This window comes from Leclercia sp. M50, assembly GCF_037150775.1.
GTDB lineage: Bacteria > Pseudomonadota > Gammaproteobacteria > Enterobacterales > Enterobacteriaceae > Enterobacter.
The window spans coordinates 1-111,135 of record NZ_JBBCPK010000001.1 but is presented as its reverse complement, the minus strand read 5'-3'; the positions used below and the strand labels follow the sequence as shown (position 1 = coordinate 111,135).

Below are 111,135 nucleotides of genomic sequence, written 5' to 3'. Positions count from 1 at the left end.
GCCAGTAAGCCGCTGTTTGCGATCGCCTCGTCGTCGGGGATGATCCTCGGGGCGCGTCTGATTGATCGGGTAGGGAAGGGGATCCGCGGTGCCCCCCGCGACGCGCTGGTAGCTGACGTCACGCCGCCGGAACTGCGCGGGGCGGCATACGGGCTGCGTCAGTCGATGGATACCATTGGCGCGTTTCTCGGCCCACTGCTGGCAGTCGGCATGATGCTGCTGTGGAACGATGATTTCCGCACTATCTTCTGGATCGCCGTCATCCCCGGCGTGCTGGCCGTCTTACTGCTCTTTGTGGGCCTGCATGAGCCCGCCACGCCTGTTGCCCATAAACGGTCCAATCCCATCAAAAAAGAGAACCTGAAACGCCTCGGCGCCAGCTGCTGGTGGGTGATTGGCCTCGGCGCTGTCTTTACTCTCGCCCGTTTCAGTGAGGCATTTCTGGTGCTGCGTGCCCAGCAGGCGGACATTCCGCTGGCGCTGATCCCGCTGGTGATGGTCGCCATGAATCTGCTTTACGCGTTTTCGGCCTATCCGTTTGGCAAACTCTCCGATGCCATGAGCCATACGCGCCTGCTCCAGTGGGGACTGGCGGTGTTGATCGCCGCCGATATCGTACTGGCGCTGAGCACCCACTGGATCGGGATTATTGCCGGCGTGGCGCTGTGGGGCATCCATATGGGGATGACCCAGGGGCTGCTGACCGCGATGATTGCGAAGACGGCCCCCCCCGACCTGCGCGGTACGGCGTTTGGCCTGTTCAGTATGGTGAGCGGCGTGGCGCTGCTGGTTGCCAGCCTGGGGGCTGGCATCATCTGGGAAACGTGGGGCGCGGAATATACCTTTTATGCCGGGGCGACGATCTGCCTGCTGACGCTGGGATATCTGCGTAACCCCCCCGCGGCGTTGTAAAGCGCGCAAGCGCAGAAAAATATTGCGCAAATCATTCGAAGCGTGAGTGCCGTTTTGTTACCAATGTGGTCCTTTCTATCAGGAGATACTTATGAAAAGGACCACACTTTATACCGCGATGGCGTCAGCGCTGCTGTTGCCGTCACTTTATGCCCATGCAGGCCCGCAGGCGCACGTGGTTTGTGCTTATAGCCATACTCTGGGCGATGACGCCATTATGATGTTTGGCAAAACCAACCAGGCGATGTGGCACGACTTTTTCGGCAACACCCGGACGGACGCCCATTCGACCTATCAATCACTGCGTAAGCAGTCAGAAACCACCTGCGATAACAAAGCCGACAGCTCAGCTTACTGGGCGCCGTCGCTGCGCCTGCCGGACGGGACGGTGGTTCAACCCGCCTACCAAAAAACCTATTACCAGGCGTCTAACGTGGAACAGTTCCCGCTCAGCCCATTTCCGGCAGGGCTGGCGCTACTGGCGGGCGATCACCACGGTACCGGGCCTAACGCCCGCATAACCTTTTTATGCGCTAACGGCAGAGGCTACAGCAATAAAGTCGGAGAAGTGTGTGGGCTGAGAAAAGCCAAAGATGCGGTGCAGTTTAATATCGGGATCCAGTTCCCTAACTGCTGGGATGGTATCCACCTGCAGCCGCACCATGGCATGGCGAATGCGACCTACGATGTGAAAGGGCAGTGCCCGTCCGGCTATCCGGTGAAAATCCCGACGGTAAATATGAACGTGGCCTGGGTGCTGCACGGAATCACCTCCCTGGATACCGCGAAAGCCCAGCTGTCGCTCGATCCCACCATGAATGGCGATGTGCGCGAAGAGCACTGGGGCAGCCTCTATACCGCCCACGCCGACTTTATGAATGGCTGGACTGAAGAGGGTGCCCGCTTTATGACTGAGATGTGCATGAATCAGGGCATGGACTGCGGCACTAACGTCCCCTACGGCTATTCAAAGGCGCTGGCAAACGTCTGGGTGAGTAGCGAGACGCCAGATACCCCGGTACCTGGGGCGCAGACCTTGCTGGTGCAGGATAACTGGAAAAACGGCGGCCGCACCCGTAACAGCGAAACGATGAGTCTGGTTAAGTTTACGATCCCTGCGCTGCCTGAAGGCCAGGATCCTTCTCTGTTCAAATACCGGGTGCGGATCTATGGCGGAAAAGTCGAGGCTAACGGCGCGGATCAGATCTTCTTCTATCCGGCGAGCAACGACTGGGATCCCGCCACCGTCACCTGGAAAAATCGTCCGGCCTGTAACTACTCGTCCGATGCGCTGCTCTATCTCAACAACAAGCGCGAATACCGGATGGTGGATGTCGACAAGGCGGTGCGCAAAGCGCTGGCGGCAGGCAAGACTGAAATCTCCTGGTATATCGGTGGCGACCGTCAGGGTAATCACTATCAGTTCAGCCCTGCCTCTTCTAAAGAGAGCCTGATACTGATGTTGACGGGGTATAAAAACACCCCGGAGACATAAGGTAGAGTAGACTAACTACAGACAGAAGCCGGTTAGTAAACCGGCTTCCGTTAAGAAGGATTTATGGTTTACCGATCGTTAATTTTGAAAGCATCCATTACCTAATTGAATGTATTTCTCCTGCGCCACGATAAATTTTCTATTCGTAACGCTTACGCTTTTATCCTGGTACTTTTCGCCCGGTAGCATATAAAATTGCGTTGAGCTTTCATCATCGCCCTCGCAACCTTTCTGGATAATCACCCTGAAAAAGGTATTGCCACTATTTTCGATAATCCCTTTTTGCTCATCGACTTTATAGGCAAGTTTAATTTTACGCGGACGCACAACGAGTATGGTACTCATAGAGGTCACCGGCAGCACATTTAAATTACTGCCGGTTTTCTGCAGCGGATAGAGCCGAAGCGGGATCTCCTTAAACACTACCCGGTAATAGCGCTCTTTATCATCCTTCGGCCCGCGATAAAAGAGTTTGAAATAGTCTGTTTGCAGGGGCGCGAGCGAAAATTTCAGCGGCGCCCAGAGGATCTCCAGGTCCTGGTCGGTAATTTTCTTTTCACCGCCCTTGCCAGGCCTGTCAATTTTCCAGGCGCTGATGTTATACAGATTTGTTCGGTCGGTATCGTTATAGATTGGCCGGGAGACGAAATCTTTGTCTGCCGGCATATCGTAGATGAGCGCGCTAAACCAGACGGCATGTGCCGTGTTAATGGATAGCAGCGTTGCCAATAGCGCCAGGAGTGTGAAACCCGCTTTTCTCATAAACATAGACCCTTGAGTACCAGGCTTAAGATTAACGATCGACGCCTACCCAGGTTGCCGTCGCTTTGATCTCCCCGCTGGCGCTCACGGTACCCATCCAGTCCTGACCAGAAAGTGTAAATTGCGAGCGAGAGTCATCCATCGGGAAGATAAGCTTAATATTGGTTTTGTAATAAAACGAATCATCGAGATTGGCGTTCCACGCCGTTTGTACCCAATTGGCACGTGTAATATTGATCGGCGCGTCCGAGCAGCTGTTTCGCTTCGTAATTTTGGCCCCCGTATTGCTGGTGAACGAGATATAGGCCGGAACCGGCACCTTCAACGTACCATCGGCAGAGGTAAAGACGCAGTAAGGGATGCGCAGAATAGTCGCGCTTTCGCCAACGACCTGGACGGTAATGTTGTCGGCCTGACGTGGGGCCGATGTGGTAATACGGTAATCAAACTCAATAGCCTTTTCACTGCCGATTTTGCCGGACTGTTTAGGATTCGCCTTTTCGTCTGATGAAACAATACTAATACCATACTCTTTGGGCACGATATTCAGCGTCGTCGACGTCGTGAATTGATAGTAACCCGACTCGGGGGTATTGGTGTTATTAAAGTTGAGGGTAAAAATATTGTCATTAGCAGTAATACTTGTCCCCGCCTTAACCATTTTTTTGAAAAAGTTATCAGAGATAAAGGCATAGACGTAATCACCACCGGTGGTGAAAACGTTGCTGTAAGCGGTAGTGTTACTGAAGTTATACCATTTGCTGGCGTCGCCACTGTATTTTACGTCTGACGCGTATGGGCTAAAACCGAGCTTCGAGTTATCAATGATCATCTTAAAGTTAAGTGAATTGATCTTTTGAGTTTCTTGCAGGGAGTAAGCGGCCATCTTACAAATCAGTCCTCTGACGTTGCTTACCACCCCCACCTGGCAATATTCAGAACCAATGTTGACGCTCGGTGTGCCGTCGCTGGCGATCCACACTTCAGCCAGAGCGCCCGTGCTCTGGAGTTTGAGATGGCCAAGTTTTGTGGCGTTAAATTTACGCTTGTGCCAATAGCCGGTGCTGAGGGTATTACAACGTTCGCCAGCAGCGTAGTCGTAGTCGGTGTCACTGTAGCAGTAGTTCAGATCAAAGCTATCCTGCGTTCCAACTGGCTGATTCTTAAAATAATCATACGCCGCTGGACTAAATGAAGCAAAACCATACGAGCCGTTAGATACGCTATTGCCGGCACGAGAATGATAAAAGCCGTTGTTGTCCCTGGCGCCCGCCTCGAGATAGCCGGTAGAGGGACATGTCCCTCCGTTCTGGATACGACAGCGGATCCCCATTAAGGGACCAGTAATGGAGGAATTATCAATCCACATATCCACCCAGGTATTGGTTTTATGCCAGCCAACGACGCCCATATACCCCATACTATCCTGGTTAGTTTTATACCTGGTCCAGGTATTTGCACCCGTAAAGCGGGGATCAAGAGACGTTGAAGTCAGAAAATATTCATTATCGACATTGTTTTCAATAAACAAATAGGAGTTAGAGACCGCGGCCTCATCATACATATGTACCGCGTACGCTGCCCTGGAATTTAAAAACGTAATAGCGAGGCTGAAAACGATAAGTGCTAACGTCTGTCTGTTAAACATTAGGCTGCGCTCCTTTATTAGATGCTGACTGAACCTGCGGATGGCACGGAATATCGCCCATCCAGACGGCGCCACGTGCTTTGGTCAGTTCCAGGTCGGCTTCGCAAACGCCGCCCTGCTGGTCAATTAACGTGATGACCGGGTAGCGCTTGTCCACATCCATGGCAAACTCGCCCTGTTCATTGGTTTTCGTTTTGCCAATGTGGTTACGAATATTGACGTTGGAAAAGGCTTTGCCATTAAGGTTTTTCATACGGCCAAATACGGTGACCAGCTGCTTGACTTCAGGTGTAATTACACTGACGTTACCTGGATACAACACCACATTACTGCGACGTCCGCGAACGATTTCTACGCTATCCATCGCGTTTTTGTCGTTCATTAGTTCAACTTTATATTCAGCGTAAGCGGGGAGGCTGATGTAATTACTTTTACCGGTGAGAGGATAATTGTGGCCATTAATTTGCGCCGTCATTTGACCCTCTTCCGCAAAGTTAGTGTTGATAACAATACCGGAATTTTCCGTGCCTTTACCAAGGTTAATACCCTCTTTCGTCCACGCAACGCTACCCTGCGAGTTGAGAGTCAGGTTGGTGTTATTATCTGAAGAGCACGTTACCGAAACGGTTCCGGTATTATATTTAGTGTCATAAGAGGCGTAGCTGTTGATGGCGAAATCGTCAGAGCTATAGCCATTGCCTTCATTCCCGTCACCACCGCTAATACGTTTCGACACCGAGGCCCCAACCTGAGTAATCGGGCTGTTATCAAAACTTTTACGCAGGGTTGCGTTGGCCAGCGTAGCGCCATTTTCACTGGACATCCCGGTACTTAACCAGGTTGAAAGGGGTAAGCTCAAATCCAGGTTAATATATTTATCGCTGACGTTACCGTTATCCCGATAAGAATAGCGCTGAATACCGGTGCGCATCGTGAGCGTGGCCCAACGGTTGTTATACAGTGACTGACTGTAATCTACGTTAGTGTAATCATTATTATTGTATTTATCCTTCGAGTAGCTAACCGAGAGACTCCCTAACCCCGGGATAAACGTGTTCAGATTGGTGCTGGCGCCGATGGTCGTATAGTCACTTTTGTACATCGGCAGTTTATCGCCTATGTGGCCGAACTGGCGCGATGCCCAGATATTGCCGTAACCCCCCGGAAGAGCAAAGTTCAGCGTACTGATGCTCTGCCAGCTGCTGTCTGTTGCCAGCAGCAGTTGCTGGTTGGCACTAAAGAGATCGTTAAACTCGACGTTAATTTCCGACTCGTTGACACCATTGTTGTCAAAGCCATACAGGGTAGATTTAATATTTACCCCGGATAATACAGGCAGCCGTGTGCCCAATGCCGCGCCCGCAACCCAGGTATCTTTTTCACCGTAGTCGATGTTTTCATGGTCACGATAATCCATCTTATTGTATTTGAGCATGCCAGAAAATAACTGCCAGTCTATAAGACCCGTAACGCTTGATTCGCGTGCAAATGTCTTGTTAATTTGCGTGGTTCGGTAGCTAACCTCTTTGCCGTTCACCAATACAGACACGTCGACATTGTATACGCCAAACGGTAGCTTAGAGGTATCAACCTCATAGCTACCCATTGAAAATTGTTGAATGCTCAGCAGCTTACCATTACGCGTAATATGTACCTCGCCCGCAGCAGGTAAAAACACGGTAATAGGGACCAGCGTTAAGGTATTATCTTCAATTCGGGTGCTGCTTTTATTACCAAGGCTAACCTCGAAGATGCGGCTGGAGTTGAGCGCGCTCATGCTGGCTATCGACTGAAGGTTCCACGTATCCACCATCCCTGCGGCAACACGCATTCCCTGGTAGTCGCGCTCATACATTGCACGATACAGTTCGCTTTTACTCTCTTTAGTACCCACGCCATAAACAGAACCATTAAGGTTTACATGGTGCTCGCGCAGCGAGGTAGAGTTATCCAGAGTGATATAACTGCTGCCGTTGTTATCCTTGTCGTACTGGCTGTAATAGCTCCCAACAGTGTAGTTAAGAATGTTAGTAAGTTGATCTGAAGATGATTCACCCAGTATATTTGTGCGCGGTATTATTGCCGCGTCCATAGCCTCTCTGCTGACCAACAGTTCAAGATAAAAAGAACGGGTATCCAGAATGATAGAAGCGTCATTATTGAGCTGGATTCGATTTCCATCGTTAAATTTGGCATCTTTCAATTCGCTGATAACAGTTTTAAGCTGAGAGGCCAGCTCCGTTCTGTTTGGCAGGTCAGACAGCGTGATCTGATTGATAACAAAAACGCCATCGCTAACCGAAATGATTGCATCGGCAATTTTTTGTCGGCTGGGGGTGACTGCTTTTTCACCATCGTATCGTATAAAAACGGGGATCGTCATACCCTGCTGAAGCGCATAGGCGAAAGCAGCAGGGATGACATGATTATTAACCTGGAGAGGTACGGCAGAATTTGCTGGTAAAGCAATAACGGCGGTCAACATGAGTCCGCAGAATACAGATCCCTTATTAAAATCCGACTTATCCATAATAGTCTCTATTTTGCGTGTATTAACTGCTCACCATGCCAGATGCCAATACGGGTCATTTTATTGCTGAGATCGGTATGTTTTATTTTTACGCTAAGCCCGGGCATTAAATTGTATCTTTCACGGCAGCCCTTGCCGTCATCCTTCTTCTTATCTTTACAAGGACCATATGAAATAACACGGAAAGAGACGTTACCCGTATTGGTTATCTCACCGCCCTGGCGCTTATAGTCAAAGTGCTCTTTACGTGGTGCGACAACCAGAATGGTACCAATGACTGCTGATGTGGTTGCCTGACCGAGCTTGCTTTGTTTAGTGGTATCAAATTCCGAGATAGGTTCATCAGTCCATGACAGGCGATAATAGCGTTCTTTATCATCCGCTGGGCCATTATAAATGAAACGGAAGTTTTCTTTGGCATTACCAGGTAATATCAAACTTGCTGGTGTTGAAAGTAATTCAGACCGATCTGCCATGGGGATAATTTTGCCATCGGCCATAGGGGACGAGATTTTTTCAACCTTAACGCTAACGAATCGTGCAGCCTCGGTGTTATTCTCAATCTCTTTTGCCAGGCTATTATTTTGTGAGGTTATGATGGAGGTGACATCTCCAACATTAATTGCCTGGGCAGGAAAAACAATAGCCAGAGATAACGCAGCCGCGCAAAGATAATATAATTTCATGGGGTATCCTTACATTAAAAGGAGACTAATAGTCTCCTTGTCTCTTTCCATTAGAGGGGTGCTGCGGGGGTAATACTTAAGCGGTAGTCCATACTGCGTTGAACTGTACCTTAACGTCGCCGCTCCAGTAGCCATCGTTCAGATCGGCGAACTCAACTTTGGTAGTGCCGTCGCTGGTTGCAGAGTCGATACCAAAGGTGAAGTTACCCTGAGTAGAAGTACGATCTTTACCCGCGTAAGCAGTGCTCACAGCCAGCGCGTCCAGACCTGCGGAGACGTTATTAGCAGTATCGATCAGTTTTACCGCTTCGGTTTTGCTCAGCGCCTGGCCGTTCCATTTCACGCCTACGTCCAGCGTAGAGGTATCGGTAGAGCGGCTCAGGGTATTGGTCACGATCTGAGATGTCAGAACGAAATCGGTAGCACCAGACTGGCCTTTAACCGTAATGTCGAAAGCGCCATTCTGGGTGTTAAACGCCTGAATACCTTCTGCATACTGGAAGGAGAGCGATTTGAGTGGGGTTACAACCAGCGCGCTGGTGGTATCTTTAGTTGCGCTTGCATCCCAGGTAGCGGTAGCGGAGGCGGTAACATCTGCCATAGCGTTAGAGCAAACAGCAGCGGCAGCAATACAACCTGCTAACATTAATTTTTTCATCTTTTATTCCTTTAGTGTATTAATCCGTTATGGTGGAGCTATGCTTATTCACCTAGCGTAATTAATCGTCAGCAATTTGTTTTATTAAGACAAATTTCGCAGCGAACTGAGAATATTTTATTGCCGGGACTTTCCGTTAAGTGAATTTCATTCAAAACGTCTCGTGCTTCGAATGTAAGGCTAGTTTAAAGAGCAGATATTTGTTTGTACAGGCGATTAAATGAATTCAATTTTTAATTAAAATGGCTGCCAGGGTAGTGTTTATTTACCCATTTACATGGCGAATGAATGACAGGTCCATGACATATGTTTGGTGAATGGTTTTTCTGTGATGTATATTTGGTTGGTATGGTTTTGGGACGGGTCGTCGTTAAGTGTTTAAGTAAAAAGGAAGTGAATGACAAGGGATCGTTATAGATTAACTTAATGGCGCGTTTTTTCTGGCTTAAAAAATGTGCTCTGATTGGTTCAACTTATAATTGTTTTTAATGTTTTAAGTAGATTTACTGCCACAGTCCTGATTTTTTTGCGGATGAAAAACGTTCGGCACTCATACTCAGGCAAAGGTGCCTAAAAAATAGGCAGATGAGGTAGGGCGCAGGTGCCGGAGATGCTCCCGGGTGGACGATACATAGAAAAAAACCAACCGCGAAGGTTGGTTTTTTTTGGGGAAATTTTGGTCGGCACGAGAGGATTTGAACCTCCGACCCCTGACACCCCATGACAGTGCGCTACCAGGCTGCGCTACGTGCCGACACGTGAAATTTATACTACCTATTTCCGCGTTTAATGCAAGGGTGGTTCTGGCTAACTGATTAATATTAAATCAATTAGCAATGAACCGTTTCTCATCCGTCAGCACCTGTAGCAGCAGGCTTAACTGCGGCGTCTGGTCGTTGAGTTTCTCACCCTGCGGGTTATAGGTTTTGTAATTACCGTTGCTGTTCAGCACCAGCGTCAGGGTTGGCGTTGTAACGGCCAGCGTGTTGTTGCTGGCAGCCGTCACCCAGTTATGACGACGCGTTGCGCTGAACAGATCCTGACCCTGGGAATACTCATTGGCTGGCGTGCTAACGTGGAGCAGACGCTGCATCAGGGTAGTCATCACATCTTTATGATCGGTCAGCATGTTAATGCGCTGGGATGGCGTACCAGGCCAGTGGATCACCAGCGGAACATGCAGGCGAGGGCGCGCCCAGTCGACATCGTTGCGCTCGCTGCCCAGCGGCACACCGTGACCGGCGGTGATCACCACCACGGTATTCTCCAGCTTGCCCGATTCCCGCAGCGCGTCCAGCACCCGGGCAATCTGGGTATCAACATTGCCTGCGGCCTGCGCATAGCGGCGGTTAAAGGTTTTCTGGTTGCTGTCATCCAGCGTCGTGCCGTTCAGAGCAACCCAGGAGAACCAGCGGTTGTCGTCCTGCGCGTAACGGTGAAGCCAGCTGATCCACTGCCCGGCGGTCTGTTCGTCGGACTGGCTCTGTGCGGTCGGCAGAGAGAAGTCGGACAACAGCGCCTGGCGATAGAGCGGACTGCTGAAGCCATCCGAAGAGAACAGCCCCAGCTGGTAGCCCTGCTGGTTGAGCCCGGTGATGAGCGCGGCAGGGATACGCGATGACAGCACGCCGTCCATATAGCCAGGTGAAATGCCGTAGAACAGGCCAAAGATCCCGGCATCGGTTGAGTTACCGGAGCTCATGTGCTGAGTAAAGTTGATGTTCTTCTCGGCGAACTCCGCCAGGGCTGGCATCTGTTTCTCAAAGCGCGAGTAGTTTAGACCGTCCACGGTGATCAACAGGACGTTTTGCCCCTGACCCATGTCACGGTAGCGCAGATCGCTCAGCGGATATTGTACCGATACCGCTTCAGGATCCCCTTGTTCAATCAGGCGGCGCTGATACTCCTGGGCATCCAGCAGACCGTGTTTCTCCAGGAAACGACGAGCGGTCATCGGATAGGAGAGCGGCAGGTTCGCGCGCTGCATGGTGATGGGGCGGTAGAAGTTAGCGTCCGCCCAGATATACATAAAATGCGAGCCGATAAAGGCGACAAAAAAGAGGGCGGCCACCGGTTTGGCATAGCGACGGCGCCGCGTCAGGCTGCGCAGTTTTTGCCAGCTCCAGGTGGCAAACAGCATCTCAATCAGCAGGATAATCGGCACGCTGATAAACATCAGCTGCCAGTCGCGCGCCGTTTCGTTCTGGTCGGGATTGATCATCAGTTCCCAGACGACGGGATTAAGATGCAGGTGAAAACGGGTAAAGACTTCGCTGTCGATCAGCAGCAGCGTCATGCCTGCGGTGGCGAGGATAGCGGAGATAAACCGCATCAGCCGCTGTGACATGACGATAAACGTCAGCGGGAAGAGGATCAGTAAATAGGTGGAGAAGACCAGAAAGCTGAAATGGCCAATGACGCTTATCCAGGAGAAGACCCGTCCGGCAAGCGTCGTCGGCCAGTCGGCGACAAACAGATAACGACTGCCAAGCACCATCGCCAGCAGAATGTTAAACAGGGCAAACCAGTGCCCCCAGCTAACCATCTGGGAGACTTTTTCACGGTAGCGCTGACGATTCGTCACCATAAACTGTCGTTTGTTTCCCTTAGTGCGCCTGGTCGTCGTTAACCGAGGACTGTAAGGCCTGAGCGAAAGATTTCGCGATCGCCTGGCGCTGGGCCGGCGCAACGCTGGTATTGATAAGGTTAGTCACCATATTTCCCAGAACCATCAGGGAAAGGTCGGTCGGCGCCTTATGTTTTTCCAGTACGTTGAGCAGCTCACTGAGCATTTGTTCAACGTGTTCATCACTGTAGCGGGAGAGTTGTGGCATAAATCTAAATCTGTTTGTGGAGGAAAGGGCAACATATTACCGTAGCAACAGCTTTTTTTCCCCTTTTTTATCTTCGGTTGCATACATGACTGGGGGGTGGTTGAATACGGCCCGGTCTAAAAGGAGAGTTTAACATGAGTCTGGATATCAACCAGATTGCCCTGCACCAGCTTATCAAGCGTGATGAGCAAACCCTTGAGCTGGTGCTGCGCGATTCGTTACTGGAGCCGACGCCTACCGTTGTTGACATGATGGCGGAGCTGCATCGGGTTTACAGTGCCAAAAACAAAGCCTACGGCCTGTTCAGCGAAGAGAGCGAACTGGCGCAGGCGCTGCGCCAGCAGCGTCAGGGTGAAGACGATTTTCTCGCGTTCAGCCGGGCCGCCACCGGCCGCCTGCGCGATGAGCTGGCAAAATATCCGTTTGCCGACGGCGGCATCGTCCTGTTCTGCCACTATCGTTACCTGGCGGTCGAGTACCTGCTGGTGGCGGTGCTGAACAACTTAAGCAGCATGCGCGTCAACGAGCAGCTGGATATCAGCTCGACCCACTATCTGGACATCAACCACGCGGATATCGTGGCGCGCATCGATTTGACCGAATGGGAAACCAATCCTGAATCCACCCGCTATCTGACCTTCCTGAAAGGCCGGGTAGGGCGCAAGGTGGCCGACTTCTTTATGGATTTCCTCGGCGCCAGCGAAGGGCTGAATGCCAAAGCGCAGAATAAAGGTTTGCTGCAGGCGGTGGATGACTTCACCGCAGAAGCCGAGCTGGACAAAGCAGAACGCCAGAACGTGCGCCAGCAGGTTTATGCCTACTGCAACGAACAGCTACAGGCGGGCGAAGAGATTGAACTGGAATCGCTCTCCAAAGAGCTGGCGGGCGTCAGCGAAGTGAGCTTCCAGGACTTTACGGCGGAGAAAGGCTACGAGCTGGAAGAGAGCTTCCCGGCGGATCGCAGTACGCTGCGTCAGCTCACCAAATTTGCCGGTAGCGGCGGCGGATTAACCATCAACTTTGATGCCATGTTGCTCGGCGAGCGCATTTTCTGGGATCCGGCGACCGACACGCTGACCATTAAAGGCACGCCGCCAAATCTGCGGGATCAGCTGCAGCGTCGCACCTCTGGCGGCAAATAACGGCCATAAAAAAACCCCGCAATGCGGGGTTTTTTTTCGACAAGTTTGCGATTACGCGCGAACGAAGTCGATGTGAGTCAGTTTTGGCTTGAAAGCGTGACGCTGTACTGCCTGAGCTTTAACTTTCTCTTCTTTACCGTCAACAACCAGAGTCAGCACTTCGCTGTAGAATTCAGCGTTGTTCTGCATGTTCCACACTTTGTCGTGGTCCAGTTCGATTGCGACAGGAGCAGCTTCGCCGCCATAGATGATGGCCGGGAATTTGTTAGCTGCGCGCAGGCGGCGGCTCGCACCCTTACCCTGCTCTTTACGTACTTCTGCATTGATAGTGAACATTGATTTCTCTCTGTATAAAAAATCCTGCTACAGGCGACCCAGCAACAGGTGAGTGTTCTGCCTCACGGATGTGAAGCGGGCGGCATTTTATACTCAAATGGCTTTCACATCAATGAAAAGTCCCGCTATCCCCGCAATTCATTGGCACGGCGGAAGCGGCCCTCATAATCAAACACTTTTTCTCGCACCTGCCAGAACTGCCCTTTTTTCCGCGCCACCACAAAATCCGGGTGACGCAGCAGCGGCTGTTGATGAACGATATCCGCCGCGGTGATCCAGCGCAGCGGCACGCCCGGCGTGCGGGTATGCGGGCGGATAAACAGTTGTTCAAAGGCGGTGCGCTGGGCGGGCGTGTGCAGACGGAAGCGCTCACTTACATCGGCGCCATCTTCATCGTAGTAGGTGATTTTGAGCCATTCGCCTTTATCATCGGCACCGTGTGCCAGCACCATCCCACTGCAGCGGAGCACCAGGGCGTCCTTCAGCTTCAGGGCCGCTTTCAGCATATCGTCGGGATCGACCAGCACCGCATCGCACGTGCGGCAGCGGCGGGCGGCGATATCGTTCTCGGCGTTGCACTGGGGGCAGTTTTTAAAGCGGAAGCGATAGTCACACTGTTCGCGATGGCCCTCGTCATCTTCAAACCAGCCCTGGCAGCGACGGCCAAAGTGTTCGATTAGCGTGCCGTCGGCGGTGGTTTTACCCCAGAAGGTATTGGCAAAGCCGCAGGCGGGGCAAAACACCTGTACCGGCACGTTGTCACTTTTGCCTTTTGGCGCACCCACTTCCGGGGCATACAGGTCGTGCGGGTTCCCGGCATAATCCAGGATCAGGCAGTCGGTTTTCCCGGGGGCTAAGCGCAGGCCGCGGCCAACAATCTGCTGGTAAAGGCTGACGGATTCGGTCGGGCGCAGAATGGCGATCAGATCCACGTGCGGGGCATCAAAGCCGGTAGTAAGCACTGACACATTGACCAGATAGCGGAACTGCTGCGCCTTAAACGCCTCAATCAGCCGATCGCGCTCGCTGCCTGGCGTTTCGCCGGTGATAAGCCGGGCCTCGCTGGCGGGGAGCAGGCCGGTGATCTCCCGGGCGTGTTCCACGGTGGCGGCAAAAATCATCACCCCTTTACGCGTGGCGGCAAACTCCATGATCTGGCTGATGATATGCGGGGTAATACGATCCTGTTTTTTCAGCTCGCGGTTAAGATCCGCCTCGCTGAAGAGGCCGTTACTCTGCACCTGCAACCGGCTGAAATCATACTGCACCACCGGCATATCCAGCCGTTCCGGTGGCGTCAGGTAGCCATGTTTGATCATGTAGCGCAGCGGCAGCTCGTAAATGCAGTCGCGGAAGAGCGCCTTTTCATTGCCGCGCACCATGCCGTGGTAATGAAAGCGATAAATCCAGCCCTTACCGAGGCGGAACGGGGTGGCGGTAAGTCCCAGCAGGCGGATCTGCGGATTAACATTTTTCAGATGGGTCAGGATCTGCTGATACTGGCTATCGTCATCATCGCTGATACGGTGGCACTCATCGACAATCAGCAGGGAGAACTCGCTCTGGAATTTGTCCAGGTTGCGCGCCACCGACTGCACGCTGCCGAAGACCACTTTACCGTGGCTCTCTTTACGCTGTAGGCCGGCGGCAAAAATATCAGCCTCCAGACCCAGCGCCAGATATTTGGCATGGTTCTGCGCCACCAGCTCTTTGACGTGCGCCAGCACCAGCACACGGCCCCGGGCCAGGCGCGCCAGCTCGGCGATCACCAGACTTTTGCCCGCGCCGGTGGGCAGGACAATGGCCGCCGGTTCTTTATGCTGACGAAAGTGGGCGAGGGTAGCGTCCACGGCTTCCTGCTGGTAGGGGCGAAGTGTAAAGGTCATGGGGTCTCGGTTTGGTTATCTCGCTCATATTATGCCACGAAACTTTTTCCCTTGAGTGGCGCACAGAGCCCGTTATACTGGACTGTTCCTGACTGCTTCTTTTCCGGACGCATTGTCCGGCTCCTGGCACCTGTAAGGTTTAAAATATTTCATGCGACTTGATAAGTTTATCGCTCAGCAACTCGGCGTAAGCCGCGCTATTGCCGGGCGTCTGATCCGCGCCAGCCACGTTACCGTGGAGGGTGATATTGTGCGAGACAGCGCGTTCAAACTCCAGCCTGACCATCAGGTTGAGTACGAAGGCAATTCGCTGACGCAACAAAATGGCCCGCGCTACTTCATGCTCAATAAACCGCAAGGCTATGTCTGTTCCACCGAAGACCCCGACCATCCCACCGTGCTCTATTTTCTCGATGAGCCGGTCGCTCACAAACTGCATGCCGCCGGGCGTCTGGATATCGACACCACCGGCCTGGTGCTGATGACCGACGACGGTCAGTGGTCACACCGCATCACCTCACCGCGCCACCATTGCGAAAAGACCTACCGGGTGACGCTGGAAAATCCGGTGAGCGACAGTACGGCAGAGCAGTTCGCCCACGGCGTCCAGCTGCATAATGAAAAAGATCTGACCAAACCCGCCGTGCTGGAAGTTATTACCCCAACCGAAGTGCGTCTGACCATCAGTGAAGGGCGCTATCATCAGGTGAAGCGCATGTTTGCCGCCGTGGGAAATCACGTGGTCGGTCTGCATCGCGAACGGATCGGGGCTATCGCTCTCGACCCGGACCTTGAGCCAGGCGAATACCGCCCGTTGACGGAAGAAGAAATTGCCAGCGTTGGCCTCTCTTCACGCTAATTTCAGGAGTTAATTGTGACCACCAGGCCACACTCGTCGTTCAGCATTGTTTTTATTCTTGGCCTGCTGGCCATGCTGATGCCGCTGTCCATCGACATGTATCTGCCCGCACTGCCGGTGATCGCCGAGCAGTTTGGCGTGCCGGCAGGCAGCGTACAGATGACTCTCAGCAGCTATATTCTCGGTTTTGCCCTCGGTCAGCTGCTTTACGGGCCAATGGCCGACAGCCTGGGGCGTAAACCGGTGGTGCTGGGCGGTACGCTGGTATTCGCCGGCGCGGCGATGGCCTGCGCGATGGCGCAATCTGTCGATCACCTTATTGTGATGCGTTTCTTCCACGGCCTGGCGGCTGCGGCGGCAAGCGTGGTCATCAATGCCCTGATGCGCGATATCTACCCGAAGGAGGAGTTCTCCCGCATGATGTCATTCGTCATGCTGGTGACCACCGTCGCGCCGCTGGTGGCGCCGATGGTCGGGGGAGCGGTGCTGGTCTGGTTTAGCTGGCACGCTATTTTCTGGATCCTGGCGCTGGCGGCCCTGCTGGCCTCGGCAATGATCTTCTTCTTTATTAAAGAGACCCTGCCTGCACAACACCGGCAGAAGTTTCATATTCGCACCACGCTTGGCAACTTTGCCTCGCTGTTTCGCCATAAGCGCGTGCTGAGCTACATGCTGGCCAGCGGTTTCAGCTTTGCCGGGATGTTCTCATTCCTCAGCGCCGGGCCGTTTGTCTACATTGAGCTTAACCATGTCTCACCGCAGCAATTTGGCTACTATTTCGCGCTGAACGTGGTATTCATCTTCGTGCTGACGATGATCAACAGCCGCTTCGTGCGCCGGGTAGGGGCGCTGAATATGTTCCGTATCGGGCTGTGGATCCAGTTTGTGATGGCGGTGTGGATGGTGGTAACCGCTTACTTTGATATCGGATTCTGGGCGCTGGTAATCGGTATTGCGGCCTTTGTTGGCTGTATATCGATGGTCTCGTCCAACGCTATGGCGGTCATCCTCGACGAGTTCCCGCATATGGCCGGTACCGCCTCTTCACTGGCGGGGACCTTCCGCTTTGGTATCGGCGCCATTGTCGGCGCGTTGCTTTCACTGGCGACGTTTAACAGCGCCTGGCCGATGCTCTGGTCAATCGCGCTGTGCGCCACCGGCTCGATTCTTTTCTGCCTTTATGCCAGCCGGCCAAAGAAATTGGTGAAATGATGCACAAAAAAGGGCCCTGTCGGGGCCCTTTTTTGATGCAGGTCAATTAAAAGGCGGTTCTTTGACCTCTTGTTTGTTTCTTTTATGTAAAATCTATTTGTGTAAATAGTCACATCTTTGTAGTTAAAAAGGTTGTGTTAGATCACAGAAACGGGTACATATAGCGCCGCTATAAACCTGAAACACCGTCAGAAAGCCCTGAAAAACAAGGCCCCTGCACCCATGAATAGTGGGTGTAAGCGTTTTCTTATTAAAAACAGAGCAGGCGGTTAATGTTGTGTTACTATAAATGTAAATAGATTGTGAAGTAAATTTGCTTCCGGGGAATAAACGTGAATACATTACAGCTCTCAATTGTGCATCGCTTGCCGCAGAGCTATCGCTGGTCGGCGGGTTTTGCAGGCTCGAAGGTTGAACCGATTCCGCAAAGTGGAACAACCCCTGATAATTGTCTGGTGGCGCTCAAACTGCTGAGTCCGGAAGAGGGCAACGCATGGCCGCTGATGGAAAAGCTGAGCCAGGCATTGACGGACATTGAGCTTTACAGCTCGGTGCTGGAGTGCGAAGGCGAGCCGTGCCTGTTCGTGAAAAGCCAGGATGAGTTTGCAGCAACCTGCCGCCTGAAAAACGTCGGTGTGGCTATCGCCGAGCCTTTTTCTGGCCAGAATCCTTTCTGAGCGTCAGCGTAACGCTAACAGCTGACGCGTATACTCCTGCGTCGGCGCGGCAAACACGCGCTGACAGTCTCCCTGCTCGACCACCTCTCCCTGACGTAACACAATCACCTGGTGACATAGCGCACGTACCACCTGCAAATCGTGGCTGATGAAAATATAGGCCAGACGGTGTTTTCGCTGTAAATCTTTTAGCAGCGCCAGGATTTGCGCCTGCACGGTTTTATCGAGGGATGAGGTCGGCTCATCCAGAATTATCAACTCCGGGCGCAAAATCAGCGCCCGGGCAATGGCGATCCGCTGGCGCTGGCCGCCGGAAAAGGCGGCGGGGTAACGATGCCGGGTCTGCGGGTCGAGCCCCACTTCGCCCATTACCCGAATGACCTCCTCTTCACGCGCCTGCAGGCTCAGGCCAGGCTGGTGTACCCGCAGCCCCTCCTCAATGATCTGCTGCACGTTAAGGCGCGGGTTAAGAGAAGAGTTAGGATCCTGAAAAACCACCTGCATCCGGTGGCGGACGGGCAACATCTGGCGGCGATCCCACTCATGCAGGGGTTTGTCGTCAAACAGGATCTCCCCCTTCGAGGCGATCAGGCGTAACAGCGCTAGCCCGGTGGTGCTCTTGCCGGAGCCGGACTCACCCACCAGCCCAAGGGTCTCACCCGGGCGCAGGGTAAAGTTGACGTTGTTCAGCACCTGCTTGTTATCCACCACCCGGCGCAGGATGCCTTTACGTAGCGGAAACGCCACCGAGAGATCCTTGACCCGCAGCAGCGGCTGAACATCTTGCGGCAGCGGGACGGGATCCCCTGCGGGCTCGCTGTTGAGCAGGCGTTGGGTATAGGGATGCTGCGGTGCGGCAAGCAGCGGCGCGGCGCGGTTCTGCTCCACGCAGCGACCGTTCTGCATCACCGCCACCTGGTCGGCCAGCTTTTTCACAATGTTGAGATTGTGGGTGATAAAGAGCAGGCTCATGTTCAGCTCGTCGCGCAGCTCGCGTAACAGTCGCAGGATCTGCGCCTGCACCGTAACATCCAGCGCGGTGGTGGGCTCATCGGCGATCAGCAGTTCCGGACGGGTCAACAGCGCCATGGCAATCATCACCCGCTGGCGCTCACCGCCCGAAAGCTGGTGCGGGTAATCGGCAAGCCGTTTTGCGGCGTTGCGGATCCCGGTGCGTTCGAGACAATCCAGCATCTCTCCGCGAGCCGCCTCTTTACGCATACCGCGATGCAGGGAAAGCACCTCGTAGAGCTGTTTTTCAAGAGTATGGAGCGGATTCAGCGACACCATCGGCTCCTGAAAGATCATGGCGATCTTATTGCCGCGCACCCCGCGCAGCGTGCGCTCGTCAGCATGGAGCAGGGACTGGCCGTGAAACAGGATATCGCCCTGGGGATAGATCACCGGCGGGGCGGGGAGCAGACGCAGGATCGACAGGGCGGTGACGCTCTTCCCGGAACCCGACTCGCCGACCAGCGCCAGCGTCTCGCCGGCGTCAATTTTCAGGGAGATATCATTCACCACGGTGCGTAGCTCGCCCTGCTGGCGAAAAGCAACGGAGAGCGCGTCGATGTGAAGTAAAGGCTGCGTCATCTTAAACCGCCTTATTTGGATCAAAGGCGTCGCGTACCGCTTCGCCAATAAAAATCAGCAATGAGAGCAGCACAGCAACGGAGAGGAAGGCGGTGATCCCAAGCCACGGTGCCTGGAGGTTATTTTTGCCCTGCAACAGCAACTCCCCCAAAGAAGGCGAGCCCAGCGGCAGGCCGAAGCCGAGAAAATCGAGCGAGGTGAGGGTGGTAATAGAGCTGCACAGAATAAACGGCAGGAAGGTGAGGGTGGCGACCATCGCATTAGGCAACATGTGGCGGAAAATGATCCCGCGATCGCTTACCCCCAGCGCCTGGGCGGCGCGAATGTAGTCGAAGTTGCGGGTGCGCAGAAACTCCGCCCGCACCACGCCTACCAGCGCCATCCAGCCAAACAGCACCGTGATAGCCAGTAGCCACCAGAAGTTAGGCTGCACCACGCTTGAGAGCAGAATAATTAAAAACAGCGTTGGCATGCCGGACCACACTTCGATAAACCGCTGTCCCCAGAGATCAATCTTGCCGCCGTAATAGCCCTGGATCGCCCCGGCCAGCACTCCCATGACGCTGGAAAACAGGGTCAGCAGCAGGCCAAACAGTATAGAAATGCGGGTACCGTACAGAATACGCGCCAGCACATCGCCGCCGTTGGCATCGGTACCCAGCCAGTTTTGTGCCGAGGGTGGCGACGGGAACGGGGTGGTAGTGGCAAAGTTAATGCTGTTGGCGCCAAAGCGGACCGGCGTCCAGAGCACCCAGCCGTGCTCATTCAATTGCGCCTGTAGCCACGGGTCCTGATAATCCGCCTCGGTGGCAAAGGGGCCGCCAAAGTCGCTCTCGCTGTAATTCTTGAAAACCGGCACGTACCAGCGATCGTTAAAGTGCACCAGCAGCGGTTTGTCGTTGGCAATGATCTCCGAACAGAGGCTCAGCGCAAAAAAGAGGGCGAAAATCCACAGCGACCAGTAGCCGCGGCGGTTATGACGAAAGCGAGCCCAGCGGGCCTGGTTGACGGGGCTTAAGCGCAGCATCAGCGACCCTCAAAATCAATACGCGGATCGACCAGCGTATAGCAGATATCACTGAGGATATTCAGCAGCAGGCCAATCAGGGTGAAAATATAGAGCGTGCCAAACATCACCGGGTAATCCCGCGAGACGGTGGCCTCGTAGCCCAGCAGACCCAGGCCGTTAAGGGAGAACATCACCTCAATTAACAGGGAGCCGGTAAAGAACATGCTGATAAAGGTGGCCGGGAAACCGGCGATGACCAGCAGCATGGCATTGCGAAAAATATGTTTCCACAGGATGCGTCGCTCGCTCACCCCCTTCGCGCGGGCGGTGACCACGTACTGCTTGCGGATCTCATCGAGAAAGGCGTTTTTGGTCAGCATGGTCAGGGCCGCAAAGCCGCCGATCACCGTCGCCAGCACCGGCAGGGTAATGTGCCACAGGTAGTCGGTTATCTTTTTGTACCACGGCAGGCTGCTGAAATCGGTCGAGACCAGCCCGCGCAGCGGGAAGAGATCGAAGTAGCTACCACCGGCGAAAAAGACGATCAGCAGGACGGCAAACAGGAATGCCGGAATGGCATAGCCAATAATAATGAAGGTGCTGCTCCAGATGTCGAACCGGCTGCCATTATCCATCGCCTTACGAATACCTAACGGAATGGAGACCAGATAAATGATCAGTGTCCCCCATAGCCCCAGGGTAATGGAGACCGGCAGGCTCTCTTTGATCAGATGCAGCACCGACGCGCTGCGAAACAGGCTGTCGCCAAAATCGAAGCGCAGATAGTCGCCCAGCATTTTGAAGTAGCGCTCATGGATCGGTTTGTCGAAGCCGTACCGCTGGGTGATCTCGGCGATCACCTCCGGATCGAGCCCGCGCCCGCCGCGATAGTGGCTCTCATTGATATTGCCGACCCCGGTGCGGGCGTGGCTGGCGCGCATGCCCGCATCGCCTCCGCCGGGCATCGTCCCGCTGTTACCAAACTCGATGGCGGCAATCGCCTGATCCACCGGGCCGCCTGGAGCAATCTGCACGATAAAAAAGTTGATGGTGATGATCGCCCACAGGGTGGGGATCACCAGCAGTAAACGACGAAGTAAATATGCGCCCATTGCGTATCCTTAACGCCGTTCGGCGGGTAATTTCGCCGCTTTGTTAACGTCATACCACCAGGTATCAAACCCGAGAGAATAAACCGGGCGCTGGGCGGGAAGGGCGAACTTATCCCAGCGGGCGACCCTGTCTTCCCCCATAAACCACATGGGCAGCATATAATAGTTCCAGGTCAGAACCCGATCCAGCGCCCGGCCAAGCGGTACCAGTCTGGCTTTATCCCCCTGCGCGGCGACGATCTGCGCAATCAGATTATCCACCGCCGGGTTTTTCACCCCCGGTGAATTGTAGGTGGAATCAATGTACTGAGAGGCCCAGGAGATCTGCAGATCGCTGCTCGGCCACGGCATGGCCCGCCACAGGCGCGGCATCATATCGTAATCGCGGTTGCGCATCCGGTTGGTGATCTGTGAATTATCCACCTGGCGGATATTCATGGTAATGCCCAGCCGCGCCAGGTTGTGCTGGAACGGCAGTACCCACTGATTGTTGCCCCCGGAAGCCAGCAGCAGTTCAAAACTGAGCGGTTTGCCGGTTTGCTTATTGACACGCTGTTTATTTCGGATGACCCAGCCCGCCTCGTCCAGTAGCTGGCTGGCTTTCAGCAGATTGTTACGATCAAAGCCGTCGCCTTTCGAGACGGGGGGCTGAAAGGGGGTGGTAAACACCTCCGGGGGAACTGCATCTTTTAACGGGCCGAGGAGCGTCAGCTCCGCGGCATCCGGGTAGCCCTGCGCGGCATACTCGGTATTCTGGAAATAGCTGTTGGCACGGCTGTAGGCGCCATAAAAGAGCGCTTTGTTCATCCACTCAAAATCGAAGGCGAGGGTGATGGCCTGGCGCACGCGGCGGTCGGTAAATACCGGGCGCTGAATATTAAACGCCAGCCAGCGCGTATCCTGGGCGGAATCATTTTTAAAGGACTCCTTTACGATATAGTGGCGGTCAAAATTCTTCCCGGTGTAGCGGGTGGCCCAGTTTTTGGCGCTGCTCTCTACCCGCATATCAAAGGCACCCGCTTTAAAGGCTTCGAAGGCCACGTTGTCATCCAGATAGTAGTCGTAGCGCAGGGTGTCGAAATTCCAGCGGCCCCGGTTTACCGGCAGGTTTGCCGCCCAGTAATCTTTTACCCGGGAATAAATCACATATTGCCCCATCCGCCAGCGAGTGATGCGATACGGGCCGCCTGCCAGCGGTGGGGTGGAGAGCGGATCGCTGAGCTTATGATCTTTCCAGAACTTTTCCGGCATTACCGGCAGGGTGAGCAGGCTCAGCATGTCCTCTTTATTGGGGCTGGCAAGGGTAATGCGCACCGTCAACGGCGCGATGGCCGTTACCGTCGCCCCTTTGTAGACCAGCCGGAACTGGGGGACGCCCTCGGTCATAAATTTGTGAAAGGTGAAGGCAACATCGCTGGCCTTGACCGGCGTACCGTCGTGAAACCGCGCCTGCGGGTTGATTGTCAGCTCCATCCAGGAGAAATCATCGGCATAGCGGGCGGTCTCGGCCACCAGCGGATAATAGCTGCCGGGCTCGTCGTCTGAGGTGGTAAAGAGGGTGTCGTAGAGGGCGTCGGTTCTTTCTGCCGCCACGCCGCGCAGCGCATAACGGTTGAAATTATCGAAGGTGCCAATTGCCGCCAGGGTCACAGCGCCCCCTTTAGGCGCGGCAGAATTGACGTAATCGTAGTGATCGAAATTGATGGCATATTTTGGCTCGCCAATAACCGCGAAGGCGTCGCTCTCTTTAATGGTTTGCGCCTGACTGAACCCGCTCATTAACGCCACCATCAGCACCACAATGCGCACTATCATTACGCTACGTTTTCCTTCTCTGTTCGGCCCGGGCAAGATACCTGAATAATAAGTGACGTAGCGGTGGTTGGGCAATTATTCGCGATCAAGGTGAATATCAGGTTGCCAGTTCAGGAATTGCTCCAGGGGCAGGGGTCGGCTTATCCAGTAGCCCTGCAGCAGATTGACGTCGTGATCGCGCAGCCATTTCGCCTGCTCGGGGGTTTCGACACCTTCGGCGACGGTCACCATATTCAGCCGCCGCGCCAGGGTCAGCACCGCATCCAGTACCGGCGAGGTGACAGTTTCCATCCCGATAGCATTCACGAAACCCCGGTCGATTTTGAGGTAGTCCATGGTAAAACGCTCAAGGTAGATCAGGGCGCTATGTCCTGTGCCAAAATCATCCACGGCGATTTCAAAACCTTCCAGATGCAGCCACTCAAACAGCTTTGTCGCTTCCCGTTGATTGAGCATGTCGCGCTCGGTAATTTCGAGCACAATCTGGAAATGATCCGGCGGCAGCGAGGCGGCAAATTTGCGCATGTCATCTTTAAAGCTCTCGGCGTGCAGATGGCCTGGCGAAATGTTAATGCCTAGCTTGGAGCCTGGCGGCAGCCGTTTCGCTAACGCCGGAGCGTCGCGCAGGATCAGATCGAAAAGGTGCAGCGTCAGCGGCACAATCAGTTGCTGGGCCTCTGCAAAGTTAATAAAGGCATCCGGCGGGATCGCCCCCGCGCCGGGATGCTGCCAGCGCATCAACACCTCCACGCCCCGCATCTGCAAATCGCTGGCACCTACCACCGGCTGGTAGACCACATGAAACTGATTCTGCTTAATGCCGGTCAGGATCTCTTTACGCGGGTTGGCGCGCATCATTAGCCAGTAGAAGCAGAGTACCCCGATGCTGGAACCGCACAACAGACCAAACAGTAGCGCAAAGACCAGATCTTCCATCGTCCAGCTTTCGGCGTAGAGATTAACGGTGAGCGGCAGTCCTTCGATTTTGCTTGAGCGCGCGGGGCGCTCTTTCAGCTCCGAAACGTGGGTGATGCGGTTTGAATAGGTCGAAAAAACCGTATCGCCAATGATCAGAGAAATACCGGCAAACTCATCCTGGCGGGCGGTGTAGAGCAGATAAGGGGTCAGGTTGAGGTTAATGGAGGTAAATATCCCGCCATCTTTCATCAGCAGATTACGATGCCACAACACAATAGCCGGTTTTTTCGGCATCATTGGCGTACCCGGCAGCAGGGCCATATCTACCGCTTTAGTTGCGTCGATTTTTGGCACCAGTTCGCTGAGCGGGACATGCATCGGCCCGGTTGCTGATGAGCAGAAGGCCATTTTATCTTTTACCAGCAGAAAGGCGCGGACGTTCAGGCTGAATGACGCGCGGGAGGTGAGTTCAGAGCGTACATCCTGGCACTCGCTGAGCGTCAGCGGCTGTAATTCATCAACAGAAACGCGCAGCTCTTTAAAATAACTTTCGATGTAGTCATGGAGGTCTTTAATCAGGTTATCGTATTTCACTGCACGTTTATGGTAACTGAAAAAAAACTGCATACCGCCGCAGAGCAGGGCGACGATAAGAGCTGAAAGTACGCTGAGCATCAGCACCTTTCGGCGGGAAGATAAATGGCGGGTAAACATAAACGTTATGGGATCCTGATTTGCCGCCCGCATTATCATGACGGCTAAACTCACGCAACGATAAAACTATAGCCTGGAACGAGCCATCCAGAATTATCGCGTCCTGCGATAAAAAAAAAGCACTGCCATAGCAGTGCTTTTTTCCATGCTGTCAGTCAAGGGAAACGGACAGCACAGGCGGTTAACTGCGAGTCAGTACACGACGCGCTTCATTATAGCGCTTTTTCCAGTATGGCTCGTTCATACTGGAGATCGTCACACCACTGCTGGTGGACGCGTGGACAAACTGGTCGTTACCAATATAGATGCCGACATGACGGCCGGTTGAACCCGCACGGAACAGAACTAAATCGCCGGTACGTAAGCTGTTACGTGAAATCGATTTGCCCATTTCCTGTTGTTCATAGGTTGAACGCGGAAGTTCTAAACCAAACTGTTCGCGGAAGGTACGCTGTACGAAACCGGAACAATCAATGCCTTTACGTGTTTCGCCGCCCAGGCGATAGCGCACGCCCTTCCAGCTGGCATACTGGTCCATTAATCGGGATTTGATATCCAGATTGCTGACCATTTTTTCAAATTCATCCTGAGAAGCTTGCAGTGAAGAGGCGTCTTCTGACCCCACAACACGCGTCTCAGGATGCATATTCTTTGCGGTGTTCGATGCGCTACAAGCTGAAAGCAGAACCGCGACTGCAATCGCCGGGATTACCCGTGAGAAGTATCTCAAGATCGGTTGAGATTTGACCATGTTGTTTATTTTCCCTTGAAGTCCTTAACGACAAATATCGTTATAAAAAATGCCAAGCGAGACGAGACTAAATACCTGCGCACTATCAGACAATTCTTTATGGTCAAATCTGTGGCGAATCGCACAAATTTATTTACAACGATAATAATTGTGGCGCTGAGGTAAAACGAGTCTGAGATTACCTGATTGAGGCGGGTAATGCGAGTAAAAATACGCACTTTTTTTATAAGTAATTGTGATAGTAAAAGTACGTTGACAGGAGAGTGGTCGGGCAGGGTAATTTAGGTTAAGTTCTGTACAACGCATTAATTTCTAACGTGATTAATGTGACAGGAAGATGACAAAGGCGCTGAAATCGAGGGGGAAATCTATCAGGGATCGGTAATGATCCCTGATGGTTATTGTTAATTTCTGTTAGTAATTTGTTTCGAATTTGTTTTATTGCCGGGCAGATAACGATTAAAGAAGGCGATTAAACGCTCACTCAATGGGGTCATCAGGCACCACGGAAGACCAATCAACGCCACCGAAAGCGACCCGACGGCAATATCAGTGAACCAGTGCGCACCGATCATTACCCGAGGGAATGCGAAAACCACAAAAATAATCAGGGCTAATGCGAAAGTCTTATGCCCGAAATAACGCCACATAAAAGCGCTGAAAATAAGCAGCATCATTCCGTGATCGCCTGGAAAACTGTCTTTAGAGGCATCTTTTGTGGAAATATGCAGCAATTCACTGACGCGATAAATATCCGGGAAAAATAGCGTCGGACTTGAGCGTTTCACCGGTATTAAGGCCTGCGCCAGCTGGTTCAGCACCACCGCGGTCAGTAGCATCACCAGGCCGATCATCAGAATACGGCGACGCCCGGCGGGACTCTCTTTTCGCCAGAACGTCAGCATCAGGTAACCCATCGCCAGCAGCGAGCAGCCGTCAAAGGCACGGTTATTGGTGATCGCCACCAGCCACAGGAAGGCGCGGCTCTCTCCCAGCTGCCGGTTAAAGAAGTGGAATATGCCGCTATCCAGCGGGAACCAGAAACCGTGGTTGACCGGCAGATACCAGGATAAAAAGAGCGCCACACCGGCGACATTAAGCAATAAAATGGGGAAAAGTCGGGTTTTCATCATCACGCCGTAAGTAATTCAATCAGGGCAACGTTAGTTCCCCGAACTTAAACGAAGCTTCAACAAGCTCGACTGTAAGGCATTCCAGTCGGTGTTAACCGCACTAATTAACTCTATTCGGCTGTCCGGCGGCGCCACGCCCTGCGTTTCGATGAAGAAATCTTCCCCCTGACGATTAATCCGTACCAGCCCATCGGGGGTACGCATTACCCCTTTCACCCGTTCAACCGGGGCAAGCCGCGCCCACTCCAGTAAACCGATGGTATCGAAGCAGGTGTCGGCGTCGAAGACCCAGCCACAGGCCTGATGCCCCTGGCCGCTGTTCAGGCTGCGACGCCAGCGCTGGTGCGCAGGCAGACTCAGTGCCGCCAGACCCTGTTTTTCGCCGTGGCTGTGGGAATGGGCTGCGCTGGCGGGCAATTCAGCAAGATTACGCCGCGGCAGGTCGAGCAGGGCATTGTCCACACTTCCCTGGGTGGTGTGCGCAAGCTGACGCTCGCCGCCAAAGTGCTGCCACCAGAGTTCCAGTGCAGCGCGGCTTTCCGGGGTGGCGCGGTCCTCTTTATTGGCAATGATGATGTCGGCGGCGGCCAGCTGATCGCGGAAATTCTCGTTCTGGACAAACTTTTCGTCCAGCAACTGACGCGGATCGAGCAGGCACAGGGTGGCGCGTAAATCGATCCACGGCTCATAGACCGGGGCGGTCAGCAGGTCGAGGATCTGCTTTGGGTGACCGAGCCCGGTAGGTTCAATCAAGAGCCGGTCGGGCTTGCCCTGTCGCAGCAGGGTATTCAGCCCCACCTGCATCGGCAGGCCGTTGACACAGCACATGCATCCCCCTGGGATCTCCTTTATCAGCGCCCCGTTATCGGCCATCAACGTGCCATCAATGCCGATCTCGCCAAATTCATTGACCAGCACGGCCCACTTTTCGTCAGGATCTTTATTGGCCAGCAGGTGGAGTATTGACGTGGTTTTCCCGCTGCCGAGAAAACCGGTAATGAGGTTGGTTTTAGTCACAGGTGCTCCAGGGTGATAAATGTAATGCTATAACAATTATCAATAATCCTGGTGGAAAAGAACAGCATTGGGAAGGGGAAGGGCGAACGGAAGACTTCCCGCTCGCCTTAAGCGCAATAAAGGTTAAAGCGACAGCGTGTCGATAATCGCCTGGCGCGCGCCCGACTGGCTGATACGCTGGTAAGCTTGGGTGATGGCCTCCACGAACCGGGGTTCCTGAGGCAGGTCGTGGCCAAAAATTTCATTCAGCGCCAGCAGGGCGGTCACGCGCTCCTCCTCGCTGCTGGTGTCGACAATTGCGCGAATTTTATCGCTTAGCGGATCGCGCACGTCAATGGCATTGCCCGCATCATCCACGCCGCTGACGTAGCGCATCCACCCGGCGACTCCCAGCGCCAGCAGTGGCCAGGCGGTGTCACGCTGAAGGTGGAGGCGGATACTCTCCAGCATTCGCTGCGGCAGTTTCTGGCTGCCATCCATCGCAATCTGCCAGGTGCGGTGTTGCAGTGCCGGGTTGGCGAAGCGGTCAATCAGGCTGTCGGCGTAGGCGATCAGATCCACCCCGGTGATGCGCAGCGTCGTCGCCTGTTCGTTAAGCATCAGACGACGGGCGGCGTCACGCAGCGCGCTGTCGGCCATGCAGTCGTTAATATGGGCGAAACCGGCCAGATAGCCGAGATAAGCGAGGAAAGAGTGGCTGCCGTTGAGCATGCGCAGCTTCATCTGCTCCCAGGGAAGGACGTCCTGCACCATCTGTACTCCGGCCACTTCCCACTCCGGGCGACCGGCAACAAAGTTATCTTCGATCACCCACTGAATAAACGGCTCGCAGCTAATGGCGCACGGATCCTCGACGCCCACTTCGCGGGCGATTTCCGCAAGGGAGTCGTCGGTGGCGGCGGGTACGATCCTGTCCACCATCGTGCCCGGGAAGCTGACGTTGGCGGCGATCCACTCCGCCAGCTCTGGCGAGCGCTTGTGGGCCATCCCCAGCACCGCATTTTTCACCACGTGGCCGTTGTCCGGAATGTTATCGCAGGAGAGCACGCTGAACGGCGCCAGGCCGCGCTCGCGGCGGCGGTGCAGGGCTTCGACCAGGATACCCGGCGCCGAGTGCGGCGCATCCGGGTACTCCAGATCGTGAATAATACGCTCGTTGCGGGTATCCAGCTTGCCGGTGGCCGGATCGATGCAGTAACCCTTTTCCGTGATGGTCAGGGAGACGATCGCCACCTGCGGCTCGCAAAACTTCTCAATAATGGCCGCCAGCGAATCGAGTTTAGCGTTCAGGCATTCATGTACCGCCCCGACGATAATCGGTTGATTTCCGTCGGCGCCTTTTTCCAGCACCGTAAAGAGATGATCCTGCGCGCGCAGCTGGCTCATCAGCGTATCGCCGCTAAACAGGCTAATCTCACAGATCCCCCAGTCGCCGCCTTTGGCGTTCAGCACCCGGTCGGTCAGGAGGGCCTGATGGGCGCGATGAAAGGCGCCAAAGCCGAAATGGACGATACGGGAGCGTAACGCCTGGCGATCGTACTGCGGCTGCAACACGTGAGCGGGTAGCGCGGTGGTGGCAATTGTCTTCATGAAATAAACACCTGATTAACCATTAATTAACAAGGTGAGTGTAAAGTTATATGACAGCAAATTGAATTGGTAAGCCGTAAATATCCGGGAACTGTGAGATGGATCAATCAATATTGCGAGGCGAGTTGACCTGTTTCCGCATGCATGTATGGTAGTCGTCATCACATGACGAAATATTGGTATAACAACTTTAGAGGGTGAATCGATGGAACAAACCTGGCGTTGGTACGGACCCAATGATCCTGTTTCGCTTGATGACGTGCGTCAGGCTGGCGCAACGGGCGTTGTCACCGCGCTGCACCATATTCCTAACGGTCAGGTGTGGCCGGTAGAAGAGATCAAAGCGCGTCAGGCGCTGCTGGCCGAAAAAGGACTCACCTGGTCGGTGGTGGAGAGTATTCCGGTTCACGAGGAGATTAAAACCCACTCCGGCGACTATCAGACCTGGATCGCCAACTACCAGCAGAGCATTCGCAACCTCGCGGCCTGCGGCATTGACACCGTGTGCTACAACTTTATGCCGATCCTTGACTGGACGCGTACCGACCTCGAATATCAGCTGCCGGACGGTTCAAAGGCGCTGCGTTTTGACCAGATCGCCTTTGCCGCGTTCGAGCTGCACATCCTGAAGCGTGAAGGCGCAGCGGCTGACTATACTGCAGAAGAGCAGCAGCAGGCGCAGGCGTGGTTCGATGCGGCAAGCGAAGCGGATATCGAAAAGCTGACCCGTAATATCATCGCTGGTCTGCCGGGGGCGGAAGAGGGCTACACCCTCGACCAGTTCCGCGCACGTCTGGCGGAGTATGGCAACATCGACAAAGCCCAGCTGCGGGAAAATATGGCCGTCTTCCTGCGCGCTATTGTGCCGGTGGCGGAAGAGGTGGGCGTGCGTCTGGCCGTTCACCCGGACGATCCACCGCGTCCTATCCTGGGCCTGCCGCGTATCGTCTCCACCATTGAGGATATGCAGTGGCTGAAAGAGACGGTCGACAGCATCAGCAACGGCTTCACCATGTGTACCGGCTCCTACGGCGTGCGGGCCGACAACGACCTGGTGCAGATGATTGAAACCTTTGGCGACCGCATTCACTTTACCCACCTGCGGGCAACCTGCCGGGAAGAGAATCCGAAGACCTTCCACGAAGCGGCGCACCTCGGCGGTGACGTGAATATGGTGGCGGTCGTGGATGCCATTCTGCGTGAAGAGAAGCGCCGTAAGCAGGCGGGAGATCTGCGTCCTATTCCATTCCGTCCGGATCATGGGCATCAGATGCTGGACGATCTGCGTAAGAAAACCAACCCGGGTTATTCGGCCATTGGCCGTCTGAAAGGGATGGCGGAAGTGCGCGGCGTGGAGCTGGCGCTGAAGATGACCAAATATCCTGAGCTTCTTTAACCGGTATTGCCGGGTGGCGGCTTCGCCTTACCCGGCCTACAAAAGCAGACACAAAAAAACCGGCTCAATGGCCGGTTTTTTGTAGGCCCGGTAAGCGTAGCGCCACCGGGCAAAACAGCCCGCACTTAGTCAGCACGACCCATATAGCGTTTTTCTTCGATATGGATACGAATTTTCTCGCCTGCGGAGAGGTATTCCGGCACCTGCACAACCAGACCGGTGGTCAGGGTCGCCGGTTTGTTACGTGCAGACGCGGATGCGCCTTTAATGCCCGGTGCGGTTTCCACAATCTCCAGATCGACGGTCTGCGGCAGCTCCAGCGCCAGCAGAACGCCATCCCAGGTCAGAACCTGCATGTCGGGCATGCCGCCTTCCGGAATAAACAGCAGCTCTTCTTCAATCTGATCTTTGGTGAAGATGTATGGCGTGTAGTCTTCTTTATCCATAAAGACGTACTCGTTGCCATCAACATACGAGAAATCGACATAGCGACGGGTCAGGGTAACGGTATCCACGATATCGTCGCCTTTGAAACGCTCTTCAACTTTCAGACCGGTACGTACATCGGCGAAACGCATTTTGTACAGCGTTGCTGCGCCACGGGCGCTGGGTGCCTGAATATCGATGTCTTTTACAATCAGCAATTTGCCGTTGTAATTCAGCACCATACCTTTCTTAATTTCGTTCGCTCTTGGCATTGCAGTAATCCTGTTAACGGGAAGGTCAAAAATATCGCGTCAAAGTACTCGCGCGCGGCATTTCAGGCAAGTGGATTTCGTGGCTTTTGCTATCAATACGTAAAAGGTGTTACTGTGCCCGTCACGCCCGCGGGAGCGGCTTTCTTTCAGGTAAAGTACGAATATGGATTGCCGTCCGGACTGCGGAGCATGTTGCACCGCCCCCTCCATCACCAGCCCCATTCCCGGGATGCCCAACGGCAAGCCTGCCAATACCCCCTGCGTGCAGCTGGACGCGCAACAGCGCTGCAAAATTTTCGGCTCGAGCTCGCGCCCGAAAGTGTGTGCTGGCCTGCAGCCGTCGCGGGAGATGTGCGGCGATACGCGCGGCCAGGCCATGACCTGGCTGCTCGAACTCGAGACGCTTACCGCGCCTTAAATATCCTTAATGCGCGTCAGGCAGAGCGTGGTGAGGATGCACATCCCCAGCGCAATCCAGAATACCGCGTGATAACTCCAGATCTCGGCCACGACGCCCGCCACGGAGCCTGCGATGATCCAGCCGACGCGGGTAGTGTTGGTATAAAGCGTGGTGGCCGCGCCAGCCTGACCCGGCATCAGATCCTGAAAATAGAGCATGCCGATCCCGGCGAGAATGCCAATATAGATGGCGTTCAGCAGCTGTAACCCAAGTAACACTACCGGCGTGTGCGCGGTGAGCATCCCGACGTAAAACAGCAAACCGGCAACGGCGGCAACGCGCATCAGGAAGCGCTTACCGAAGCGTTTTGCGTAGTAGCCCGCAATCAGCATCGTCGGGATCTCCAGCCCGGCAGCGGTTCCCATCATTACCCCCGCCAGCTTCTCGGAGAGATGCAGCTCATTAATGATAAACAGCGGCATGTTAATGATATAGAGGCTGTTGGTGCCCCACATTAACGTGCAGATGGTAAAGAGCAGCAGGGCGTCGCGACGGTTGCGGCGCGGCGACTCCAGCACCCCGGTTGCCAGCTTCGGCTCCTTGCGCATCGTCGGCAGGAAAAACCAGACCATCGCGCCGCAGACCACAAACGCCACGGCGGCGCTGATATACATCACCGCGAAGCCAAAGCCCATCGCCAGCGCATAGGCCACTGGCGGCCCCACGACCCAGGCCAGCGACACCTGGGCACGCAGGATCGAGCTGAACATCACCGCCTCGCGACCGGTATGGTCGGCATGTTCCCGGGCTAAGGCAAACAGCTGCGGGTTGGCGGTAGAGCCAAAGCTGCTGAGAAACACGCCGACAAACAGCAACACAAAGTAGTTACGGTTCCAGGCGAACAGCAGGCAGGCCAGGACACCCAGCAGACAGCAGAAGACGATCAAAGATTTGCGATCGCCCCGCTTATCTGAGCGACCGGCCAGAAACTGGCTGACCAGGATGCCGATAATGGCGCTGCCGGTAAAGAAGAACCCCACCATGGCCGGGCGGGCATGCACCTCGTTGGTGAGGAACAGGCTCAGCGTCGGGGTCTGTAACGCGCCGGCAATGCCGGTAAGAAAAGCAACAATCAAAAACGCCGATGAGGTCAAATCAAATGACTTGGGTGAGGCGGCTGCGGGAGTGGTGTGCATGTTTCTGTATCAGTGATATGAAGAGACGCGGAGTTTACGCCGCTTGTCATAAAATAGACAGATATCCTCGCCAGTTACCCCACAAAAAATCAAAACGGGTTTTCAGTCCGTCGCTGCGCTTGCTGAAGTTGCTGAAGCCGAACGGCTGTTCACCCCTGAAGGCAGCGGCCTGAAGCAAAAATGTGCTGTAACTCTAAATTCTGCAAGCTGAAATGCGGCTTTACTTGCAAGGATGCCTGGAAAGCGCAAGACTTCTTGAAACGTTTCAGCGCTAATTGGTTTACCTAACCCAAACGGATTGGCGCCTTTTTTCACATTTAAGCTGAAACGATTCAATTTCAGCAGGAGTGGAGAACTATGTTCCAGTTATCCGTGCAGGACATTCATCCCGGCGAACAGGCCGGCACTAAAGAAGAGGCTATCCGGCAGATCGCCGCCGCGCTGGTAGAGGCGGGCAATGTCGCTAGCGGCTACGTTGACGGCATGCTGGCGCGTGAGCAGCAGACCTCTACTTTCCTAGGCAATGGCATCGCCATTCCGCATGGCACCACCGATACCCGCGATCAGGTGCTGAAAACCGGCGTTCAGGTCTATCAGTTCCCGCAGGGCGTGCTCTGGGGTGAAGGCCAGGTAGCCTATGTTGCCATCGGCATTGCCGCCAGCAGCGACGAACACCTCGGTCTGCTGCGTCAGCTGACGCACGTCCTGAGCGACGACGCCGTGGCTGAACAGCTGAAATCCGCCACCACCGCCGAAGAGCTGCGCGCCCTGCTGATGGGTGAAAAGCAGAGCGAAGCCCTGAAGCTGGATAACGAGACGCTGACGCTCGACGTAGCCGCCTCCGATCTGGTGACCCTGCAGGCGCTGAACGCCGGTCGCCTGAAAGAGGCCGGTGCGGTGGATACCGCCTTCGTGGCCCACGCCATTAACGATAAACCGCTGAATCTCGGTCAGGGTGTCTGGCTGAACGACTGTGCTGAAGGCAACCTGCGCAGCGCTATCGCCGTCAGCCGTGCAACAACCGCATTCGATACCGCCGGCGAAACCACGGCGATGCTGGTGACCGTCGCCATGGCCGATGAACAGCCGGTTGAGGTGCTGAAGCGCCTTAGCGATCTGCTGCTGAACAAAAAAGCTGAACAACTGCTGAAAGCGGATGCCGCGACCCTGCTGGCGCTGCTGACCAGCGATGATGTGAACACCGATGAACTGTTGAGCGCCGAGTTTGTCGTGCGCAACGAACATGGCCTGCATGCCCGTCCTGGCACCATGCTGGTCAATACCATTAAGCAGTTCAACAGCGACGTGACCGTCACCAACCTCGACGGCAGCGGTAAACCGGCCAATGGCCGTAGCCTGATGAAAGTCGTGGCGCTGGGCGTGAAAAAAGGGCATCGCCTGCGCTTCACCGCGCAGGGTGCGGATGCTGAACAGGCGCTGAAAGCGATTGGCGAAGCCATCGCGGCGGGTCTGGGGGAGGGCGCATAATGAGCAGACGTGTTGCCACTATTACGCTGAACCCGGCTTACGACCTCGTGGGCTTTTGCCCGGAAATTGAACGCGGCGAAGTCAACCTCGTGCGTACCACTGGCCTGCACGCGGCAGGTAAAGGGATTAACGTTGCCAAAGTGCTGAAGGATCTGGGTATCGACGTCACCGTCGGCGGTTTCCTCGGCAAAGATAACCAGGATGGTTTCCAGCAGCTGTTCAGCGAGCTGGGGATCGCCAACCGTTTCCAGGTGGTGCAGGGGCGTACCCGCATCAACGTGAAGCTGACCGAGAAAGATGGCGAAGTCACCGATCTGAACTTCTCCGGTTTTGAAGTGACCCAGGCGGACTGGGAACGTTTTGTGAATGACTCCCTGAGCTGGCTGGGTCAGTTCGACATGGTCTGCGTCAGCGGCAGTCTGCCGTCCGGCGTCAGCCCGGAAGCCTTTACCGACTGGATGACGCGTCTGCGCAGCCAGTGCCCGTGCATCATCTTTGACAGCAGCCGCGATGCGCTGGTGGCCGGTCTGAAAGCCGCACCATGGCTGGTGAAACCTAATCGTCGCGAACTTGAGATCTGGGCAGGCCGTAAGCTGCCAGAATTAAAGGATGTGATTGAAGCCGCCCATGCGCTGCGTGAGCAGGGTATCGCTCATGTGGTCATCTCTCTGGGGGCAGAGGGCGCGCTGTGGGTTAACGCCTCCGGCGAATGGATCGCGAAACCGCCGTCGATGGAAGTGGTCAGCACCGTCGGTGCCGGCGACTCGATGGTTGGCGGGCTGATTTATGGCCTGCTGATGCGCGAATCCAGTGAACATACTTTACGTCTTGCCACCGCCGTTGCAGCCCTGGCCGTCAGCCAGAGCAATGTCGGTATTACCGATCGTACCCAGTTGGCCGCGATGATGGCGCGCGTTGACTTAAAACCCTTTAACTGACAGCAGGAGAGGCATAATGAAAACGCTGCTGATTATTGACTCTGCACTCGGACAGGCGCGCGCCTATATGGCGAAAACCCTGCTCGGTTCGGCGGGACATAAAGCACACCTTGATTTCATCGACAACCCGGGCGATGCCGAACTGGTTATCGTTCTCGGCGACAAAATTCCCGCCGACAGTTCGCTGAACGGCAAAAAAGTGTGGCTGGGCGATATCAACCGCGCCGTTGCACACCCGGAACTGTTCCTGAGCGAAGCGAAAGGCCATGCGGCACTCTATACCGCACCTGTCGCAGCGGCGGAGACGGCTGTTGCTGCGGGTCCGAAACGCGTGGTGGCGGTTACCGCCTGCCCAACCGGCGTAGCTCACACCTTTATGGCGGCTGAAGCCATTGAAACTGAAGCCAAAAAACGCGGCTGGTGGGTAAAAGTTGAAACCCGCGGCTCCGTGGGCGCAGGTAATGCGATCACCCCGGAAGAGGTGGCGGCTGCGGATCTGGTGATTGTGGCGGCAGATATCGAAGTGGATCTGGCGAAGTTTGCCGGTAAGCCGATGTACCGCACCTCCACCGGTCTGGCGCTGAAGAAAACCGCGCAAGAGCTGGATAAAGCCCAGGCCGAAGCGAAACCGTTCCAGCCTGCGGGCAACACTGCGGCTGCGGCTTCTGAAGGCAAAAAAGAGTCCGCTGGCGCGTATCGTCACCTGCTGACGGGCGTCTCCTATATGCTGCCGATGGTGGTGGCGGGCGGTCTCTGTATTGCGCTCTCCTTCGCCTTTGGTATCGAAGCCTTTAAAGAGCCGGGTACCCTGGCAGCGGCGCTGATGCAGATTGGCGGCGGCTCGGCGTTCGCGCTGATGGTGCCGGTCCTGGCGGGTTACATTGCGTTCTCTATTGCTGACCGTCCGGGTCTGACTCCAGGTCTGATCGGCGGTATGCTGGCTGTGAGCACCGGCTCTGGCTTTATCGGCGGGATCATCGCGGGCTTCCTCGCAGGCTACATGGCGAAGCTGATTAGCTCGAAGCTGAAACTGCCGCAGAGCATGGAAGCCCTGAAACCGATCCTGATCATTCCGCTGATCTCCAGCCTGGTGGTTGGCCTGGCGATGATCTACCTGATCGGTAAACCGGTTGCGGGCATCCTCGAAGGCCTGACCCACTGGCTGCAAACCATGGGCACCGCCAATGCGGTCCTGCTGGGTGCAATCCTCGGTGCGATGATGTGTACCGATATGGGTGGTCCGGTGAACAAAGCATCTTACGCCTTCGGTGTCGGCCTGCTGAGTACCCAGACCTATGCGCCAATGGCTGCCATTATGGCGGCGGGTATGGTGCCACCGCTGGCGCTGGGCCTGGCGACTATCGTTGCCCGTCGTAAGTTCGACAAGGCGCAGCAGGAAGGTGGTAAAGCGGCGCTGGTACTGGGCCTGTGCTTTATCACTGAAGGGGCGATTCCGTTCGCTGCCCGTGACCCGATGCGCGTTCTGCCATGCTGTATCGTCGGTGGCGCGGTGACCGGCGCTATCTCTATGGCGATTGGCGCGAAACTGATGGCGCCGCACGGCGGTCTGTTTGTTCTGCTGATCCCGGGCGCCATTACGCCAGTGCTGGGTTACCTGTTTGCGATTATCGCCGGTACCCTGGTAGCGGGCCTCTCTTACGCGGTGCTGAAACGCCCGGAAGCTGAAGCGGTTGCCGCAAAAGCAGCATAATCTTTCTTCATCCGAAAAGGGCAGAGGCGACTCTGCCCTTTTTTTTGCTTTTTATCGTGCTGCTGTTCGCAGTTTTTTGTAGACAGCAAAACTCTCTCTACAAAAAATTGTGATTCTGTTCATAACCATTTCACACCCTTTTTGCCACCGCTTTACTTTACCCTTTCTGCGCATACTATAAACACGTGTTCATCTATAAACATGTGCTCTAATAGAATTAAAAGTCACTCACTCGCTTAATTATCATTGCGATGGCCGGCGTGCCAGAGGATGTTCTATGCGTGAAAAGGATTATATTGCTGTTATTGGTTCTGCGAATATGGATGTTGCGGGGTATTCACACGCCTCGCTTAATTATGCGGACTCTAACCCAGGGAAAATTAAATTTACCCCCGGCGGCGTTGGGCGGAATATTGCGCAAAACCTTGCGCTGTTGGGAAAAAATGTCTGGCTACTTTCCGCGGTCGGCGATGACTTTTACGGTCAGTCGCTGCTATCACAAACCCATGCCGCTGGCGTACAGGTGGAAAAATGTCAGGTGATCGCGGGCGAAGGCACCTCCAGTTATTTATCCTTGCTGGATAATACCGGCGAAATGCTGGTAGCCATTAATGATATGGCTATTTCTGACTACATCAATCCGGACTATCTGGCCCACCACCTGGCCTTTCTGCGTGCGGCAAACGCGGTGGTGGTCGACTGCAATCTCAGTGAATCTGCACTGGGCTGGATATTTGAAAATGCAGGCCAGGCACCGGTATTCGTTGACCCCGTCTCGGCCTGGAAATGCAACAAAGTGCGTGACTGGCTGGGCCATATCCACACGCTGAAGCCCAACCGGATTGAAGCCGAAACCCTGAGCGGCATCCCGCTCTCCTGCGCGGCGGATGCCCCGAAAGTCGCGGCCTGGTTTCACCAGCACGGCCTGTTCCGGCTGGTATTAAGCATGGGCGGCGACGGCGTTTATTACAGCGAGAAAGGGGGCGAAAGCGGCTGGTCAGCCCCGTTTAAAACCCGGCTTGTCAATGTCACCGGCGCGGGGGACGCGATGATGGCGGGGCTCGCCTTCTGCTGGCTGGAAGGAACCACATTTGCCCATTCCGTTCGTTTTGCCCAGGGCTGCTCGTCGCTGGCGCTCGCTTCCGTATATACCAATAACCCCGACTTATCGGCTGAAAATGTTAACGCATTAATGGAGAGAGAACATGTCTGAATTAAAATTATCTGCTGAGTTCCTGCAAATTTCTCCTGAGGTTCAGGACGCTTTAAATAATAACAAGCCGGTTGTGGCCCTTGAATCCACCATTATTTCTCACGGCATGCCTTTCCCGCAAAATGCCCAGACGGCGCTGGAAGTTGAAGATGCGATCCGCCAGCAGGGGGTTATTCCCGCCACTATCGCCATTATTCGTGGCGTAATGAAAGTGGGGCTCAGCAAAGAAGAAATTGAACTGTTAGGCCGTGAAGGCCATGCGGTGACCAAAGTCAGCCGCCGGGATTTACCTTTTGTGGTTGCCGCAGGAATTAATGGCGCGACCACGGTTGCCTCCACCATGATTATTGCGGCAATGGCCGGGATTAAGGTCTTTGCTACCGGCGGAATTGGCGGTGTACACCGCGGTGCGGAACACACGTTTGATATTTCTGCCGATTTACAGGAGCTGGCGAAAACCAATGTCGCCGTGGTTTGCGCCGGGGCGAAATCTATTCTCGACCTCGGGTTAACCACCGAATATCTGGAAACCAACGGTGTACCGTTAATTGGCTATCAGACCCAGTCCCTGCCTGCCTTTTTCTGTCGCACCAGCCCGTTTGAGGTCAGCATCCGTCTCGACAGCGCTGAAGCCATCGCGCGCGCAATGGCGGTGAAATGGCAGACCGGCCTCAACGGCGGCCTGGTGGTGGCGAATCCTATCCCGGAACAGTTTGCGATGCCTGAAGAGACCATCAACGCCGCTATCGATCAGGCGGTGAAAGAAGCGGAAGAGCAGGGTGTGACCGGCAAAGCCAGCACGCCGTTCCTGCTGGCCCGCGTGGCGGAATTAACCGGTGGCGACAGCCTGAAATCCAATATCCAGCTGGTCTTTAACAACGCCCGTCTGGCCTGCGACATCGCGAAGGCGTACCAGCGCATCGCGTAATCTTTTCACAGGCAGTTTGCCGTCGCCTGTCTTCACAGTGGAATCACGGATACCCGGCCAGTCGCCGGGTTTTCAGGTAAGGAAATCATTATGGATGTAATGAGAAGTCTGCTGGGTATGGCGGTGCTGTTAGCAATAGCCTTCCTCCTGTCGGTCAATAAACGCCGTATCAGTCTGCGTACCGTTGGCGCCGCTTTCATTTTGCAGGTGGCAATTGGCGGCATCATGCTCTATTTCCCGCCAGGAAAATGGCTGGTTGAACAGGCCGCGATAGGGGTGAGCAAGGTAATGTCCTACAGCGATGCCGGTAGTGCTTTTATCTTTGGCGCGCTGGTTGGCCCCAAAATGGATACGCTGTTTGACGGCGCCGGGTTCGTCTTTGCCTTCCGGGTGCTGCCCGCCATCATCTTTGTCACCGCGCTGATAAGCCTGCTCTACTACATCGGGGTGATGGGGCTGCTGATCCGTATTCTGGGCTCCATTTTCCAGAAAGCGTTGCGTATCAGTAAAATTGAATCCTTCGTGGCGGTGACCACTATCTTCCTCGGCCAGAACGAGATCCCGGCGATCGTGAAACCCTTCGTCGATAAGCTGAACCGCAATGAGCTGTTTACCGCTATTTGTAGCGGGATGGCGTCCATTGCCGGTTCGATGCTGATTGGCTACGCCGGAATGGGAGTGCCGATTGATTACCTGCTCGCCGCCTCGTTAATGGCCATTCCAGGCGGGATTTTGTTTGCCCGTCTGCTGAGCCCGGCCACGGAGGCGTCACAGGTCACCTTCGATAACCTGTCGTTCAGCGACACGCCGCCGAAAAGCATTATCGAAGCCGCGGCGACCGGGGCGATGACCGGGTTAAAAATCGCCGCCGGGGTTGCGACGGTGGTAATGGCCTTTGTGGCGATCATCGCCCTGCTGAACGGTATGCTGGGCGGCATTGGCGGCTGGTTGGGTATTGAAAGCCTGAGCCTTGAGGGGCTGTTTGGCTATGCCCTGGCACCGCTGGCGTGGCTCATGGGGGTCGAATGGCAGGATGCCACGCTCGCAGGCAGCCTGATTGGACAGAAGCTGGCGATTAACGAATTTGTCGCCTATCTCAACTTCTCGCCATATCTGCAAACCGCCGGTCAGCTGGATGTGAAGACCATCGCCATCATCTCTTTTGCTCTGTGCGGCTTTGCCAACTTCGGCTCGATTGGCGTGGTGGTGGGCGCCTTTTCTGCGGTATCGCCCCAGCGCGCCCCGGAGATTGCCCAGTTGGGCGTGCGGGCCCTGGTGGCGGCCACGCTCTCTAACCTGATGAGCGCCACCATTGCGGGCTTCTTTATTGGTCTGGCAGGCTAGTGACGCAGGCCGGGTAGGGCAACTACCCGGCCTGTTTACGGCTGGCTCTCCAGCAGCGACAGGACGTTATCTACCGACAGCGTCGGGTTATTGATGCTTTCACTGGCGCGGGAGAGCGCCGCGCAGCCACCCGCGAACCGGGCACTTTCCGTAAAATCGCTCCCGTCGAGGAAGCCATAAATCAACCCCGCCATAAAGGCGTCATCGGCACCAAAGCGGTCAACCACCGGGTGGGTGAGCGGCGATAGCAGAAGCGGCTCCGCGCCTTGTTCGCTGCAGAGCACCGAATCATCTTCCAGACAGACCACAATCCGCTGCACCCCTTTCTCATGCAGGGCGGCGAGGGCGCGCTTGCGATCCTCGCACTCCGCCAGGATCTGCAGCTCCTTCAGCGTCGGCTTCAGGGTATGGATGCGCGACAGCCAGGGTTTGATCCTGTCGGCTTTAAATTCTGAAACCGTGTCGACAAACACCGGCACATCCCCGGCGAGGGTAAAGACCCACTCCAGCGCTTCCGCGGTGAGGTTACAGTCGGCCAGCACGACGCCCGCATGGGCCAGCAGTTCCCGGGAGTGATTCAGCAGCTGCGGCGTCAGCCCCTGCAGGATATGGGTATCATTGATCGCCAGCACAGTGTCGTCCTGCGGACTGGCAATCGACAGATAGGTTGCGGTGCTTTGTCCGTGCAGGCGGATGGTGCTCTGCACGTTAACGCCCGCCTGGCGGGTCTGCTCCAGCAGGGTTTCGCCATAAAAATCGCTGCCCACGGCAGAGATCAGGTGCACCTCGCGCCCCAGCAGCGCGAGGTTATGGGCAATGTTACGCGCCACGCCGCCCGCCGCGCACTGAATGGCTCCCGGCTGGGAGGAGGGTTCAGGAAAACGAATATCGGCCACCCCGCGAATATCCATATTGATGGCGCCGAGCGCCACACAATAATCCTGTTCGGTGAGGATATAGCCTTTGCCCTTGATCGCCCCTTTGCGCATCAAATCCATAATATGCGCAGCGACGCGGGAGCGGCTGATATCGAGGATCTGGGCGATCTCATGCTGCTGAATAAGGGGGTTGCGCCGCAGGATCTTCAGGATCTGCTTTTCCCTTTCGTTCATCATTCTGCGGTGGCCTCGGCATGCTGTTGCGCTTTCAGCCAGGCGATCTCCTCGGCCCAGATATCCGGGTTGATGGTTTCCAGCACCAGCGGAATGTTGTCGAAACGCGGATCCTGCATGATAAAGCGGAACGCATCATGGCCGATGTTGCCTTCACCCAGGCTGTGGTGACGGTCAACGCGGCTGCCAAAGGTGCTTTTCGCGTCGTTGAGGTGCATACCGCGCAGGTACTCAAAGCCCACGACGCGCTCGAACTCGGCGAAGGTTTTTGCACACGCTTCCGCGCTGCGCAGGTCGTAACCGGCGGCAAAGGCGTGGCAGGTATCGATGCAGACGCCGATGCGGGATTTATCCTCCACGGCATCGATGATGGCGGCCAGATGCTCAAAGCGGAAACCGAGGTTGCTGCCCTGTCCGGCGGTATTTTCAATCACCGCCGTCACCCCCTGGGTCTGTGCCAGCACGATGTTGATCGACTCGGCGATCCGCGCCAGACAAGCATCTTCGTCGATCTGCGACAGATGGCTGCCGGGATGGAAGTTCAGCAGCGTCAGGCCGAGCTGCTCGCAGCGCTGTACCTCATCGAGGAAGGCCGCGCGGGATTTATCCAGCGCCTCATGTACCGGGTGACCGAGGTTAATCAGGAAACTGTCGTGGGGCAGGATCTGGCCGGGGGAGAAATGGTATTTTTCGCAGGCCGCTTTGAACTCATCAATCACCTGAGTCGTTAACGGCGCGGCGCGCCACTGGCGCTGATTTTTGGTGAACAGGGCGAAGGCGGTCGCCTCGATTTCGGCGGCGCGAATAGCGGCATTTGCCAGACCGCCGGCAGCGCTGACGTGCGCTCCAACATATTTCATAAAGGGACTCCTGTTAACCCGCAAACGCATATGATAGCGGGTTAACAGGATAAGGCTACAGCGGTTTATGCCATCAGGCTATGCACCGCGAGGTTAATGGCGCCCCCGCCGACAATCAGCCAGACAAAGAGCAGCAGCGCCATCAGCAGCGGTTTCGCTCCGGCTTTTTTCAGGGCGCTGACGTGGGTGGTTAAGCCCAGCGCCGCCATCGCCATTGCCAGCAGGATGGTATCCAGCGTCACCAGCATATCCACGACCGCTTTGGGCAGCAGATGGAACGAGTTAAACACCGCGACCACAATAAACAGAATGGCGAACCAGGGGATGGTGATTTTGCTCTTCTCACCGTTGCCCGCTGGCGCAAGCTGTTTCACTCTTGCGGCCAGGATCAGCAGGAACGGGGCCAGCATCATCACCCGCAGCATTTTGGCGATCACCGCGGCATTTTCTGCGTCCGGGCTGATAGCGTGACCCGCCGCGACCACCTGGGCGACCTCATGCATCGTCGAGCCGATGTAGATGCCGTAGTTTTCCGGGCTAAACCAGTGGGCTACCAGCGGATACATGGCCGGATAGAGGAAGATCGCCAGGGTACCGAAGATCACCACCGTCGCCACCGCCACGGTCACCTTGCTGGACTCGGCCTTTACTACCGGCTCGGTGGCCAGCACCGCCGCGGCGCCGCAGATGCTGCTGCCTGCACCAATCAGCCAGCTGGTCTGTTTGTCGAGCCCGAACACCTTCTGGCCGATAAAGCAGGCCAGTAAAAAGGTGCTCGAGAGGGTTAAGATATCAATCGCAATACCGCTTACTCCGACGTCGGCAATCTGCGCGAAGGTAAGACGAAAGCCATACAGGATGATCCCGAGTCGCAGCAGGTGCTGCTTGGCGAAGATGACGCCGCTGTCGCACGGCTTGTAAATCTTCGGATAAACCGTATTTCCGACCACCATCCCCAGCAGGATAGCCAGGGTCAGGGCGCTGAATCCGGCGCCTGCAACCGCCGGGATGCTGCCGCCCCATAATGCGACACCGGTGACCAGCGCGCTGAGCGCCAGGCCCGGGATGTAGTGCCACACGGTACGATGATGCTGTAGGGTGAGTGTTGTCAAAACCGTCTCCTTTTCTCTGGCTAAAAGGTTACGGCGCGCTGGCTTAAAAATAAAATTGATTATATATTTATAATTAATCTTTATAAGTGGTAAGCAGGGTGCTTACCCTACCGGATAGCGACTATGCACATTACCTTACGCCAGCTTGAAGTCTTCGCCGAAGTACTGAAAAGCGGATCGACTACGCAGGCCTCTCAGATGCTGGCACTCTCTCAGTCCGCCGTCAGCGCTGCGCTCACCGATCTTGAAGGTCAACTGGGGGTTCAGCTCTTTGACAGGGTAGGGAAGCGGCTGGTGGTGAACGAGCATGGACGTTTGCTCTACCCGCGCGCGCTGGCGTTGCTGGAGCAGACCGTCGAAATCGAACAGCTCTTTCGCGAGGATAACGGCGCCATTCGTGTCTACGCCAGCAGCACCATTGGCAACTATATCCTGCCTGAAGTGATTGCCCGCTATCGCCGGGATTTCCCGACCCTGCCGCTGGAGATGAGCGTCGGCAACAGCCAGGATGTGATCACCGCGGTGATCGATTTTCGGGTGGATATTGGCCTTATCGAAGGGCCATGCCACAACGCCGACATTATTGCTGAGCCCTGGCTGGAGGATGAGCTGGTGGTCTTCGCCTCGCCGGCCTCTTCTTTATTACAGCAGGAGGTGACCCTGGAGCGGCTGGCTCAGGCGCCGTGGATTTTACGCGAGCAGGGCTCAGGCACGCGTGAGATCGTCGATTATCTGCTGCTCTCCCATCTGCCGCAGTTCCATATGGGCATGGAGCTCGGCAATTCAGAGGCCATCAAACATGCGGTGCGCCACGGTCTTGGCATCAGCTGCCTGTCGCGGCGGGTGATTGCCGAACAGCTGGAGAGCGGAACGCTGGTGGAGATCCCCGTGCCGTTGCCCAATAAGCTGGTGCGCACCCTGTGGCGCATTCATCACCGCCAGAAGCACCTCTCTAATTCCCTCCAGCGTTTTCTGCGTTACTGCGAAATGTAATCCTGCCCGGCGGCGTTTTGTCCGCCGGTAGTCATTACTCGCATCAATACTATTCTCTGCTTTACTTATAATCCTGGACCGGTCATGAAGCTCTCTTATAACAGGGCATTTGTGCCGGAAGAGCCGGCGATCGTCTGCTACAATCGCGCCTCATTTTTTGAATGGACAGCATTTTCACATGGTTTCCGAAACTAAAACCACAGAAGCGCCCGCGCTACGTCGCGAACTCAAGGCGCGTCACCTGACGATGATCGCCATTGGCGGCTCTATCGGTACAGGCCTTTTTGTCGCCTCTGGCGCGACGATTTCAGCAGCGGGTCCTGGCGGCGCGCTCTTTTCCTATATCCTGATCGGTCTGATGGTCTACTTCCTGATGACCAGCCTGGGTGAACTGGCGGCGTACATGCCGGTATCCGGTTCTTTTTCTACCTACGGCCAGAAATACGTTGAAGAAGGCTTTGGCTTCGCGCTGGGCTGGAACTACTGGTACAACTGGGCGGTGACCATCGCCGTGGACCTGGTGGCGGCACAGCTGGTCATGACATGGTGGTTCCCGGACACGCCGGGCTGGATCTGGAGCGCGCTCTTCCTGGCGGTGATCTTCCTGCTCAACTACATCTCCGTGCGCGGCTTTGGTGAGGCCGAATACTGGTTCTCCCTGATCAAAGTGGCGACCGTGATCATCTTTATTATCGTCGGCCTGGCGATGATCGTCGGTATCTTCCAGGGCAGCGAGCCTGCGGGCTGGAGCAACTGGACGGTTGGCGATGCACCCTTTGCGGGGGGATTATCGGCGATGATTGGCGTGGCGATGATTGTCGGCTTCTCCTTCCAGGGGACGGAGCTTATCGGCATTGCCGCCGGTGAATCCGAAAACCCGGAGAAGAACATCCCGCGCGCGGTGCGTCAGGTCTTCTGGCGTATCCTGCTGTTCTATGTGTTCGCCATCCTGATTATCAGCCTGATCATTCCATATACCGATCCGAGCCTGCTGCGTAACGATGTGAAAGATATCAGCGTCAGCCCGTTCACCCTGGTGTTCCAGCATGCTGGCCTGCTCTCTGCGGCGGCGGTAATGAACGCGGTGATCCTGACGGCGGTGCTGTCGGCGGGTAACTCCGGGATGTATGCCTCTACCCGTATGCTCTACTCCCTGGCCTGCGATGGCAAAGCGCCGCGTATTTTCGCGAAGCTCTCCCGGGGCGGTGTGCCGCGCAACGCGCTCTATGCCACCACCGTGATTGCCTGCCTGTGCTTCCTGACCTCAATGTTCGGCAACCAGACCGTCTACCTGTGGCTGCTGAATACCTCCGGGATGACGGGCTTCATCGCCTGGCTGGGCATCGCCATCAGCCATTACCGTTTCCGTCGCGGCTACGTGAAGCAGGGTTACGATATTAACAACCTGCCATACCGCTCCGGCTTCTTCCCGCTGGGTCCGATCTTCGCCTTTGTGCTCTGTCTGATCATCACCCTCGGCCAGAACTACGAAGCCTTCCTGGCCGACACCATCGACTGGGGCGGCGTTGCGGCCACCTATATCGGTATCCCGCTGTTCCTGATCATCTGGTTTGGCTACAAGCTGGCGAAGGGAACGAAGTTTGTGCGCTACAGCGAAATGGAATTCCCAAATAGCTTTAAAAAATAAGCGCACCGCCTCTCTCTAACCCGCTCAGCCGAGCGGGTTTTTTATTTCTCCACAGTATGCTCTCTTGACATAACTTTTAACAATTGAATTGATAATAGTTATCGTTTGCTTTATCATTAGCAAAGTAATCAAAAGGATGAAGGAGTCAACTTTCTCGCCCTGGTCAGGGGAGGGGTTGCGGCCACACCTGCAAAGAATTACCAGACCGACCCGCCCAAAGAAGCGGGCGGCATGCAATGCAATGTGAGCAGTACATATTTGATTTTGCTGTGTTTACCTCATGGAGAAATGGAATGTTTAGGTTGAATCCCTTCGTTCGGGGAGGGCTGTGCGCGTCTGCTCTTTCCCTGGCGCTGCCGGTTGCGGCGGTGGAATCTGGCGACACGATGGTCTTTACCGCCCCGGCAAACGAGCAAAACCTGAAGGATGCCCCCGCCAGTATCAGCGTCATCACCCAGCAGGATCTGCAGCGTAAGCCGGTGCAGAACCTGAAAGATGTGTTACAGGACGTGCCGGGCGTGCAGTTAACCAACGAAGGGGACAACCGCAAGGGCGTCAGTATCCGCGGGCTGGACAGCAGCTATACGCTGATCCTGATCGACGGCAAACGCGTCAACTCCCGCAACGCCGTGTTCCGCCATAACGACTTCGATCTGAACTGGGTGCCGGTGGACGCCATCGAGCGCATCGAAGTGGTGCGCGGGCCGATGTCCTCCCTCTACGGCTCCGATGCACTGGGCGGCGTGGTCCATATCATCACCAAAAAGATCGGCCAGAAATGGACCGGCACCCTCACCGCCGACACCACTATTCAGGAACATCGCGATCGTGGCGACACCTACGACGGCCAGTTCTATACCAGCGGCCCGCTGGTGGATGGCGTCCTCGGCCTGAAAGCCTTCGGCAGCGTCTCCCAGCGTGATAAAGACGATCCGCAGTCCTCTTCCACCAGCGCCACGGGCGAAACCCCGCGTATCGAAGGCTTCACCAGCCGTGATGCCAACGTGGAATTTGCCTGGACCCCGAACGAAAACCACGATTTCACCGCCGGGTATGGTTTTGACCGTCAGGATCGGGATTCCGACTCGCTGGATAAAAACCGCCTGGAGCGCCAGAACTACTCCCTGAGCCACAATGGCCGCTGGGGGCTGGGCAACAGCGAGCTAAAATTCTACGGCGAGAAGGTGGATAACAAAAACCCGGGCAATGCCAACCCGATTACGTCCGAAAGCAACTCCATTGACGGCAAATATGTTCTGCCGTTGGGGGAGATTAACCAGCTGCTGACCTTTGGCGGAGAGTGGCGTCACGACAAGCTGAAAGATCCGGTCAACCTTACCGGCGGCAGCAGCAGCAATACCTCGGCCAGCCAGTATGCGCTGTTCCTGGAAGATGAATGGCGGATCTTCGAACCGCTGGCCCTGACCACCGGCGTGCGCATGGATGACCATGAAACCTACGGCGATCACTGGAGCCCGCGTGCTTACCTGGTTTATAACGCCACCGATACCGTAACGGTAAAAGGCGGCTGGGCAACGGCATTCAAAGCGCCGTCGCTGTTGCAGCTGAGTCCGGACTGGACCACCGGCTCCTGCCGCGGTGCCTGTGAAATTGTCGGTAGCCCGGATCTGAAACCAGAGACCAGCGAAAGTTTCGAGCTGGGGCTGTACTACAGCGGGGAAGAGGGATGGTTAGAGGGCGTTCAGGGGAGCATCACCGCTTTCCAGAACGACGTTGATGACCGGATCAGCATCAGCCGTACCGCCAGCGTTAGCCAGGCGCAGAGCTACCCTAACTATGTCGGGCTGAATGGTGACGGCGAGCCGGTGTTCCGCTATTACAACGTCAATAAGGCGCGTATCCGTGGCCTGGAGACGGAGATTAAGTTCCCCATTGCCGAAGACTGGCGAATGACGCTGAATTACACCTATAACGACGGGCGTGATATCAGCAACGGCGGCAACAAGCCGCTCTCCGAGCTGCCGTTCCATACCGCAAACGGCACGCTGGACTGGCAGGCGACCCAGGCGTGGTCCTTCTACGTGCAGGGGAATTACACGGGTGAGAAACGCGCGATTACCGATGGCGCGGCAACGCCGGGTGGCTACGTGGTGTGGAACACGGGTGGCGCATGGCAGGCAACCAAAAACGTTAAGCTGCGTGCGGGCGTCATGAACCTGCTGGATAAAGATCTCAGCCGCGACGACTACACCTATACCGAAGAGGGACGCCGTTACTTTATGGCGGTGGATTACCAGTTCTGATCGAGGGATCGCCGGAGCGGTGCGGTCTGTTTGCTGGGCGGCGCTGCGCTTGCCCGGCCTACGGGCTGGTGTGGTCTGTTTGCCGGTGGCGCTGCGCTTGCCCGGCCTACGGGCTGGTGCGGTTTGTTTGCCGGGCGGCGCTGCGCTTGCCCGGCCTACGGGCTGGTGCGGTTTGTTTGCCGGGCGGCGCTGCGCTTGCCCGGCCTACGGGCTGGTGCGGTCTGTTTGCCGGTGGCGCTGCGCTTGCCCGGCCTACGGGCTGGTGTGGGTTTTGTAGGCCCGGTAAGCGAAGCGCCACCGGGCATGAGGCTGGCACTTACTTCAACAGCTGCTGCGCATGGAAGCGCAGATGATCTTCAATAAACGACGCAATGAAATAATAGCTGTGATCGTACCCCGGCTGGATACGTAACGTCAGCGGCCAGGCTTTTTGCCGTGCCGCTTCCGCCAGTACGGCTGGCTGGAGCTGGGTCGCCAGGAACTGATCGGCATCGCCCTGATCGATAAGCGTCGGGATCGCCTGTTCCGGCTGGCTGTTCAGCATCAGAGCGCAGCTGTCCCACGCCTGCCAATTTGCAGCATCCTCACCCAGATAGTGGCTAAAGGCTTTCTGCCCCCACGGCACCTGCGTCGGGTTGACGATTGGCGCAAACGCCGAGACGCTGACATATTTACCCGGGTTTTTCAGCGCCATCACCAGCGCACCGTGACCGCCCATCGAATGGCCGCTGATGGCACAGCGATCGGCTACCGCAAACTCCGCCTGGATCAGCGCCGGTAGCTCGTCGCGCAGATAATCATACATCCGGTAATGACGCGCCCACGGCTGCTGGGTGGCGTTCAGGTAGAACCCGGCGCCTTTGCCCAGGTCATACCCGGCATCGTCCGCCACGTCGCCGCCGCGCGGGCTGGTATCCGGCATCACCAGGGCGATCCCCAGTTCGGCCGCTACGCGCTGGGCGCCCGCTTTGGTGGTGAAGTTCTCGTCATTGCAGGTCAGGCCGGAGAGCCAGTAAAGCACCGGCGGTTTCGCCCCGTCGGTCGCCGGAGGAAGAAAAATGCTGAACGTCATCGCGCAGTTCAGCACCGTGGAGTCGTGACGCCAGCGCTGCTGTCGACCTTCAAAACAGTGGTGCTCTTCGAGCAGTTCCATGCAGGGCTCCTTCAGGAAGGTGAGATCGGGATTGAAAGCCATAATACAGATTATTCAGTAACGTGTGAGCAACTTTCACTTCCGCATTCGCCTCATATCCTGCATCATGAATTTACGAAACTTTAACAATCGGGGTGGTCATGGCGCTGCGTATCGCGCTCAGCGGATTTGTGGTTCTGGTGGTGGCGATGGGAATAGGGCGCTTTGCCTTTACGCCCCAGGTGCCGCTGATGATTACGGCAGGGGAGCTCACCCTGACCAGCGCCGGGCTGGTGGCGGCGATGAACTACCTCGGCTATCTGGTGGGTGCATGGGATGCCATGCGCGCGCACCGCTTCGTTGAAGGACGTTTATGGCTGGGGATCGGGGGCGCAGTGGCGCTGACGCTGCTCTCCGCCGTGGCGGATAATGCGGTGATCCACGGGCTGCTGCGCTTTGTGATTGGCTGCATGAGCGGCTGGTCGATGGTGCTGGTCGCCGCCTGGACCAACGAGCGGCTGGCCCATTATGGCAAGCCGGGCCTGAGTGCCGCGGTGTTTGCCGGGCCGGGGGCGGGGATCGCCTTAAGCGGTCTGCTGGCGGTCTGGATCCAGGCGCAGGCGCTCTCCGCCAGCGCCGCCTGGCAAATCTACGGCCTGCTGGCGCTGGTGCTCGTCGCGCTGGTGGCCCGCTACCTGCCGCGAGCCGGACAGCTGCATCGTCCGGGCACCACGCCGGAGCCGCTGACGCTAACCCGCGATCTGCGTCGTCTGGTCTGGAGCTACAGCCTCGCCGGGTTTGGCTACATCCTCCCGGCGACCTTTCTGTCGCAGATGGCGGCGCTGCGCTTTCCCGGTAGCGCCTTTGCCCAGTTTGTCTGGCCGGTTTTTGGTGTCGCTTCGATGGTGGGGATTGCCCTCAGCATCGCCCTGCGCCACGTCGCGTCGACCCATCGTCGGCTGGCGATCGTGCTCTGGTTGCAGGCGGTAGGGGTGATTGCCGCCTGGCTGATGCCGGGGATGGCTGGGCTGGTGACCGGTGCGCTGCTGGTCGGCGGCGGATTTTTATGTGCGGTGCAGCTCTCGTTGCTCTATGGGCGTGAACTGGCACCGAATCATACGCGTTACATGGCCGGATTACTGACGACCGGCTATGCCATCGGGCAGCTAATTGGCCCGATGACATCGGCACTGTCGAGCTGGCTTACCCATCAGCTTGAGCCTGCGCTGGGCCTTGCCGGTATCGCATTGTTTGTTGCGGGTGGACTGGTCTGGCAGCGTCAGGTTGAAAGGTAACGACAATTGGAATAATTATCGCGGTGAATACTGGATTATGCTCGCCGCCTCGCGCACAATGAGTGCACATTTTGCCCCACGGAGGGCAGAAGAGCGCCACACCTGCAGGAGAAAAGAATGTCATCAATGAGTAAAGAAGCTGCCCTCGTCCATGAAGCGCTGGTAGCACACGGCCTTGAAACGCCGCTGCGCCCACCGGTTCAGGAGATGGACAACGAAACACGTAAAAGTCTTATTTCCGGGCACATGACCGAAATCATGCAGCTGCTCAATCTCGATCTGAGTGATGACAGTCTGATGGAGACGCCGCGTCGCATCGCCAAAATGTATGTCGATGAGATTTTCTCCGGGCTTGATTACGCCAATTTCCCGAAAATTACCGTCATTGAAAACAAAATGAAGGTCGATGAGATGGTGACGGTGCGCGATATCACCCTGACCAGCACCTGCGAGCATCACTTTGTGACCATCGACGGTAAAGCGACCGTGGCCTATATCCCGAAAGACGCGGTGATTGGCCTGTCCAAAATCAACCGTATCGTACAGTTCTTTGCCCAGCGTCCGCAGGTGCAGGAGCGTTTAACCCAGCAGATCCTCATCGCGCTGCAAACGCTGCTGGGCACCAACAACGTGGCGGTATCGATTGATGCGGTACACTACTGCGTGAAAGCGCGTGGCATTCGTGATGCGACCAGCGCCACCACTACCACCTCGCTGGGCGGCCTGTTCAAATCGAGCCAGAATACCCGCCAGGAGTTCCTGCGCGCCGTCCGTCACGTTAGCTAATCGTCAGGGCAGGGTACATGGAAAGAAATGTCACGCTGGATTTCGTTCGTGGCGTCGCGATTCTGGGTATTCTGCTTCTGAATATAAGCGCCTTCGGTTTGCCGAAGGCCGCTTACCTCAATCCCGCCTGGTATGGTGATATCACTCTCCGCGACGCCTGGACATGGGCAATACTGGATCTCTTTGCTCAGGTCAAATTCCTCACCCTGTTTGCGCTGCTGTTCGGGGCAGGTCTTCAGCTGTTACTGAAACGTGGTAAACGCTGGATCCAGGCCCGGCTCTCTCTGCTGGTGCTGTTCGGGTTTATTCATGGGCTGCTGTTCTGGGATGGCGACATTCTGCTGGCCTATGGGCTGGTAGGGCTGATCTGCTGGCGCATCATCCGCGACGCACATGATGTCAAAAATCTCTTCAATACCGGCGTGGTGCTGTTTCTTATCGGCGTGGCTATATTGCTGCTGCTGGGGGTTATCTCCGGCGGCTCGACCAACCGCTCCTGGGTGCCGGATGCGGCGAACCTGCAATATGAGCAGTACTGGAAGCTGGGCGGTGGACTGGAAGCCATCAGCAACCGGGCGGATATGATCGGCAACAGCTTACTGGCGCTCGGCGCACAGTATGGCTGGCAGCTGGCGGGGATGATGCTGATCGGCGCCGCGCTGATGCGTACCGGCTGGCTGAAGGGCGAGTTCAGCCCGCGCCACTATCGCCGTACCGGGATGTGGCTGGTGCTGGTGGGGCTGGCGATCAACCTTCCGGCGGTGATCGCCCAGTGGTATCTGCACTGGGATTATCGCTGGTGCGCATTCCTGTTGCAGGCGCCGCGTGAGCTGAGCGCGCCGTTTCAGACGATTGGTTATGCCGCGCTCATCTATGGTTACTGGCCGCAGCTCTGTCGTTTCAGGCTGGTGACGGCGGTGGCCTGCGTGGGGCGCATGGCGCTCAGCAACTATATTTTACAGACGCTGATCTGTACCACCCTGTTCTATCAGCTTGGCTTATTTATGAAGTTCGACCGGCTACAGCTGCTGGGCATTGTCCTGCCGGTGTGGCTGGTTAATATTCTATTCTCCGTCCTCTGGCTGCGCCATTTCCGTCAGGGGCCGCTGGAATGGGTATGGCGACAATTGACCATACGTGCGTCAGGCGTTTCATCAAGCCATACATCCGGATAACGATCTGGATCACAATCATTAACAAAACGGATGTAACCGTTTTCATCCTTGTGACCTTCTTCACGTAGTCCTCGCCTTGTCGCTGCCAGAATAGGCACCTTGCTAAACACAGGGGGTGTCTGTGAGTCGCTGCAATCTAAATAAGGGTGGTGAATATGATCACCATTCGTGACGTCGCGCGTCAGGCGGGCGTTTCTGTCGCCACCGTTTCCCGGGTTCTTAACAATAGCGCACTGGTCAGCCCGGAGACGCGTGAATGCGTGATGAAAGCCGTCACGGCGCTGGGCTACCGGCCTAATGCGAACGCCCAGGCGCTGGCGACCCAGGTCAGCGACACCATCGGTGTGGTGGTGATGGACGTGTCAGATGCGTTCTTTGGCGCGCTGGTGAAAGCCGTCGATATGGTGGCGCAGGAGCACCAGAAAAACGTGCTGATCGGCAACAGCTATCACGAGGCGGAAAAAGAGCGCAACGCCATTGAGGTGCTGATTCGTCAACGCTGTAACGCATTGATCGTGCACTCAAAAGCTTTAAGCGATGAGGAACTTTCCGCGCTGATGGAGCAGATCCCCGGCATGGTGCTCATTAACCGCATCGTTCCCGGCTATGCCCACCGCTGCGTCTGCCTCGATAACGTCAGCGGAGCGATGATGGCTACGCGGATGCTAATGAACAACGGGCATCAGCGTATCGGCTATCTGGCCTCCAGCCATCGCATCGAGGACGACGATATGCGCCGGGAAGGCTGGCAGAAAGCCTTGCTGGAACAGGGGATTACGGGGTCGGAAAGCTGGATCGGCACCGGCGCTCCGGACATGCAGGGCGGAGAGGCAGCGATGGTGGAGCTGCTCGGGCGCAACCTGCAGCTGACCGCGGTCTTTGCCTACAACGACAGCATGGCGGCGGGCGCACTCACGGCGCTGAAAGACAACGGCATTGCGGTGCCGCAGCATCTGTCATTGATTGGTTTTGATGATATACCGATTGCCCGTTACACGGACCCTCAGCTGACGACGGTTCGCTACCCCATCGCCTCCATGGCCCGGCTGGCCACAGAGCTGGCATTACAGGGGGCCGCCGGGAAGCTGGATATCAATGCAACACACTGTTTCATGCCAACTTTAGTGCGTCGCCACTCCGTTGCCATTCGGCAAACTGTGGTGCCGATCACTAACTAATAATTCGCCGTGATGTAACCGTTTTCAATTTGTGAGTAAATTCACAGTAACTTAACAATGCGCTGTCTATGATGTCAGCGTTTTAGCAACTGAAACGCTATGTAACGGTGATTAATCACTTTGACCATAGCTGAGGTCCGTTAAACATCCAAAAAAACGCATTCTGGAGCGTTACCGACCAAGGAAGATAGAAATTTTATAAGTGGACTTCGGCCGGCAGTAACGTTTCTTTAACATGTGCCCGCCGAGCGTTATTCACACGAACTACCCTGCATAAAAATCGGAGATATCATGAATAAGAAGGTGTTGACTCTGTCTGCTGTTATGGCAAGCATGCTTTTCGGTGCCGCCGCGCACGCTGCAGATAGCCGTATTGGTGTGACTATCTATAAGTATGACGACAACTTCATGTCCGTTGTGCGTAAGGCAATCGAGAAAGAGGGTACAGGCGCACCAGACGTACAGCTGTTGATGAATGACTCCCAGAATGACCAGTCCAAACAGAACGACCAGATCGACGTTCTGCTGGCGAAAGGCGTAAAAGCTCTGGCAATCAACCTGGTTGACCCGGCAGCAGCAGGCACTGTTATTGAAAAAGCACGCGGCCAGAACGTGCCGGTTGTGTTCTTCAACAAAGAACCTTCCCGCAAAGCGCTGGATAGCTATGACAAAGCCTTCTACGTCGGTACCGACTCCAAAGAATCCGGCATTATTCAGGGCGACCTGATTGCCAAACACTGGGCCGCTAACCCGAACTGGGATCTGAACAAAGACGGTCAGGTACAGTTCGTACTGCTGAAAGGCGAGCCGGGCCACCCGGACGCTGAAGCACGTACCACTTACGTTATCAAAGAGCTGAACGACAAGGGTCTGAAAACCCAGCAGCTGGCTTTAGATACCGCAATGTGGGATACCGCTCAGGCGAAAGACAAGATGGACGCATGGCTGTCCGGCCCGAACGCGAACAAAATTGAAGTGGTTATCGCCAACAACGACGCGATGGCAATGGGTGCGGTAGAAGCTCTGAAAGCACACAACAAATCCTCTATCCCGGTATTTGGTGTGGACGCCCTGCCTGAAGCGCTGGCACTGGTTAAATCTGGCGCAATGGCGGGTACCGTACTGAACGATGCAAACAACCAGGCGAAAGCCACCTTCGATCTGGCGAAAAACCTGGCTGAAGGCAAAGGCGCGGCTGACGGTACTAACTGGAAAATTGACAACAAAGTTGTTCGTGTACCGTACGTTGGCGTAGATCAGGAAAACCTGGCGCAGTTCACCGGTAAATAAGTTATAGCATTCCACTGGGCGCAGTTTCTGCGCCCTTTTATCACGCGACGCGAGGCCGAGAAGGTATAATTATGGTCAGCACAACGACTCAGTCGTCCGGTGAATACTTGTTGGAAATGAGCGGTATCAACAAGTCTTTTCCCGGTGTTAAAGCACTGGATAATGTTAATTTAAAAGTACGGCCTCACTCCATTCACGCCTTAATGGGTGAAAACGGTGCGGGTAAATCAACATTATTGAAATGCTTATTTGGGATCTATCAAAAAGATTCTGGCAGCATTCTTTTTCAGGGGAAAGAGATCGATTTCCATTCCGCCAAAGAGGCGCTGGAAAACGGAATTTCTATGGTTCACCAGGAGCTTAACCTGGTACTTCAGCGTTCTGTTATGGACAATATGTGGCTGGGTCGTTATCCGACCAAAGGCGTATTTGTTGATCAGGACAAAATGTATCGCGACACCAAAGCTATTTTTGATGAACTGGATATTGATATCGATCCGCGGGCGCGCGTCGGTACATTGTCTGTTTCACAAATGCAGATGATCGAAATTGCCAAGGCCTTCTCCTATAACGCCAAAATCGTGATTATGGACGAGCCTACCTCTTCATTAACGGAGAAAGAGGTGAACCACCTGTTCACCATTATCCGTAAACTGAAAGATCGCGGTTGCGGCATCGTTTATATCTCTCACAAAATGGAAGAGATCTTCCAGCTTTGTGATGAAATCACCGTGCTTCGCGACGGGCAGTGGATCGCCACCCAGTCACTGGAAGGGCTGGACATGGACAAGATCATCGCCATGATGGTTGGCCGCTCCCTGAACCAGCGCTTCCCGAACAAAGAGAACAAGCCGGGCGAAGTGATTCTGGAAGTGCGCAACCTGACTTCACTGCGTCAGCCTTCCATTCGCGATGTTTCCTTCGATCTGCATAAAGGGGAGATCCTCGGGATTGCCGGTCTGGTGGGCGCCAAGCGTACCGATATCGTCGAAACGCTGTTTGGTATCCGCGAGAAATCCGCCGGGACCATTACCCTGCACGGTAAAAAGATTAATAACCATAACGCCAACGAAGCTATTAACCACGGCTTTGCGCTGGTTACCGAAGAGCGTCGCTCGACCGGTATTTATGCCTATCTGGATATTAACTTTAACTCCTTAATTTCTAATATTCATAATTATAAAAATAAAATCGGTTTGTTGGATAATTCCCGCATGAAGAGCGATACCCAGTGGGTGATTGACTCCATGCGCGTAAAAACCCCTGGACACCGCACGCAAATTGGCTCGCTTTCCGGTGGTAACCAGCAAAAGGTTATTATTGGACGCTGGTTGTTAACCCAGCCAGAAATTCTGATGCTGGATGAACCAACCCGCGGTATCGACGTTGGTGCAAAATTTGAAATTTATCAGCTGATTGCTGAATTAGCTAAGAAAGATAAAGGGATTATTATTATTTCTTCCGAAATGCCGGAATTGTTAGGGATCACAGATCGTATTCTGGTTATGAGCAATGGTCTCGTTGCCGGAATTGTTGACACCAAAACGACAACGCAAAACGAAATTTTGCGTCTTGCGTCTTTGCACCTTTAAGATCAGGGGCTCCTCATGAGTGCGTTAAATAAGAAAAGTTTTCTTACTTATCTGAAAGAAGGCGGTATTTACGTTGTTCTTTTAGTCTTACTGGCCATTATTATTTTCCAGGATCCGACTTTCTTAAGTCTGCTGAACTTAAGTAACATTCTGACCCAGTCTTCGGTGCGTATTATTATCGCCCTCGGCGTGGCAGGTCTTATTGTCACCCAGGGTACTGACCTGTCAGCTGGCCGTCAGGTTGGTCTGGCGGCGGTTGTTGCGGCAACGCTTCTGCAGTCGATGGAAAACGCCAACAAGGTCTTCCCGGAAATGGCAACCATGCCCATTTTCCTGGTGATCCTGATTGTCTGTGCCATTGGCGCGGTCATCGGTCTGATTAACGGCATCATCATTGCGTACCTGAACGTAACGCCGTTTATCACCACCCTGGGTACCATGATCATCGTTTACGGTATTAACTCCCTGTACTACGACTTCGTGGGCGCATCACCGATTTCCGGTTTCGACAGTGGTTTCTCGACCTTTACGCAGGGCTTTATCGCGATGGGCAGTTTCCGCCTCTCCTACATCACCTTCTACGCGCTGATTGCCGTGGCGTTCGTCTGGGTGCTGTGGAACAAAACCCGCTTCGGTAAGAACATCTTCGCTATCGGGGGTAACCCGGAAGCGGCAAAAGTCTCTGGTGTTAACGTGGCGCTGAACCTGCTGGTTATCTATGCCCTGTCGGGCGTATTCTACGCCTTCGGTGGTCTGCTGGAAGCGGGCCGTATCGGCTCTGCCACCAACAACCTCGGCTTTATGTATGAGCTGGATGCCATCGCCGCGTGCGTCGTGGGTGGCGTGTCGTTCAGTGGTGGTGTGGGTACCGTGCTGGGTGTGGTAACCGGTGTGATCATCTTCACCGTTATCAACTACGGCCTGACCTATATCGGCGTCAACCCGTACTGGCAGTACATTATCAAGGGCGCCATCATTATCTTTGCGGTAGCGCTGGACTCCCTGAAGTACGCGCGTAAGAAGTAAGATCTCGTTTAGCAAAAAACCCGCCTTGTGCGGGTTTTTTTATGCCCGGCGGCGCTGCGCTTGCGCGGGCCTACGGGGTTTTGTAGGCCGGGTAAGGCGAAGCCGCCACCCGGCGGGGGTTACTTCTTCTTCTGCATCTCAAGCAGCTGTTCTGGCGTGACCGCCGGATAACCCTGGGCATCGGCCGGGACTTCCGTCATCGTCGGGATCGGCACCAGCGGGCCTAAGAAGCGCGGTTCGCGTTTAAAGATGTAGAGATCCGCCAGCGCCCCCAGACGTGCGCCAAACTCGCGTACCCGCACGGTGAGCATATCTTTTGGCGATGGAACGGCATAACACTGGGCCTGAATGCCCATATGCAGGGCGATAAACAGCGCGCGTTCGCAGTGGAAGCGCTGGGTAATGATAATGAAATCGTTGGTATCAAATACCTTACGGGTGCGAACTATCGAATCGAGGGTTCTGAAACCGGCGTAGTCGAGCACGATATCGGCCGGATCAACCCCTGCGGCAATCAAATCCTTACGCATGGTGACCGGCTCGTTATAGCTCTGGAGCGCGTTGTCACCGCTCAGCAGCAGATAATTCACTTTGCCGCTGTTATAGGCGTTGAGCGCCCCCTGAATGCGGTAACGGTAATACTGGTTGATCACCCCGGTGCGGTAATACTTGGCGGTGCCCAGCACTACGCCGACCTGACGGTAGGGCAGATCCTGAAGGTCATCAAAGATATAAGGAGCCGTTTTCCAGCTCATCCAGCGGTCGAGGCCCAGCGCAGTCAACAGCACGATGCCGATCAGGACAACCAGGCTGTAAAACACGCGCTTTAACATACAGATGACTCTTACCAAAGGTGAAATTTCACTCAGGCTACTTTACCCGTCTGGTAAGCGCAAGAAAGGGCGATTTAATTGGAGGGATTTTCATCAGTTGTGCGGGCATGGCTGCCCGCATCATACGCTTAGCCCAGCAGGACACGATCAATGTTGCTACAACCCAGCGCCCGCAGCGTGGCCGCAGTGGCATCCCACTGGATCAGCGATGCATCGGCTTTCTCCGCCAGAATGGCGCGCTGGATATCCGGGTAGTCATAACCGTTTAGGCTGAGCAGGTTCAGCGCACCCTGTAACGGCGGCAGCGTCGGGTTAAAGGCGGCGTTTTCGGCATAGCTGCCGGTAAAGATTCGCCCGTCACGACACTCCAGCGCCACGCCGCTCGGCGCGTTGCTGTATGGCGCGTGTGCTTTATTGGCGGCAAGGATAGCTGCCTGGCTCAGTTCATCTCCGCTCACGGCATAACCGTGATCCTGCTCGTCCATCAGCAGTGATTTGATCTCTAGATCTTTCGGTCCGAAGGCATCGGGCAGATAATCCGCCAGCGTATGCTGGGCGCGGCCCGGCAGGTTGATGCGCAGCGCTAATCCGCTGTTGAGTTCGTTCATAAACTGACGGCAGTGGCCGCACGGGGTGTAGTTGACGGTGATCGCCTCCAGGGCTTGTTCGCCGCGCAGCCAGGCGTGACTGATGGCACTCTGTTCCGCATGAACGGTCTGCTGCATGGTAGCGCCGAGAAACTCCATATTGCCGCCGAAGTACCAGGTGCCACTCACGCCCCGGGCAATGGCGCCGACGTTGAAATGGGAAAGATCGGCGCGGGCGCAGGCCGCTGCCAGCGGCAGAAGCGCAAAGGCCAGCGCGTCATCATCCAGATCCGTGGCACGTTTCAGTGCGGCGACCTGTTCAGCCGTCAGCAGGGCGGGGAAGTGTGCATCCGCCAGAACCGGGGCCAGGGCTGACTGCAAATTCTCTGCTAGCTCGGCAAAAGCTGATTGAAAACGTGGATGCATGGCGTTGCCTCATAAAGGTTAATGGATCGGTAGTGTACGGAGCCGCTGGGGCTTTATATGTGACTTAGATCTCATTATGTATGCAACTTATGAAACTCAGATTAAAAATGCGCGACGCGTCGCAAATTTTAGCCCACCACAGCCAGAATTATCGGGAACAGGAAAGGTGCGATCAGCGAGGTCAAAATCCCGCAGATCACCAGCGCCAGCGAACTGAAGGCACCTTCCTGATAATCCAGCTCCGCACAGCGGGCGGTGCCGAGGGCGTGTGAGGCGGTGCCCATCGCCAGCCCACGGGCAGATTTGGTGCGAATGCGCATGGCATTCAGCAGCGTGTGGCCTAACACCGCACCCAGAATACCGACATAAATGACGCACACGGCGCTGATCGCCGGAATGCCGCCGAGGCTGCCGCCCACCGCCATTGCAATCGGCGTGGTCACCGATTTGGGCAGAATGGAGGCGGCAATTTCGGGTGTCGCCCCCATCAGCAACGCCACCGAGGTGCCGGTGATCATCGCCACCACGCTCCCGGCGAGACAGATGGTAATAATCGATTTCCAGCGGGCGCGGATCTGGTGCAGTTGCTCATAAAGCGGAAACGCCAGCGCGACCACCGCAGGCTGGAGCAGATCGTTGAGAACTTTGCTGCCCTGGAAATAGTGAGCGTAAGGGATGCCGGTTAACAGCAGGAAAGGGATGATCACCACCATCGCTACCAGCAGGGGATTAAGAAGAGGAAACTTCAGGCGCACCGCCAGCTTGCGGGCGGCGAAGAAGACCGCCACGGTGAGCGGCAACGACCACCAGATATTCGCCATCATTTTTTCTCTCCTTTCTGTCCAATCACTTTGCGCTCCCCGTGCGCCAGATGGGTGCTCCAGCTCACCACTAAAAACACCACCAGCGTACTGATCGTGCAGGAGACGAAGATCGGGCCAAACTGCGCGCTCAGCAGATCGTAATACTGCATCACGCCCACACCGATGGGGACGAACAGAAGGGCCATATAGCGGATCAGGACCGAGCAGCCTGGCTTGACCCAGTTTGCCGGAAGGATCTGCAAGGCAAGCAGCACAAACAGGATCAGCATGCCGATAATACTGCCGGGAATGGCGATCGGCAGCAGGGAGGCGAGAAAAATACCTGCATAGAGGCAGGCATAAATAAGGATGAAGGCGCGCAGGTATTGCCAGACAACGATCAGTGATTTATTCATGGTGGAAGCCCTTAATGGAACGCATTCATCATACAATTAAAACCGGAAACGTGCTACGGATCACATCATGACTTTTGAGCATACCAGACATTCCCATTCGGAACCTCGGGCATTCCCCCAGCCAGAAGGGTAAAAACATTATAAATCAGCCCGGTTCCACGAGCCCTGAAACAGGGCTTTCCACCGTTACACAGAGCAGATACCATAGCGCCTCTTTTTTTACGGATATTGATATGCGTGTATTACTGGCACCGATGGAAGGCGTGCTCGATTCGCTGGTGCGCGAGCTGCTGACTGACGTTAACGATTATGATCTCTGCATCACCGAATTCCTGCGGGTGGTGGATATGTTGTTGCCGGTAAAATCGTTTTACAGACTCTGTCCGGAGCTGCATCGCCAGAGCCGCACCGCCTCCGGTACGCTGGTGCGCGTCCAGCTTCTGGGACAATACCCCGAATGGCTGGCAGAAAACGCCGCGCGTGCCGTCGAGCTGGGCTCCTGGGGCGTGGATCTTAACTGCGGCTGTCCGTCGAAAATGGTCAACGGCAGCGGCGGCGGCGCCACGCTGCTGAAAGATCCCGAGCTTATCTACCGTGGCGCAAAAGCGATGCGCGAGGCGGTGCCCTCGCATCTGCCGGTGACCGTGAAGGTACGCCTCGGCTGGGACAGCGGCGACAGGCAGTTTGAAATTGCCGACGCCGTGCAGCAGGCGGGGGCGACCGAGCTGGTGGTTCACGGGCGCACCAAAGAAGATGGTTACAAAGCCGAACGCATTAACTGGCAGGCTATCGGCGAGATCCGTAAGCGGCTGACTATCCCGGTGGTGGCCAATGGCGAAATCTGGGATCGCGAAAGCGCGCTGGCCTGCATGCAGGAGACCGGCTGCAATGCCATTATGATCGGGCGCGGGGCGCTCAACGTGCCCAACCTCAGCCGGGTGATTAAATACAACGAGCCGCGTATGCCATGGCCGGAGGTGGTGACGCTGCTGAAGAAGTACTCCCGCCTCGAAAAGCAGGGCGACACCGGCCTGTACCACGTGGCGCGCATCAAGCAGTGGTTGAGCTACCTGCGTAAAGAGTACGACGAGGCCCTGGATCTGTTTCAGGAGATCCGCGCTCTGCAATCTTCAGCGGAGATTGCCCGGGTCATACAGTCAAAATAGGCCAACATCGATCTGCATCACGTTTTTCAGCGGGACGCATTGAGGCGCAGCGCGAAACTGGTAAAGTGCGCTAACTGGATTGTTACTGCTGCGGCAGGCAAAACCTGATTATCTGGCATCTGCCGGATAATCAGGTTTTTTTGTTTCTGGGGCATGGAATGAAGATTGCCAAAATACTGAATAACAATGTGGTGGTTGTTCTGGATGAACAGGGGCGTGAGCAGGTGGTGATGGGCCGTGGGCTGGCCTTTCAAAAGCACCCTGGCGACAGTGTCCCGAAAGAGAACATCGAGAAAGTGTTTGCCCTGCAAAGCGACGAGCTGGTGCAGCGGCTGGGGGAGTTACTCAGCCAGATCCCGCTGGAAGTGATGACCACCTGCGACCGCATTATCGGGCTGGCGGCGCAGCGGCTGGGGAAACTGCAGGAGAGTTTGTACATCACCTTAACCGACCACTGCTACTTTGCGATTGAGCGGCAGAAGAAGGGGCTGGCGATCAAAAACGTGCTGCTGTGGGACATTAAGCGGCTCTATCCGAAAGAGTTTGAGCTGGGCCAGCAGGCCCGGGCCATCATCGCCAAACGGCTGGATGTCGAGCTGGGCGAAGATGAAGCCGGGTTTATCGCGCTGCATCTGGTAACTGCCCAGCTGCACAGCGAGATGCCGGAGGTCATGCACGTCACCCGGGTGATGCAGGAGATCCTGCAGCTGGTGAAATACAGCTTACAGCTGGAGTATGACGAGGAGTCGCTCAGCTATCAGCGCTTCGTCACCCATCTGAAGTTCTTCGCCCAGCGGATGCTGACCCGCACCGTAGTGGCGGATGATGATGCCACGCTGCATTCGGCGGTAAAAGAGAACTACGTCAAAGCCTGGGTGTGCGCCGAGAAGATTGCCCGGCATCTGCAAAAGAGTTATCAGCGCGAGCTGACCACAGAAGAGATTATGTTTCTCACCATTCATATTGAGCGCGTGAGAAAAGAGGGGCGCTAAGCCCCCCACAAACGGATTGTTACTGCGTTACGCAGGCAAAACCTGAGCGCGGCGCCCGAAAGGGTGTCGTTCTCGGGTTTTTTTATTTTTACGACTCAGTCAAACCCTGCCTGCGGGCAGTGAAAAAGGAAACAGAGATGGAATATCAAGCACTGGCGAAGGATATTCTCGGCCACGTTGGCGGCAAGGAGAATATTGTCAGCCTGGTTCATTGCGCTACCCGGCTGCGTTTTAAACTGAAAGACGCTCAGCATGCCGATGCCGAAGGGCTGAAGAAAAATCCAGGCGTGATCATGGTGGTTGAAAGCGGCGGCCAGTTCCAGGTGGTGATTGGCAACCACGTCCACGACGTCTGGCAGGCGGTATGCCAGGAGGCGGGGCTGGCTGACGACGCGCCCGCCGCAGAGATTAAAGGCGAAAAAACCAGCCTCGGCGGCCAGCTTATCGACATCGTCTCCGGCATTTTTACCCCCTTTATCGGCGTCCTCGCCGCGTCGGGGATCCTGAAGGGGATCCTGGCGCTGGCGGTGGTGTGCGGCTGGCTGACCACCGACAGCGGCACCTACAAAATCTGGTTTGCTACCAGTGACGCGCTGTTCTTCTTCTTCCCGCTGGTGCTGGGCTACACCGCCGGGAAAAAGTTTGGTGGCAACCCCTTTATCACCATGGTGATTGGCGGGGCGCTGGTGCATCCGACCATGATTCAGGCCTTTGAGGCCAGCCAGCAGGCGGGCGCGGCGGCCAATGCCTTCCTCGCCATTCGGGTGACCTGGTTCAACTACAGCTCGTCGGTCATTCCGATCATTCTCGCCGCCTGGGTCAGCTGCTGGCTGGAGAAGCAGGGCAACAAGTGCCTGCCGTCGGCGATGAAAAATTTCTTCACCCCGCTGATCTGCTTAGGTCTGACGGTGCCGCTGACCTTCCTGGTCATTGGCCCGGTTGCCACCTGGCTCAGCCAGATGCTGGCGAACAGCTATCAGTGGATCTACGTGCTTGCTCCCTGGCTGGCTGGCGCGGCGATGGGCGCGGTCTGGCAGGTCTGCGTCATCTTCGGCCTGCACTGGGGGCTGGTGCCGCTGATGATCAATAACCTCGCCGTGCTGGGTCACGACTCCATGCTGCCAATGTTACTCCCGGCGGTGATGGGCCAGGTGGGGGCCGCGTCTGGCGTCTTCCTGCGAACCCGCGATACACGGCTGAAAATGCTGGCGGGCTCCTCAGTCACGGCGGGGATTTTCGGTATCACCGAGCCGGCGGTTTATGGCGTGAATCTGCCCCTGCGCCGTCCCTTTATCTTTGGCTGCGTGGCGGGGGCGGTCGGCGGCGCGATTGTCGGTTTCGCCGATACCCATGTCTACTCTTTTGGCTTCGGCAATATCTTCACCATCGCACAGATGATCCCGCCGGGCGGGGTGGATGCCACGCTCTGGGGCGGGATTGCGGGTATGGTGGTGGCGCTGGTGCTGAGCTGCGTCCTGACCCTGATTGCCGGCATGCCCGCCAGCCCGGCCACTGCCCCGGTGACGGCGAACGTCGATGAAGGCACGGTGCTCTCGCCGATGCGTGGCACAGTGCTGGCACTGGATCAGGTGCCGGACGCCACTTTTGCCAGCGGCCTGCTCGGTCAGGGCGCGGCGATCATTCCTGCTGATAATAAAGTCATTGCCCCTTTTGCCGGGGAGGTGGCCTCGATATTTGCCACTAAACATGCCATCGGCCTGCTGAGCGACAGCGGCATCGAGGTGCTGATCCACGTCGGGATCGATACCGTGAAGCTCGACGGCAAGCCGTTTACCGCCCACGTGAAGGTGGGTGACAAAATACAGCCTGGCGATCTGCTGCTGGAGTTTGACCGCCAGGCCATCCTCGATGCCGGATACGATCTGGCGACCCCGATTATTATCAGCAACAGCGACGACTACCGTGCTGTCGAGACCGTGGCGGCGACCGCCGTCGAGGCCGGCGCGCCGTTGCTTTGCGTAAGCCATCAATAACAGGAGAACCGAATGAAAACTTTCCCGGACGATTTCTTATGGGGCGGCGCGGTTGCCGCGAATCAGGTAGAAGGCGCTTATCTGGACGATGGCAAAGGATTGTCCACCTCTGACGTACAGCCCCAGGGGGTGTTTGGCCCGGTGGTGGAGCGCGTGGCGGGCGACAGCGGTATCAAAGACGTGGCGATCGATTTCTATCATCGCTACCCGGAGGACATCAGACTGTTTGCCGAAATGGGCTTCAGCTGCCTGCGCGTCTCCATTGCCTGGACGCGTATCTTCCCGAACGGCGATGAACAGCAGCCGAACGAGGCCGGACTGGCTTTCTACGACAAACTGTTTGACGAGCTGGCGGCCCACAACATCACCCCGCTGGTGACCCTTTCGCACTACGAGATGCCGTGGGGGCTGGTGAAGCAGTACGGCGGCTGGGGGAGCCGCCAGACGATCGGGTTCTTCGAGCGTTATGCCCGCACCGTTTTCACTCGCTATCAGCACAAGGTAAAGCTGTGGCTCACCTTTAACGAAATCAATATGTCCCTGCACGCGCCGATGACCGGTGTCGGCCTGCCGGAAACCAGCAGCAAGGCGGAGGTCTATCAGGCGATCCATCATCAGCTGGTGGCGAGCGCGCTGGCGGTAAAAGCCTGCCACGAGATCATCCCGGATGCCAAAATCGGCAACATGCTGCTGGGCGGCCTGGTCTATCCGCTGACCTGCAAGCCGGACGACGTGCAGGAAGCCCTGCAGGAAAACCGCGCCTGGCAGTTCTTCGGCGACGTGCAGTGCCGCGGGGCGTACCCGGGCTATATGCTGCGCTTCTTCCGCGATCACGGCATCACGCTTGACGTCACGGAGGCCGATCGCGAGGCGCTGAAAACGACCATCGACTTTATCTCCTTCAGCTACTACATGACCGGCTGTGTCACTACCGATGAAGAACTGAACCAGCAGGCGCGCGGCAACATCCTCAGCATGGTGCCTAACCCGCATCTGGCAAGCTCGGAGTGGGGCTGGCAGATTGACCCGGTTGGCCTGCGTACCCTGCTGAACGTGCTCTGGGATCGCTATCAGAAGCCGCTGTTTATTGTTGAGAACGGCCTGGGGGCGAAGGACAAGCCGGACGCCGACGGCAGGGTGCAGGATGATTACCGCATCAGCTATCTCAACGACCACCTGGTGCAGGTGCGCGAGGCGATTGACGACGGCGTGGAAGTGATGGGCTACACCAGCTGGGGGCCGATCGATCTGGTGAGTGCTTCCAAAGCGGAGCTCTCAAAACGCTACGGCTTTATCTATGTCGATCGTGACGACAGCGGTGCCGGCACCCTGGCGCGCAGCCGCAAGAAGAGTTTTTACTGGTATCAGGAGGTGATTGCGACCAAAGGCGCTTCGCTGAAAGCCTGATGATTGCAATGGCGCCCGGCACGCCCCGGGCGCCTTTTCCAGGTATGTAAAGGTATGACAAATTGTGGATTGCCACCCATTCCTAAACAAAGGAGGCGAGGTGGGCGTATTTTGCCCCCTTCTTTATTGGGGTGAATAACGTGATGAAACGTTCGACTTTTTATTTCTGCTGCCTGCCTTTATCTCTGCTTCTGGTTGCCTGCGCGCCCGGCCACGATCCCGCTGCCTCGCTTAATCAACAGATCCCCGCTGCGAAAATCGATACCGGCCTGGCTGCCGGCCAGTGGCCTAAAGATAGCTGGTGGGAAGATTTTCACGATCCAGAATTAAATAAGCTGATTACCAAAGCCCTGGCCGATGCGCCGGATATGACCATTGCCCGTCAGCGCATCGCCCTTGCCGAAGCGCAGGCCAAAATGACCATGGCTGCCGATGGCCCGGAGGTTAATTTCTCTGCCGATGCAGAGCGCCAGAAGATGTCAGCCGAAGGGCTAATGGGCCCCTTCGCGATAACCGATCCGGCGGCCGGAACCACCGGCCCCTGGTATACCAACGGCACCTTTGGCCTGACCGCCGGCTGGGATCTGGATCTGTGGGGTAAAAACCGCGCCCAGGTGGAAGCCCGCATCGGGAAGGTCAATGCACAACAGGCGGAGCTGCAGCAGACCCGTCAACTGCTTGCCAGCAGCGTGGCGCGTCTTTACTGGGACTGGCAGACCCAGGCGGCCATCGGGCATCTCTTAACCGCCATCAAACAGGAGCAGCTCAAGATTATCGGTACCGACCGGGAGCTATACCAGCATGGCATTACCTCTTCCGTGGAAGGGGTGGAAACCGACATTAGCGCCAGTAAAACCGATGAGCGACTGGCGGAGGTGAAGGGGAAAATGAAAGCCATCGAGGCACGTCTGGCGGCGCTCACCAACTCCCCGACGGTGAAGCTCACCCCGCATGCCTTGCCCACTGTGGAGAGCAATCTGCCGTCGACCCTCGGCTATGAATTACTGGCTCGCCGCCCTGATTTACAGGAGGCGCACTGGTATATCGAAGCCTCCCTGCATGAGGTGGATGCGGCGAAAGCGGCCTTCTATCCCGACGTGAACCTGATGGCCTTCCTGCAACAGGATGCGCTGCACTTAAGCGATCTGTTCCGCTCCTCGGCGCAGCAGATGGGCGTCACCGCCGGTCTGACCTTGCCAATTTTTGACAGCGGACGCCTGAATGCGAATCTTGATATTGCCCAGGCGCAAAGCAATCTGTCGATTGCTCACTACAACAAAGCGGTGGTGGAGGCGGTCAATCAGGTGACCCGCTGCGCCAGCGACGTTGAAACGCTGATGGCAAAAAATAAACATCAGCAGCGCGTGGAAGCCGATGCCGCCCGGGTCGTGGCCCTGGCGCAGGCGCGTTTCAACGCCGGGATTGTCGCAGGCTCGCGCGTCAGCGAGGCCAGAATCCCAGCCCTGCAGGAACAACTCGCCGGGATTGCGCTGCAGGGGCAATACGTGGATGCCACCCTGCAACTCACCTCTGCGCTCGGCGGCGGCTATCACCACGGGTGAAAAGTGAGAAGTAACTATACTTATCTCTTTGTCTTCTTTTCTGGAGGTGAGTATGGGTTCAACCAATCGTGTGGCTATTGTAACGGCATCAGATTCGGGAATCGGCAAAACCACAGCGCTGATGCTGGCGGAGCGTGGGTTTGATATTGGCGTGACCTGGCACTCGGATGAAGAAGGGGCGATGAAAACCTGTCGCGAGATCGAGGCGCGCGGGCAGCGGGCAGAGGCCATCCATCTGGATCTCAGCCAACTGCCGGACGGGGCGAAAGCCATCGAGACGCTGATTGAACGTTTCGGCCGTCTTGACGTGCTGGTCAATAACGCCGGAGCGATGACCAAAGCGCCGTTTCTTGAGATGGAATATGACCAGTGGCGATCCATTTTTAGCGTCGATGTGGACGGGGCATTTCTCTGTTCGCAGATCGCCGCCCGGCAGATGGTGAAGCAGGGGGAGGGGGGACGTATCGTCAATATCACCTCGGTGCATGAACACACGCCGCTGCCGGAGGCCAGCGCTTACACCTCAGCCAAACACGCCCTCGGCGGCCTGACCAAGTCGATGGCGATGGAGCTGGTTCACCATAACATTCTGGTGAACGCCGTGGCGCCGGGCGCCATTGCCACCCCGATGAATGACATGGACGACAGCGAAGTGAAGCCCGGCTCTATGCCCAACATTCCACTGGCAAGGCCGGGGCATACCAAAGAGATTGCCAGCCTGGTCGCCTGGCTGTGTGACACCGACGCCAGCTACGCCACCGGACAGTCGTTTATCGTCGATGGGGGCTTTATGCTGGGCAATCCGCAGTTTAAACCGGAACAGTAATGCTTAGCTGCGATCCCGGCGTTTAAGCCACCAGCGCACCGCGAAAACCAGCACCAGCACCCCAATCAGCCAGATCCAGTGGCGCAGGTGCTGGTCCAGCGTGTGCAGCCAGGGCTCCAGCACTTCACCACCGACGTAGCCTAAAGTGGTGAAGATCAGCGCCCAGATGATGGCGCCCACAATGTTCAGCGGCAGAAAAATTTTTGGCGGCAGGTGACTGGCCCCAATCAGCAGCGGGCCGATGATGCGGAAACCGTACATAAAGCGGGTGCCGATCACGAAAAGGTAAGGGTGGCGCTGGATCAGCTGCTGGGCGCGGTTGATTTTCTTCTGATGGCGGGAAAAGCGCCGCAGGATCGCCGGGCCAAACCGGACGCCAAGCAGATAGAGTAGCTGATCGCCGATCATGCCCCCCAGCGCTACTGCGGCCACGACCAGGGGAAAACGCAGCAGCCCCTGATGCGCCGCCACGCCACCCAGTAGGGTGATAGTCTCGCCTTCCGCTATGCTGCCAATAACCAACGCGGCATAGCCATACTGTGCAATGAGAGTATTAATGTCCATAGGGGTAAGCGTAGCTGTCCTGAGAAAGTCTGCCTAATCATACACTCCCTCTGTCAATGAACCGACAATGACCATTTCCTTGTGTTGCTCAAAAAATAATCTCAGGCTGCATTATACTTGAGTTATCGCTAGCGGGCCGACAACAAGGGGGCGTTATGAACCATGTCTGGGGACTCTTTTCCCATCCCGATCGTGAAATGCACGTGATCAGAAGCGAAAACGAAACGGTCAGCCATCACTATACCCACCATGTGTTGTTGATGGCCGCCGTACCGGTAATTTGCGCGTTCATTGGTACCACGCAAATTGGCTGGGATTTTGACGACGGCAACATTGTAAAACTTTCGTGGACAACCGGACTGGCGCTGGCCGCGGTCTTTTACGCGCTGATGCTGGCAGGGGTGGCGGTAATGGGGCGGGTGATTTACTGGATGGCGCGTCGCTATCCGCAGCGTCCTTCCCTGGCGCACTGCATGGTGTTTGCCGGTTACGTGGCAACGCCGCTATTTTTAAGCGGGATCGTGGCGCTCTATCCTATTGTCTGGCTCTGCGCGCTGGTGGGCACCCTGGCGCTGTTTTATACCGGTTATCTGCTCTATATCGGTATTCCTACCTTCCTGAATATCAATAAAGAGGAGGGCCGCAGCTTTTCCGGTTCTACGCTCGCCATCGGCGTGCTGTTGCTGGAAGTGTTACTGGCGCTGACGGTTATTCTTTGGGGTTATGGATATCGTCTCTTCTGACGTCACTGCATTGCTGGCGGAATTGCCAGCAATGCAGCATCTGTTCACGATTAACTACTGGTAGCAAGGCATCCGGACGGCTATGATGCCTTAGCCAGCCCGTGTTCTCGCTTCGGCCCGGGCGGCGTACGTTATTACGTGCGTGAATAATTATCCGAAATCTCACCATGCTGAAATTCCGCGTTTCTTTACTGAGTCTTGCTCTGTTGCTGGCTGTGCCAGTGGCGACCCCCGCAATCGCCAACACTGCCGCTGTGGCTACGGCGACACAGCCGGAGATTGCTTCCGGCAGCGCTATGATCGTCGATCTGAATACCAATAAAGTGATCTATTCCAGCCACCCGAATCTGGTGCGCCCGATCGCTTCGATTACCAAATTAATGACCGCGATGGTGGTGCTGGATGCACGGCTGCCGCTGGATGAAAAACTGCGCGTCGACATCAGCCATACGCCAGAGATGAAAGGGATTTATTCCCGCGTGCGTCTGAACAGCGAAATCAGCCGTAAAAATATGCTGCTGCTGGCGTTGATGTCCTCGGAAAACCGCGCCGCGGCAAGCCTGGCCCACCACTATCCGGGCGGCTATGACGCGTTTATCCGCGCCATGAACGCCAAAGCGAAGGCGCTGGGCATGACCCAGACGCGTTTTGTGGAGCCAACCGGTCTGTCGATTCATAACGTCTCGACGGCGCAGGATCTGACGAAGCTGCTGATTGCCACTAAGCAGTATCCGCTGCTCGGCCAGCTCAGCACCACCCGCGAAGAGATGGCCACTTTCTCGCATCCGGCCTATACCCTGCCGTTTCGTAACACCAACCATCTGGTCTACCGCGATAACTGGAATATCCAGCTGACTAAAACCGGCTTTACCAACGCGGCGGGCCACTGTCTGGTGATGCGCACGGTCTTTAATGGCAAGCCGGTAGCGCTGGTGGTGATGGATGCCTTTGGCAAATATACCCACTTTGCCGATGCCAGCCGGCTGCGGACCTGGATTGAAACCGGAAAAGTCACCCCGGTTCCCGCCGCGGCCCTGAGCTACAAAAAGCAAAAAGCCGCCCAGATGGCGACGGCGCAGAACGATTGAATCGCGTTTAATGCCCGGCGGCGCTTCGCTTGCACGGGCCTACGGGTTGTGTAGGCCGGGTAAGCGCAGCGCCACCCGGCAATACCGCGTTGAAATAGATTACTCCGGCAGCTTCCAGTCCCCCTCGTAAAGGGGGCGCTGAAAAATTAGCGTACCGCGCCAGTCCCTTTTTTTGTACCCCCCGCTTCTGGGCTGCCCCGCCACTTCAAAACCGTGCTTTTTATGCAGGCGTAACGACCCGGCGTTGTTTGGCCCGTCGCCCACCACGGCGATCATCTGGCGCCACGGCCCCTCTTCGCTGCGGGCAATCAGGGCGCTCAGCAGCGCGCTGCCAAAGCCGTGTCCAGGCGTGCTGGCCTCGACGTAAATCGACTCTTCAAGGGTATAACGGTAGGCGGGGCGTGCACGATAGTGGGTGGCGTAGCAGTAACCCACCACGATACCCCGATAGAGCGCCACCAGCCACGGCAACCCCTGACTGGTCACCGCGTGTATGCGCTCGCGCATCTCGTCAACGGTAGGAGGCACTTCTTCAAACGATGCGCGTCCGTTCAGAACGTGCCAGGCATAGATGGCGGCAATGGCATGCGCATCCTCAGGCTCGGCATCGCGAACCTGAACGTCAGTTTCGGAGAAAGTTTCAACAGCCGACATAATATGTCCGCTCCTCATCAAAAAAAGCCAGAGAAACGTTTCTCTGGCGACCCGTGGCTACTCTAGTACGATTTATAGGGGCTTAATAGTAGGTCCGTTCGGTCTAACTGGTGTGATCAGTAGCTTGCGAGCCATTACGCACTGTTTCTGACTCCTCTTTCCAGTTTTTATGCTTGGTTGTTTTGCCAATCCCCGGGTTCATACTGTTAGTTGGGTCATTAGCGCGATAAAACTGTTTTAATGAATCCGGTGCTTCGTAAATGTGACCGACATTGTGTTCCGCCGGATATTGCGCGCCGCGCGCCTTCAGCAGGGCCAGCATTTGCGCCTTCAGGGCGTGGGCATCGACCCCTTTTTTAACGATGTAATCCTGGTGGAAGACGTAACACATAAAGTGGCCGTAATAGAGCTTATGCACCAGCTGGCTGTCGATCTCCGGCGGCAGTTTTTCGAACCATTCGGTATCGTTGCGGCGCAGGGCGATATCCAGCGCCAGAATATCCTCTACCTCGTCGGCGTGAACCGCCTGATAGCGGATCGCGGCGCCAGCAGCGGCAAAGCGGTGTAAAAAGGCCTTGCTGCCCTCTTCCGGGGTGCAGGCAAAGAAATCCCCCTCCGCGGTTTTGAAGAATTCGCTCAACCAGCTTTGCGCTTCGGCAATGCCGTCGCCCGCCATTTTCAGCAGCAGATGATGTTCATACTTATCCCGCCAGCTTTTCATCCGCGGCGGCAGGTGTGCCGGGAATGCGCTGCCCAGCTTCTGCATGAAGCGGTCGGTAAAGTTAGGCTTAAACAGCGACACCTTCTCCAGCATCGCATCGGTGCGCCCCTTCATGGTGAAGAAGAAGGGCATCTTGTCGGTGCCGAGCTTGTCGATCATCAGGAAGGTGTCTTTGCCATAGCGTTCGGCGATGTCGTAAATATCCCGGTGCATATACTCGCCGGCGACCGGCAGATGGGTAAACTCCCCGAGAATGTGGCGACGGATAGTGGTCAGCACTTCCGGCTGGTTGGTGCCGATATAGAACACCTGCTGGCGTTTCTCGGCCGGGAAGGTGTCCAGGCGTACGGCAAAGACCGCCAGCTTGCCGGCACAGCCGGAAGATTCAAACAGACGGTCCGGGTCGGCGTTATAGCGCGCCGGGGTGTCGGCATCAATTTCACGTACCCGGCTGATGTAATCATGGTCGTGAGCGTGGCGCCCGTCATGCAGGACATCGCTATCTTTAACGCGGTCATCATCCAGTTTGCTGAGGATCTGCTCCGGCGTGACCCCTAAATCGATACCCAGATGGTTCACCAGCGTCAGCTTGCCCTGCTCATCGATGCGGGCGAACAGCGACATTTCGGTATAGGCCGGGCCGCGCTGCACCAGCGAGCCGCCGGAGTTATTGCAGATCCCGCCGATCACCGAGGCGCCAATACAGGAGGAGCCAATCACCGAATGCGGCTCCCGGCCCAGCGGCTTGAGCGCCTTTTCCAGGGAGTAGAGCGTGGTGCCCGGGTAGGCCAGCACCTGCTCGCCCTTATCCAGCAGATGCAGCTTATCGAGGCGCAGGGTGCTGATGATGACAATGTCGCGATCGTAATCATTGCCGTTCGGCGTGGAGCCTTCGGTCAGGCCGGTATTGGCCGCCTGCATCAGAATGATTTTGTCTGCCGCGACGCAGGCATTAAGTACCCGCCACAGCTCCAGCAGCGTGCCCGGGAACACCACCGCCAGCGCGTCCCCTTGGCCGGAGCGAAAGCCCTTGCGGTAGCGGGCGGTTTTTGCGGCGTCGGTAAGCAGGTGCGCCTGGCCTACCAGACGTGACAACTCGTTAATGAAGCTGGTGTTATCGTGCAGTTGTACAGAAGACATCATCCACCCCTTGTGGTTATTCAAATGCGTCGTCGAAAATCATAGCGCGATTAATGTTTAAGCGAACGACTATTCACCAGAAAAATCAGAGAATAAACCCTGCAACGTTCAGAGGGTTTATGGCACACTGCGCTTTTCGTACGGTCTGGCCGCGACTATCCGGCGGTTATTGATGAGAGAGTAAACGAAATGAAATGGCTCTGTTCTGTAGGTGTGGCTGTAAGTCTGGCGCTGCAACCCGCGCTGGCTGACGACCTGTTTGGCAATCATCCGCTCACGCCGGAAGCCCGGGACGCATTTGTAACCGACCTGCTTACTAAGATGTCGGTTGATGAGAAAATCGGCCAGCTGCGCCTCATCAGCGTCGGGCCGGATAATCCGAAAGAAGCCATTCGCGAGATGATTAAAAACGGGCAGGTAGGGGCGATTTTCAACACCGTCACCCGCCAGGATATCCGTAAAATGCAGGATCAGGTGATGGAACTCAGCCACCTGAAAATCCCGTTATTCTTCGCCTATGACGTGGTTCACGGCCAGCGTACCGTCTTCCCGATCAGCCTCGGCCTGGCCTCCTCCTTTAACCTCGAGGCGGTGAAAACCGTGGGCCGCGTGTCGGCATACGAAGCAGCGGACGACGGCCTGAACATGACCTGGGCGCCGATGGTGGACGTCTCCCGCGATCCGCGCTGGGGCCGCGCCTCGGAAGGCTTCGGGGAGGATACTTATCTCACCGCGACGATGGGTAAAACCATGGTAGAAGCGATGCAGGGCAAAAGCCCGGCAGATCGCTACTCGGTGATGACCAGCGTCAAACACTTCGCCGCCTATGGCGCCGTGGAGGGCGGCAAAGAGTACAACACCGTCGACATGAGCCCGCAGCGCCTGTTTAACGACTATATGCCGCCGTACAAAGCGGGTCTGGATGCCGGCAGCGGCGCGGTAATGGTGGCCCTGAACTCCCTGAACGGGACGCCGGCTACCTCCGACAGCTGGTTGCTGAAAGAGGTTCTGCGCGACAAGTGGGGCTTTAAGGGCATCACCGTCTCCGATCACGGGGCGATCAAGGAGCTGATCAAGCACGGCACGGCGGCGGATCCGGAAGATGCGGTGCGGGTAGCGCTGAAATCCGGCATCAACATGAGCATGAGCGATGAGTACTACAGCAAGTACCTGCCGGGTCTGGTGAAGAGCGGTAAGGTCACCATGGCGGAGCTGGATGACGCCACGCGCCATGTTCTGAACGTCAAATATGATATGGGGCTGTTTAACGATCCGTACAGCCACCTGGGGCCAAAAGAGTCTGACCCGGTAGACACCAACGCTGAAAGCCGCCTGCACCGCAAAGAGGCGCGTGAAGTGGCGCGTGAGAGCCTGGTGCTGCTGAAAAACCGTCTCGAGACCCTGCCGCTGGCGAAATCTGGCACCGTGGCGGTGGTGGGCCCGCTGGCCGACAGCAAACGCGATGTGATGGGCAGCTGGTCTGCGGCAGGCGTGGCGGATCAGTCCGTCACGGTGCTGACGGGCATTAAAGACGCGCTGGGCGACAAAGGCAAAGTGATTTACGCCAAAGGGGCCAATGTCACCAACGATAAAGACATCGTCACCTTCCTCAACCAGTATGAAGAGGCCGTGAAGGTCGATCCGCGCTCCGCCCAGGAGATGATTGACGAAGCGGTGAATGCTGCGAAGCAGTCTGATGTGGTCGTGGCCGTCGTGGGTGAAGCTCAGGGGATGGCGCATGAAGCCTCGAGCCGTACCGATATCACCCTGCCGCAAAGCCAACGCGATCTGATTGCCGCGCTGAAAGCCACCGGCAAGCCGCTGGTGCTGGTGCTGATGAACGGCCGTCCGCTGGCGCTGGTGAAAGAAGATCAGCAGGCTGACGCGATTCTGGAAACCTGGTTCGCCGGTACCGAGGGCGGTAACGCCATTGCCGACGTGCTGTTTGGTGACTACAACCCGTCGGGTAAACTGCCGATGTCCTTCCCGCGCTCGGTGGGGCAGATCCCGGTCTATTACAGCCACCTGAATACCGGCCGTCCTTACAACGCCGACAAGCCGAACAAGTACACCTCGCGCTACTTTGACGAAGCCAATGGCCCGCTCTATCCGTTTGGTTATGGCCTGAGCTACACCACCTTTAAGGTTTCTGAGGTGAAAATGTCGGCCCCGACCATGAAGGCGGACGGCACGGTGACCGCCAGCGTGGATGTCACTAACACCGGCAAACGTGAAGGGGAGACGGTGGTTCAGATGTACGTTCAGGATATTACCGCCTCCATGAGCCGCCCGGTGAAACAGCTGCGTGGCTTTGAGAAGGTCAACCTGAAACCGGGTGAAACGAAGACCATCAGCTTCCCGATCGACGTGGATGCGCTGAAGTTCTGGAATCAGCAGATGAAATATGACGCTGAGCCAGGCAAGTTCAACGTCTTTATCGGTACGGATTCTGCCCGCGTAAACAAGGGTGAGTTCGAGCTGCTGTAAAAATAGCCCGGCGCTGCCGGGCAATATCCAGACGGGGCCGCCTCACCTGATTCGTGATCGGCCCCGCAATTTTTTTCCCGTCCCGCCTGAAACCGACCTGATTCCCTCTTTTTTATTCCTCCCCGGCGGGTGATTTGTGATGATTTTCACACTTCATTTTTGCCGCCCCTGATAAAACGTGAACCCCATCAAAAGCCCTTTCTACCGCCTTATCCTGGCGTGACGATCTTCACTCTTCGCTCAAAATCCCCAGACAGGGCCCGCGAGCAGGGGGATAAAACGGCGTTAAATGCCTGTCACTTAACAGCTGACAGGTATCAACATGAAGCTCTCGTTAGAAAATGTCGTTCTCGACCGCAGCGGTCTGACTCCCGTCACCGATCTCCTCCAGGGGCTGATTGCGACCCTCGCCCAGGCCGGTGGCGGTACGCTGGTGATCACGCCGGGTACCTACCTGACGGGCACGCTGGTATTACCGTCAAACTTCACCCTGCATCTGGAAGCCGGTGCGCGTCTGCTGGCGAGCCCCCATGAGGCGGACTACCAGGCCTGCGAAACCCAAAGCATGGCCGAGCTTTCCAGAATGGCGCTCCTCTATGCGCGTGATGCCCATCACCTGACCCTGTGCGGTCCAGGCTGCATCGACGGCAATGCCAGCGCCTGGTTTGCGCCAGCGCCGGACGCCCAGGGCTACCGTCAGCCGAAAACCCATCGTCCGCGCATGCTGGTGCTGGAAGGGTGCGAGCAGGTGCGGATCGCCGATATCACGCTGTACGACGCACCCATGTGGACCGCGCACCTGGTCAGCTGCAGGCATGTTTTTATCAAACAGATCACCATCGATAACGATCTGGCACTCTCCAATACCGATGCGCTGGATCTCGACAGCTGCCAGCATGTGCACCTCAGCGACAGCTATTTCAGCGCCGCCGACGACGGCATCTGCCTGAAGACCACCGCCAAAAGCGCAGCGTTGCAGCAGCCGATGGAGAACGTCACGGTCAATAACTGCATCATTCGCTCAAAAAGTTGCGCCATCAAAGTGGGCACCGAGACCTTTGCCGACATCCGCAACCTGGTGGTCAGCAACTGCGTCATTTTCGAATCCAACCGCGCCATCGGCCTGGTCTCCCGCGACGGCGGACGGTTCAGCCAGATGCTGTTCAGCAATATCGTCTTTGATTGCCGGCACGGCGATCCCTGCCACTGGGGAAAAGCCGATCCGGTCTTTGTCTCCGTCCGCCACCGCGCGCCCAACGTCGCGCCCGGCGAGATAAGCCAGGTCACGTTCTTAAGCCTCAGCGGAAGCGGGGAAGGGGCGATCAACCTGCACAGCGACGTGCCGGGCGCCATTCACGACATCACCTTTAACGGGCTGAGCTTCTCTCAGCGCCTGAGCGCCAGCGAGGAGCAGGGCTGCTATGACGTGCGCCCTCCCTGTAACCCCGCGCGCCCGACAGGGATGGGACTGGATAACGCCTGGCGCGTTAACCCGCAAACGGGGCGCGCCTACGGCGTAGAACGCTATCCGCACGGACTGCCCGCGCTCTATGCCGCAGGTGTTGAGGGATTACAGCTGCATGTCATCCAGATTGCCCGTCCGCTGCCGTTACCTGCGGGCTGGGATGAAGAGAGCATCCGAACTTACCCGGCGAATACAGGGAATACAAAATGATAAAAAAAGTGCGAGAAATTAAACTGCGTAACTATGTCTGTTACGGGCTGGCAGATGTGATTGGCTCCGGTGCCTTCACGCTGGTCAGCGCCTGGCTGCTGTTTTTCTTAACCACCTTCTGCGGGCTGACGCCGATTCAGGCGGGCTCGCTGTTTGCGGTGGCGCGTATTGTCGATGTGATCATGTGTCCGGTCATCGGCTACATTTCCGATAACTTCCATAAGACGGCGCTGGGCCGACGCTTTGGCCGTCGCCGCTTCTTCCTGCTGGCCAGCATCCCGCTGGTGTCGGTCTACAGCCTGCTGTGGGTGGAGGGCTTCAATTACTGGATGTACCTGCTGTTCTACATCCTGTTTGAGATCGTCTACACCATGATCATCATCCCTTACGACACCCTGTCGGCAGAGATGACCTCCGACTTCAAAAAGCGCTCAAAACTCACCAGCGCCCGCATGTATATCGCCCAGCTGGCCGGTTTTGCTGCCGCCTTCCTGCCGGGACGTCTGGTGGCATACTTCGGGCCGGAGTCGTCAGCGTCATTCTTTTATACCGGCGCCATTTTCACCGTCTCCTTTATGATCGTACTGTTCTTTGTCTACTTCGGCACCTGGGAACGTTCGCTGGAGGAGATCCAGCAGAGCGAAGCCCACAGTGAAGAGGAAGAGAAGGAGCCGCTGGCAACCCGGACGTACCATATCTATTACGATTTCCTCTCCACCCTGAAAATCAAAACGTTCAGATCGCACCTCGGGATGTATCTGGGCGGTTCAGTGGCGCAGGATATCTTCAACTCCGTCTTTACCTACTTCGTGGTCTTCGCCCTGATGACCTCGTCGGTGATGGCCTCTAACCTGCTCGGCGTGATCAATGCCCTGCAATTCTTTGGCGTCGGGATCGCCACCTGGCTGACCCTGCGTTACTCCCCGTCCCGGGCCTTCGCCACCCAGGCCTCAATGGCCCTGGTGGCCTTTGCCCTGCTGGTGTCAGCGTACTTCCACCAGACCGGTGGGATGGTACTGCTGTATGCCGGGGCGGCGATTGCCGGCCTGGCGCGCGGCGGGATCTACGCCATTCCATGGAATAACTACACCTTCGTGGCAGACGTGGACGAGATCCTCACCTGTCAGCGTCGGGAGGGGATCTTCGCCGGCTTTATGAGTCTGCTGCGTAAGGCCTCTCAGGCGATGTCGATTTTCCTTGTTGGCGTGGCTTTGCAGATGTCGGGCTTTGTCTCCGGGCAGTCCGCGCAGCCGCAGTCGGCCATCAACATGATCATGGTGATCATGATTGTGCTACCGATGATCCTCACCGTCTGGGGGATCTGGTCGGCCTGCCAGTTCCGCATCAACAGCCGCACCCACGCCATTCTGAACGAAGAGGTGGCGCGCCTGAAGCAGGGCGGCAGCAAGGCGACCGTCAGCGCGGAAAACCGTGCGGTTATCGAAAGCCTGACCGGTATGCCGTATGAGCACTGCTGGGGCGAGAACACCGTTGGCTATCTCAACCGCAAACGGATGATGGCGCGTCAGAGCCCTCCGCAATTCACCAACGCCTGATCCTCACAGCCTGACCGGGTCCGGGCCCCCGGTCTTTCAGGACGAAGCACATGACAGAACACAGCGTATATATTCAGCAAGGGATCTGGGCCAGACTGGGTCTGCCCCGGGAACTGAGCTGGGGTTTTATCGGCATTTTTCTGTTTATTACCGGTGCCACCATCGAGCAAAGCTGGCTGGCCTCGATGCTGCAAAACCGCGGCTTTGATGCGTTTCACATCAGCCTGCTCTCATCGGTGTTCGGCCTGTGCGTGGCGGTGATCTCCTGGTTTGCGGGGATCGGCGCGGGGGTACTGGGCCTGCGTCGTCTGATGTGGAGTGCCACGGCGATCTACTTTCTCGGTTCGATCCCGTTTATCGGCTATGCCCTGCCGCAGGGAAACTACCCCCTGATGGTCGCCAGCTACGCCCTGCGCGGCGTGGCTTACCCGCTGTTTGCCTACGCGTTCCTGGTCTGGATTAACCAGCGCTGCGAGCCGCGTATCCTGGGACGGGCGGTTTCCTGGTTCTGGATCGCCTTTGGCGTGGGGATGACCATTATCGGACCGTGGTACGCCAGCCTGATGCTGCCGCGGCTCGGCGAAACCACCACCCTGTTGAGCGGCTTTATCTTTGTGGTACTGGGGGCGTTCTGCGCGCTGGTGCTCAATCCCGATCGGCCGCAGACGGCGCAGGGCGGCAGCATGGGGGCAGCACTCACCGAAGGGATCATGGTGCTGGTGCGGGAGCCTAAAATGCGTCTCGCGGTGATCGTCAAAACCATCAACGACATCGGCAAATTTTCGCTGGTGATCCTGATGCCGGTCTACCTGCCGCGCTTTGGCTTCAGTATCGCGACGTGGCTCACCATCTGGGGGCTGGTGAACGTTGTTAATATTTTCGCCAGCTACTTCTTTGGCTGGCTGGGGGACACCATCGGCTGGCGTAACACGGTGGTCTGGTTCTCCGGCACCCTGTGTGGTCTGGCGATGGTGGCGGTATGCTACGCCCCGGTGCTGTCTGGTAACAGCGAGCCCGCGCTGTTCTGCGCCTTATCGCTCTATGCCATTGGGCTCGGGGCGTTCGGGCCGCTCAGCGCGCTGATCCCCTCCCTGCTTCCTGATAACAAAGGCGCGGCGATCGCCTGCCTCAATCTGGGCTCCGGCCTGAGCAACTTTGTCGGGCCGCTGATTGTCACCCTCTGCGTGGCCCCCCTCGGCGTGGAGGGGACGTTGTGGGTGATCGCCATGCTTTACTTTGCCGCCAGCGTGCTTACCCTGCCGTTAAAACTGCCTGAGACGCGCTAAAACGCCACTTATCGACTACGCTTTTCTCTCAAGCCTCTGAAAAAGGCGGCAAAATCATGAGGAAAGCGGAATGACTATTTTAAAGGGGATTGTTGGTTCAGCGGCGCTGCTGGCGGCGTTGAGCCTGCCATTACAGGCAGCGGAGCCGGTAAAGGTCGGGTCGAAAATTGATACGGAAGGGGCGCTGCTGGGCAACATTATTTTGCAGGTGCTGGAGAGCCATGGCGTCAAAACCGTCAATAAAGTGCAGCTGGGTACTACCCCGGTAGTGCGTGGCGCCATCACCTCCGGCGAACTGGATATCTACCCGGAATACACCGGCAACGGCGCCTTCTTCTTTAAAGATGAAAATGACCCGGCGTGGAAAAATGCCAGCAATGGCTACGAGAAAGTGAAAAAACTCGATGCCGAACAGAACAAGCTAATCTGGCTTACCCCGGCTCCGGCGAATAACACCTGGACCATCGCGGTACGCAAGGATGTGGCGGAGAAAGGCAAACTCACCTCCCTTGAGGATCTGAGCCGCTACCTGAAAGAGAAGGGTGATTTCAAACTCGCCGCCTCAGCCGAGTTTATCGAACGCCCGGATGCCCTGCCTGCCTTTGAAAAAGCCTATGACTTCAAGCTCGATCAGAGCCAGCTGCTCTCACTGGCGGGGGGTGATACCGCCGTCACCATCAAAGCAGCCGCTCAGCAAACCTCGGGCGTGAACGCGGCGATGGCCTACGGTACCGACGGCCCGGTAGCGGCGCTGGGTCTGCAAACCCTCACCGATCCAAAAGGCGTTCAGCCGATCTATGCCCCGACGCCGGTGGTGCGCGAGGCGGTGCTGAAGGCTTATCCGGAGCTGGACGCCTGGCTGAAGCCGGTATTTGAAACGCTGGATGAGAAAACCCTGCAACAGCTGAACGCCAGCATTGCAGTCGAGGGGCTGGATGCCAAAAAAGTGGCGGCAGATTACCTGAAGCAAAAAGGGCTGGTGAAATAACCCGCCGCAGGACTGTGCTGTGCCGATAAGATGTCATAACCGCGTGCTGCTGCTGATGGCTCTCATTGCCCTGGCAGCCGCCGCGCTACCCTTTGTGAATTTTGCCCCGAACCGGCTGGTGTCCGGGGAAGGGCGTGCCGTCTGGCAGGTGTGGGCGTTCTCGCCTGCACTGCTGCTTATTGTGCCGGGTCTGTTAATCGTGCTTGCACTGATGCGTGGTCGCGGGGCAGTGGTGGCGACGCTTGTGGTGTGCGAGCTGCTGTTCGCCGGGCTGGTCTGGAGCGCGGGGCTTGCCGCCACGCATCTTGCCAGCAGCGAAAGTCCGCTGGCGCGCACTGCCGTGGGCAGCGGCCTGTGGCTCTGGCTGGCGCTCTGCCTGCTCGCCTGCAGCGATGCCATTCGTCGGCTTAACCTGCCGCCGCTCTGGCGCTGGCTGCTGCAGGCGCAAATCTGGATCCTGCCGTTGCTGCTGCTGTTCAGCGGCGAACTCAACGCCCTCTCGCTGATGAAAGAGTACGCCAACCGGCAGGATGTCTTTAACGATGCCGGGCAGCAGCACCTCACGCTGCTGCTGGGCACACTCATCCCGGCCCTGCTGATTGGCGTGCCGCTGGGGCTGCTTTGCTATCGCCGTCCGGCCTCTCAGGGGCCAGTGTTTGCGGTGCTGAATATCATTCAGACCATCCCTTCCGTGGCGTTGTTCGGCCTGCTGATTGCCCCGCTTGCCGGGCTAACCCGCGCCTGGCCGTGGCTGTCGTCGCTGGGCATTGCCGGAACCGGCCTGACGCCCGCGCTGATCGCCCTGGTGCTCTATGCCCTGTTGCCGCTGGCGCGCGGGGTGCTGGCGGGGCTTAGCCAGGTGCCCGCCGAGGTGCTGGAGAGCGCCGACGCGATGGGGATGAACAGCCGCCAGCGCTTCTGGCAGATCCAGCTCCCGCTGGCCCTGCCGGTGCTGCTGCGCGGCCTGCGCGTAGTGGCGGTGCAGACCGTGGGGATGGCGGTGATAGCGGCCTTAATTGGCGCCGGAGGATTCGGCGCGCTGGTGTTCCAGGGGCTGCTGAGCAGCGCCCTGGATCTGGTGCTGCTGGGCGTTATACCGACCATCGTGATGGCGGTGGTGGTGGATGCGCTGTTTGCGCTGTGGATCGCCCTGCTGCGAAGGAGAACCGATGATTGAGTTTGATGATGTAAGTAAAACCTTTGCCGGCGAGCCCGCGGTCAGCAATCTGGATCTGACCTTTGCCGAAGGGGCCTTCACGGTGCTGGTGGGCACCTCGGGCTCGGGCAAATCGACCACCCTGAAGATGATCAACCGACTGGTGGAGCATGACAGCGGTCTGATCCGCTTTGCCGGGCAGGAGATCCGCAGCCTGCCGGTGCTGGAGCTGCGTCGGCGGATGGGTTATGCCATTCAGTCCATCGGTCTCTTCCCGCACTGGACGGTGGCGCGCAACATCGCCACCGTGCCGCAGCTGCAAAAATGGCCTCGGCAACAGATTGACGACCGGGTGGATGAACTGATGGCGCTGCTGGGGCTGGATCCTGCCCTGCGTGAGCGCTATCCGCACCAGCTTTCAGGCGGGCAGCAGCAGCGGGTCGGTGTGGCGCGGGCACTGGCCGCTAACCCGGAGGTGCTGCTGATGGATGAACCTTTTGGCGCCCTCGACCCGGTCACCCGTAGCGCGTTGCAGCTGGAGATGACCCGCATCCATCGCATTCTGGGGCGGACCATTGTTCTGGTAACGCACGATATCGACGAGGCGCTCCGGCTGGCAGACCACCTGGTGCTGATGGACAGCGGCAGGGTAGTGCAGCAGGGGACGCCGCTGGCGCTGCTGACCCGACCGGCGAATGGATTTGTGCGCGAGTTTTTTGGCCGCAGCGAACTGGGCGTACGCCTGCTGTCGCTGCGCACGGTCGGCGAGTCGATGCGCCCGGAAATCACCTCGGGTGAGTCCAGCCCGCTGCGGGCCTCCATGAGCCTGCGGGATGCGCTCTCGGCGTTTGTCAGCCAGGGTTGTGAACGTCTGCCGGTGGTGGATGACCAGGAAAGGCCGTGCGGTACGCTCTGGTTTCGCGATCTGCTGGCCCGGGAGGCGTCGTGAGGCTATTACGCGATCCACTTCTGTGGCTGGTGGCGCTGTTTGTGGCGCTCCTGTTCCTGATGCCCTACAGCGCGCCGCTCTTCAGCGCGCTGTTCCCGGAGCTGCCGCGCCCGGTCTACCAGCAGGAGAGCTTCGTTAGCCTGACGCTCGCCCACTTCTGGCTGGTCGGCATCTCCAGCCTCTTTGCCATCGTGGTGGGGGCAGGCGCCGGGATTGCCGTAACGCGACCGGCGGGCCGGGAGTTTCGCCCGCTGGTGGAGACCATCGCCGCCGTCGGGCAGACCTTCCCGCCCGTGGCGGTACTGGCCATTGCGGTACCGGTGATGGGCTTTGGCCAGCAGCCGGCGATTATCGCGCTGATCCTCTATGGGGTGCTGCCGATTTTACAGGCGACGCTGGCGGGGCTGGCGGCAGTGCCCGCGGCGGCCATCAGCGTAGCCGAAGGGATGGGGATGAGTGGCTGGCAGCGCCTGCGCAACGTTGAGCTGCCGCTGGCCGCGCCGGTGATGCTGGCGGGGATCCGCACCTCGGTGATTGTGAATATCGGTACCGCAGCCATTGCCTCAACGGTAGGGGCAAACACGCTGGGGACGCCGATTATTATCGGCTTAAGTGGCTTTAATACCGCCTATATTATCCAGGGTGCGCTGCTGGTGGCGCTGGCGGCGATTGTGGTCGATCGCGCCTTCGAACGGCTGGCACGAAGCCTCAGCCAACACCGCCACGGACAATAAACGAATAACCTGCCAGCATCACGCCCCCAATACCGCTGACGGCCATGAGAAAGAAGAGAGTGATAACCGCGACTTTGGTTGCCTTCATAATGTGCTCCTGATGTTAACAGGGCGATTATACGGTGAAGCGCGGGTGTTAATGAACCATTAATTGCCTTTCAGCGGGAAGACGGGATAGCCGTGCGCCTGCCACTGGGTCAGCTGCTGCTCCTGCGCCGCCGTCGGTGATTCTCCGCACCAGACCAGCAGCGTCTGTCCGTCGAACAGCTCCGGGCGCAGCTGAGCCAGCGAATGCGCCAGCACGTCGACGCGCCAGCCCTGCTGGGCGGCAATCCACGCTTCAAACCACAGGCGAGTCGTGTCGTGCACGTTCCAGCCGACTACCAGCGCATCTTTGCTGTTCTTCTTTCGCGCCGTAGCAAGATAAATACAGATATAGTTGATAAGCACGCCGTCCAGCGCGCTCAGCAGTGCCTGGAGCGTAGGCTGCTGCGATTGCAGACGCCTTCGTAACGGGATGAACAGTTGGGTAATAAGGGTTTGCGCAGGGTATTCACTGCCTCGTTCCTTGATCCATATACGCAGACGGTGCAGATGGCCGCATTGCAGATAACGCAGCAGCACCTCCTGTTGTTCGCGCCAGATGTCCTGCTCCTTCTGACCTTCCGGGCTCAATAGCGTTTTAACCTTCCCGACCTGGACGCCATTATCGATCCAGCCTTTGATCTCACGGATCCGGTCGATATCCGCATCCGTAAACAGCCGGTGGCCACCGTCGGTTCGCTGCGGTTTCAGTAATCCGTAACGTCGCTGCCATGCCCGTAACGTCACAGGATTGATATCACACAGGAGTGCCACTTCTCCTATCGTGTAGAGCGCCATGTTTTCCCTCCGGCTTGCGCATGCCCAGATTAACTGTAGACGGAGAATGCTGAACCAGGAAGTTTCGCTCTTTTTTCCCAAAAAAAATGCGAATATCAGATTATGTTCGGCTAAAGGTGTGATGGCTCACACGAAAACACATTTTCGTTCTTTGACTGCAAAGAAAGTTATTGCGCTTCGGTGTATGTTACGCGCTTTAAGAATTTGCGGTTTGTGGGTATGTACGAATTTAATCTGGTGTTGCTGCTGCTTCAGCAGATGTGTGTGTTTCTGGTCATCGCGTGGTTGATGAGCAAAACACGCCTGTTCATCCCCCTGATGCAGGTCACCGTTCGTCTGCCGCACAAGCTGCTCTGCTACGTTACCTTCTCTATCTTCTGCATTCTCGGCACCTATCTGGGCCTGCATATCGAAGACTCCATTGCCAACACCCGTGCGATCGGCGCGGTGATGGGCGGCCTGCTCGGCGGCCCGGTTGTCGGCGGACTGGTGGGGCTGACCGGGGGACTGCACCGCTACTCAATGGGCGGCATGACGGCGCTGAGCTGTATGATTTCGACCATTGTCGAAGGGCTGCTTGGCGGCCTCGTCCACAGCGTGATGATCCGTCGCGGTCGCCCGGATAAAGTCTTCAGTCCCCTTACTGCAGGCGCGATAACCCTGGTGGCCGAGCTGGTGCAGATGCTGATCATTTTGCTGATCGCCCGTCCCTTCGAGGATGCCCTGCATCTGGTGGGCAGCATTGCCGCGCCGATGATGGTCACCAACACCGTAGGCGCCGCGCTGTTTATGCGCATCCTGCTTGATAAGCGGGCCATGTTTGAAAAGTACACCTCGGCCTTTTCGGCAACGGCGCTGAAGGTTGCGGCCTCGACGGAGGGGATCCTGCGTCAGGGCTTTAACGAAGAGAACAGCATGAAGGTGGCGCAGGTGCTGCACCAGGAGCTGGATATCAGCGCGGTCGCCATTACCGATCGCGAAAAGCTGCTGGCTTTTACCGGCACCGGCGATGACCATCACCTGCCAGGCAGACCGATTTCGTCCGCATATACGCTTCGCGCCATCGAGACTGGTGAGGTAGTCTACGCCGACGGTAACGAGGTGCCGTACCGCTGCTCGCTGCATCCGCAGTGCAAGCTGGGCTCGACGCTGGTGATCCCCCTGCGCGGTGAAAACCAGCGGGTGATGGGCACCATCAAGCTGTATGAGGCGAAAAACCGTCTGTTCAGCTCCATCAACCGAACATTAGGAGAGGGGATCGCCCAGCTGCTCTCGGCCCAGATCCTCGCCGGGCAGTATGAGCGGCAGAAGGCGTTGCTCACCCAGTCGGAGATCAAGCTCCTGCACGCTCAGGTGAACCCGCATTTTCTGTTTAACGCCCTCAATACCCTGAAGGCAGTGATCCGTCGGGACAGCGATCAGGCAACGCAGCTGGTGCAGTTTCTCTCGACCTTTTTCCGTAAGAACCTAAAGCGGCCCTCGGAAATTGTCACCCTTGCGGATGAAATTGAGCATGTGAATGCCTATCTGCAAATCGAGCAGGCCCGGTTCCAGTCGCGCCTGCAGGTGACGCTGTCGGTGCCGGATGAGCTGGCCTGGCAGCAGCTGCCAGCCTTTACCCTGCAGCCGATTGTGGAAAACGCCATCAAGCATGGCACCTCCCAGCTGCTGGGCACCGGCGAGATCGCCATCACCGCCAGCCGCTTTAACCGCTATCTGGTGCTGGATATTGAAGACAATGCCGGGCTCTATAGCGGTGCAAAAGAGGGGGGAGGCCTGGGAATGGGGCTGGTGGACAAGCGTCTGCGCGCCCATTTTGGCGAAGATTGCGGCATTACCGTCACCTGTGAGCCCGACAGCTTTACCCGTATAACCTTACGACTGCCTCTGGAGGAACACGCATGTTGAATGTGCTGATTGTCGATGACGAGCCGTTAGCGCGAGAAAACCTGCGATTTTTGCTGCAGGAGCACAGCGATATTGAGATTGTCGGCGAGTGCGCTAACGCCATTGAAGCCATTAGCGCCGTGCACAAGCTGCGTCCCGACGTGCTGTTTCTGGATATCCAGATGCCGCGCATCAGCGGCCTGGAGATGGTGGGCATGCTCGACCCGGAACATCGACCCTACATTGTCTTTCTCACCGCCTTTGATGAATACGCGGTAAAAGCGTTCGAAGAGCACGCCTTTGACTATCTGCTGAAGCCCATCGAAGAGCCGCGGCTGGAAAAAACGCTCAACCGTCTGCGCCAGGAGCGCAACGTGCAGGACGTATCGCTGCTGGCGGAACACCAGCAGCCGCTGAAGTTTATCCCCTGTACCGGCCACAGCCGGATCTATCTGCTGCAGATGGAGGACGTGGCTTTTGTCAGCAGCCGGATGAGCGGGGTGTTTGTCACCAGCCACGAAGGCAAAGAGGGCTTTACCGAGCTGACGCTGCGTACTCTGGAGAGCCGCACGCCGCTGCTGCGCTGCCATCGCCAGTATCTGGTGAACATGGCGCATCTGAAAGAGATCCGCCTTGAAGAGAACGGTCAGGCGGAACTGGTGCTGCGCGCCGGACAGACGGTGCCGGTCAGCCGTCGCTACCTGAAAAGTTTGAAAGAGGCGATAGGGCTGTAAAACTGCTACACTGCGCGCCATTGCATCATCGACACTCGAAGGCTCTATGCTCAGTAATGATATTCTTCGTAGCCTGCGCTACACCCTGAAAGCCAATAACAACGACATGGTGCGCATTCTTGCGCTTGCCGACATGGAATCCACCTCGGCCGGGTTCGACACATGGATGACCAAAGAGGACGAGGAGGGGTTTGTTCGCTGCCCGGACATCATCCTCTCCGGTTTTCTGAACGGCCTGATCTACCACAAGCGTGGCAAAGATGAATCTGCGCCTGAGCTGTCGCTGGAGCGTCGTGTAAACAACAACACGGTGCTGAAGAAGCTGCGCATCGCCTTTTCACTGAAAACCGACGATATTCTGGCCATCATGAGCGAGCAAAAGTTCCGCGTCTCAATGCCGGAAATCACCGCCATGATGCGCGCGCCGGACCATAAAAACTACCGCGAGTGTGGGGATCAATTCCTGCGCTACTTCCTGCGTGGGCTCACCAACCGGGTGCATGCCGCGAAGCCGTAATGTTGCCCGGCGGCGGGCCTACAGGTTATGTAGGCCGGGTAAGGCGAAGCCGCCACCCGGCAAAAAGGCATAAAAAAAGCCGGAGATTATCTCCGGCTTTTTTATTACTTAACCTGGTGACCAGGCAGCGCACCGCTGTCCGGGCTTAACAGGAAGATATCTTTCCCGCCAGGACCTGCGGCCATCACCATCCCCTCAGAGATGCCGAAGCGCATTTTGCGCGGCGCAAGGTTCGCCACCATCACCGTGTGGCGACCAATCAGCGCCTGCGGGTCCGGGTAGGCGGAACGGATGCCGGAGAAGACGTTGCGCTTCTCGCCGCCCAGATCGAGGGTCAGGCGCAGCAGCTTATCGGAGCCCTCCACAAATTCCGCGTTTTCGATCAGCGCCACGCGCAGATCGACTTTAGCGAAATCATCGAAACTGATGGTCTCCTGAATCGGATCGTCCGCCAGCGGGCCGGTTACCGGTGCGGCGGCGGCTTTCACCTCTTCTTTCGAGGCTTCAACCAGGGCTTCAACCTGCTTCATCTCGATGCGGTTGTAGAGCGCCTTGAAGGCGTTCAGCTTATGGCCGAGCAGCGGCTGATTGATGCTGTCCCAGCTCAGTTCGGTGTTCAGGAACGCTTCAGTACGCGCGGCCAGCTGCGGCAGAACCGGCTTGAGGTAAGACATCAGCACGCGGAACAGGTTGATCCCCATGGAGCAGATCGCCTGCAGGTCAGCGTCGCGGCCTTCCTGTTTGGCAACTACCCACGGTGCCTGCTCGTCAACGTAGCGGTTCGCCAGGTCGGCCAGGGCCATGATTTCACGCACCGCTTTGCCAAACTCGCGGCTTTCCCAGGCATCGCCAATCACGGCAGCCGCGTCGGTGAAGGTTTTGTACAGCTCAGGATCGGCCAGTTCCGCCGCCATCACGCCGTCGAAACGCTTGGCGATAAAGCCGGCGTTACGGGAGGCCAGGTTGACCACTTTGTTCACGATGTCGGCATTGACGCGCTGCACGAAATCTTCCAGGTTCAGGTCGATATCGTCGATACGGGACGAAAGCTTCGCCGCGTAGTAGTAGCGCAGGCTGTCGGCATCAAAGTGGTTCAGCCAGGTGCTGGCCTTAATGAAGGTGCCGCGCGATTTGGACATCTTCGCGCCGTTCACGGTGACATAGCCGTGGACAAACAGGTTGGTTGGCTTGCGGAAACCGCTGCCTTCCAGCATGGCTGGCCAGAACAGGCTGTGGAAGTAAACGATATCTTTGCCGATGAAGTGATAGAGCTCGGCATCGGAATCTTTTTTCCAGTATTCGTCGAAGCTTACGGTATCGCCGCGCTTGTCGCACAGGTTCTTGAAGGAGCCCATGTAGCCGATAGGCGCATCCAGCCAGACGTAGAAGTATTTGCCCGGCGCGTTCGGAATTTCGAAGCCGAAGTAGGGCGCATCGCGGGAGATATCCCACTGCTGCAGGCCGGATTCAAACCACTCCTGCATCTTGTTCGCCACCTGCTCCTGCAGCGCGCCGCTGCGGGTCCACGCCTGCAGCATTTCGCTGAACGAAGGCAGGTCGAAGAAGAAGTGTTCGGAGTCACGCATCTCTGGCGTCGCGCCGGAGACCACGGACTTCGGCTCAATCAGCTCGGTTGGGCTGTAGGTCGCGCCGCACACTTCGCAGTTATCGCCATACTGGTCCGGCGACTTACATTTCGGGCAGGTGCCTTTCACGAAACGGTCCGGCAGGAACATGCCTTTTTCCGGATCGTAGAGCTGAGAAATAGTGCGGTTTTTGATAAAACCGTTCTCTTTCAGACGGGTGTAGATCAGCTCCGACAGCTCGCGGTTTTCGTCGCTGTGCGTGGAGTGATAGTTGTCATAGCTGATGTCGAAGCCAGCAAAATCGGTCTGATGCTCCTGACTCATTTCGGCAATCATCTGCTCCGGGGAGATACCCAGCTGCTGCGCTTTCAGCATGATTGGCGTGCCGTGCGCGTCGTCTGCACAGATGAAGTTTACCTCGTGGCCGCGCATTCGCTGGTAACGGACCCAGACATCAGCCTGGATATGCTCCAGCATGTGGCCGAGGTGGATGGAGCCGTTAGCGTACGGCAGAGCGCACGTCACCAGAATTTTTTTCGCGACTTGAGTCATAGTAGGTATTACTTCTTTTAGCTGTAAAAAGGGTTTTTGATGTTACCCGAAAGGGAATAACTACGCCAAGTGATAAGGGCATTAATCCATAAATGAATAATTGTTACCTCTGGGGTAAACTTGGTAATTACATCTCTTTTTCAGAACAACTACAAAGGAGTCGGGATGAGTTCTCAATCCCAGGCCAAATCACCGGAAGCCTTGCGCGCAATGGTTGCCGGGACGCTGGCTAATTTTCAGCACCCCACCCTGAAGCACAATCTCACCACGCTGAAAGCGTTACATCACGTGGCGTGGCTGGATGATACCCTGCATGTCGAACTGCATATGCCTTTCGTCTGGAGCCATGCATTCGAGACGCTGAAAGAACAAACCAGCGCCGAGCTGCTGCGCATCACCGGGGCGAAAGCCATCGACTGGAAATTAACCCATACCATCGCCACGCTGAAACGGGTGAAGAACCATCCGGGTATCAATGGCGTGAAAAATATCATTGCGATCAGTTCCGGCAAGGGCGGGGTAGGGAAATCCTCCACCGCCGTGAACCTGGCGCTGGCGCTGGCCGCTGAAGGGGCGAAGGTCGGTATTCTGGATGCCGATATCTATGGCCCGTCAATTCCTAACATGCTGGGCGCGGAAAATCAGCGTCCGACCTCGCCGGATGGCACCCATATGGCGCCGATTATGGCTTACGGTCTGGCGACCAACTCCATTGGCTATCTGGTTACTGACGACAACGCCATGGTGTGGCGCGGGCCGATGGCCAGCAAGGCGCTGATGCAGATGTTGCAGGAAACAATGTGGCCGGATCTCGATTATCTGGTGCTCGATATGCCGCCGGGCACCGGCGACATTCAGCTGACCCTGGCGCAGAACATCCCGGTGACCGGCGCGGTGGTCGTCACCACTCCGCAGGACATCGCGCTGATTGATGCCAAAAAAGGCATTGTGATGTTCGAGAAGGTTGAGGTGCCGGTGCTGGGTGTCGTTGAAAACATGAGCATGCATATTTGCAGCAACTGTGGTCATCATGAAGCCATCTTCGGCACCGGTGGGGCAGAAAAACTGGCTGCGCAGTATCATACCCAGCTGCTGGGGCAGATGCCGCTGCACATTACGCTACGTGAAGATCTCGATAGCGGCAAGCCGACCGTCGTCAACCGCCCTGAAAGTGAGTTCGCTGAGATGTATCGTCAGCTGGCAGATCGCGTTGCCGCACAGCTTTACTGGCAGGGTGAGGTGATCCCGGGCGACATCGCGTTCCGCGCGGTGTAAGCCTTTGCCGGGTGGCGCTTTGCTTGCGCGGGCCTACACGTCAGGCAAGGTAAGCGAAGCGCCACCTGGCGCATTAAGCGATTAACGGTGGTAGAAGATATCGCCGTTATACGCTTTGTAGATCTTACCGTCCGTATCACCCACCAGCACGTAGTTCTCGCCCATGTAAGTCCAGTGGGTCCCCGCATCCGGTTCAGGCAGGTTACGCAGCTTATACTGCTTGATGGTGTACTCAGGTGTCAGGTACTGCGCCGGGGCGAAATCACCAATCTTGTATTTCGTAAAATCGGCTACAAACTCCTGTTCCTCATAGGCCTGGATGCCAGAGGGGGCCGCTGCGGCTTGTGGAGCAGCAAATGCTGCGCTCGCCAGTGACATCAATACGCCCAGAAGTAGAATTTTACCTTTAGTCATTTTATCTCCAGATTTACCGTGGCCATTACTCTTGTTCTGCCGTTTCGTGGCTGAGCAACAGATAGTCTATTTTATGTTTTGCCGGTTGGCTAAGGGTGTAAAAAATGTAACAAATCAACACATCCTTGTCTTTCTCAGGCCAAATCCATTTATTTATTAAACGAATTAATTCTTAATTTAAATTTATAATATTTATCATTTCTTTTATAAATTCCTAAAGTAACGCCTTCAGACATAATAGCCGTCAATGTACTATGTTAATTTTTTTGTGAAGTGTTTATGATATCTTTTAATTAATTTGTGCTGTTTTGGTTTTCCTCTTTTCAAAGATATCACCAGACAATCTCCAGTACGGTTAGTGATTTTTTTATTAGGTTATTTTCCTGTAACTCTTTGATTGTAATTAATATATTTTAGATTAGTAATGTGGCGAATTTAATGGGAGCTACAGGGAAATTAATGGGCATTTAACGGAATAAATTAGAGCACCCCTTATTAATGACAATACCACTCCGCACCAGTGTAGGTTTTATTTGCGCACTATTATTAACAGGCTGCACCATTACGCCTGGGCAACATATAAACACCTCTGGAAAAAATAAAATTGCGGTTAGCGACAATCCATATGATTTAAATAAGAAAATGGATGTCTGGCCATTAACACCTTCGGTGATTGAACAGCTGCGGACAAGCCAGGTGAAATCTCAGGCAAATCCGAATCTGGATGAGCAATTAAAGCACTGGGAGTACCGTATCGGCCCCGGAGATGTGCTGATGATCACCGTCTGGGATCACCCTGAACTTACAACCCCTGCCGGGCAGTACCGTAGCGCAAGCGACACCGGAAACTGGGTCGGCGCAGACGGAACGCTCTTTTATCCTTACGTCGGTAAACTGCACGTTGCCGGAAAAACGCTCGCCCAGGTGCGCGAAGAGATCACCGCCCGCCTGGACAGAGTGATTGAAAGCCCGCAGGTTGACGTCAGTATCGCGGCGTTTCGTTCGCAAAAAGCCTACGTTACTGGCGAAGTGGTAAAGTCAGGGCAGCAGCCAATTACCAATATTCCGCTGACCATTATGGATGCGATCAATGCGGCGGGTGGCCTCTCCCCGGACGCGGACTGGCGAAATGTGGTGCTGACGCACAAGGGTAAGGACACCCGGATCTCACTCTATGCCCTGATGCAGCACGGGGACCTGACGCAAAACAGGTTGCTGTGGCCGGGAGATATTCTGTTTGTACCACGCAATGATGCCTTGAAAGTTTTTGTCATGGGTGAAGTGGTGAAACAGAGCACCCTCAAGATGGATCGCAGCGGCATGACGCTGGCAGAAGCCCTGGCGAACGCGGGTGGCCTGAACCAAAGCATGGCCGATGCGACCGGTATCTTCGTCATTCGCTCCAACGGCAACAACAGTCAGGACGGCAAAATCGCGCGTATCTATCAACTCAATGCCCGCGATGCGTCTGCGATGGTGCTTGGCACTGAATTTCAGCTCCAGCCCTACGATATTGTCTATGTCACCACCGCGCCTGTCTCACGCTGGAACCGGGTATTGACGCAGCCGGTGCCGACGATCAGCGGCGTGCATGATCTGACCGAAACAGTGCGCTTCATTAAATCGTGGCCTGAATAATGATCCGATCCATTCTGGTGATTTGTACGGGAAATGTTTGCCGTTCCCCGATTGGCGAGCGGCTGTTACAGCAGCAGCTCCCCTCGTTAACCATCGCATCCGCAGGTATCCGCGCGCTTGCCGGGTACCCGGCGGATCGCTATGCGCAAAAAATTGCTGCCAGGCATGGCCTGTCGCTGGCGGATCATGTTGCACGGCCGCTGACGATAGCAATGATGCGGGAATACGATCTGCTTCTTGCCATGGAGTCAGATCAAATAAACCGGATCTCGCTTATCGCCCCTGAGGTGCGTGGTAAAGCCTTGCTGTTTGGGCAATGGCTGAGGGAACAGGAGATACCCGATCCGTACGGCAAAAGCATGGAAGCTTTTGAATATGTTTTTCGCCTGCTTGGCGAAGCAAGCCAGGAATGGGCCAACCGACTTACCGTTAAGGGATTACGTACATGTCGTCGAACATTGTAAATACTCAGGGTCAGGCTGATAGCCAACATGAGCTTGATCTGGCGCGTCTTCTGGGAGAGTTAATCGATCATCGCGTGGCTATTCTCGGCATTACGCTAATTTTTGCGCTCTTGGGAACGTTATACGCACTCTTTGCATCACCGGTCTATCTTGCCGATGCGATGGTGCAAATAGAAAATAAGCAGCAGAACAGTATTCTCAAAACCTTAAATCAGCTGACACCGGCGCTTTCACCAGATTCCAGCGCCGAAATTCAAATACTAAAATCGCGAATGATCCTGGGTGAAACGGTGGAAGCGCTGCGCTTACGCGATGAAATCACTCAGGTTCGCCTGCCGCTGATAGGCAAAGCATGGGCGAAGCTGACTGGTCAACCCGACGGCACATTGATTCTGGATAATCTGACGCTTCCTGAAACCGCGGGCGAGCCGATTATGTTGACCCTGACCGCCGAAGATAACGGCCGTTTTCTGCTGGAAGGAGAGGGTATCAGCGCGCGCGGCACGGTAGGTAGACCATTGCAGCATGGCGGGGTGAGCATTACCGTTCGCGAATTGTCAGCACCGCCTGGCACGCAATTCCGGGTTCGGCAACGTGGCCCACTGGAAGTGATAAATGCCCTGAGCCGTCAGTTTAGCGTGACAGAGCAGGGCAAAGAGAGCGGGATCCTGATGCTGAGTCTGACAGGCCACGATCCTGTGCAGATTAAAAACACGCTCAATCATATCATGCACAATTATCTGCAGCAGAATATTGCCCGCCAGGCCGCACAGGATTCACAGAGCCTCGTCTTTCTGCAACGCCAGCTGCCGCTGGTGCGGCAAGAGCTGGAGCAGGCCGAGGAGCGTCTCAATACCTATCGTAAACAGCGGGACTCGGTGGATTTAACCCTGGAAGCCAAGTCAGTGCTGGAACAGATTGTTAACGTTGACAATCAGCTGAATGAGCTCACTTTCCGCGAGGCGGAGGTCTCTCAGCACTTTAAAAAAGACCATCCCACCTATCGGGCGCTGCGTGAAAAGCGGCAGACTTTAGAGAGCGAACGTGAACGACTGAACAAACGTGTTGAGACGATGCCGTCTACGCAGCAGCAGGTTTTGCGCCTTAGCCGCGACGTGGATACCAATCGGGCGGTTTATCTTCAGCTTCTGACCCGTCAGCAGGAGCTCAATATCTCCCGCTCCAGCACGATTGGCAATGCGCGCATTATCGACTCGGCAGCCACAAACCCTGGGCCTATCAAGCCGCGCAAGGCGTTAATTGTCGCTTTTATGACCCTGTTCGGATTCTTTATCTCTGCCGCTGGCGTGCTGGCAAAAGCGGCGTTACGACGCGGCATTAACGCACCGGAACAACTTGAAAAAGAGGGCATTAACGTTTATGCCACCTTGCCCCATTCGGTCTGGCTGCACAGCAAAACCCGGGTGGGCAACCGCTATTTCTTCCACTGCTCCAGGCGGCATAAAATCAAAGATGTGCCATTCTTGCCCGTCGACAGGCCGCTGGATAATTTTGTCGAAGCCGTGCGCGGATTACGCACCAGCCTGCACTTCGCGATGATGGATGCCGTAAATAATATTCTCATGTTCAGCGGCCCGACTCAGGACTGCGGTAAAACACTGGTCAGTACCTCACTGGCGGCGCTGGTGACGCAGGTTGATAAACGGGTGCTGTTTATTGATGCTGATATGCGTAAAGGCTACGTGCATAACATCTTTGGGTTGCGCAATGATGCCGGTTTGTCGGATGTACTGTCAGGTAAAGTGACCTTCCAGGCGGCGATTCAGACTTACACCAGCGGACAGTTTGATGTCGTGACCTGCGGGCAGTATCCGCCTAATCCTTCAGAGCTGCTAACGCACGATCGTTTTCGTGAATTCATGACCTGGGCCAGCGAACAGTACGACATAGTGATTGTCGACGCTCCGCCGGTTCTGGCGGTCACCGATGCTGCGCTGGTAGGTCGGATCGCTGGCTCTACCCTGCTGGTAGCCCGGTTTAACGTGACCAGCGTTCGCGAGATGGAGGTCAGCCAGCACCGTTTACAGCAGATGGGGGTCAACATCAAAGGGGCAATTCTGAACGACGTCGTGAAATCGGCGGCCAGCTATTATGCTTCCGGTTACAATGCTTATGGTTATTCTGCCGGACAGCACGAAAACGAGAAGAGTAAAGCGAGATAACGAAAGAGAGACCCGGCAGCGAACGCTGCCGGGTGGGACAACTTACTTAGCCAGCAGCTCGTTCGCCGTGCGTTCCACCAGTGACAGCAGGACTTTAACATCCTCCAGGGTCACAATGGGGTTCAGCAGGGTCAGCTTCAGGCAGGTGACACCGTTATGCTCGGTAACACCCACGTTAGCGCGGCCTGATTCCAGCAGGGCATCACCAATCTTCTGGTTGAGCAGCGCGATGGCCGCGTCATCCAGCTGATGCTCCGGACGGAAACGGAACAGAACGCTCGCCAGCTGCGGCCGCATGACCAGTTCCAGTCGCGGCTGCTCAGTGACATACGCCGCAACCTGTTGGGCCATGGTGACACCGTGATCGATGATCTCAGCGTATTTTTTCTCGCCCAGCGCTTCCAGGCTCATCCACAGCTTCAGCGCGTCAAAACGACGGGTGGTCTGCAGGGATTTTGATACCAGGTTTGGTACGCCCGCCTCTTCGTCGAACTCAGAGTTCAGGTACGCCGCCTGATAGCGCATCAGCTCATAGTGACGCGCCTCTTTCAGCAGGAACGCCCCGCAGCTGATGGTCTGGAAGAACTGCTTGTGGAAGTCCAGAGTAACGGAATCCACCAGCTCGATACCGTCGAGGTAATCGCGATACTTCTCGGACATCAGCAGCGCGCCGCCCCATGCCGCATCGACGTGAACCCAGATATTCTGCTTCGCCGCCAGCTCTGCAATCGCACGCAGCGGATCGATAGCACCCGCATCGGTGGTGCCTGCAGTGGCAACGATCGCCAGAATCTGTTCGCCGTTGGCATTGCACTGCTCAATTTTCGCGGCCAGATCGTTAAGATCCATGCGCGAACATTCGTCAGTTTTTACCTGGATAACGGACTGGTAGCCGAGGCCCATCAGCGCCATGTTCTTCTGCACAGAGAAGTGTGCGCTCTCGGAGCAGAGCACACGGATCTTACGCAGATCGCCCACCAGACCATCCTGCTGGACGGAGTGACCCTGACGCGCAAAGAAGGCATCGCGCGCCAGCATCAGACCCATCATGTTGCTCTGGGTGCCGCCGCTGGTGAAGACCCCAGCGTCGCCCGCCTGATAACCCAGGCGGGTACGCAGCCACTCGATCAGTTTTATCTCGATAATGGTCGCGGACGGGCTCTGATCCCAGGAGTCCATGCTCTGGTTAGTGGCGTTGATCATCACTTCCGCCGCCTGGCTTACCACCAGGCTCGGGCAGTGGAGATGCGCCACACACTGCGGATGATGCACCGCCAGGCTGTCTTTCAGGAAATATTCAACGGCACGCTCGATAGCGGTTTCGTTGCCCAGCCCTTCCGGACTGAATTCCAGGTTGATACGCTCGCGCAGTTCGGCGACCGTTTTACCCTGGTACATTTCCGGCTGTTTCAGCCACTGCATGACCGCCTGGGTGCTCTGCTCGATCGCCTGCTGGTAGGCTTCGATGCTTTGCGCCGAGGACGACAAAATCGGGTTTAAATCTGACATTCTATCCATTGTCTCCGGTTAAACTGGGCGAACGCCCGCAGCAAGCAGCGCCTGCTCAAATTTGTCCAGGAACACATTCAGCTCCTGATCGCTGATCAGCAGGGAAGGCAGCAGACGCACAACGTTACCGTTACGGCCGCCACGCTCCAGAATCAGGCCCGCTTCGAAGCACTTCTTCTGGATCAGCGCAGCGAGCTCGCCGTCGCCCGGGAAGCAGCCCATATGGTCGGCAGCTTCGTGCGGTTTAACGATCTCGATGCCGATCATCATGCCCAGACCGCGCACGTGACCGATAACCGGATAGCGTTTCTGCAGCTCAACCAGCTTCGCTTTCAGCCACTCGCCCTGGGCGGCAACTTTATCAGCGATGTTCTGCTTTTTGAGGATCTGCAGGGTGGTGAGGCCGGTAGCCATCGCCAGCTGGTTGCCACGGAAAGTACCGGTATGGTGACCCGGAGACCAGGCATCGAACTGCTTTTTGATACCCAGAACGGCCAGCGGCAGACCGCCGCCTACAGCTTTGGACATCACCACGATGTCTGGCTGAATACCTGCGTGTTCGAAGGCGAAGAATTTACCGGTACGGGCAAAGCCAGCCTGAACTTCGTCGAGGATCAGCAGAATGCCGTGCTCTTCAGTCACTTTACGGATGCGCTGCAGCCATTCAACCGGCGCCGGGTTCACACCGCCTTCGCCCTGGACCGCTTCCAGGATCACGGCAGCAGGTTTACGCACGCCGCTTTCCACGTCGTTGATCAGGTTTTCGAAGTAGTAGGTCAGCGCTTTCACGCCCGCTTCACCACCGATACCCAGCGGGCAGCGGTACTGGTGTGGGTAAGGCATGAACTGGACTTCAGGCATCATGCCGTCAACCGCTTCTTTCGGAGAGAGGTTGCCGGTCACAGACAGTGCGCCGTGGGTCATGCCGTGATAAGCACCGGAGAAGCTGATAATGCCGCTGCGGCCAGTTACTTTTTTCGCCAGCTTCAGCGCGGCTTCAACGGCGTCTGCACCGGATGGGCCGGTAAACTGCAGGCAGTACTCTTTACCCTGACCTGGCAGCAAGGAGAGCAGGTATTCTGAGAACGCGTCTTTTAACGGCGTAGTCAGATCCAGGGTATGTAACGGCAAGCCGCTGGTAATGACACTTTGAATGCTTTTCAGCACATCAGGATGGTTATGACCCAGCGCCAGCGTTCCCGCACCGGCCAGGCAATCAAGATACTCTTTATTATCCGCATCGGTGATCCACACCCCTTCCGCCTTCGTAATAGCTAAAGGCAGTTTGCGCGGATAACTCCTGACATTGGATTCCATTTCGGCCTGACGGGCCAGATAGGTTTCGTTGGTTTTGAAAGAAGAAGCATTCAAAGTATCAATACGGACTTTATCCGTCATCATATCACTCCTACAACCGCAGCTCAGCACGTGGCTCCGATTGAATAATTAATGAAAAAAATGAGAAGGGCCTCAAAAAACGCGGCCAATATAGAGCCTTTTTGCCCGGGGCTCAATGGTTAATTGTTTATCGTTTTGTAACGCGCGTTGAATCAACGCGCGTAAGGCGTAACCCCGCATGGTAGCTGAGGTTTTGTGGGGGGCGCTTCGTGTAAAAAAGAGGGGCGTTTTAGAATACTTTTGGACTACTTTTGAACGACGTTCAGAATGCCGTTGTCGCGCCCATGGGTTTTATTCCACGAGGCATCGGTCACGCCGTCCGCATCCAGTGAGATCGACAGGACGTAACCTGCGCCTCTGACTTCGTAGAAGTTAGCATTAAAGCGTTTCACCGTGGCTTTTTTGCCGTTGATGGTCGCCTGGGTAAAGCCGTTATTGATGCTGGCTTTGATACCGTTGGCGCTAAATGACGCTTCACGCAGCGGGTCGGCAACGTGTGCCGCCTGACCGTGTTGTACGGCTTCATGCGCATTCTCGAGGGCCTGTTTTTCCGCCGCGGCATTGATGGCGGCCTGACGGTTTTGGTCGGCAATGTAGCAGGCGTCGCGGCTCAAGCCCTTGGCCTGACACTGCGCCAAGCGCTGCTCTTCTGAGACGCAGCCCGCAAGAAGCGTAGCCACTATCCCGACTAACAGAATCTTTTTCATACATTAACCTTAAATAAGTTGAGGAACCGATATTCCCCGGGGTTGATAAGTTCATTATTGTTGGTCTGGCCATTCTTTGCGTGCGTCTATAATAGAAACGCAGCGATGGCTCGGGATGACTATCGCGGAAGAGGTGCGTTATCAGGTTGACGGAGATCACATTTAGCACGAATAGCTAAAAACTTGAGAGTTATCCTGGCTGAAGGTTATCCGGAGGTCAGAAAATGGTTTTGCAGATGTAAGCCGGGTGGTGACGGGAATGTAGTAAAGAGGGGCCAGAAAGGATCTTGCTATTGCCAGACGCATCCTCTACGCTGCCTCCATTACAGTATGTAATTTGACTCGGGGTGCCCTTCTTTGTGAAGGCTGAGAAATACCCGTACCACCTGATCTGGATAATGCCAGCGTAGGGAAGTCAGATGCCCTCCGGGCTATCGCTTCTTCGCGCAAGGCAGGAGCGATACCATGCAGCCTGACCTGCTTAATCTACACGCCTTACACCATTTCCGAACCCGTTCTCCGCTGACCCACTGCATGACCAACGACGTGGTGCAGACCTTTACCGCCAATGTCCTGCTGGCCCTTGGTGCATCACCGGCGATGGTGATTGAAGCCGAAGAGGCGGAACAATTCTCCGCGCTGGCCGATGCGCTGCTGATCAACGTCGGCACCCTGACCGCACCGCGCGCCCAGGCGATGCGCCGGGCCATTGAAAGCGCGGTGGCGGCGGACAAGCCCTGGACGCTCGATCCGGTAGCCGTTGGCGCGCTGGCGTACCGCACCCGTTTTTGCCAGCAAATTCTCACCCTGAAACCGGCGGCCATTCGTGGCAATGCCTCGGAAATTCTCGCGCTCGCCGGGATGAGCGCGGGCGGGCGCGGGGTGGACACCACCGACACGGCGGCCAGCGCGCTACCCGCTGCCCAGGCGCTGGCGCGGCAAACCAATGCGATTGTGGTGGTGACGGGGGAGGTGGATTACGTCACTGACGGACTGCGCACCCAGACCCTGACGGGGGGCGACCCGATGATGACCCGGGTGGTGGGCACCGGCTGTGCGCTGTCGGCAGTGGTGGCGGCCAGCTGTTCGCTGCCGGGTGACCGGCTGGATAACATCGCGGCGGCCTGTGGCTGGATGAAACGGGCCGGTACCCTTGCGGCTGCTCAAAGCCGCGGGCCGGGCAGTTTTGCGGCAGCATTCCTTGATGCCCTGTGGGCACTGGGGGCACAGCGATGAAACGCATTAATGCCCTGACCATTGCCGGCACCGACCCCAGCGGCGGCGCTGGCATCCAGGCTGACCTCAAAACCTTCTCCGCGCTCGGCGCATACGGCTGCTCGGTGATCACCGCCCTGGTAGCCCAGAATACCCGGGGGGTGCAGTCGGTCTATCGCATTGAGCCTGATTTTGTAGCGGCGCAGCTTGAGTCGGTGTTCAGCGATGTACGCATCGACACCACCAAAATTGGCATGCTGGCGGAGGCCGATATCGTCGAGGCCGTCGCGGAGCAGCTCCTGCGTCATCAGGTGAAGAACGTGGTGCTGGATACGGTGATGCTGGCGAAAAGTGGCGATCCGCTCCTTTCACCTTCCGCCGTCGATACGCTGCGTAAGAAACTGCTGCCGCAGGTGGCGCTCATTACCCCTAACTTACCCGAAGCCGCGGCGTTGCTGGATGCGCCCCATGCCCGCAATGAGCAGGAGATGAAAGCCCAGGGCGATGCCCTGCTGGCGGTGGGGTGTGAAGCGGTGCTGATGAAGGGCGGGCATCTGGACGATCCTGAAAGCCCCGACTGGCTGTTCACCCGGGATGGAACCCTGCGTTTTACCGCCCCGCGCATCAATACTAAAAATACCCACGGCACCGGCTGTACGCTCTCGGCCGCGCTGGCTGCGCTGCGCCCGCGGCATGATAGCTGGGCGGATACGGTGCGCGAGGCCAAAGCCTGGCTCTCCTGCGCGCTGGCAGAGGCGGACACCCTGGAAGTGGGGCAGGGCATTGGTCCGGTCCACCATTTCCATGCCTGGTGGTGAAGGTTAACGCCTATCGCTGGAAAATTCGCCACCCACGGACCAGGCTTAGGGAGCTCGCAATCCTGTGAGCCTGGAGAAAACATGCCGACAGCCCGTCGGCACTAAGGGGAGCAAACCTATGACTGATATTGCGCAGTTGCTCGGCAAAGATGCCGAAAGCCTGTTACAGCATCGTTGTATGACCATTCCAGCCGACCAGCTCTATCTGCCTGGCCACGACTACGTTGACCGCGTGATGGTCGACAACAACCGCCCGCCAGCGGTACTGCGAAATATGCAGACCCTGTATAACACCGGGCGTCTGGGGGGAACCGGCTATCTGTCGATCCTGCCGGTGGACCAGGGGGTGGAGCACTCGGCCGGGGCGTCGTTTGCCGCTAACCCGCTCTATTTCGATCCGAAGAATATCGTCGAGCTGGCGATCGAGGCGGGCTGTAACTGCGTGGCCTCCACCTATGGCGTGCTGGCCTCGGTCTCGCGACGTTATGCCCACCGCATCCCGTTCCTCGTCAAGCTCAACCACAACGAAACCCTGAGCTACCCTACCGAATATGATCAGACCCTGTATGCCAGCGTCGAGCAGGCGTTCAACATGGGTGCGGTAGCGGTAGGGGCGACCATCTATTTCGGCTCCGAGCAGTCGCGCCGCCAGATAGAAGAGATCTCCGCCGCCTTCGAGCGTGCCCATGAGCTGGGCATGGTGACGGTGCTGTGGGCCTATCTGCGTAACCCGGCCTTCAATAAAGACGGCACGGATTACCACGTCTCTGCAGATTTAACCGGGCAGGCCAACCATCTGGCGGCCACCATCGGGGCGGATATCGTTAAGCAGAAAATGGCTGAGAACAACGGCGGCTATACGGCGGTCAAGTTTGGCTATACCGACGATCGGGTCTACAGCAAACTGACCAGCGATAACCCCATCGACCTGGTGCGCTACCAGCTGGCGAACTGCTATATGGGCCGCGCGGGGCTGATCAACTCAGGCGGTGCGGCAGGAGGCGAGACCGATCTCACCGATGCGGTGCGCACGGCGGTGATCAATAAACGCGCGGGCGGTATGGGGCTGATCCTCGGCCGTAAGGCGTTTAAAAAATCGATGGCCGACGGCGTGAAGCTGATTAACGCCGTGCAGGACGTCTATCTCGATAAAAAAGTCACTATCGCCTAGCCATTCTGCCCCTCTTCCGCTGGAAGAGGGGCAGATGCCGGGCGGCACTTTGTTTGCCCGGCCTACAGCGACGAGAACTACTAACGAAACCTTGTTTCATTTCATTCAAATCACCCTTCCGATCCACTTCACATTTCCCCTCTCTTTTGTGAAAAGTATCACTCCCTCCCGTGCAGATGCACAAAAAATGGTCAGCGCTTAGCGGAATTTGTCTAAGGCAGTGGACGAATTTTGCGCTTAAAGTTAGTTTCGAAACAGCTTTTCAAAATGAAAGAACACGCTGAACCTACGCCGTTTTAAGGACAAAAAATGAAAATCGAATCTGTAAACGTCACCGTCTTTCAGTATCCCACCCGCCGGGTCTCTGACAGCGCCGGACATTCCCATCCGGGACCGGAAAGCCTGGCGAAAATGGCGATGCTGACCATTACCGCAGACGATGGCACCAAAGGGTACGCCTTTGCACCGCCGGAAGTGGTGCGCCCCTTTGTGGTCAATACTTTCTTCCGTAAGGTGCTGATCGGCCAGGATGCGTTTAATCGCGAAAAGATCTGGCAGGAGCTGGCGCACTGGCAGCGCGGCAGCGCTCATCAGCTGACCGAGCGCGCGCTGGGCTTTGTCGAGCAGGCGCTGTGGGATCTGATTGGCCGCAAACTCAATATGCCGGTGTGTAAACTCCTCGGCGGCTATCGCGATAAAGTCCCCGCCTACGGCAGTACCATGTGCGGCGATGACCTGCCGGGCGGTCTCTCCACCCCGGAAGAGTACGCCAGCTTCGCGGAAAAACTGGTTGCCCGCGGCTACAAAGCGATCAAGCTCCACACCTGGATGCCGCCAGTCTCTTTCGCCCCCAACCCGAAGATGGATATCAAAGCCTGCGCCGCGGTGCGTGAAGCGGTCGGGCCGGATATCGACCTGATGATCGACGGCTACCACTGGTACAGCCGCGCGGAAGCACTGTGGATCGGTAAGGAGCTGGAAAAACTCAATTTCGCCTGGTTTGAAGAGCCGATGGAAGAGGAGAGCATGGCCTCCTATGCCTGGCTTGCCGAAAATCTCTCTATTCCCATCGTCGGGCCGGAAAGCCTGGGCGGTAAGCACCACAGCCGCGCCGACTGGGTGAAGGCGGGGGCGTGCGACATCCTGCGCGCCGGTGCCAATGGCGTGGGCGGCATTTCGCCAACCCTGAAAGTGGCCAACCTGGCCGAATCGTTTGGTATGGACTGTGAAGTGCACGGCAACGGCGCGGCGAGCCTGGCGGTGATTGGCGCGATCAAGAACTGCCGCTGGTACGAACGCGGACTGCTGCACCCGTTCCTCGATTACGATGAGCCAGCTGCGTACCTGCACAGCCTGATCGACCCGATGGATGATGAGGGCATGGTCAGCCTGCCGACGCGCCCGGGACTCGGCGAAGAGATTAATTTTGCGTATATCGAAGCCAATACCGTCAGCCACGACTGATAAATAAAACTTCTACCCTACAAACGGTATACACAGATGAAGAAAAACTCCCTCACGAGGGCGTGTTTACTCGCGCTCTCGCTGATGATGGGGAGCGGCGCGGCGTACGCGAAAACGCCGCCCGATCAGCTCATCATCGGTATGAACATGAATAACCTGCTGACCCTCGATCCGGCCGCGATGACCGGCAACGAGGTGGTGGGCATTGTGGTCAATCTCTACGATTCGCTGGTGGAACTGGATCCTAACACGCTCACCAACGTCAAACCGGCGCTGGCGAAATCATGGGATATTTCGCCGGACGGCAAAACCCTGACCTTCCACCTGCGCGATAACGTCACCTTCCACTCCGGTAACCCGCTGACCGCCGAAGACGTGGTGTGGTCCATGCGCCGCCTGCTGCACCTGAACCTCGCTCAGGCCTCGGTATGGAAATCTTACGGTTTCAGTAAGAAGAACATCGACCAGCAGATTAAGGCCCTGGATGACTATACCGTGCAGCTCACCCTGCCGAAGGCCAACGATCCGCAGCTGGTGATTTACTCCCTGGGGGCGCTGGGCAACCTTGGCGTGCTGGACCGCAAAACGGTGCTCAGCCACGAGGTGAACAACGACTGGGGCAACCGCTGGCTCACCACCAACGAAGCCGGATCCGGGCCGTTTATGCTGGAGACCTGGCAGGCAAAAGATGTGCTGCGCATGCAGCGCAATCCGCACTACTGGCGCGAAGAGCCGAAGATGAACCGCGTGGTGTTGCGCCACTTCCAGGAGTCGCAAACCCTGCGCCTGATGGTGGAGAAAGGCGATCTGGATATCGCCAGCAACATGGCGGTGGCTGACATCAACGCCCTGCGCAAGGATCCGCAGCTCACCGTCGAAGCCGTGCAAAAGGGCACGGTCTACTACGTGGCGATGAGCATGAAGGAGAAACACTTCGCCAACCCGAAAGTGCGCGAGGCGGTGCGCTATCTCATTGACTATCAGGGTATCAACAAGGCGCTGATGCCGGGCTATGGCGTGCTGCATCAGCGGCCCATCAAAGCGGGAATGCCGTCGACGCTGCCGGATCCGGGCTACAAACTTGATATTCCGCGCGCCAGAAAGCTGCTGGCGGAGGCGGGCTATCCGGAAGGTTTTGACACCACCCTGCGGGTGCTGGCGGATCAGCCGTTCCTCAATATCGCCATCGCCGTACAGTCCACCCTGATGCAGGCGGGTATCAACGCCAAAATCATTACCGGCACCGGGAATCAGATCTACGGCGCGATGCGCGAGCGTAAGTTCGACATGCTGGTGGGGCGCGGCGGCAGCGGCGTTGAGCCGCACCCGCACTCCAGCCTGCGCGCGCTGGTCTATAACCCGGACAACAGCGATGAAGCCCGGTTGACTAACTTCCAGGGCTGGCGCACCAGTTTTTACGACAAAACGCTGAACGAGATGATCGATAAAGCGCTGCTGGAGCGCGATCCGCAAAAACAGATCGCCGACTATCAGCAGATTCAGGTGCGTTACGACCAGTTGATCCCGGCGCTGATCCCGCTCTCCCAGATGGTCGATTCGGTGGTGGTGCGTAACGAGGTGAAAAACTTCCAGTCGCATCCCTCCGCCACCACCTTCCTGCGGGAAGTCTACAAAACCGGAGGTGAAAAATGAGTGTTGCGATCCTCGCCCCTGGCTCCCGCACCCGGCGTTTTTCAAAACGCCTGACCCAGGTGCTGGTGACCCTGTTCGGCCTGCTGGTGCTGACCTTTTTCATTGGCCGCGTCATGCCGGTCGACCCGGTGCTGGCCATTGTCGGCCCGGATGCGGACCACAGCACCTATCAGCAGGTCTATCAGCAGCTGGGCTTCGATAAATCCCTGCTGACCCAGTTCGGGATCTACCTCAATAACCTGCTGCACGGCGATTTTGGCAATGCCCTGCTGACCGGCAAACCGGTGCTGGATGATATTCTGCGCGTCTTCCCGGCCACCCTGGAGCTGGCAACCATGGCGATTATTGTCGGCGCCGGTTTAGGGATCCCGCTTGGGGTGCTGGCGGCCGCGCGCCGTAACAGCGTCTCGGATTATGTGGTACGCATCATCAGCCTGGCCGGGTATTCCACGCCGATCTTCTGGGTCGGGATGATGGGGCTGCTGCTATTCTACGCCTGGCTTGGCTGGGTAGGGGGCGCCGGACGGCTGGATTTAGGGCTGGATGGCCTGGTGCCGCGTCGCACCGGACTGATGACCGTCGATGCCCTGCTGGCGGGTAACAGCGCGGTCTTCTGGAACGCCATTAACCATCTGGTGCTGCCCGCCTCGCTGCTGGGCTTCCACTCCCTGGCTTACATTAGCCGCATGACCCGCAGCTTTATGCTGGCCCAGCTGTCGCAGGAGTTCATTATCACCGCCCGGGTAAAAGGCTTAACCGAGCGCCAGGTGATCTGGAACCATGCGTTTCGCAACATCCTCGTGCAGCTGCTGACGGTGGTGGCGCTGGCCTACGGCTCATTGCTGGAAGGGGCGGTGCTGATTGAAACCGTCTTCTCCTGGCCGGGCTTTGGCTCCTATCTCACCGGCAGCCTGCTGCTGGGGGATATGAATGCGGTGATGGGCTGCGTGCTGCTGGTGGGGATGATCTTCGTGATGCTCAATCTGCTCTCCGACATGCTGTATCAACTCTTTGACCCGAGGACGAAATCATGACCGTTTCTCTGGATACACCGCTGCGCGCTTCCCGCAGCGAAGGGCGCCAGCGTCTGGCGCGGATGGCCCGCCGCACCTTTGGGTTTGCCGGGCAGATGGCGCGTAACCCGCTGACGGCCATTGGCGGCGGCATTATTCTGCTGCTGTTGATCGTGGCGGCCTTCGCGCCCTGGATCGCCCCGTACAACCCGCTGGTGCAGGATCTCAATAACGCCCTGGTGGCGCCGAACGCGCAGCACTGGTTCGGCACTGACGAATTTGGCCGGGATATCTTCAGCCGCCTGGTCTACGGCTCTCGCATCACGCTCTATATCGTGCTGCTGGTGTCGGTCACCGTTGGCCCGCTGGGGCTGCTGCTGGGTGTTACCGCCGGCTACTTTGGCGGCAAGGTGGATGCGGTCCTGATGCGCGTCACCGATATCTTTATCTCTTTCCCGAGCCTGGTGCTGGCGCTGGCGTTTGTCGCAGCGCTCGGCCCGGGGCTGGAACATGTGGTGATCGCCATTACGCTCACCGCCTGGCCGCCGATAGCCCGACTGGCAAGGGCAGAAACCCTCTCCCTGCGCCAGGCCGACTTTATCTCCGCCGTGCGTCTGCAAGGTGCTTCGCCGGTGCGGGTGCTGTGGCGCCACATCGTGCCGCTGTGCCTGCCGTCGGTGATTATCCGTATCACCATGAATATGGCCGGGATCATCTTGACCGCTGCCGGGCTGGGCTTCCTCGGCCTTGGCGCGCAGCCGCCGGAGCCGGAGTGGGGGGCGATGATCTCCAGCGGCCGCACCTACATGATGGAGTGCTGGTGGGTGGTGACAATTCCGGGGCTGGCGATCCTGATTAACAGCCTGGCGTTCAACTTCTTAGGAGATGGCTTACGTGACATCCTCGATCCTCGCAGCGCCTGATGCGCCGCTGCTGGACGTGCGCGATCTGCACGTCGATTTTATCAACGGACGCGCGGTCACCCACGCGGTGCGCGGCGTCTCCTTTCAGCTCGGGCGCGAGAAGCTGGCGATTGTCGGTGAGTCGGGCTCCGGTAAATCCACCGTCGGGCGGGCGCTGCTGCGCCTGCACCCGGCAAAGGCGCAGATCACTGCCACCCGAATGCAGTTTGGCGATGTCGATTTACGCAGCGTCAGCGAGGCGCAGATGCGCGGTATTCGCGGCAAGCGCATCTCGATGATCATGCAGGATCCGAAGTACTCCCTGAACCCGGTGGTCTGCGTCGGGGATCAGATTGCCGAGGCCTGGCTGACTCATCATCCTGGGCGTAAGGCCGAGGCGAAAGCCAAAGTGCTGGAGATGCTCGATGTAGTGCGCATTCGCCAGCCGGAGCGGGTCTATCAGCTCTATCCGCATGAGATCTCCGGCGGGCAGGGGCAGCGCATCATGATCGCCATGATGCTGATCACCGACCCGGAGCTGGTGATTGCCGATGAGCCGACGTCAGCGCTGGACGTCTCGGTGCGGCTACAGGTGCTAGGCCTGCTGGACGATTTAGTCCAGTCCCGCGGGCTGGGGCTGATCTTTATCAGTCACGATATCAACCTGGTGCGCAGCTTCTGTGACCGGGTGCTGGTGATGTACGCCGGGCGGGTGGTGGAGTCCATCGCCGCCCACGAGCTGCACAACGCGAAGCACCCCTACACGCAGGGGTTGATCAATGCCCTGCCTGAGATGAATCACCGCCGTCCGGTGCTGCCGGTATTGCAGCGCCAGGCCAGCTGGCTGACCGAATAAGGAGCGAAGATGATCGAGGTAAAAAACCTGAATCTGGCTTTTGGTGAAGGGGAAAAACGCAGCCAGGTACTGTATGACGTCAGTATTAACGTGCAGCCAGGGGAGATTTATGGCCTGGTAGGGGAGTCGGGCTCCGGTAAAACCACGGTGTTAAAGTGCCTGGCAGGATTATTCACCCACTGGGAGGGGGCGCTGGCGATTAACGGCCAGGCGCTGGAGCGGCGCATCAGCCCGCAACGCTGCCGTCTGGTGCAGATGGTATTTCAGGACCCTTACGGTTCGCTGCACCCCCGGCACACCATCGGCGATATTCTGGAAGAGCCGCTGCAAATTCACGGCATCAACGACCGGGAGCGACGTATTCACGGCTTGCTGGACAAGGTTGGTCTCAATCGCGCTTTCCGCGACCGCTACCCGCATCAGCTCTCCGGCGGCCAGCGCCAGCGCGTGGCCATTGCCAGGGCACTGATCCTGGAGCCGCAGGTGCTGTTGCTGGATGAACCTACCTCAGCGCTGGACGTCTCGGTACAGGCAGAAATCTTAAACCTACTGGCGGAACTGCAGCGCGAGTCGAAACTCACCTACCTGATGGTGACCCATGACCTGGGGGTGATCGCCCATCTCTGCCAGAAGGTGGCGGTGATGCAGTACGGCAAAATTCTGGAAACGCTGACGGTGGATGACCTGGTGGCGGGGCAGGCTAAAACCGATTACACCCGAATGCTGGTCAGCGCCAGCCAGCAGTACAGCCGCGAGATGGCGAGGGAGGTGGCGGTCTATTAGTGCGGTCTGTTTGCCGGGTGGCGGCTTCGCCTTACCCGGCCTACAAAACCCGTAGACTCGCGCAAGCGCAGCGCCGCCGGGCAACTCAGCGCAGAAGCGGACAGTCCGGCGGCAACCGACATTTGAGCGCCCCCGGTAAAAGGGCGATGTGGAAGTGGTCCCCGCTCAACGGCTCGCCATCCAGGTTAAAGGTCATGCCGTGCGGCGCCTGAATTTCGAACCACGCCGACTCGCCATCCACAAGATGCGGGCTCTCTTCCGCTTTGGTCAGAGTAGTGAACAGGGCAGGCAGCAGCTCATCGCCAGTGATGATACGCACCCCGAGCAGCCCGTCATTGATCAGCGCCTCCGGGCAAAGCTGCTGACCGCCGCCTGCCTGACGGCCATTGCCGATGCCAATCACCAGGGCGTTACCCTGCCAGTGGAAGTTCTCGCCGCGGATTTCGCACAGATCGGGTTTCAGGGTATCTAATCGCGCCAGACCGTGGATCAGGTACGAGACCCCACCCAATGCCGCTTTCAGTTTTTCCGGGGTTTCGCTGGTAATACGGGTGCCAAATCCCCCCGTCGCCATATTGATAAAGCAGGTTTTGTCGTTGACCCGGGCAATATCTACCGCCGTGGCTTTTCCGGCGATAGCCAACTGCAGGGCTTTATCGAGCGCCTCCGGGATGCCGGCGCTTGGGGCAAAGTCGTT

Annotated in this window: 95 protein-coding genes, 1 tRNA gene and 1 riboswitch; of the genes, 56 read left to right on the top strand and 40 right to left on the bottom strand. The window is 56.6% G+C overall.

The features are described 5' to 3' along the window. Nucleotides 1-912 (top strand): MFS transporter (locus tag WFM46_RS00480; protein WP_336996881.1); only part of this gene is annotated, 912 nt, incomplete at its 5' end. A gap of 91 nt (nt 913-1,003) precedes the next feature. Next, a complete protein-coding gene (locus WFM46_RS00475; RefSeq protein ID WP_180210024.1) occupies nt 1,004-2,407 on the top strand; it encodes a CBM96 family carbohydrate-binding protein in 1,404 nt (467 codons plus the stop codon). A 78-nt stretch (nt 2,408-2,485) separates the two neighbouring features. On the opposite strand, the gene WFM46_RS00470 is transcribed toward WFM46_RS00475, so the two are convergent. The 8 genes from WFM46_RS00470 to WFM46_RS00435 all read right to left on the bottom strand — a co-directional run bounded on the left by WFM46_RS00470 (nt 2,486) and on the right by WFM46_RS00435 (nt 11,525). After that, nucleotides 2,486-3,169, bottom strand: a complete 684-nt coding sequence (locus WFM46_RS00470) for a molecular chaperone (protein WP_336996880.1) — start codon at nt 3,167-3,169, stop codon at nt 2,486-2,488. A gap of 31 nt (nt 3,170-3,200) precedes the next feature. Further along, entirely contained in the window at nt 3,201-4,817 is a 1,617-nt protein-coding gene (locus WFM46_RS00465; protein WP_180210022.1) for a fimbrial protein, read from the bottom strand. Continuing rightward, nucleotides 4,810-7,347 (bottom strand): CS1-pili formation C-terminal domain-containing protein, encoded by a 2,538-nt coding sequence (locus WFM46_RS00460; protein ID WP_336996879.1) that lies wholly within the window; start codon nt 7,345-7,347, stop codon nt 4,810-4,812. The genes WFM46_RS00465 and WFM46_RS00460 overlap by 8 nt, the downstream gene beginning before the upstream one ends. 8 nt (nt 7,348-7,355) lie before the next feature. After that, on the bottom strand, nt 7,356-8,033 hold the full coding sequence (locus WFM46_RS00455; RefSeq protein WP_180210020.1) for a hypothetical protein: 678 nt from the start codon (nt 8,031-8,033) through the stop codon (nt 7,356-7,358). Between the two features lie 76 nt (nt 8,034-8,109). After that, entirely contained in the window at nt 8,110-8,691 is a 582-nt protein-coding gene (gene ecpA / locus WFM46_RS00450) for a common pilus major fimbrillin subunit EcpA (protein ID WP_180210019.1), read from the bottom strand. Between the two features lie 677 nt (nt 8,692-9,368). Continuing rightward, a tRNA-Pro gene (locus tag WFM46_RS00445) sits at nt 9,369-9,445 on the bottom strand. A 72-nt stretch (nt 9,446-9,517) separates the two neighbouring features. Next, the gene (gene yejM, locus WFM46_RS00440) at nt 9,518-11,278 is read right to left on the bottom strand and encodes an LPS biosynthesis-modulating metalloenzyme YejM (RefSeq protein ID WP_336996878.1); all 1,761 of its coding nucleotides are present in this window, start codon (nt 11,276-11,278) and stop codon (nt 9,518-9,520) included. Nucleotides 11,279-11,297: 19 nt separating this feature from the next. Continuing rightward, nucleotides 11,298-11,525 (bottom strand): YejL family protein, encoded by a 228-nt coding sequence (locus WFM46_RS00435; protein ID WP_032612681.1) that lies wholly within the window; start codon nt 11,523-11,525, stop codon nt 11,298-11,300. 134 nt (nt 11,526-11,659) lie between these two features. Here WFM46_RS00435 and yejK point away from each other — a divergent pair, with 134 nt between their 5' ends. After that, entirely contained in the window at nt 11,660-12,667 is a 1,008-nt protein-coding gene (gene yejK, locus WFM46_RS00430; protein WP_156239401.1) for a nucleoid-associated protein YejK, read from the top strand. Between the two features lie 51 nt (nt 12,668-12,718). On the opposite strand, the gene rplY is transcribed toward yejK, so the two are convergent. Both rplY and WFM46_RS00420 read right to left on the bottom strand, forming a co-directional pair. After that, nucleotides 12,719-13,003, bottom strand: a complete 285-nt coding sequence (gene rplY, locus WFM46_RS00425; RefSeq protein WP_103180382.1) for a 50S ribosomal protein L25 — start codon at nt 13,001-13,003, stop codon at nt 12,719-12,721. A gap of 125 nt (nt 13,004-13,128) precedes the next feature. After that, nucleotides 13,129-14,889, bottom strand: a complete 1,761-nt coding sequence (locus WFM46_RS00420) for a DEAD/DEAH box helicase family protein (RefSeq protein WP_180209312.1) — start codon at nt 14,887-14,889, stop codon at nt 13,129-13,131. A gap of 151 nt (nt 14,890-15,040) precedes the next feature. Here WFM46_RS00420 and rsuA point away from each other — a divergent pair, with 151 nt between their 5' ends. From rsuA to WFM46_RS00405, 3 genes are all read left to right on the top strand, one after another. Continuing rightward, nucleotides 15,041-15,748 carry a 16S rRNA pseudouridine(516) synthase RsuA gene (rsuA, locus tag WFM46_RS00415; RefSeq protein WP_336996877.1) on the top strand — a complete coding sequence of 236 codons (708 nt, stop codon included), beginning with the start codon at nt 15,041-15,043 and terminating at the stop codon, nt 15,746-15,748. A 15-nt stretch (nt 15,749-15,763) separates the two neighbouring features. Continuing rightward, on the top strand, nt 15,764-16,960 hold the full coding sequence (locus WFM46_RS00410; RefSeq protein ID WP_336996876.1) for a Bcr/CflA family multidrug efflux MFS transporter: 1,197 nt from the start codon (nt 15,764-15,766) through the stop codon (nt 16,958-16,960). Nucleotides 16,961-17,292: 332 nt separating this feature from the next. Continuing rightward, on the top strand, nt 17,293-17,637 hold the full coding sequence (locus tag WFM46_RS00405; RefSeq protein ID WP_103180374.1) for a YejG family protein: 345 nt from the start codon (nt 17,293-17,295) through the stop codon (nt 17,635-17,637). 3 nt (nt 17,638-17,640) lie between these two features. Here the strand turns inward: WFM46_RS00405 and yejF are convergent, their stop codons facing one another. The 9 genes from yejF to WFM46_RS00360 form a co-directional block, all read right to left on the bottom strand. Continuing rightward, nucleotides 17,641-19,230: a microcin C ABC transporter ATP-binding protein YejF gene (gene yejF / locus WFM46_RS00400; protein ID WP_336996875.1), complete on the bottom strand. Its 1,590-nt coding sequence runs from the start codon at nt 19,228-19,230 to the stop codon at nt 17,641-17,643. Nucleotide 19,231: 1 nt separating this feature from the next. Then, entirely contained in the window at nt 19,232-20,257 is a 1,026-nt protein-coding gene (locus WFM46_RS00395; RefSeq protein ID WP_180209316.1) for a microcin C ABC transporter permease, read from the bottom strand. Beyond that, nucleotides 20,257-21,351 (bottom strand): microcin C ABC transporter permease YejB, encoded by a 1,095-nt coding sequence (locus tag WFM46_RS00390; protein ID WP_114314418.1) that lies wholly within the window; start codon nt 21,349-21,351, stop codon nt 20,257-20,259. Before WFM46_RS00390 ends, WFM46_RS00395 begins: the two co-directional genes overlap by 1 nt. Nucleotides 21,352-21,360: 9 nt before the next feature. Then, nucleotides 21,361-23,166, bottom strand: coding sequence for an extracellular solute-binding protein (locus WFM46_RS00385; RefSeq protein WP_336996874.1), 1,806 nt, complete (start codon nt 23,164-23,166; stop codon nt 21,361-21,363). A 75-nt stretch (nt 23,167-23,241) separates the two neighbouring features. Continuing rightward, entirely contained in the window at nt 23,242-24,798 is a 1,557-nt protein-coding gene (locus tag WFM46_RS00380; RefSeq protein ID WP_156654918.1) for a cyclic di-GMP phosphodiesterase, read from the bottom strand. A 181-nt stretch (nt 24,799-24,979) separates the two neighbouring features. Then, nucleotides 24,980-25,549 (bottom strand): bifunctional murein DD-endopeptidase/murein LD-carboxypeptidase, encoded by a 570-nt coding sequence (gene mepS, locus WFM46_RS00375; protein WP_103180364.1) that lies wholly within the window; start codon nt 25,547-25,549, stop codon nt 24,980-24,982. 404 nt (nt 25,550-25,953) lie between these two features. After that, nucleotides 25,954-26,685, bottom strand: coding sequence for a phosphatase PAP2 family protein (locus tag WFM46_RS00370; RefSeq protein WP_336996873.1), 732 nt, complete (start codon nt 26,683-26,685; stop codon nt 25,954-25,956). A 27-nt stretch (nt 26,686-26,712) separates the two neighbouring features. Next, on the bottom strand, nt 26,713-27,699 hold the full coding sequence (locus tag WFM46_RS00365; RefSeq protein ID WP_336996872.1) for a CobW family GTP-binding protein: 987 nt from the start codon (nt 27,697-27,699) through the stop codon (nt 26,713-26,715). Nucleotides 27,700-27,822: 123 nt separating this feature from the next. Continuing rightward, nucleotides 27,823-29,289: a fructuronate reductase gene (locus tag WFM46_RS00360; RefSeq protein WP_180210015.1), complete on the bottom strand. Its 1,467-nt coding sequence runs from the start codon at nt 29,287-29,289 to the stop codon at nt 27,823-27,825. A 205-nt stretch (nt 29,290-29,494) separates the two neighbouring features. Between WFM46_RS00360 and uxuA the strand changes: the two genes are divergently transcribed. After that, nucleotides 29,495-30,685, top strand: a complete 1,191-nt coding sequence (gene uxuA, locus WFM46_RS00355) for a mannonate dehydratase (protein ID WP_103180357.1) — start codon at nt 29,495-29,497, stop codon at nt 30,683-30,685. Nucleotides 30,686-30,810: 125 nt separating this feature from the next. Here uxuA and yeiP read toward each other — a convergent pair whose 3' ends face one another. Continuing rightward, nucleotides 30,811-31,383 (bottom strand): elongation factor P-like protein YeiP, encoded by a 573-nt coding sequence (gene yeiP / locus WFM46_RS00350; RefSeq protein WP_014884579.1) that lies wholly within the window; start codon nt 31,381-31,383, stop codon nt 30,811-30,813. Between the two features lie 163 nt (nt 31,384-31,546). On the opposite strand from yeiP, the gene WFM46_RS00345 reads away from it, so the two are divergent. Beyond that, a complete protein-coding gene (locus tag WFM46_RS00345) occupies nt 31,547-31,801 on the top strand; it encodes a YkgJ family cysteine cluster protein (protein WP_103180356.1) in 255 nt (84 codons plus the stop codon). Here the strand turns inward: WFM46_RS00345 and setB are convergent. Beyond that, nucleotides 31,798-32,979, bottom strand: coding sequence for a sugar efflux transporter SetB (gene setB, locus WFM46_RS00340; RefSeq protein WP_336996871.1), 1,182 nt, complete (start codon nt 32,977-32,979; stop codon nt 31,798-31,800). The two genes, WFM46_RS00345 and setB, sit on opposite strands and share 4 nt — an antisense overlap. Before the next feature lie 357 nt (nt 32,980-33,336). On the opposite strand from setB, the gene fruB reads away from it, so the two are divergent. The 6 genes from fruB to WFM46_RS00310 all read left to right on the top strand — a co-directional run bounded on the left by fruB (nt 33,337) and on the right by WFM46_RS00310 (nt 40,601). Next, nucleotides 33,337-34,467 carry a fused PTS fructose transporter subunit IIA/HPr protein gene (fruB, locus tag WFM46_RS00335; RefSeq protein WP_159339597.1) on the top strand — a complete coding sequence of 377 codons (1,131 nt, stop codon included), beginning with the start codon at nt 33,337-33,339 and terminating at the stop codon, nt 34,465-34,467. Then, a complete protein-coding gene (gene fruK / locus WFM46_RS00330) occupies nt 34,467-35,405 on the top strand; it encodes a 1-phosphofructokinase (RefSeq protein WP_103180352.1) in 939 nt (312 codons plus the stop codon). Before fruB ends, fruK begins: the two co-directional genes overlap by 1 nt. Before the next feature lie 16 nt (nt 35,406-35,421). Next, nucleotides 35,422-37,116: a PTS fructose transporter subunit IIBC gene (fruA, locus tag WFM46_RS00325; RefSeq protein ID WP_263950405.1), complete on the top strand. Its 1,695-nt coding sequence runs from the start codon at nt 35,422-35,424 to the stop codon at nt 37,114-37,116. Nucleotides 37,117-37,393: 277 nt separating this feature from the next. Then, nucleotides 37,394-38,329, top strand: coding sequence for a pseudouridine kinase (locus WFM46_RS00320; protein ID WP_336996870.1), 936 nt, complete (start codon nt 37,394-37,396; stop codon nt 38,327-38,329). Then, nucleotides 38,322-39,257, top strand: a complete 936-nt coding sequence (locus WFM46_RS00315; protein ID WP_180210013.1) for a pseudouridine-5'-phosphate glycosidase — start codon at nt 38,322-38,324, stop codon at nt 39,255-39,257. Before WFM46_RS00320 ends, WFM46_RS00315 begins: the two co-directional genes overlap by 8 nt. A gap of 90 nt (nt 39,258-39,347) precedes the next feature. Beyond that, nucleotides 39,348-40,601 carry a NupC/NupG family nucleoside CNT transporter gene (locus WFM46_RS00310; RefSeq protein WP_180210012.1) on the top strand — a complete coding sequence of 418 codons (1,254 nt, stop codon included), beginning with the start codon at nt 39,348-39,350 and terminating at the stop codon, nt 40,599-40,601. Nucleotides 40,602-40,636: 35 nt separating this feature from the next. Here WFM46_RS00310 and WFM46_RS00305 read toward each other — a convergent pair whose 3' ends face one another. From WFM46_RS00305 to WFM46_RS00295, 3 genes are all read right to left on the bottom strand, one after another. Next, nucleotides 40,637-41,713 carry a sugar kinase gene (locus WFM46_RS00305; protein ID WP_180210017.1) on the bottom strand — a complete coding sequence of 359 codons (1,077 nt, stop codon included), beginning with the start codon at nt 41,711-41,713 and terminating at the stop codon, nt 40,637-40,639. After that, the gene (gene nfo, locus WFM46_RS00300; protein ID WP_336996869.1) at nt 41,713-42,573 is read right to left on the bottom strand and encodes a deoxyribonuclease IV; all 861 of its coding nucleotides are present in this window, start codon (nt 42,571-42,573) and stop codon (nt 41,713-41,715) included. Before nfo ends, WFM46_RS00305 begins: the two co-directional genes overlap by 1 nt. A 65-nt stretch (nt 42,574-42,638) precedes the next feature. Next, nucleotides 42,639-43,685 carry a YeiH family protein gene (locus WFM46_RS00295; protein WP_156654903.1) on the bottom strand — a complete coding sequence of 349 codons (1,047 nt, stop codon included), beginning with the start codon at nt 43,683-43,685 and terminating at the stop codon, nt 42,639-42,641. A 123-nt stretch (nt 43,686-43,808) separates the two neighbouring features. Between WFM46_RS00295 and yieE the strand changes: the two genes are divergently transcribed. From yieE to cirA, 3 genes are all read left to right on the top strand, one after another. After that, nucleotides 43,809-44,678: a DNA-binding transcriptional regulator YeiE gene (yieE, locus tag WFM46_RS00290; protein WP_103180339.1), complete on the top strand. Its 870-nt coding sequence runs from the start codon at nt 43,809-43,811 to the stop codon at nt 44,676-44,678. 178 nt (nt 44,679-44,856) lie between these two features. Further along, a complete protein-coding gene (locus WFM46_RS00285) occupies nt 44,857-46,326 on the top strand; it encodes an amino acid permease (protein ID WP_103180338.1) in 1,470 nt (489 codons plus the stop codon). Nucleotides 46,327-46,619: 293 nt separating this feature from the next. After that, nucleotides 46,620-48,590 carry a catecholate siderophore receptor CirA gene (gene cirA / locus WFM46_RS00280; protein WP_336996868.1) on the top strand — a complete coding sequence of 657 codons (1,971 nt, stop codon included), beginning with the start codon at nt 46,620-46,622 and terminating at the stop codon, nt 48,588-48,590. A gap of 316 nt (nt 48,591-48,906) precedes the next feature. Here the strand turns inward: cirA and fghA are convergent, their stop codons facing one another. After that, nucleotides 48,907-49,743, bottom strand: coding sequence for an S-formylglutathione hydrolase (gene fghA / locus WFM46_RS00275; RefSeq protein WP_336996867.1), 837 nt, complete (start codon nt 49,741-49,743; stop codon nt 48,907-48,909). Nucleotides 49,744-49,883: 140 nt separating this feature from the next. Here fghA and WFM46_RS00270 point away from each other — a divergent pair, with 140 nt between their 5' ends. The 7 genes from WFM46_RS00270 to mglC all read left to right on the top strand — a co-directional run bounded on the left by WFM46_RS00270 (nt 49,884) and on the right by mglC (nt 58,064). Beyond that, nucleotides 49,884-51,017, top strand: coding sequence for a YbfB/YjiJ family MFS transporter (locus WFM46_RS00270; RefSeq protein WP_336996866.1), 1,134 nt, complete (start codon nt 49,884-49,886; stop codon nt 51,015-51,017). 117 nt (nt 51,018-51,134) lie between these two features. Further along, the gene (folE, locus tag WFM46_RS00265) at nt 51,135-51,803 is read left to right on the top strand and encodes a GTP cyclohydrolase I FolE (RefSeq protein WP_103180331.1); all 669 of its coding nucleotides are present in this window, start codon (nt 51,135-51,137) and stop codon (nt 51,801-51,803) included. A 17-nt stretch (nt 51,804-51,820) separates the two neighbouring features. Then, on the top strand, nt 51,821-52,978 hold the full coding sequence (yeiB, locus tag WFM46_RS00260) for a DUF418 domain-containing protein YeiB (protein ID WP_103180329.1): 1,158 nt from the start codon (nt 51,821-51,823) through the stop codon (nt 52,976-52,978). Between the two features lie 155 nt (nt 52,979-53,133). Then, the gene (gene galS, locus WFM46_RS00255) at nt 53,134-54,156 is read left to right on the top strand and encodes an HTH-type transcriptional regulator GalS (protein ID WP_159339591.1); all 1,023 of its coding nucleotides are present in this window, start codon (nt 53,134-53,136) and stop codon (nt 54,154-54,156) included. A gap of 291 nt (nt 54,157-54,447) precedes the next feature. Continuing rightward, a complete protein-coding gene (gene mglB / locus WFM46_RS00250; RefSeq protein WP_103180326.1) occupies nt 54,448-55,446 on the top strand; it encodes a galactose/glucose ABC transporter substrate-binding protein MglB in 999 nt (332 codons plus the stop codon). A 71-nt stretch (nt 55,447-55,517) separates the two neighbouring features. Beyond that, complete coding sequence (gene mglA, locus WFM46_RS00245) at nt 55,518-57,038, top strand: galactose/methyl galactoside ABC transporter ATP-binding protein MglA (protein WP_159339590.1); 1,521 nt, start codon at nt 55,518-55,520, stop codon at nt 57,036-57,038. A 15-nt stretch (nt 57,039-57,053) separates the two neighbouring features. Beyond that, on the top strand, nt 57,054-58,064 hold the full coding sequence (gene mglC / locus WFM46_RS00240; protein ID WP_103180322.1) for a galactose/methyl galactoside ABC transporter permease MglC: 1,011 nt from the start codon (nt 57,054-57,056) through the stop codon (nt 58,062-58,064). A gap of 119 nt (nt 58,065-58,183) precedes the next feature. Here mglC and sanA read toward each other — a convergent pair whose 3' ends face one another. From sanA to WFM46_RS00220, 4 genes are all read right to left on the bottom strand, one after another. After that, a complete protein-coding gene (gene sanA, locus WFM46_RS00235) occupies nt 58,184-58,897 on the bottom strand; it encodes an outer membrane permeability protein SanA (protein WP_103180320.1) in 714 nt (237 codons plus the stop codon). A gap of 128 nt (nt 58,898-59,025) precedes the next feature. Beyond that, nucleotides 59,026-59,910, bottom strand: coding sequence for a cytidine deaminase (cdd, locus tag WFM46_RS00230; protein ID WP_180209885.1), 885 nt, complete (start codon nt 59,908-59,910; stop codon nt 59,026-59,028). 128 nt (nt 59,911-60,038) lie between these two features. After that, nucleotides 60,039-60,734, bottom strand: coding sequence for a CidB/LrgB family autolysis modulator (locus tag WFM46_RS00225; protein ID WP_103180317.1), 696 nt, complete (start codon nt 60,732-60,734; stop codon nt 60,039-60,041). Continuing rightward, nucleotides 60,731-61,129 carry a CidA/LrgA family protein gene (locus WFM46_RS00220; protein WP_103180316.1) on the bottom strand — a complete coding sequence of 133 codons (399 nt, stop codon included), beginning with the start codon at nt 61,127-61,129 and terminating at the stop codon, nt 60,731-60,733. Before WFM46_RS00220 ends, WFM46_RS00225 begins: the two co-directional genes overlap by 4 nt. A 233-nt stretch (nt 61,130-61,362) precedes the next feature. On the opposite strand from WFM46_RS00220, the gene dusC reads away from it, so the two are divergent. The 6 genes from dusC (at nt 61,363) to WFM46_RS00190 (ending at nt 69,076) form a co-directional block, all read left to right on the top strand. Further along, entirely contained in the window at nt 61,363-62,295 is a 933-nt protein-coding gene (dusC, locus tag WFM46_RS00215) for a tRNA dihydrouridine(16) synthase DusC (protein WP_214422208.1), read from the top strand. Between the two features lie 158 nt (nt 62,296-62,453). Beyond that, nucleotides 62,454-63,287, top strand: a complete 834-nt coding sequence (gene licT, locus WFM46_RS00210; RefSeq protein WP_336996865.1) for a BglG family transcription antiterminator LicT — start codon at nt 62,454-62,456, stop codon at nt 63,285-63,287. Nucleotides 63,288-63,424: 137 nt separating this feature from the next. Continuing rightward, entirely contained in the window at nt 63,425-65,281 is a 1,857-nt protein-coding gene (bglF, locus tag WFM46_RS00205; protein ID WP_336996864.1) for a PTS beta-glucoside transporter subunit IIABC, read from the top strand. Between the two features lie 12 nt (nt 65,282-65,293). After that, nucleotides 65,294-66,688 (top strand): glycoside hydrolase family 1 protein, encoded by a 1,395-nt coding sequence (locus tag WFM46_RS00200; RefSeq protein WP_336996863.1) that lies wholly within the window; start codon nt 65,294-65,296, stop codon nt 66,686-66,688. Between the two features lie 143 nt (nt 66,689-66,831). Further along, complete coding sequence (mdtQ, locus tag WFM46_RS00195; protein WP_336996862.1) at nt 66,832-68,250, top strand: multidrug resistance outer membrane protein MdtQ; 1,419 nt, start codon at nt 66,832-66,834, stop codon at nt 68,248-68,250. A 52-nt stretch (nt 68,251-68,302) separates the two neighbouring features. Then, complete coding sequence (locus WFM46_RS00190; RefSeq protein WP_103180306.1) at nt 68,303-69,076, top strand: SDR family oxidoreductase; 774 nt, start codon at nt 68,303-68,305, stop codon at nt 69,074-69,076. 3 nt (nt 69,077-69,079) lie between these two features. Here WFM46_RS00190 and WFM46_RS00185 read toward each other — a convergent pair whose 3' ends face one another. After that, nucleotides 69,080-69,640: a DedA family protein gene (locus WFM46_RS00185; RefSeq protein WP_336996861.1), complete on the bottom strand. Its 561-nt coding sequence runs from the start codon at nt 69,638-69,640 to the stop codon at nt 69,080-69,082. 155 nt (nt 69,641-69,795) lie between these two features. Between WFM46_RS00185 and WFM46_RS00180 the strand changes: the two genes are divergently transcribed. Together WFM46_RS00180 and pbpG are read left to right on the top strand one after the other, a co-directional pair. Further along, nucleotides 69,796-70,383, top strand: coding sequence for a Yip1 family protein (locus WFM46_RS00180; protein WP_103180303.1), 588 nt, complete (start codon nt 69,796-69,798; stop codon nt 70,381-70,383). 167 nt (nt 70,384-70,550) lie between these two features. Beyond that, nucleotides 70,551-71,471, top strand: a complete 921-nt coding sequence (pbpG, locus tag WFM46_RS00175) for a D-alanyl-D-alanine endopeptidase (RefSeq protein WP_103180301.1) — start codon at nt 70,551-70,553, stop codon at nt 71,469-71,471. A 99-nt stretch (nt 71,472-71,570) separates the two neighbouring features. Here the strand turns inward: pbpG and WFM46_RS00170 are convergent, their stop codons facing one another. After that, nucleotides 71,571-72,125 carry a GNAT family N-acetyltransferase gene (locus WFM46_RS00170; RefSeq protein WP_336996860.1) on the bottom strand — a complete coding sequence of 185 codons (555 nt, stop codon included), beginning with the start codon at nt 72,123-72,125 and terminating at the stop codon, nt 71,571-71,573. A gap of 103 nt (nt 72,126-72,228) precedes the next feature. Continuing rightward, nucleotides 72,229-73,986: a D-lactate dehydrogenase gene (dld, locus tag WFM46_RS00165; RefSeq protein ID WP_103180298.1), complete on the bottom strand. Its 1,758-nt coding sequence runs from the start codon at nt 73,984-73,986 to the stop codon at nt 72,229-72,231. Nucleotides 73,987-74,175: 189 nt separating this feature from the next. Between dld and bglX the strand changes: the two genes are divergently transcribed. The 8 genes from bglX to WFM46_RS00125 all read left to right on the top strand — a co-directional run bounded on the left by bglX (nt 74,176) and on the right by WFM46_RS00125 (nt 84,817). Further along, a complete protein-coding gene (gene bglX / locus WFM46_RS00160; protein ID WP_156654890.1) occupies nt 74,176-76,473 on the top strand; it encodes a beta-glucosidase BglX in 2,298 nt (765 codons plus the stop codon). A 322-nt stretch (nt 76,474-76,795) separates the two neighbouring features. Next, on the top strand, nt 76,796-78,148 hold the full coding sequence (locus WFM46_RS00155) for a glycoside hydrolase family 28 protein (RefSeq protein ID WP_180209881.1): 1,353 nt from the start codon (nt 76,796-76,798) through the stop codon (nt 78,146-78,148). After that, the gene (locus WFM46_RS00150; protein WP_103180293.1) at nt 78,145-79,704 is read left to right on the top strand and encodes an MFS transporter; all 1,560 of its coding nucleotides are present in this window, start codon (nt 78,145-78,147) and stop codon (nt 79,702-79,704) included. Before WFM46_RS00155 ends, WFM46_RS00150 begins: the two co-directional genes overlap by 4 nt. Nucleotides 79,705-79,754: 50 nt before the next feature. Then, nucleotides 79,755-80,990, top strand: coding sequence for an MFS transporter (locus WFM46_RS00145; RefSeq protein WP_336996859.1), 1,236 nt, complete (start codon nt 79,755-79,757; stop codon nt 80,988-80,990). A gap of 70 nt (nt 80,991-81,060) precedes the next feature. Beyond that, nucleotides 81,061-81,978: a glycine betaine ABC transporter substrate-binding protein OsmF gene (gene osmF, locus WFM46_RS00140; protein WP_263950417.1), complete on the top strand. Its 918-nt coding sequence runs from the start codon at nt 81,061-81,063 to the stop codon at nt 81,976-81,978. 19 nt (nt 81,979-81,997) lie between these two features. Continuing rightward, nucleotides 81,998-83,155, top strand: a complete 1,158-nt coding sequence (locus tag WFM46_RS00135) for an ABC transporter permease (protein ID WP_103180288.1) — start codon at nt 81,998-82,000, stop codon at nt 83,153-83,155. Beyond that, nucleotides 83,148-84,083, top strand: a complete 936-nt coding sequence (locus WFM46_RS00130; protein WP_103180286.1) for an ABC transporter ATP-binding protein — start codon at nt 83,148-83,150, stop codon at nt 84,081-84,083. Before WFM46_RS00135 ends, WFM46_RS00130 begins: the two co-directional genes overlap by 8 nt. Further along, nucleotides 84,080-84,817 (top strand): ABC transporter permease, encoded by a 738-nt coding sequence (locus WFM46_RS00125; RefSeq protein ID WP_159339581.1) that lies wholly within the window; start codon nt 84,080-84,082, stop codon nt 84,815-84,817. Before WFM46_RS00130 ends, WFM46_RS00125 begins: the two co-directional genes overlap by 4 nt. Here the strand turns inward: WFM46_RS00125 and WFM46_RS00120 are convergent. Then, on the bottom strand, nt 84,792-84,905 hold the full coding sequence (locus WFM46_RS00120) for a protein YohO (protein WP_072036698.1): 114 nt from the start codon (nt 84,903-84,905) through the stop codon (nt 84,792-84,794). The genes WFM46_RS00125 and WFM46_RS00120 overlap by 26 nt on opposite strands. A gap of 59 nt (nt 84,906-84,964) precedes the next feature. Continuing rightward, the gene (gene mlrA, locus WFM46_RS00115) at nt 84,965-85,699 is read right to left on the bottom strand and encodes an HTH-type transcriptional regulator MlrA (protein WP_103180283.1); all 735 of its coding nucleotides are present in this window, start codon (nt 85,697-85,699) and stop codon (nt 84,965-84,967) included. 219 nt (nt 85,700-85,918) lie between these two features. Between mlrA and WFM46_RS00110 the strand changes: the two genes are divergently transcribed. Genes WFM46_RS00110 through WFM46_RS00100 form a run of 3 tightly spaced genes read left to right on the top strand, consistent with a single transcriptional unit; the run spans nt 85,919 to nt 88,837 of the window. Beyond that, nucleotides 85,919-87,607 (top strand): sensor histidine kinase, encoded by a 1,689-nt coding sequence (locus WFM46_RS00110; RefSeq protein WP_103180281.1) that lies wholly within the window; start codon nt 85,919-85,921, stop codon nt 87,605-87,607. After that, nucleotides 87,601-88,320 carry a two-component system response regulator BtsR gene (gene btsR, locus WFM46_RS00105; protein ID WP_103180279.1) on the top strand — a complete coding sequence of 240 codons (720 nt, stop codon included), beginning with the start codon at nt 87,601-87,603 and terminating at the stop codon, nt 88,318-88,320. The genes WFM46_RS00110 and btsR overlap by 7 nt, the downstream gene beginning before the upstream one ends. A 46-nt stretch (nt 88,321-88,366) precedes the next feature. Further along, complete coding sequence (locus WFM46_RS00100; RefSeq protein WP_103180277.1) at nt 88,367-88,837, top strand: DUF1456 family protein; 471 nt, start codon at nt 88,367-88,369, stop codon at nt 88,835-88,837. A gap of 104 nt (nt 88,838-88,941) precedes the next feature. Here the strand turns inward: WFM46_RS00100 and metG are convergent, their stop codons facing one another. Further along, on the bottom strand, nt 88,942-90,975 hold the full coding sequence (gene metG / locus WFM46_RS00095; protein WP_336996858.1) for a methionine--tRNA ligase: 2,034 nt from the start codon (nt 90,973-90,975) through the stop codon (nt 88,942-88,944). Between the two features lie 165 nt (nt 90,976-91,140). Between metG and apbC the strand changes: the two genes are divergently transcribed. Beyond that, the gene (gene apbC, locus WFM46_RS00090) at nt 91,141-92,250 is read left to right on the top strand and encodes an iron-sulfur cluster carrier protein ApbC (RefSeq protein ID WP_103180274.1); all 1,110 of its coding nucleotides are present in this window, start codon (nt 91,141-91,143) and stop codon (nt 92,248-92,250) included. An 81-nt stretch (nt 92,251-92,331) separates the two neighbouring features. Here apbC and WFM46_RS00085 read toward each other — a convergent pair whose 3' ends face one another. Beyond that, a complete protein-coding gene (locus tag WFM46_RS00085; RefSeq protein ID WP_103180272.1) occupies nt 92,332-92,664 on the bottom strand; it encodes an RcnB family protein in 333 nt (110 codons plus the stop codon). A gap of 498 nt (nt 92,665-93,162) precedes the next feature. On the opposite strand from WFM46_RS00085, the gene WFM46_RS00080 reads away from it, so the two are divergent. Genes WFM46_RS00080 through WFM46_RS00070 form a run of 3 tightly spaced genes read left to right on the top strand, consistent with a single transcriptional unit; the run spans nt 93,163 to nt 96,949 of the window. Further along, nucleotides 93,163-94,302 (top strand): polysaccharide export protein, encoded by a 1,140-nt coding sequence (locus WFM46_RS00080; RefSeq protein ID WP_336996857.1) that lies wholly within the window; start codon nt 93,163-93,165, stop codon nt 94,300-94,302. After that, a complete protein-coding gene (locus WFM46_RS00075) occupies nt 94,302-94,766 on the top strand; it encodes an arsenate reductase/protein-tyrosine-phosphatase family protein (RefSeq protein WP_103180270.1) in 465 nt (154 codons plus the stop codon). The genes WFM46_RS00080 and WFM46_RS00075 overlap by 1 nt, the downstream gene beginning before the upstream one ends. Beyond that, nucleotides 94,748-96,949, top strand: a complete 2,202-nt coding sequence (locus WFM46_RS00070; RefSeq protein ID WP_336996856.1) for a polysaccharide biosynthesis tyrosine autokinase — start codon at nt 94,748-94,750, stop codon at nt 96,947-96,949. The genes WFM46_RS00075 and WFM46_RS00070 overlap by 19 nt, the downstream gene beginning before the upstream one ends. A 42-nt stretch (nt 96,950-96,991) precedes the next feature. Here WFM46_RS00070 and WFM46_RS00065 read toward each other — a convergent pair whose 3' ends face one another. The 3 genes from WFM46_RS00065 to WFM46_RS00055 form a co-directional block, all read right to left on the bottom strand. After that, nucleotides 96,992-98,458: a pyridoxal phosphate-dependent decarboxylase family protein gene (locus tag WFM46_RS00065; protein WP_336996855.1), complete on the bottom strand. Its 1,467-nt coding sequence runs from the start codon at nt 98,456-98,458 to the stop codon at nt 96,992-96,994. Nucleotides 98,459-98,476: 18 nt separating this feature from the next. Beyond that, the gene (locus tag WFM46_RS00060) at nt 98,477-99,859 is read right to left on the bottom strand and encodes a diaminobutyrate--2-oxoglutarate transaminase (RefSeq protein ID WP_336996854.1); all 1,383 of its coding nucleotides are present in this window, start codon (nt 99,857-99,859) and stop codon (nt 98,477-98,479) included. A 242-nt stretch (nt 99,860-100,101) separates the two neighbouring features. After that, the gene (locus WFM46_RS00055) at nt 100,102-100,563 is read right to left on the bottom strand and encodes a hypothetical protein (protein ID WP_336996853.1); all 462 of its coding nucleotides are present in this window, start codon (nt 100,561-100,563) and stop codon (nt 100,102-100,104) included. 333 nt (nt 100,564-100,896) lie between these two features. Then, nucleotides 100,897-100,993, top strand: a riboswitch (TPP riboswitch). 35 nt (nt 100,994-101,028) lie between these two features. On the opposite strand from WFM46_RS00055, the gene thiM reads away from it, so the two are divergent. The 9 genes from thiM (at nt 101,029) to WFM46_RS00010 (ending at nt 110,438) form a co-directional block, all read left to right on the top strand. Beyond that, entirely contained in the window at nt 101,029-101,799 is a 771-nt protein-coding gene (gene thiM, locus WFM46_RS00050) for a hydroxyethylthiazole kinase (protein ID WP_180209873.1), read from the top strand. Next, a complete protein-coding gene (gene thiD / locus WFM46_RS00045) occupies nt 101,796-102,596 on the top strand; it encodes a bifunctional hydroxymethylpyrimidine kinase/phosphomethylpyrimidine kinase (protein ID WP_336996852.1) in 801 nt (266 codons plus the stop codon). Before thiM ends, thiD begins: the two co-directional genes overlap by 4 nt. 118 nt (nt 102,597-102,714) lie before the next feature. After that, nucleotides 102,715-103,767 (top strand): class I fructose-bisphosphate aldolase, encoded by a 1,053-nt coding sequence (gene fbaB / locus WFM46_RS00040; RefSeq protein ID WP_103180254.1) that lies wholly within the window; start codon nt 102,715-102,717, stop codon nt 103,765-103,767. Between the two features lie 309 nt (nt 103,768-104,076). Beyond that, the gene (locus WFM46_RS00035; protein WP_336996851.1) at nt 104,077-105,231 is read left to right on the top strand and encodes a mandelate racemase family protein; all 1,155 of its coding nucleotides are present in this window, start codon (nt 104,077-104,079) and stop codon (nt 105,229-105,231) included. 36 nt (nt 105,232-105,267) lie between these two features. Further along, a complete protein-coding gene (locus WFM46_RS00030) occupies nt 105,268-106,884 on the top strand; it encodes an ABC transporter substrate-binding protein (protein ID WP_180209871.1) in 1,617 nt (538 codons plus the stop codon). Beyond that, a complete protein-coding gene (locus WFM46_RS00025; protein ID WP_103180251.1) occupies nt 106,881-107,918 on the top strand; it encodes an ABC transporter permease in 1,038 nt (345 codons plus the stop codon). Before WFM46_RS00030 ends, WFM46_RS00025 begins: the two co-directional genes overlap by 4 nt. Further along, nucleotides 107,915-108,820: an ABC transporter permease gene (locus WFM46_RS00020; RefSeq protein WP_103180250.1), complete on the top strand. Its 906-nt coding sequence runs from the start codon at nt 107,915-107,917 to the stop codon at nt 108,818-108,820. Before WFM46_RS00025 ends, WFM46_RS00020 begins: the two co-directional genes overlap by 4 nt. Further along, the gene (locus WFM46_RS00015; protein ID WP_336996850.1) at nt 108,792-109,655 is read left to right on the top strand and encodes an ABC transporter ATP-binding protein; all 864 of its coding nucleotides are present in this window, start codon (nt 108,792-108,794) and stop codon (nt 109,653-109,655) included. Before WFM46_RS00020 ends, WFM46_RS00015 begins: the two co-directional genes overlap by 29 nt. Before the next feature lie 9 nt (nt 109,656-109,664). Next, complete coding sequence (locus WFM46_RS00010) at nt 109,665-110,438, top strand: ABC transporter ATP-binding protein (RefSeq protein WP_336996849.1); 774 nt, start codon at nt 109,665-109,667, stop codon at nt 110,436-110,438. Nucleotides 110,439-110,523: 85 nt separating this feature from the next. Here WFM46_RS00010 and yegS read toward each other — a convergent pair. After that, nucleotides 110,524-111,135: lipid kinase YegS (yegS, locus tag WFM46_RS00005; protein WP_336996848.1), on the bottom strand; the 612-nt coding region annotated here is incomplete at its 5' end.

What these genes read in the sequence shown, in the direction of transcription:
- fruK (WP_103180352.1), top strand. Translation starts at nt 34,467, where the DNA reads ATGAGCAGACGTGTTGCCACTATTACGCTGAACCCGGCTTACGACCTC.
- WFM46_RS00100 (WP_103180277.1), top strand. Translation starts at nt 88,367, where the DNA reads ATGCTCAGTAATGATATTCTTCGTAGCCTGCGCTACACCCTGAAAGCC.
- WFM46_RS00470 (WP_336996880.1), bottom strand. Translation starts at nt 3,169, where the DNA reads ATGAGAAAAGCGGGTTTCACACTCCTGGCGCTATTGGCAACGCTGCTA.
- WFM46_RS00380 (WP_156654918.1), bottom strand. Translation starts at nt 24,798, where the DNA reads ATGTTTACCCGCCATTTATCTTCCCGCCGAAAGGTGCTGATGCTCAGC.
- WFM46_RS00270 (WP_336996866.1), top strand. Translation starts at nt 49,884, where the DNA reads ATGGCGCTGCGTATCGCGCTCAGCGGATTTGTGGTTCTGGTGGTGGCG.
- rsuA (WP_336996877.1), top strand. Translation starts at nt 15,041, where the DNA reads ATGCGACTTGATAAGTTTATCGCTCAGCAACTCGGCGTAAGCCGCGCT.
- WFM46_RS00185 (WP_336996861.1), bottom strand. Translation starts at nt 69,640, where the DNA reads ATGGACATTAATACTCTCATTGCACAGTATGGCTATGCCGCGTTGGTT.
- WFM46_RS00180 (WP_103180303.1), top strand. Translation starts at nt 69,796, where the DNA reads ATGAACCATGTCTGGGGACTCTTTTCCCATCCCGATCGTGAAATGCAC.
- folE (WP_103180331.1), top strand. Translation starts at nt 51,135, where the DNA reads ATGTCATCAATGAGTAAAGAAGCTGCCCTCGTCCATGAAGCGCTGGTA.
- mlrA (WP_103180283.1), bottom strand. Translation starts at nt 85,699, where the DNA reads ATGGCGCTCTACACGATAGGAGAAGTGGCACTCCTGTGTGATATCAAT.
- mdtQ (WP_336996862.1), top strand. Translation starts at nt 66,832, where the DNA reads ATGAAACGTTCGACTTTTTATTTCTGCTGCCTGCCTTTATCTCTGCTT.
- fruA (WP_263950405.1), top strand. Translation starts at nt 35,422, where the DNA reads ATGAAAACGCTGCTGATTATTGACTCTGCACTCGGACAGGCGCGCGCC.
- yejM (WP_336996878.1), bottom strand. Translation starts at nt 11,278, where the DNA reads ATGGTGACGAATCGTCAGCGCTACCGTGAAAAAGTCTCCCAGATGGTT.
- WFM46_RS00460 (WP_336996879.1), bottom strand. Translation starts at nt 7,347, where the DNA reads ATGGATAAGTCGGATTTTAATAAGGGATCTGTATTCTGCGGACTCATG.
- WFM46_RS00455 (WP_180210020.1), bottom strand. Translation starts at nt 8,033, where the DNA reads ATGAAATTATATTATCTTTGCGCGGCTGCGTTATCTCTGGCTATTGTT.
- btsR (WP_103180279.1), top strand. Translation starts at nt 87,601, where the DNA reads ATGTTGAATGTGCTGATTGTCGATGACGAGCCGTTAGCGCGAGAAAAC.
- WFM46_RS00145 (WP_336996859.1), top strand. Translation starts at nt 79,755, where the DNA reads ATGACAGAACACAGCGTATATATTCAGCAAGGGATCTGGGCCAGACTG.
- osmF (WP_263950417.1), top strand. Translation starts at nt 81,061, where the DNA reads ATGACTATTTTAAAGGGGATTGTTGGTTCAGCGGCGCTGCTGGCGGCG.
- yieE (WP_103180339.1), top strand. Translation starts at nt 43,809, where the DNA reads ATGCACATTACCTTACGCCAGCTTGAAGTCTTCGCCGAAGTACTGAAA.
- WFM46_RS00030 (WP_180209871.1), top strand. Translation starts at nt 105,268, where the DNA reads ATGAAGAAAAACTCCCTCACGAGGGCGTGTTTACTCGCGCTCTCGCTG.
- dusC (WP_214422208.1), top strand. Translation starts at nt 61,363, where the DNA reads ATGCGTGTATTACTGGCACCGATGGAAGGCGTGCTCGATTCGCTGGTG.
- WFM46_RS00120 (WP_072036698.1), bottom strand. Translation starts at nt 84,905, where the DNA reads ATGAAGGCAACCAAAGTCGCGGTTATCACTCTCTTCTTTCTCATGGCC.
- WFM46_RS00170 (WP_336996860.1), bottom strand. Translation starts at nt 72,125, where the DNA reads ATGTCGGCTGTTGAAACTTTCTCCGAAACTGACGTTCAGGTTCGCGAT.
- WFM46_RS00025 (WP_103180251.1), top strand. Translation starts at nt 106,881, where the DNA reads ATGAGTGTTGCGATCCTCGCCCCTGGCTCCCGCACCCGGCGTTTTTCA.
- thiD (WP_336996852.1), top strand. Translation starts at nt 101,796, where the DNA reads ATGAAACGCATTAATGCCCTGACCATTGCCGGCACCGACCCCAGCGGC.
- uxuA (WP_103180357.1), top strand. Translation starts at nt 29,495, where the DNA reads ATGGAACAAACCTGGCGTTGGTACGGACCCAATGATCCTGTTTCGCTT.
- WFM46_RS00010 (WP_336996849.1), top strand. Translation starts at nt 109,665, where the DNA reads ATGATCGAGGTAAAAAACCTGAATCTGGCTTTTGGTGAAGGGGAAAAA.
- yejK (WP_156239401.1), top strand. Translation starts at nt 11,660, where the DNA reads ATGAGTCTGGATATCAACCAGATTGCCCTGCACCAGCTTATCAAGCGT.
- WFM46_RS00070 (WP_336996856.1), top strand. Translation starts at nt 94,748, where the DNA reads ATGTCGTCGAACATTGTAAATACTCAGGGTCAGGCTGATAGCCAACAT.
- WFM46_RS00305 (WP_180210017.1), bottom strand. Translation starts at nt 41,713, where the DNA reads ATGAACGAAAGGGAAAAGCAGATCCTGAAGATCCTGCGGCGCAACCCC.
- WFM46_RS00225 (WP_103180317.1), bottom strand. Translation starts at nt 60,734, where the DNA reads ATGATGGCGAATATCTGGTGGTCGTTGCCGCTCACCGTGGCGGTCTTC.
- WFM46_RS00315 (WP_180210013.1), top strand. Translation starts at nt 38,322, where the DNA reads ATGTCTGAATTAAAATTATCTGCTGAGTTCCTGCAAATTTCTCCTGAG.
- cdd (WP_180209885.1), bottom strand. Translation starts at nt 59,910, where the DNA reads ATGCATCCACGTTTTCAATCAGCTTTTGCCGAGCTAGCAGAGAATTTG.
- metG (WP_336996858.1), bottom strand. Translation starts at nt 90,975, where the DNA reads ATGACTCAAGTCGCGAAAAAAATTCTGGTGACGTGCGCTCTGCCGTAC.
- WFM46_RS00035 (WP_336996851.1), top strand. Translation starts at nt 104,077, where the DNA reads ATGAAAATCGAATCTGTAAACGTCACCGTCTTTCAGTATCCCACCCGC.
- WFM46_RS00190 (WP_103180306.1), top strand. Translation starts at nt 68,303, where the DNA reads ATGGGTTCAACCAATCGTGTGGCTATTGTAACGGCATCAGATTCGGGA.
- licT (WP_336996865.1), top strand. Translation starts at nt 62,454, where the DNA reads ATGAAGATTGCCAAAATACTGAATAACAATGTGGTGGTTGTTCTGGAT.
- apbC (WP_103180274.1), top strand. Translation starts at nt 91,141, where the DNA reads ATGAGTTCTCAATCCCAGGCCAAATCACCGGAAGCCTTGCGCGCAATG.
- ecpA (WP_180210019.1), bottom strand. Translation starts at nt 8,691, where the DNA reads ATGAAAAAATTAATGTTAGCAGGTTGTATTGCTGCCGCTGCTGTTTGC.
- WFM46_RS00065 (WP_336996855.1), bottom strand. Translation starts at nt 98,458, where the DNA reads ATGTCAGATTTAAACCCGATTTTGTCGTCCTCGGCGCAAAGCATCGAA.
- setB (WP_336996871.1), bottom strand. Translation starts at nt 32,979, where the DNA reads ATGCACACCACTCCCGCAGCCGCCTCACCCAAGTCATTTGATTTGACC.
- WFM46_RS00360 (WP_180210015.1), bottom strand. Translation starts at nt 29,289, where the DNA reads ATGAAGACAATTGCCACCACCGCGCTACCCGCTCACGTGTTGCAGCCG.
- WFM46_RS00475 (WP_180210024.1), top strand. Translation starts at nt 1,004, where the DNA reads ATGAAAAGGACCACACTTTATACCGCGATGGCGTCAGCGCTGCTGTTG.
- WFM46_RS00390 (WP_114314418.1), bottom strand. Translation starts at nt 21,351, where the DNA reads ATGGGCGCATATTTACTTCGTCGTTTACTGCTGGTGATCCCCACCCTG.
- WFM46_RS00320 (WP_336996870.1), top strand. Translation starts at nt 37,394, where the DNA reads ATGCGTGAAAAGGATTATATTGCTGTTATTGGTTCTGCGAATATGGAT.
- mglA (WP_159339590.1), top strand. Translation starts at nt 55,518, where the DNA reads ATGGTCAGCACAACGACTCAGTCGTCCGGTGAATACTTGTTGGAAATG.
- yejF (WP_336996875.1), bottom strand. Translation starts at nt 19,230, where the DNA reads ATGACGCAGCCTTTACTTCACATCGACGCGCTCTCCGTTGCTTTTCGC.
- thiM (WP_180209873.1), top strand. Translation starts at nt 101,029, where the DNA reads ATGCAGCCTGACCTGCTTAATCTACACGCCTTACACCATTTCCGAACC.
- WFM46_RS00465 (WP_180210022.1), bottom strand. Translation starts at nt 4,817, where the DNA reads ATGTTTAACAGACAGACGTTAGCACTTATCGTTTTCAGCCTCGCTATT.
- WFM46_RS00150 (WP_103180293.1), top strand. Translation starts at nt 78,145, where the DNA reads ATGATAAAAAAAGTGCGAGAAATTAAACTGCGTAACTATGTCTGTTAC.
- nfo (WP_336996869.1), bottom strand. Translation starts at nt 42,573, where the DNA reads ATGAAATATGTTGGAGCGCACGTCAGCGCTGCCGGCGGTCTGGCAAAT.
- galS (WP_159339591.1), top strand. Translation starts at nt 53,134, where the DNA reads ATGATCACCATTCGTGACGTCGCGCGTCAGGCGGGCGTTTCTGTCGCC.
- bglF (WP_336996864.1), top strand. Translation starts at nt 63,425, where the DNA reads ATGGAATATCAAGCACTGGCGAAGGATATTCTCGGCCACGTTGGCGGC.
- bglX (WP_156654890.1), top strand. Translation starts at nt 74,176, where the DNA reads ATGAAATGGCTCTGTTCTGTAGGTGTGGCTGTAAGTCTGGCGCTGCAA.
- WFM46_RS00310 (WP_180210012.1), top strand. Translation starts at nt 39,348, where the DNA reads ATGGATGTAATGAGAAGTCTGCTGGGTATGGCGGTGCTGTTAGCAATA.
- WFM46_RS00130 (WP_103180286.1), top strand. Translation starts at nt 83,148, where the DNA reads ATGATTGAGTTTGATGATGTAAGTAAAACCTTTGCCGGCGAGCCCGCG.
- cirA (WP_336996868.1), top strand. Translation starts at nt 46,620, where the DNA reads ATGTTTAGGTTGAATCCCTTCGTTCGGGGAGGGCTGTGCGCGTCTGCT.
- fghA (WP_336996867.1), bottom strand. Translation starts at nt 49,743, where the DNA reads ATGGAACTGCTCGAAGAGCACCACTGTTTTGAAGGTCGACAGCAGCGC.
- yeiB (WP_103180329.1), top strand. Translation starts at nt 51,821, where the DNA reads ATGGAAAGAAATGTCACGCTGGATTTCGTTCGTGGCGTCGCGATTCTG.
- fruB (WP_159339597.1), top strand. Translation starts at nt 33,337, where the DNA reads ATGTTCCAGTTATCCGTGCAGGACATTCATCCCGGCGAACAGGCCGGC.
- WFM46_RS00435 (WP_032612681.1), bottom strand. Translation starts at nt 11,525, where the DNA reads ATGCCACAACTCTCCCGCTACAGTGATGAACACGTTGAACAAATGCTC.
- rplY (WP_103180382.1), bottom strand. Translation starts at nt 13,003, where the DNA reads ATGTTCACTATCAATGCAGAAGTACGTAAAGAGCAGGGTAAGGGTGCG.
- WFM46_RS00075 (WP_103180270.1), top strand. Translation starts at nt 94,302, where the DNA reads ATGATCCGATCCATTCTGGTGATTTGTACGGGAAATGTTTGCCGTTCC.
- mglB (WP_103180326.1), top strand. Translation starts at nt 54,448, where the DNA reads ATGAATAAGAAGGTGTTGACTCTGTCTGCTGTTATGGCAAGCATGCTT.
- yeiP (WP_014884579.1), bottom strand. Translation starts at nt 31,383, where the DNA reads ATGCCAAGAGCGAACGAAATTAAGAAAGGTATGGTGCTGAATTACAAC.
- WFM46_RS00055 (WP_336996853.1), bottom strand. Translation starts at nt 100,563, where the DNA reads ATGAAAAAGATTCTGTTAGTCGGGATAGTGGCTACGCTTCTTGCGGGC.
- WFM46_RS00020 (WP_103180250.1), top strand. Translation starts at nt 107,915, where the DNA reads ATGACCGTTTCTCTGGATACACCGCTGCGCGCTTCCCGCAGCGAAGGG.
- WFM46_RS00110 (WP_103180281.1), top strand. Translation starts at nt 85,919, where the DNA reads ATGTACGAATTTAATCTGGTGTTGCTGCTGCTTCAGCAGATGTGTGTG.
- WFM46_RS00220 (WP_103180316.1), bottom strand. Translation starts at nt 61,129, where the DNA reads ATGAATAAATCACTGATCGTTGTCTGGCAATACCTGCGCGCCTTCATC.
- WFM46_RS00385 (WP_336996874.1), bottom strand. Translation starts at nt 23,166, where the DNA reads ATGATAGTGCGCATTGTGGTGCTGATGGTGGCGTTAATGAGCGGGTTC.
- WFM46_RS00085 (WP_103180272.1), bottom strand. Translation starts at nt 92,664, where the DNA reads ATGACTAAAGGTAAAATTCTACTTCTGGGCGTATTGATGTCACTGGCG.
- WFM46_RS00200 (WP_336996863.1), top strand. Translation starts at nt 65,294, where the DNA reads ATGAAAACTTTCCCGGACGATTTCTTATGGGGCGGCGCGGTTGCCGCG.
- pbpG (WP_103180301.1), top strand. Translation starts at nt 70,551, where the DNA reads ATGCTGAAATTCCGCGTTTCTTTACTGAGTCTTGCTCTGTTGCTGGCT.
- sanA (WP_103180320.1), bottom strand. Translation starts at nt 58,897, where the DNA reads ATGTTAAAGCGCGTGTTTTACAGCCTGGTTGTCCTGATCGGCATCGTG.
- WFM46_RS00080 (WP_336996857.1), top strand. Translation starts at nt 93,163, where the DNA reads ATGACAATACCACTCCGCACCAGTGTAGGTTTTATTTGCGCACTATTA.
- WFM46_RS00060 (WP_336996854.1), bottom strand. Translation starts at nt 99,859, where the DNA reads ATGATGACGGATAAAGTCCGTATTGATACTTTGAATGCTTCTTCTTTC.
- WFM46_RS00345 (WP_103180356.1), top strand. Translation starts at nt 31,547, where the DNA reads ATGGATTGCCGTCCGGACTGCGGAGCATGTTGCACCGCCCCCTCCATC.
- fbaB (WP_103180254.1), top strand. Translation starts at nt 102,715, where the DNA reads ATGACTGATATTGCGCAGTTGCTCGGCAAAGATGCCGAAAGCCTGTTA.
- WFM46_RS00285 (WP_103180338.1), top strand. Translation starts at nt 44,857, where the DNA reads ATGGTTTCCGAAACTAAAACCACAGAAGCGCCCGCGCTACGTCGCGAA.
- WFM46_RS00420 (WP_180209312.1), bottom strand. Translation starts at nt 14,889, where the DNA reads ATGACCTTTACACTTCGCCCCTACCAGCAGGAAGCCGTGGACGCTACC.
- WFM46_RS00395 (WP_180209316.1), bottom strand. Translation starts at nt 20,257, where the DNA reads ATGCTGCGCTTAAGCCCCGTCAACCAGGCCCGCTGGGCTCGCTTTCGT.
- mglC (WP_103180322.1), top strand. Translation starts at nt 57,054, where the DNA reads ATGAGTGCGTTAAATAAGAAAAGTTTTCTTACTTATCTGAAAGAAGGC.
- mepS (WP_103180364.1), bottom strand. Translation starts at nt 25,549, where the DNA reads ATGGTCAAATCTCAACCGATCTTGAGATACTTCTCACGGGTAATCCCG.
- dld (WP_103180298.1), bottom strand. Translation starts at nt 73,986, where the DNA reads ATGTCTTCTGTACAACTGCACGATAACACCAGCTTCATTAACGAGTTG.
- WFM46_RS00155 (WP_180209881.1), top strand. Translation starts at nt 76,796, where the DNA reads ATGAAGCTCTCGTTAGAAAATGTCGTTCTCGACCGCAGCGGTCTGACT.